A 115,343-nucleotide genomic window follows, 5' to 3' on the forward strand; every position below is an offset into this window, starting at 1 on the left:
TGACCAATCCCAACTGGGATGGTATCCCCCTGTAACCAGGCCTGCTTATAGCGTTGTTGCTTCCATTCTCGGTTAGGCATAATAGCCCGATTTTCTTCTGTGGAAGAGATATCAATTCCGGTTCGTTCACCAAAACCAAATTGAGTCATCCATTTAGATAGCCGATCAATGCCTAAATCGTAAGCAACGCGATAGTAAAAGGTATCGACAGAGGATTCCAGTGAGCGCGTCACATCGACACGACCGTGTCCCCATCGTAGCCAGTCACGATAGCGTTTATCGGTATTGGGTAATTGCCAGTAGCCATTATCGTTAAACACGGTGTCTGTAGTAATCACGCCTTCAGATAGCGCCGCAATTGCGATAAACGGTTTAACCGTAGAGGCTGGCGGGTAGGTACCTTGAATAGTTCGGTTAAACAGCGGCTTATCCGGATCACTCAGTAACGCGTTATACTCTTTAGCAGAGATACCATCGACAAACAGATTTGGATCATAACTTGGGCTTGAGACCATCGCCAGCACTTCACCATTATTGGGATTGATGGCAACAACTGCCGCGCGTTTACCGGCAAGTAATCGTTCAATATACTGCTGTAGTTTGAGGTCAATAGTTAGATAGATATCTTCCCCCACTTTCGGCGGGCTTTCGTCTAATTGACGAACAATTCGGCTACGACTATCTACCTCAACCTCTTGATAGCCAGGGATACCGTGTAATATATCTTCATAGTAACGTTCAATCCCTAACTTACCAATATTGCTGGTACCAATATAGTCTTTTATTTTACGTTCTTCGATTAAACGGGCTTTATCTCTATCATTAATTTTCGATACGTAACCCAAAACATGGGTTAAGGTTGTTGCATAAGGGTAGTAACGATGCTGTTTACCGGCAATACTGATAAACGGAAAGCGATACTGATTCACTACAAAACGGGCTATCTGTTTTTCGGTGAGCTTGTATTTAAGTGGTACCGAACTACTGGCTGGATAATTGCGACGCTCTTTTTGAAAGTTATCTATCTCTTCATCAGTCAGATCAACGATGGTTTTGAGTTCTGCTAACTGTTCGTTAAGATTTTTGATGCGATCGGGAATGATTTCCAGCTGATAAACAGTATTATTAATCGCTAAAGGAATACCATTGCGATCATAGATAATGCCGCGATTGGGGGGAATAGGAATGACCTTGATTCGATTCTCATTGGAACGTGTACTGTAATAGCTGTAACGCGTAATCTGTAAATGAGTCAGTGTGATTAATAAGATCACAATCAATACAATCACCCCTAAGAAAGCAATCAGGGCGCGACGCAAAAACAGATGCGTTTCAGCGGAGTGGTCTCGAATTTTATCTCGTTTTTTTTTGATAGTAGAGCCAGAGATGTTGAACTTAATGGTACGGCTCCTTAATCACGGTGAATACCGTTATTGTTTTCATTGTTCGCCTGCTGTTTTCGTTTTTCGATGAGAGCTTGTTTACGCAGCTGTTCAGTTTGTTCCCATTTTTCGTAAGCATTGACAATTTTAGCGACAACGGGATGTCTTACCACGTCTTCACTCTGGAAAAAGTTAAAACTAATATCGTCAACCTCATTGAGCACTTCAATCGCGTGCCGAAGACCCGATTTTTGATTTCTTGGTAGATCGATTTGTGTGATGTCTCCGGTAATCACCGCTTTTGAATTAAAACCGATGCGAGTTAAAAACATCTTCATTTGCTCTATTGTGGTATTTTGACTTTCATCGAGAATAATAAACGCATCATTGAGCGTACGCCCACGCATATAAGCGAGTGGGGCAACTTCAATCACATTTTTTTCAATTAGTTTTTCGACTTTTTCAAAACCGAGCATTTCAAATAAGGCATCATATAAAGGACGTAGATAGGGATCGACTTTTTGACTCAAATCTCCGGGTAAAAAACCGAGTTTTTCACCCGCTTCAACTGCCGGACGGGTCAATAGAATACGGCGAATTTGCTGTTTTTCTAAAGCATCTACTGCGGCAGCAACAGCCAAATAGGTTTTACCTGTCCCAGCAGGGCCTACGCCAAAGGTGATATCGTTATCCAGAATATGTGCAATATATTGCGCCTGATTTTGTGTTCTGGGTTTAATCACCCCACGTTTAGTCCGAATATTGATTGATTTACCATATTGTGGGATGTGGGCATCGAGCTTGTCTAAAAAACCGCTCTCTTTAATCGCTAAATGAACCTGCTCAGGGGTAATGTCTTGAATATGGCCTTTTAACTGCGTCAGACCATAGAGGGTGTGTAATATCTGCTCGGTAGCATTAACGGCTATTGGTGAGCCCATCAGTATAAATTGATTACCGCGATGATTGATCTCAATACCAAGACGCTGCTCAATTTGTTTGATATTTTCATTAAACGGCCCACAGAGACTATTTAATCTTTGATTATCAGCGGGCGTTAATATAATGGCTTGGTTAATGATGTTCAATGATCACCTCTTTGCTTACTGGGCTAGTCTTTGCTCACATCCAATTTGACAATAAATATCGTCATATTGTTCAATTTTTTTGTGGTTTTTATACGCTAAGCCAGTAAACTTGTTTATTGGCTTAGCGTTATCGTTAAAATAAGTTGATGAGAGTCGCTTTATTTAGGGGATATAAAGACCCACACCGAGCTCATTCTCTTTTCTAGTTCTGGCAATCACGGTTTGTGGTGATTGATCAATGCGCAATCCCATCTCTTTTTCCGTTCTAATTACAGTACCGCGTAATGAATTTGGATAGACATCAGTGATTTCAACATCGACAAATTGTCCAATCATATCCGGTGTACCGGCAAAGTTAACGACGCGATTGTTCTCAGTACGTCCCGTTAGCTCCATAATATCTTTCTTCGAGGTACCTTCAACCAGAATACGCTGCACAGTGCCCAGCATCTGGCGACTAAACGCCATGGCTTGCTGATTAATACGTTGCTGAAGCAGATATAGGCGCTGTTTTTTCTCCTCTTCTGGGATATCGTCTGGCATTTCAGACGCTGGCGTACCCGGACGTGCAGAGTAGACGAAGCTATAACTTAAATCGAAGTTAACCTCGGCAATCAGTTTCATAGTTTGCTCAAAATCTTCTTGGGTTTCACCCGGGAAACCGACAATAAAGTCTGAGCTAATTTGAATACCTGGACGTGCTTTGTGTAGCTTACGAATGATCGATTTATATTCCAGCGCAGTGTGTGAACGCTTCATTAAATTAAGAATACGATCGGCACCACTTTGTACCGGTAGATGCAAGTAGCTGACTAATTCTGGCGTATCGGCATACACCTCAACAATATCATCGGTAAACTCAATCGGGTGACTGGTTGTAAAGCGGATACGATCAATCCCATCAATGGTTGCCACAAGACGGAGTAACTCAGCAAAGCTACAAATATCATCATCATGGGTTTTGCCGCGGTAGGCATTGACGTTTTGTCCTAACAAGTTGACTTCACGCACACCTTGTTCGGCTAACTGGGCTATCTCAAACAGTACGTCATCACAAGGACGACTGACTTCCTCGCCCCGGGTATAAGGTACAACACAATAAGTACAGTACTTATTACAACCTTCCATAATTGAGACGAAAGCAGTCGGGCCTTCGCTACGAGGCTCTGGCATACGATCAAATTTTTCAATTTCAGGAAAGCTCACATCAACAATATATTCGTTGGCGTTTCTAACCCGATTGATCATTTCCGGTAAACGGTGAAATGTTTGTGGTCCAAAAATAATATCGACGAAAGGGGCGCGCTGTCTAATCAGCTCACCTTCTTGAGAGGCAACACAACCACCGACACCAATGACAACATCAGGATTGGTTTTCTTTAAGTTTTTCCAGCGACCTAATTGATGGAAAACTTTTTCTTGTGCTTTCTCGCGAATCGAACAGGTATTGAGTAATAAAATATCGGCTTCTTCAGAATCTTCTGTAAGTTGATATCCATGGGTTGCAGCAAGGAGATCGGCCATTTTAGATGAATCGTATTCGTTCATCTGGCAACCCCAGGTTTTGATATATAGTTTTTTGTTCATCAATGACTCGTTTAGTATATTGTTAAAATGAAAACGGTTTTAAATCCGTGATTTTAGCGGCTGATATTGTAATATGTTGTGCATATATAGGCTAGCAGTAATTCAAAAAACTAAAAATATAGATAAATCAAAGTATTAGTAATAGATATTATTTTACGCTAAATTGATACAATAAATGATGAAAAAACGTGACAATTATTTCACTATCACGCAAACTAGCCAGCAAATTTCCAAGGAATATTGATAGTAATAAGAATTATGCAGATCTTAAATAAAGTTATTTTATATTGTCGTAGTGGGTTTGAAAAAGAGTGTGCGGCAGAAATCACCGATAAGGCCGCACAGTTAGACGTGTATGGTTTTGCCAAAGTAAAAGAAAACAGCGCTTATGTAATCTTTGAATGTTATGAACCAGAACAAGCACAGATACTGATTACCAAGATTGCTTTTCGCTCTTTAATTTTTGCTCGCCAGATGTTTCTGGCCGGTGACCTCTTCGCTCATTTACCGGTCGAAGATCGTATTACGCCAATTCTTCAAGCGCTTGAGAGCGGTCTAAAAGGGGCGGGCGATTTAAGAGTTGAAGTGGCCGATACTAATGAGGGTAAAGCATTAGCTGGATTTTGTCGTAAATTTACGGTTCCACTACGTCAGGCTTTGCGTAATGAACGCTTACTCTCCAAAACTGAAAATCGTAAAAAGCCGGTTATTCATGTTTTCTTTATTACCAGTAATTGTTGTTATGTTGGTTACTCTTATACTAATAATAACTCACCTTTTTATATGGGCATTCCGAGACTTAAATATCCAACGGATGCGCCGAGTCGTTCAACCTTAAAATTAGAAGAAGCCTTTCATATCTTTATTGCCTATGAGGAGTGGGATGAACGGATTGCCTCGGGCATGAATGCGGTTGATTTGGGCGCGTGTCCGGGTGGTTGGACTTATCAGTTGGTTAAGCGTAGTATGATGGTTTACGCGATTGATAACGGCGCGATGGATCAAAAACTAATGGATACCGGACAGGTCAAACATTATCGTGAAGACGGCTTTAAGTTTGTACCGAAAAAATTTAATATTAGCTGGGTGGTCTGTGACATGGTTGAAAAACCGATGAGAGTCACTGAGTTAATGGCGCACTGGTTAATTAATGGTTGGTGCCGGGAAGCGATATTTAACTTAAAGCTGCCGATGAAAAAGCGTTATGAAGAGGTTAAGCAGAATTTGCAGTTTTTAACTGAGCAACTGACAACCAATGGCGTTCATGCGGTTGTCCAGGCTAAACAGTTATATCATGACAGGGAAGAGATAACCGTTCATGTGCAGCGGATTTGGGGAAGTGGCGTACCCGAGCAGTAATTGAAAATAAGTAAAATGGGATACTGTGAGTGTGTAATCTACGATATAATTGTTGGTTAGACGTCACTAGCAGGGATGTTTGTCGCTCATAGTGAGCGATTGATGATCGATTAGATGAATGAGAATGATATGGCTGATTTGCTCAATAATAAATGTCAAAAAAATAAGGTAATCATCGGTAGTCGTTGGATCAAAATTGTGATCACAATTTTACTGGTTGCATTCGCTGTCGGCTGTACGATGGTGAATAAATCCGCTGTTCCGGTTAAAAATCAGGTTTACTATGATGATAGCCGCGGTTCTGCTTATTATTTGACATTAATGCAGAATGAGATGGGCAGCACTAAAACTGATTTACAGTTAATGTATATCCGCGCCTTGTTGGCTGAGAATCGGCTTACTGATGCGCAGCAGCAGTTACTTGAGCTGGTCGATTTATCACTGAACGCAGAGCAAATCAAAGAGAAAAAATTAAATGCCGCGGAATTGGCCGTTAAATCTCAAACGCCGATTGATCTTAGTCAATCGATTGATACGAATACCTTATCCATCCAACAACAAAGTCGCTATTATCAGATCAAATTATTACAAGATCAGCAAGGTCATGATATCAATGCCGCCGTCCGTGATTATGTTATTCTGGAAACATTAGGTTTCCCAGCTACCCGTCATCAGGTGATTAATGATACATGGCGTTATTTAAATGCGCTGTCTGACGATGATCTGGCGAGTATTCTGGTCTACGCCAATGAGGCGGTATTACAAGGTTGGGTTCAGCTCGCCTATGCTTATCGTAATAGCCTTAAAGTAGACGCGGTGCAGCAATTAGTAAGTGATGGTTCGGTTGAAATGGTGACGCCAACCTTGAGTGATGAAGAGCGAGCACAGCGTATTCATGCTGCGATTGCAGCATGGCAGATGCAATATCCAACCCATCCAGCCGCGCTATATTTACCGCAATCTATTTATGGTGATGATGCTGCATCGACGAATAATCAACAAGGTAAACGGGTAGCCCTGTTCTTACCTTTGCAAGGTACGTCTAAAGTATTTGGCGAAGTACTGCGTGCTGGATATATGGAGGCGGCACGTTTTTATCCTAATGAACCCGGTCAAAATGTCATGGTATTTGATACCACTTCTGCGCCATTACCGGTGTTAGTTAAACAGGCGCAAGAACAAGGCGCTGAAATGATCGTCGGTCCGTTACTCAAAAATGATGTTGCTTTAATTTCTCAGCTCAATACCGCTATTCCGGTATTGGCATTAAATAAAATCAATGATGACAATCAGCAGACCTCCGCAGTGAATGCTAATATCTGTTATTTTGGTTTATCGCCAGAAGATGAAGCCGCCGATGCCGCTAAGCATATTTTTGCACAGGGTAAAAATAATCCACTGATTATTACCGTCCAAAGCGATCTGGGGCGTCGTGTAGCGAATGCTTTTGTTCAGCAGTGGCATCAGCTGACCTCGAGTGATGTGTATGTGCAGTATTTTAATTCTGCCGCAGAATTGAAACAAAAAATGAATAGCGGCGTTGGATTACAGTTACAAGGTGATTTACTTGCTAGTCAGGTATTAACGCCAAACCAGACAAACCAGGCGAATATTGTTGATTTAACTGCCGTTAACAACACGTCGAATACCAATCAATCGGTCACGGCTAGTCATGCGATTGATGCGATTTACGCTTTTGCAACACAAGAAGAGTTAGAGTTTATTAAGCCGATGCTGGATATGAAAGCGGCTGATGATGAAAATCCAACCGCTATTACCGTTGTTCCCCCTATTTATACCAGTTCTCGTAGTAATAGTGCAAATACCTCAACCGATTATCGATTTGAAATGGATCGCGTGCAATTTAGCGACATGCCTCTATTAGTCGATGATAATGATATTTTATCGCAGCTGCCAAAAAATATTCAGCAGGATTACTCGCTCGCTCGTCTCTATGCCATGGGGATTGATGCCTGGCGTTTAGCCAACCAGTTTCAAGCTGTGCAAACAAACAATCAAGCTGATATTGATGGTGTAACTGGCCAGATTATTGTTTCACCTGGATGCCAGATTAATCGGGCATTAACGTGGAAAATTTATCGACAAGGTAAAGTCTTATCGGCACCTCAAAACGTCAGAGGATAGGATTTAAATATGAGCAATTAGCCTGCGAGTTTTTGCAGGCGAAGGGCCTTTTGCTCGTTGCGCGTAATTATTCATGTCAAGTTGGTGAAATTGATCTGATCATGCGTGATGGCGAGTATTGGGTTTTTATTGAAGTTCGTTATCGGCATTTGGCTCACTATGGTGAGGCGGGTGCCACGATTGATCAGCGAAAACAACGTAAGATTGTCTTAACGGCAATAAGCTGGTTACAAGCCCAATATATCAATATTGAAGAAGTAGCTTGTCGATTTGATGTTTTTGCTATTACCGGTAATAAAATAGATTGGATTATCGATGCTTTTGGGCAAGATAGCCTTTTTGATGGGTCGTAAAGAGTGCAAGATTTAATAAAAAATTATTTTACAGAAAGTATTCAAACACAGATAGTCACCGCTGATGCATTAACTGAGACTATCGAAATGGCTGGGGCAAAGCTGGTCGATGCGTTATTAAATGGTAATAAGATTTTAGTCTGTGGTAATGGCTCCTCAGCCACCAATGGCCAAAGTTTTACCGCTAAATTAATTGATTGTGTTGATGTGGAAAGACCGAGTATTCCGGCAATATCGCTAGTCTGTGACAATGCGGTGCTTAGCGCCATTGCCGATCATGGCTATTATTCAGAAATTTATGCCAAGCAAGTGCAAGCACTTGGGCAAAGCGGTGATATTCTGATTGCGATTTCACCGCTCGGTAATAGTGCTGAGGTCATTCGTGCAGTTCAAGAAGCGGTGATTAAAGATATGGTTATTATCGCTTTGACGGGGGGAGAAGGGGGTGAGTTAATGGGATTGCTCGGACAGCAAGATCTGGAAATCAGGATCCCTTCTAATAAGAAAGTTCGCATAGAAGAGCTACATCAACTTGTTTTAAACTGTTTATGCGAGTTTATTGAACACGCATTGTTTGCCTTTAAAGAATAACAGAAAAATGAAAGGAGTTATCATGACAAAAAGTTTAATTCTTATTACGGTATTATCCGGATCCTTGTTATTACAAGGGTGCGTTGCATTTGCTTTAGGCACTGGTGCAGCAGTAACAGCAAAGACAGCCTCTGATCCGCGTTCATTAGGTTCGCAAGTTGATGATACGACCTTAGATTCTCGTATTGGTATTGCATTAGATAATAACCGTGACTATTTTAAAGATGCCAGAATTGTTGCGACTGCTTACAATGGTGTGGTGCTATTAACCGGTCAGGCGCAAAGTCAGGCGCAGATCGATAAAGCCTATAGTTTAGCCTCTGGTGTTGATGGCGTGATGAAAGTATACAACCAGATTCGTTTAGGTCCACGTATCGGTGGTGGCACGTTGACTGGTGATGCCTGGATAACGACGAAAGTGAAATCACAGTTAATTGGCAATAGTGCAACAAAAGCGCGCAATATCAAAGTCGTGACTGAAAATAGCGAAGTGTTTTTAATGGGCCTTGTGACCGCGCAAGAAGCGAAAGCGGCTACTCAGGTTGCGAGTAAAGTGGCAGGTGTTAAATTAGTGGTTGCAGCTTTTGAGATTGTTCAATAGCACAGCTAATGCGATTAGCGGTATTGCGCTATTTTAAGCGGGTCAACTGATCCGCTTTTTCGCGCCTGTTTGAATCAAATAAAATAGGATCATCAGTGAATCGATGAGCCGTGATGATTGAATTATAGGCTGTAGTTTACACTATCAATCAGATAAACGATCAGTTTGTCTAAACCAAGTAGCCTTGATTCACTCAGCCCTTCACTTATTTTTAACTGCTGGAATTGCTGCTTGAAAGGCATATTGACTATCTCTGCAGCGGTTTTTCCTTGAGCCAGTGTGATCAAAATGGCCAACAATCCTTTGACAATTCGACTATCGCTATCACCGGAAAATTGAAAAGTGTGATCGGCTACTCTTTCTGTTTTTAGCCAGACATTATTTTCACAGCCAGCGATATGGTAGCGAGCGATTTTATCTGCTTGAGGGAATGCCGGTAACAATTTGGCTAAATGGATTAATTGACGATAGCGTGCTTGCCAGTTTTGCTGCTGTGCAAATAAGTCAAATAACTCCGGTAAAGTCATGTTAAGATTAGGCATGAAATAAAAAAATCCTCTATCTTGAGCGCGTGTTATCGATTAGCTTAAAATGTCGATGGCATACGCCATTGCTTCAATAAATTGTTCTACATCTTGTTGGGTATTATAGGGCGCAAAAGCGGCGCGGATAACCCCCGTGCAGGCCAACTTTTTGATCAGCGGTTGTGCGCAAAGCTCACCGGTACGAATGGCAATATGTTGTTCCGCCAGTAATATCGCGATATCGCTATGGTGAATCTGATCAAGATTAAACGATAAAATAGGACTGTCCGGATCGCGATAGCTTTGAAAACCACGGAACTGTATTAATTTATCTTCAGCCAGTTGTGCTAATGCTAAAGCATGCTGCTCAGCCGCACTGCGATCCCACTCTTTTAACCAGTTTAAGGTGGCATGAAAACCCAAAATAGCGGCAATATTAGGTGTGCCGGCTTCAAGCTTAGCAGGTAACGGCTGTGGTTCAAATCCTTCAAAAGAGACGGTTTTAAGCATTTTACCGCCTCCTTGCCAGACCGGCATCTGGGTCAGGTGAGACGGCTTTACATATAAAATTCCTAAACCAGTTGGACCATACAATTTATGCGCAGAAAAAGCATAAAAATCGATACCCAGCGTCGTCACATCAATCGGTGCATGAACGATACCCTGCGCCCCATCAACGACAATAATCGCCTCGTGTTGATGGGTTAAGCGAACAATTTCAGCGAGATGTGGTTGATATCCGGTAACATTAGACATCTGTGTCATGGCGACGACACGGGTTTTTGCGGTCAGTAACTGCTGAAAAGTCTGCTTATCAAGCTGGCAGGCTTGATTGAGCGGCCATTTGATAATTTTTGCACCGGTTTGTTCGGCTAGAATCAGCCAAGGCACTAAATTACTATGGTGCTCTAATTCAGAAACGATAATCTCATCACCCGGCTTAAGATGCATTTTGGCATAAGTCTGCGCCACTAAATTAATCGATTCCGTCGTGCCTTTGGTCCAAATAATTTGGTCAGCATCACTGGCATTAATCAGCTGCGCGATCAGCTGTCTGGTTTGCTCAATTTTTTGAGTTGCTTGCTGTGCTGGTTGATGTAAGCTTCGATAAGCATTTGCCGTATTCTTACCATAATAGTCATCAGTTGCACTGATCATGGCTGCGGGTTTGAGCGCCGTTGCAGCCGTATCAAGATAGACGGTCGATGCCGTTAAGGCGGGAAAGTTTTCGCGAAACCGAATTACATCAAACGTCATTAGCTCAGCTCTAACCCCGCGATGCCATTCCAATAGCCATTACAATCGCGTTGTGATTCGACCACCAGCGGATGCGAGCCATCTTCATTGGCTTTAAATTGACGGACAATATCTAAGGTATCAAGGCTGGTTGGTGAAATACGGACAATATCGACCAATCCTTGCATATCAGTCAGATTATTACCCAGATTATAACAATAGCCACTTTGGGTTTGAATACCGTTGAGCACAAAGACTTTTTGCTGTTCTTGAGAGAACACTTCTCGCCCTTGGGGATAATTAATACAGCATAAACCACACTGATCTTTAGGCCGATTTTCGGAACGAGCCGTAAAACAGCGCGCTGAATAGGCTAGTGGCAAATAACCGTAGCTGAATACTTCAATTTCAAAACGATTTTCCAGGCCAATCGATTTAAGCTGACTGATCACATTTTGTAACCAGTCACGTGATAGCTCGACAGGCATACACCAGCGGGTCATTCCCTGCTTATGCAGCAGTTTTAAAGTATGGGCGTTATAACAGTTTAAGGCCGGTCCGGCAACAAAAGGTAACTTATGTTCATAAGCGAGATTCACCGCCGCAAGATCATTGGCTTCCACGAGAAAATCACCATTTTCAACATATTGACGCAGCTCATTGAGCTCAGACGGGGCTTCGAGCAGTGCCAGTGTTGAAATGACCACTTGTTTACCGGTTTTAGCGATCTCTTTGGCCAGATCAATCCAATCGGCCACTTTAAGTTCGCGACGTTTGGTACAAACGGTTTCGCCTAAATAGATAATATCGGACTGGCCCTCTTTTGCGGCGGAATAAAACGCTTCCGTTTTCTCTTTTGGCCAATAATAGAGTAATGGGCCTAATGCGTATTTCATAATCATTGCCTACGATGAATTCTTATTTAATGTCTATTTTTATAAATGAATTTATTGCCATTTACGATGATAAGCACCGAGCGTTGTTTGCGTACCTTCAGAGATCGCACCGAGTGTATCCATCCATTTTTTCTCAGCTATAAAGTTATTTGGTGAGGATTGATAACGGTCAATCGCCTCACGCCACACTTTGGTGACTTGCGCAACATAAGCGGGACTGCGTTGACGGCCTTCTATTTTAACTGAGGCAATATTCGCGGCAAACAGTTCTGGCAACAGCTCAATGGTATTGAGGCTAGTTGGCTCTTCAATCGGATGATAGAGGGTCTTATCGACAAAATAGCGTCCCTTGCAAAGGGTTGGATATCCAGCATTTTCACCCTTTTTGTGACAATCAATCAGGACATTATTTAATCTCGACTCCAGTCCTTTATCAGTCTCCTGCCAGCGTACATATTTTGCCGGTGAGCAAGCGCCTACGGTATTGGGGGATTCACCCGTTAAATAAGAGGAGAGATAACAACGACCTTCCGCCATAATACATAAACTGCCAAAAGCAAATACTTCTAGGGGGACAGGCGTGACACGAGAGAGCTGTTTAACTTGGTGCATTGATAAAACACGTGGTAAAACCACACGATGCACGTCGAAATTGCGCTGATAAAATTTGATCGCTTCCAGATTAGTGGCGGAAGCTTGCACAGAAACGTGACGCTCGATATGTGGATATTTTTCTGCCGCATAGGCTAACATTGAGATGTCCGCCAGAATAAGTGCATCAGCACCAATTTGCGCCGCACTATCAACCGCATATTGCCAGCGCTGAAAATTATCCGGATGAGCAAATGTGTTGATGGCAATATGAAGTTTTTTACCATATCGATGTACATAACTTGATGCTTCATCTAATTTTTTATCGGTAAAATTTAAACCGGCAAAATGACGCGCATTGGTATCATCTTTCAAACCAATGTAAACGGCATCAGCGCCATTATCGATGGCGGTTTTAAGTGCAGGCAACGATCCTGCGGGACAGAGAAGCTCCATAAAGTCTACCTAAATCAAAATCTGATGAGTCATTAGTATGCAATAAATAGAGACGAATTGCGATAGAAAAAAATATATCGGTCAGAGATTTTTATTGATGACTGAATGGCGAATAACCAGTTCAGTAGGCATGACCAGAGACTGATAACAGGCATGTTGCTGAATTTTTGCTGTTTTTGAAATCAGCATCATAAAGCCTTCACATCCCATTTTATACATGGGTTTATAAATATGAGTCATGAGCGGTTCTGTTGGCATTTGCGATTGCGAATGAGCATTGACCGTGATAATAGAAACTTGTTGTGGCAGCTGGCATTTTAGCTTTTTTGCCTGCGTCATAATACCATTGATGATAGTGTGTTCATCAATAAAACCGCTTTCTGGTTGGACCTGATGAGTTTGAATGTCGATCAGATCGTGGTAACTCAGGCTACGGTTATCATCACAAAAAATCGCCGTTGGGGGTATCGGCTGCTTGAGTAATAGGCTAAATAACGCCTGAGTGGCGTGAAAGTGAGTTGCATTATACTGTAGATAATGTGTATTCAACGGCAGTGCTTTGCGCTGAAGCGCTTGTTGATAGCCCTGTGTCATATAAACTGTACTCTGCTTATCTTTTAAGCCAAACAGACAAGCAATGTGACGATGGCCCTGTTCCAGCAGATAATTTGTGGCCTGATAAGCAATCGCCATATGATCAAAATAGACACAGGATAAGGTTCGTGAGTAGTGATTGAGTAGTACGATAGGCGGGAGAGCAGCCGAATACTGCTCTAATTGTGATAAGTAAGGGCTGTCATTGATAATCAATATTCCCTCGATTTGATGATGCACCGTATAGTTAATAATTTGTTGAATATCTTGTGGCGAGAAATAGAGAAAACGCAGATAGATAATTTTATAGCCCTGTTTTTGGGCGGTATCTTCAATGCCTCTATTGACCATGCTGTGGGGAAAATATTGATTATCGATCAGCAATATTTTCTTATTTTGATAGTGGGTTTGGTAAGGTTTTATCAGCTCGCTGGTATTGTAGTTAAGCTGTTCTATCGCTTGATGTACTTTGAACTGAAGTTGTGGTGAGGTTTTAGCGGGCGTATTAATGACGCGGGAAACCGTGGCCACCGAGACATTAGCGCGGTTAGCGATATCTTGCATTGTCACTGATTTATATTTTTTCATCATAGCCCTATGTGAGGATTGATAAGAATCTGGCTATTATGTCGTTGATAGTTTTGCCTGTCTGGATTCTTTTACATAAATGCGTGATAAGTCGAAAAAGAAGTACTGAGCTTACCTGTTAAGCTGGGTCGTTTAGTGTTAAAAATCGATCGGATCGACATCGACCGTCCAGCGCGTATTTTTGGTTTCGGGCCATTGGATCATCTGGGCGATGAGTTGGGTGGTGATGGTTTGTAAGAAGCGCCGATGAGGATGTTGCAATAGCAGCTGCCAACGAAAGAGTCCGGCTTTTTTAGATTGGGTCGCTGTCACCGGTCCCAATAACCAGAGCGCAGGATCATCACATTCGCTTCTTAACCATTGATAAACACGCTCAAGCAGCGCCGGGGCATGCTGGTTATTTTTATCGGCGGCCCGAATCAGGATTTGATAGCTATAAGGGGGTAATAAGGTCGCCGCTCTTTCGTGCAATGTCTGCTGCGCAAAAGCGGGATAACCTTGCTCAAGCAGAAGATTAAGTAGCGGATGCTGCGGGTGATAGGTTTGCAGCAGCACTTCACCTGCTTGTTCGCCACGACCCGCCCGGCCGGAGACTTGTGTATAAAGCTGAGCAAAGTGTTCTGTCGCACGAAAATCGCTGGAAAATAGGGCGCCATCAACATCGAGTATACCGACCAGTGTCACATTGGGAAAGTGATGACCTTTAGCCAGAATTTGTGTACCGACCAGAATATGCGCCTGCCCTTGATTAATCTGTTCGATATAGCCTTCTAAGGCGCCTTTTTTCGCGGTTGAGTCTCTATCTATACGGCTGACCGGAATATCAGGGAAGCGTAATCGAAGCTGTTTCTCTAGCTGCTCTGTGCCCACACCGACAGATTGTAAATGGGTTGAACCACATTTAGGACATTGCGAGGGGATATTGCGCGGCGTATCACAATGGTGGCAGATTAATTTATGTTGTTTTTCATGATAGGTAAAAGGTTTATCACAACGTGGACACTCAGCAATCCAACCACAATCATGGCAAACCAATAAAGGCGCAAAACCACGGCGATTTAAAAACAGTAAAACTTGCTTGTTTTGGGCAAGGTGCGCATTAATTTTTTGTATTAAAGGTTGAGATAAGCCCGAGTTTAAGGGTAACCCTTTAATATCGATGATCTCTTGTCTGGCAAAATGGGCACCACCGGCACGTTGGGTGAGTTTTACATATTGATATTTACCGATTTCTGCATTGTGCAGTGATTCTAAAGCCGGCGTGGCAGAGCCGAGAATCACCGGCACTTGTTCCCGCTGCGCCCTGACAATAGCCAAATCTCTGGCGTGATAACGCCAGCCTTCTTGCTGCTTATATGAACTATCATGTTCTTCATCGATAATAATTAAGCCGAGCGATTGGAAAGGGGTAAACAGCGCGGAACGCGTGCCAATCACAATCGCATTTTCACCCTGTTTAGCACGCAGATAAACCTGTAATCTTTCGGTATCATTCAAGCCAGAATGTAGAATATCAATCGGCGCATTGAAGCGTGATTGAAAGCGTGCAATAGTTTGGGGGGTAAGGCCAATTTCAGGTACCAGCATTAAGGCTTGTTGTCCCTTGCTTAATACTGACGCTAAAGCATTCAGATAAATCTCCGTTTTGCCGGAACCCGTGACACCGTCAAGTAGCCAAATATGAAATGTGTTCAGCGTAGGGAGGATGTTTGTCAGCGCTTGTTGCTGTTCAGTATTGAGTGTTAAAGGACTTGGATTGCAGGCCTGACTTGGCTGCCAGCGGTGGATAGTTTGCGGTAGTACAACCTGTACAATAAGCTGTTTTTGTTTCAGTTGCTGATAGATATTTGCACTAAAATCTTGTGATTGGATAATCTCAGCAGGTTGTTGCTGCTGAAATAATGCCAGGAGTTTTTGTTGTTGTGGTGCGCGACTGAGCTGTTTAAGCGCAAAGGTGGCGCCAATTTCGGTGAGTTGCCACTGTTTTTTTTCTGGTAGCTCAGCCGGTCGGCCTTGACGTAATAAAGCCGGTAAGGCGTGTGATAATACCTCACCAAGTGGATAGTGATAATAGTCAGTGGCCCAGATTAATAGTTGCCATAACGTGTCTGAAAACAGCGAGGTTTGATCGATTACCGATACGACCGTTTTCAATTTTGCTGGTTGAAACTCAGTCTGTTCATCAATAGCGACCACAATACCGATACTATGACGGTTGCCAAAGGGAACTGTAACCCGCCCACCTATCGTGACTTGACCGATCAGCGCCGTTGGGATCTGATAGTCAAATAACTGATATAGGGGAAGCGCTAAGGCTACATGAGCAATCGGCATCGTTTTATGTTGTCTGTTTCTGTTAATGAAAAATTGATTTATTTATCTTAGTGTACATTCTCTTTGATAACAAACCAACACAACAATTTGATGATAAAGCCGAATAAAATGCCCAGCACCATCGCCTGACATACCAGCATCCAGTGAGTGGGCATCATCAATAGCAAGGCAAAACAAATCAATGCAGCGGAAAAATAATTGAGCCGTGGTACTCGGGTGAGAAGATAGATAAGTAGGGAGCTTACACCGATGACTATCTCTTGTTTATATTTGAAGGCAGGCAGGTAATCGATCCCTTTGCTGAGTCCTACACCGATGAGTAGTCCAATGAGCCCACTTAATAGCGTTGCAAATAATCCAGCCACAGTTTTTTCCGGGGCAACAAAAAATATCGCCATGCCAATAAGGGCTATCCAGAGTGGTAATTGTAAATAATTTGTCAGCCAGACTAAGATCGCTGTTGCCAGACCAATCAAAAGCGCACTGAATATCGATTGATGCATGATGATACAATCCTAATAATGTGATTTATTCTAATAATTTTATGCTATTTTTGCCTTCAAGCATAGTGTTTAGCCGATAGGGTATGTTTGTCGGCATCATCAGCCGGACTTTATTGATAACGGAATGATGGGGTTATGTTTAAGTGAGTGATCAATATGGCAAGAAACAGTATGGCAAGATGCGCCATACTGTTACACTGGTAGTTTATCGCGTCGCTTGCTTCATTTTCTGAGTAAAATCGTGTAATTCAGATAACATGCATGCAGGGTTATCCAGATTGGCGGCAATAATCTTCACCGTGGCTGAACCGGCAATAGCGCCAGCAGCGCCCGCCTGAATCGTTGCTTTAACTTGCTGCGGCGTTGAGATACCAAAGCCCTGAATAGGGCGCGGCGCGCCATATTGATATAATTTATTGATGATCTGTGTTAATGGCTTGTGTGCACTATTTTCCGTTCCCGTCACACCGGCGCGCGAGACAAGATAGGTATAACCTTCTCCATACTGAGCAATGTGCTTAATTACGGCATCATCGGCATTGGGTGGACAGATAAAGATCGGCGCAATGTGATGTTTGATTGCCGCGGCTCTAAAGGGAGCCGACTCGACCAACGGCACATCCGCGATCAGCACCGAATCCACGCCAGCTTTAGCACAATCAGCATAAAATTGATCGATGCCGCGGCGGAAGACTAAATTAGCATAGACTAACAGGCCAATCGGAATATCGGTATGTTTCTCACGAATACGACCTAAAATCTCAAAGCAGATATCAACATTAATGCCACTGGCAAAAGCGCGCAGATTAGCCTCTTGAATAGTCGGACCATCAGCCAGTGGATCGGAGAAGGGGATACCTAACTCCAGTGCATCAGCGCCACTGCTAATCAGGGTCTCGATAATCTGATAAGATTGTTCAGGTGTTGGATCACCGATAGTGACAAACGGCACAAAGGCACCCTCTTTTTGGGCGATCAGTTTGGTGAATAGTTGCTCATAACGATTGACCTGATTTGATGATTGATTCATACCATCTCTCCTCGTGCTTTTAAAATATCATAAACCGTAAAGATATCTTTATCTCCGCGGCCTGAAAGATTCACGACCAAGAGCTGTTCTTTTGTCGGATTTTGTTTGATTAACTTTAAGGCATAAGCCAGTGCATGAGATGACTCTAATGCTGGAATGATTCCCTCATTGATAGATAAGGCTTTAAAGGCATCTAACGCTTCATCATCGGTGATGGAGACATACTCTGCCCGGCCGATACTATCGAGATAAGCATGCTGAGGACCAACAGAGGGGAAATCTAAGCCGGCTGAAATCGAGTATGACTCTTCAATTTGGCCTTCTGCGGTCTGCATCATCGGTGATTTCATACCGAAATAGATACCTAATGTGCCATGTTTGAGTGAGGCGCCATGTTCTCCGCTCTCAATACCATGACCACCTGGTTCAACACCAATCAGTGTAACGGTGTTATCCTCAATAAAGTTAGCAAACATACCAATCGCATTCGAACCGCCACCAACGCAAGCGATCACCGCGTCTGGTAAACGGCCTTCTCTGTCCAATATTTGTTGTTTCGTTTCTGCACTGATAATTTGTTGAAATTCTCGCACAATGGTTGGGAATGGATGTGGCCCTGCCGCGGTACCTAATAAATAGTGTGCTTTTTCATAGCTGCCGGACCAGTCGCGTAAGGCTTCATTACAGGCATCTTTGAGTGTGGCTGAGCCGGTGGTCACTGGAATCACGGTTGCGCCCATCAGGCGCATTCGAAAAACATTGGGTGCCTGGCGCAGCACATCTTTTTCACCCATATAAATACGGCATTTTAGGCCTAATAAGGCGCAGGCCAGCGCGGTTGCCACACCATGTTGTCCTGCCCCTGTTTCGGCGATAATTTCGGTTTTACCCATCCGTTTGGCTAGCAAGGCCTGACCAAGCACTTGATTGGTTTTATGGGCGCCACCATGGACTAAATCCTCTCTTTTTAAATAAAGTTTGGTGTTTGTGCCTGCGGTTAGATTGCGACACAGTGTTAAGGCGGTAGGCCGACCGGCATAGTTTTTAAGTAGATCCATCAGTTCGGTTTGAAAGCTGGGGTCGGCGATAGCGTCGAGAAAAGCGGTTTCCAGCTCATCGAGCACTGGCATGAGGATCTGCGGGACATATTGTCCGCCGAACTCACCGAAATAGGGATTAAGTTTTGACATCATCGTTTCCTTGCTAATAGATTATGAGTAATAGGGATAACTGCGTAAGGCAGTAAATAGTTGGTTAATCTTTTCTGCTTGTTTTATACCCGGTGAAGACTCAACGCCTGAGTTGATATCCAGTCCCAAACAGCCAGTCATGATAGCCTTAATCGCATTGTCCGGCGTAATGCCACCTGCCAGAATGACACGGTTTAATGGTTGGTTTTTGAGTAGATCCCAGTTAAAGGTTTTACCGGTTCCGCCGTTACCCTGATCAAAAATATAGCGAGCGATCAGCGGATTTTCATAGCTGGGTACTGACTTTTCAATACTGATTGCCTGCCAAATTTGGCAGTGATCCGGTAAAACTTGGTGTAGTCTGGCAATATAGTCTTTATCTTCATCACCGTGCAGCTGCACGGCAAACAGAGATAAGTCTTTGACGGTACTCACTATCGATTCAATGGGTTCATTGCGAAAAACACCGACCCAATTTAGGCGAGGGGCACCAGAGATCACTTGCTTAGCCTGCTCAACAGTGACGGCTCGCGGCGAAGTAGCAACAAAAATCAGTCCACCATATACCGCACCAGCCTGATAACTGACCAGTGCATCAGTCGGACGGGTCAATCCGCAAATTTTATGCTCACCGAAGATCACGCGCCTGATGGCTATTTCAATATTATCTTCCGACATCAGTGCACTACCAATCAAAAAGCCATCAGCAAATTGGCTCAGCTCAAGGACTTGCTGATGCGTATAAATACCGGATTCACTGATGACGATAGTCTCTTTGGGAATCAGGGGGGATAGCTGTTTGATGCGCGCTAAATCAACACTCAAATCACGGAGATTACGATTATTGATACCGATCACGCGTGCATTGAGCTGAATTGCCCGCTGCACTTCTGCTTCTGTACTGGCCTCAGTCAGCACGCCCATATTGAGTGAATGGGCAATTTGACTCAGGTGAATATACTGTTCATCATTTAATACAGACAGCATTAATAAAACAGCATCGGCCTGATAATAGCGCGCTAAGTAAATTTGATACTCATCGATAATAAAATCTTTGCATAAAACCGGTTGGGTCACGGTTTGACGAACCTCAGTAATAAATTCAAAGCGCCCCTGAAAATATTTCTCATCTGTCAGCACCGAAATGGCGGCCGCATAATGTTGATAGATGTTAGCGATATCAGTTGGATTAAAATCAGCGCGAATCAATCCCTTGGACGGAGAGGCTTTTTTACACTCCAGAATAAAAACGCTATGGGGCTGTTTTAGCGCGGTATAAAAGCTGCGATCACTGGGTATAATGTGCGCCTGAAATGTGGCTAAGGGCCGCTGCTGTTTTGTCTGAGTTAACCAGATCTGTTTATCTTGTACTATTTTAGTCAGTACGGTTGACTGCGTAACAGCTTGACTGAGTTCATTAATTGCCATGATTAACCCCTTGCAATGAGTGCTTGTAGTAGTTTATCGGCCTGACCGCTGTGCATCATCGCGATGGCCCGCTGAGTATTGTTAGGCAAATTATCTTCGCCAAATAGTCGCATTACCATGGCAACGTTGATGGCAATGGCGGCTTCATGAGCAGGTTTGCCGCTGCCTTGTAAGATATTTTTAAGCATCTCGCCGTTCTGCTGAGGGCTGCCGCCCTGGATCTCCGCAAGCGGATAGCTGGGTAAGCCAAAATCAGCTGGCGAAAGCGTATAGTAGGTTATGTTTCCCTGTTTGAGCTCGGCTACCTGCGTTGTACCATGAATTGCCACCTCATCCATGCCGCTGCCATGCACCACTAAGGCGTGAGTATAGTTGAGCATTTTTAAGGTTTCAGCAATTGGCGCAATCAATGAAGGATGATAGACACCGAGTAGAATTCGGCTGGGTTTAGCCGGATTAATTAATGGACCAAGAATATTAAAAATTGTGCGCGTTTTGAGCTGTTGGCGTATCTGAGCGGCATGACGAAAGCCCGTATGATATTGCTGAGCAAATAGAAAACAAACACCTAATTCGTCTAGGGTCTGACGTGAGCGCGCAGCTGGCATATTGAGTTTAATACCTAAGGTGGATAACACATCGGATGACCCTGATTTACTCGACACGCCTCGATTACCATGTTTAGCGATAGGGTAGCCTAACGCGGCGGCAACAAAAGCACTGGCCGTTGAGATATTGATACTCTGTGTGCCGTCCCCGCCGGTGCCGACAATATCGGCAAATGCATAATCCGGCGCGGCAAAGTGATCAGCATGTTTAAGTAAGGCTAAGGCAGCGCCTGCGATTTCCGCTGGTTTCTCGCCGCGGACTTTCATACTAATAATGGCACTGGCCAGTGAAGCAGGGACTAACTTACCCTGGATAATTAGTTCAAATAATGCATGACTTTCAGCTTGTGACAGTGCTTCACCAAGATAGAGCTTATCGAGTATTGGCTGAATATGATAGGCCTGTGTTTCTGTTATTTCTGCTGACTTAGCTTGGTGAATATTTTGTTCAGTCTCCGCTTGAGAAGGGGATTGTAATGCCCATTCGATGGTCTGTTCTAAAAGCTTGACACCCTGAATGGTTAAAATCGATTCGGGATGAAATTGAAAACTGCAAACACGATCTCGATCGTGTCTGACCGCCATGACAATATCATTAAAAATAGCATTGATCGTCAGGGTTTTGGGAATATTTTCACCTTTAAGAGAGTGATAACGTGCAACGGGTAGCGGATTGGGCAAATCATTAAACATCGCTTGACCATCGTGTTCGATAAGCGAAGCTTTACCATGCAGAATATCACCGGCTGAAACAATCGTGCCGCCATAAGATTCAACAATCGCTTGGTGACCAAGACAGATACCGATAATCGGCAATTGACCTTTTAGGCGTTTTAGTAAGGTTGGCATACAACCCGCTTGACTTGGCGTACCAGGACCGGGTGATAAAAATAGAATAGGCTGATGCATCTGAGTCAATTTATCAATGATGATATCGGCTGAGACAGTATTGCGATAGATAGTCACATGATGACCGCTGCAGCGCAGCTGATCAACGATGTTATAAGTAAATGAGTCGATATTATCGAGAAATAGGATATTTGCCATTAGAATGCTCCCGTTACGCCATGCGCCTGAGCAATTGCTTTAATCACTGCTCTGGCTTTATTATAAGTCTCATCTGATTCTGATTGCGGGTGTGAGTCGAGTACGACCCCTGCGCCGGCTTGTACTGTGGCAATCTCATTTTCCACATAGGCTGATCGGATTACAATGCAGGTATCAAGATCGCCATGTGCAGTAAAGTAACCAATAGCGCCGCCATAACTACCTCGTCTTACTTTTTCTGCTTCGGCGATTAATTGCATCGCTCTTACTTTCGGTGCTCCGGTTAAAGTACCCATATTCATGGTTGCCTGGTAAGCATATAGTGCATCCAAATCGCGGCGTAATTGACCAACAACTTTAGAGACTAAATGCATCACATGTGAGTAACGGTCGACTTTGAGTAGCTCTTTCGTATAACGTGAACCGGGTATACAGATTCGCGCTAAATCATTACGAGCTAAATCGACCAGCATCAAATGTTCGGCAAGCTCTTTTTTATCGGTACGCATATCCAGCTCTAAACGGCTATCAAGGTCGTAATCTATCTCACCATTCGCTTGTCTGGCGCGTGGCCGGGTCCCAGCAATCGGATATATTTCTACTTGATTGGTCTCTTTGGTATATTTAAGTGCACTTTCCGGCGAAGCACCGAATAAGATAAAATCACTATCTTGCATATAGAACATATAGGGACTTGGATTTTGAATCTTAAGCCTTTGATAAGCCGCTAAGCTGTTTGGGCAGTGTAACTGAAAGCGTCGGGAAGGGACGACTTGAAATATTTCACCTTGGGCAATATTGTCCTGCATTTTTTTTACGATGGTATTAAAATCCTCATCACTTTGATTGCAGGTCAATGCGATGTCGTCTAAGACGGTGGTTTTAATCGTGCACGGTGGTGTGGCTAACGCGATACTGAGTTCGCTTAAGCGTTGCGCCAATCTCTGCTGTTCCGACGAGTTGGGCGTAAATAAGCTACTTTTAAGTGTTGATACCTGCTGCTGATGATTAATCTCCAATAAGGTTTCGGCAAGGTAGAAACAGTAGTCAGGACAATGCTGGGTAGTCGGCAGCTGACATAAATCTTCAAAATTATAGACTAAATCATACGCGAATAATCCGCCTAAAAATAGTGCATCTTTATCGGTATTGGCTGGAATATCCACCAGACTTAGTATCATACGCAGCGCGTCAAAGATGGATTGATTTTTTAACCGGCTATCTTCGTCGAGTATCTCACTATTAACAGGATAAGTTAGTTTGAGTTGATTTGCTTGTCTTGCTGATATTATTGATTTATCGAGTGTTTTTTCAATCAAAGTTAAGAGTGACTTGCCATTCTCGGTGAGCGCCTCAATCGTGACTTGATTACTGAGGGCGGTAAGGCGAAGCGCACTATCAATAATCATCAAACTTTTGATATTTTGTTTGTTGTCTATCTCTGCTGATTCGAGTAATAAGGTTGCCGGTTTCTGATGACAGAGTTGATTAAAGATACCGGTCGGGTCACCGTGATAGGTGACGGGTTTGGTTATCTGTTTTAACGTTGGTTTATTCATATTTATCTCTCTTCACGCATGATTATATGGACAAAAAAACCCGCAGATGGCGGGTTTTTGTGAAATAGTGCTCATAGCAAAACACATTACCCGAAAAAGATAATATGCCACCAGTTCAATTGGTTAAATGTGAATAAAAGATGATTTGCCATGATAAATACCTTAATGAATTTTGTATCATTAAACTAGTTTAAGAAGACATTGTCAATAGTCAGCATAAAAAATAGTCAGCCGAATAAATACTGTATAGCGAAATTTATCGATGCTAAAGAGAGGTTATTAATAGGAGATGTGAATCACGCTGGCTTATCGCAGCAATGCCTGCTTTGTGATTTTTTTGTAGCAGATTTTATGATGAAATAGCGGATAAATTTATCCGCTATTTTGAATCGTTGAGTCAATACCTGTCATACAACAATATTGCGATGACTTAGCCTAGTACTCTTTTCACACAGGCTTTTGAGACATTCACACCAATCTCCAGTGCATCCGTATCAAAATGCATATCCGGATGGTGTAAACCAGGCAAAAGATCAACGCCCAGTCCCCAGAAACCGGCTTTTACCTGTGCTCTTTCACGTGGATAATTAAAAAAGTCCTCGCCACCTGGTGTGTGGATCGGTGCTTTTAGACCCGCTTCACCCAGCACATCTTTGATCGCTAAGGCGATAATATCGGTCACTTCTTGATTGATTTCTGCCGCCGGAATCTCTTTGGTCACTGCCGCATCGACGGTGGCGCCGACTGATTGTGCCGCAAAATCGATTGATTTTAAAACTTTCTCTTTTAATTCAGTCATTGCCTGATTCGTCGGTGCTCTCAGATCCCAACAGACATGGGCTTTGGCTGGAATCGCATTAGTCACACCGGCATCACAGATGCAGCGGGTGGCTTTAGCACTATAATTTAAGGCTGGATTAAGATGAATGGTGTTAACTGCTTGAATTGCGATAGATGCCGCATCAAGGGCATTCACACCTAAATGTGGGCGTGCACCATGCGCAGGAATACCGATAAAATCAGCCGTTATCGTAGTTGAGGCTGAATAGTACATGGCGGGGGATGCAAAACCCTTCGGACATTCATCTTTTGGTCTTAAGTGCAAACCAATAATCATATCAACGTCATCGATTACGCCACCATTAATTAAGGCCAGTGCACCGGTACCGAGCTCTTCAGCAGGCTGAAAGATAAATTTAATTCGCCCTTTTTTGACCAGATGTTGTTGCATGACCTCTTCGGCGGTAGTTAATGCCATGGCGGAGTGGGCATCATGACCACAAGTATGCATCGCACAGTGCTGGCCATTAATGATATGACCTAATGCATCCATATCGGCGCGCAAAGCCAGTGTCGGGCCCGGTTTTCCACTATCATAAACAGCCATAATACCGGTTGTCCCATTCACATTGTCGGTGACCTGATAGCCGGCATGTTTTAATTGTTGGCTGATATAAGCGGCCGTTTTATGTTCTGCAAATCCTAACTCAGGAATGGTGTGTAAGTATTTATAGTGATCAAGTACTTTCGACATATTATCTCCTTTGTGCTAATCGCTTTTGTGATGAGATATGCTGGCGCTGTATCTCATCATCTTTTTTATGTTTCATCTCTTATTGAGCGAAGACCTAAGATTTATTTTTGTGGTTTTATAAAAGAGAACAATCATTTTTAATTATGCATGCTACACAATGAGTCGCATGATAATCATGGCGATAAAGGCATTGAAAATACTGGTTAACATCAATAGTGGCCAATATTTTTTAGGTACATCGGCGACGCCAAGCAAACGACCCATATATTGTAGTTGTGAGCCCATTAAAAAGATGGCTGGCGCTAAAATAGTGATGTCGGTAATACCGAGCTGCTGATGAGCAAATAAGCTTACCGCAACACCAGTACCTGCAGAAGCGGATAACCAAGCGGTCAGCAATACCGTAATGGCAACACCAGGTAAACCAAATACCGACATTAAGGGTGAGAAGACCGAACCCAGCAGTTCCATTAATCCTAATACATTTAGAATATAAGCGATGACATAAGCCATTAATACATTAGGCATTAAATTATTGATGGCAATATTAAATCCTTTCCGTGCACCAATAACAAAAATATCAAACGGATTGTTGGTCTCTTTTTTATGGCTATTACTCATTCGTGAAATCCTTCTTATAAAGACTATTTAATATCATACGCACAAAGGCGGCACCGACGAATTTTAAAATGAACATCACCAATAAGGGGATCACCACCGGTACCGTTAGCCAGGCAAAAATGGCCGAGCCGATAGCAAAATAGTTATTAATCAGACCAGCACCTGAATATTGCCATGCGCCCATAATAATGACCTCTTTTTTACCGATCTGTTTTTGGTCATAGAGCTCTTTGGTTAAAGCTGCTCCTGCATCAGTACTTTGTAAATCAGTAATCAGTGCTAAACCAGTTAAACCTGGTAAACCTAAAATAGGCTTTAATAGTGGGGTTAATAATTTATGTGCGGCTCGAATCGCGCCATAATGGGTAAATATTTCTAATACACCCAATGCTAGCATCACGGTTGGAATCAGCGATAAGGCGAATAAGAAACCGGCTTTTGCGCTGAGACCACCTTCGCCTAAAAAGGTATTTTTTTCAGGATGTTGCATGGTACCAAATTGGCCACCGAGCGAGGTAAAATCAAACGCTTTGAATTTATCCGGATGGTCAATATGAAAAAAGGATTTTACCCATTCCATATCTTGCACATTCATAAAGATGCCCGAGAAAAAAAGAATCGCACAAATTAAAGCAATATAAGCTTTTATGCCGACTTTGATCTGTACCTTTTGGTCTTGATCCTTGTCGTTATTATTATGCATTGAGAAAACCTCCTTATACTGTTTTCAGTTTTGATGACTTGGAATGTGATAATAAAATTAACACTATCTGTGATTATCGATATTTGATGCATAAGCCCAATAGGCAGATTATTAAATACCCTTTTTCGCCTCATATTTAACCCAGCAGGGTCTACCGAGGATAAATGATTTAAACTTATTACGATTGTTCAGACACAATATTACTCATATCTTTGATAGAAGCAAAGATTATGCCAATCAAACTTATTGATTGTTTTTATTTATCTTTATTTTTTAGACAGAGAGATAAATAGCTAACAATAAAGGTGATTGCACCAAAATAGAGCTGTGACGCCCTATTTTGGTGATGGTGTTTGTATCGCCGCCAAATGGAGGCTATAGATGTTCAGATAAACCGTGCTGGCAGGTTGTCACCTGATTTTTTACTGCTTCTTCAAGTAAACGATCATTATTATTCAGATTATTTCGTGTTTGTTCGCGGTGATAGAGATGGTAAGCAACTCCTCCTAATCGTAAATCTTTTCTTTTGATCCCCGCATTAAGCATGCGCAAGGCAAATTCACTATCTTCTCGCCCCCAACCGACAAAAGCTTCATTAAAACCGTTTACTTTAATGACATCTTGTTTCCACATTGCCATGTTACAACTTCTTATTGAACGATAAGATTGCTTAGAAAACAGGCAAGAGACTAATGGCGATAATAAGCGGCAGCTGATGGTATTGAATTTATTTTTGACATCAGGCGAAAAAACTGAAAAATGGATATTTTTGCTATCAAAAGTCTGTTTAGTGAGCTTTTCTGTGAGTATTACGCGTCGGCCTTGAATAAACTGATTAGGCTTTGCGGCTTTTTTATGATCTCGTATAAAATGGTGATGTAAAATCATATCACCATCAATGATCACAATGTAGTTACCAGTTGCTTTAGCCATGGCTTTATTACGTGATCTTGCCGCCCTAAAACCATCATCATCTTGCCAGCTATGATGTAGCGGCACAGGGAAGTTTTCCTGAAATTTAGCAATCAAATCGCGGGTTAATACCGTTGAACCATCATCAGCAATAATGACCTCATTGGGTAACACTGATTGCTGCATCACTGACATCAGGACGAGTTCTAAGGCTTGGGGCCAGTTATAGGTAGTAATCACCAGCGAGACAGATATCGATTTCATGGTTTATCCTGCTGTAAAAGTTGTTTGAGTTTTGTATATTTTAAAAAGGTTGAAAACGCTGCAACCAAACAGATAACAAAACCATAATAGCCATCTAAGATGCCCAGACGTAAAAAATAATCACGAAAGAAACTAAAAAGAGGACTTAAATAGATTCTAATCCAGGTTGGTTTTTTGCCTCGCTCAGCATACTCTTCCGCCACTAATGAGGTATATTTATTGGCGATGGTAATATGTTCAGCAATCGTGTAGTAAGTATAATGCAGCAAATCGCCTTTTAACGGCTTAACTTTGACATTAGGTGACAGTTTTATCGTTTCGTGAATTCTCGGTGTCGTCCAGTGAGCTGACCCTTTGCGCCATAAACGAATTTTTTTATCCGGATACCAGCCACAGTGATGGATCCATTTTCCGCAGTAGTTGGTCAATCGATTGAGCTGATAAGCATCAGCCAGTGTGGCGTTTTTTTCTGCTAAAATAGTGGCCCTCAGCTCTTCTGATAAAGCTTCATCAGCGTCCAGTGACAGAATAAAGTCATACTGCGCTTGATCGGCCGCAAAGTTTTTCTGTTTTCCGTAACCAAGCCAATCTTGTTTGATAAAAGTCACGGCATATTGCTGGCATATTTCTGCTGTTCTGTCGGTTGAGCCACTATCAACAACAATGATTTCATCCGCAATTCCTTGTAGTGAAGCGAGGCAACGGCCAATATTCTTTTCTTCATTGAGTGTGATAATTACCGCTGAGATCCTATTTTTCATTCTTCTTACTCTTTGTAAAACTAACAATTTAGCCAGAAATTCGGTATGATATACGCTTACTATATTGCACATGATACACAGGTTTGATTATGAAAAAAATGCCTACGGCAATTTTTCCTGGTACTTTTGATCCGATGACCTATGGTCACATTGATCTGATTGCTCGAGCCGCGCTGATTTTTGAGCGTTTAATCATTGCGGTTGCTGCAAGCCCGAGCAAGAAAACGCTGTTTTCGCTGTCGGAGCGTGTTGCGATGGCGAGCGATAGTTTACTGCATTTGGATAATGTTGAAGTCCTGGGCTTTTCACAGTTAATGGCGACTTTTGCCAAGGCACACGAGGCGACCGTATTAGTTCGTGGTATCCGTACCACTTATGATTTTGAGTATGAGCGTCAACTAGCTGAAATGAATATCCACTTAAAACCCGATTTAGAGACAGTGTTTTTAATACCTTCGACTCAATATGGTTTTATTTCATCAACCATTGTTCGTGAAGTTGCGCTGCATGGTGGTGACGTTGTCGGATTAGTGCCGGCACATATTCATACGGCTTTATTAGCGAAAATAGCCGCGAACACTGCTCAGCTTTAATGATTTAATTTTGTGTTAAGTGATGATGTTAAATGGCTAATTTTTATACTCCCAGTAAAAAACGTATTGTTCCGCAGCTTCTTCAAGTTGAAATTGATTCAATCGATGCTTTTGGACAAGGTATTGCTTATGATAAAGGAAAAACGATTTTTATTCCTCAGGCGCTGCCAGGCGAGAGAGTCGATATTCGATTGTTTGAGGAGAAGAAGCAGTACGCGAAAGGGCAAGTGGTTAAGCGATATAATCAAAGTACATCTCGCGTAACCCCTTTATGCCCGCATTTCGGGGTGTGTGGCGGTTGTCAGTTGCAGCATGCTTCACCCGAGCAGGTACAGCAGAGTAAACTCGCTAGCTTATGTCATCTGATGACGCGTGAAAGTGGGGCGGATTTGACCGATACCAAAACAGAAATCGTCGCCGCATCACCCTATCATTATCGTCGGCGGGCAAGGCTCGCTTTACGTTTTATCAAACATCAACTATTGATGGGCTTTCGTCGAGAAACCAGTAATGACATTATTGATGTGAAGGTGTGTCCGGTACTGGTGCCTGAATTGGAGGCATTAATCGTGCCATTACGCGATTGTTTAAATCAACTCAGTATCAAACGTGAACTCGGTCATGTTGAGCTGATCGCTGTCGATAGTGGTTTATTGGTTGTTCTGCGTCATTTGCAGCCATTACCTGAGTCTGATAAAGCGCGCTTAATCCAGTTTGGTCTGACACATCAGTCCACCGTCTATCTACAAGGTCATAGTTTAGTCTGTTTACATACCGAGCGTATGCCCTATTATCGGCTTGATGATTTAACCTTGACCTTCAGTCCACTTGATTTTATTCAGGTGAATGGACTGGTGAATCAAAAAATGGTGGCAAAAGCCTTGTCTTGGTTAGCATTAACCAACGACGATCAGGTGCTTGATCTCTTTTGTGGGATGGGTAATTTTTCACTGCCTATCGCTAAAACGGCCAAGCAAGTGGTTGGTGTGGAAGGCGTGCATACCTTGGTTGAAAAGGCCAAAATGAATACAGAACTGAATAATAAAACGCAAACAACTCATCCATTAAATGCGCTGTTTTATCAGGAAAATTTGGATGATATTTCACCCAATACGTTATGGCTTAGTCAGGCTAACATCGATAAAGTCCTTTTAGATCCTGCGCGTCAAGGTGCGCTCAATGTGATGGCTAAACTCGTTGAAATAAATAGTTCTCATCTCGTGTATATTTCTTGTAATCCGGCAACTTTAGCACGTGATAGCAAAATTTTGATTGAAGCTGGTTATAAAATTGACAAATTGGCAGTCTTAGATATGTTTCCACAAACCAAGCATATTGAATCAATGGTGCGGTTTATCAAGTAACGCTGTTTTAATGGAATAAAAATATGGTATCAGTTAGAGGAGCACATCAGCATATTGATGAACATTATGCTTTTGAGCAGTTCGATTTTGAAAAGTGGGCTCGGCAAGAGTTACCGTTAGTCAATTCGGCCGCCTTTGATAAATTCAAAGCCGTCTGGGATTTTTGCTTTGAAAATAGTGCCGGTTCGGAAAAACAGCTAACCTGTTTTCACAATGCGATTGAAATGATAGAAATTTTATCGACATTAAATATGGATGTCGATAGTCTTTGTGCCGCATTACTGTTTCCCTTCCTGGAAGCTAAAGTTATTCGATATGATGATCTTAAAGAGGATATCGATAAGCAGATTGTTCAGCTGGCGTCAGGCGTGATTCGCATGAAAGGAATCGGCCAGTTAAGAGCGATTCGTAATGGGAGTGCAACGCCGGAACAGATCGATAGTATTCGTCGTATGTTGCTTGCTATGGTTAAAGATTTCCGCAGTGTGATTATCAAGCTGGCTGAGCGCATTATGTTTTTACGCGATATGCTGGGCGCGACAGAAGAAGAGCGTATTTTAGCCGCTAAAGAGTGTGAAAATATTTATGCGCCGCTCGCTAATCGTCTGGGTATTGGTCAACTAAAATGGGAGTTGGAAGATTTCTGTTTTCGTTATTTACATCCGGATGAATATCGCGTTATTGCCAAAAAATTACAAGAAAAACGCATTGACCGAGAACGCTATATTGATCACTTTGTTCGTCACTTACAGGCTTTAATGGATGCCGATCAAATAAAAGCTGAGGTTTATGGCCGGCCAAAGCATATTTATAGTATCTGGCGTAAAATGCAGAAAAAGTCGCTCAGTTTTGATCAGCTCTATGATATCCGTGCAGTACGCGTGATTGCCGACAGAATAGAAGACTGTTATGCCGCATTAGGGATTATCCATTCTCACTATAAACATATTGCCACCGAGTTTGATGACTATGTAGCGAATCCGAAACCGAATGGATATCAATCTATCCATACAGTGATATTGGGTCCAACCGATAAAACCATCGAGATTCAGATTCGTACTAAGCAGATGCATAATGATGCTGAATTAGGTGTCGCCGCACATTGGAAATATAAAGAGGGTAGTACCGATAAGATGACTGCTTATGATCAGCGTATCATCTGGCTGCGTAAGTTACTGGCATGGCAAGAGGAGATGTCTGATAGTACTGAAATGCGCGATGAAATTCGAAGTCAGGTCTTCGATGACAGAGTGTATGTCTTTACGCCTAAAGGCGATGTTGTTGATTTACCATCCGGATCTACGCCACTCGATTTTGCTTATCATATTCACAGTGATATCGGTCACCGCTGCATTGGCGCGAAAATTGGTGGGCGCATTGTGCCGTTTACCTATATCTTGCAAATGGGCGATCAAATTGAAGTGATTACGCAAAAACAGCCTAATCCAAGTCGCGATTGGTTAAATCCAAGTTTAGGGTTTGTCAATAGCAGCAGGGCTCGCGCGAAGATTCAAGCTTGGTTTAAGAAGCAGGATCGGGATAAAAATATTCAGGCAGGTCGGCAGATTTTAGATAATGAGCTCTCCCAAATCGGCATCAGTGTAAAAGATGTTGAGAAACTGCTGATTGATCGTTATAACGCACACTCATTCGATGAAGTGCTGGCCAGTGTCGGTGGTGGTGATATTCGTATCAATCAGTTGGTTAATTATGTGAATACTAAACTGAATAAACCCACCGCTGAGCAGGAAGATGAAGCGGCATTAAAACAGTTGAACCAAAAAGCAGAGAACTCACAGCAGCGTAATCAACGTGCTGGCGGACAAATTATTGTCGAAGGTTTAGGTAATCTGATGTATAGCATTGCCCGTTGTTGTAGCCCCATTCCTGGTGATGACATTGTTGGTTTTATTACGCAAGGCCGAGGCATTTCTATCCATCGCGCTAATTGCGAGCAGTTGATCGAGCTTAAAGGCCATGCTCCGGAGCGGATAGTTGATGCGGTATGGGGAAGCGAACAAGATACCAGTTATCAATTAATCGTGCGGATTGTGGCTCATGACCGAAGCGGCTTATTACGTGATATCACGACCATTTTAGCCAATGAGAAAGTCAATGTCCTTGGTGTTTCAAGTCGGACCGATACCAAGCAGCAAACGGCCACCATTGATATGGATATGCAAGTCTACAATCAAGAAGCCTTGAATCGTGTTTTAAGTAAATTAAATCAGCTACCTGACGTTATTGAAGCAAGACGCTTTTCTGGTTAAGTTTGATAATCGACATCTTAATAACGACTTGAATATTTCAGTTGAGCTGAAAAATCCCGCTGATGTAGCGGGATTTTTTTATTCATGAGGCTAACTTTTTGTTACTTAAGGTAAACAGACCGGCGATAATAGAGATAATCACAATACAGGCGATCACAAAGAAAATTTGATGATAACCAATACGATCAAATAGCATGCCAATTGGAATCGATAAGATAATAATACCGATCGAGGTCGCAATTTGGAAACCGACTAAAAATAGAGTTGCCGATAAACGTTTATCAAAATTCACGGCATTATATTTGAATATCGAAATCACAAATAACGGCACTTCAATTGCATGTAACATTTTGATGAATGAGATAATATAAATATCACTAAAAATAGCCGAACCCATAATGCGACAGGTCATAATAATTCCGCCAAGTAGTAAGGCGTGTTTTGGACCAATACGATTAATCAGCAGTGGTATGCAGGCCATACCAATTCCTTCAAGAATAACCTGCACTGAATTAAGTTGACCGTAAACCCGGACCCCAATATCAGGATCGCTAAATAGTCTGGAGAAAAACACCGGAAATAGCTGTTGGTCATAAATATTATAAAATGACCAGGTCCCTAATGTGAAAACGACGAGTGACCAGAATTTGGGATTCTTAAAAATAATGATAAAATCATTTAATGTAATGGCATTGTAGCGATCAGTTTTCTGCTGAACCGTTTTTCGGTTAACTGCTTTTGCTGGATGATAGAGACAATTGGTCATGAAGAAGAGGATACCAATCACCGAGACACTCCAAAAGTTAAGGTGTGGGTTGATACTGAAGAAAATACCACCAATCGCCGCTGCTAAAGCATAACCAATACATCCCCATAGACGCGCCTGACCATATTCAAAACCAAATTTGCGACTAATTTTCTCAACAAAACTATCAATTAAGCCACAGGCGGAGAGGTAGCCGAGTGAAAACAGTATCGAGCCTAAGATCACCCCAATCATGAAGTTGCTATTGAGTAGGGGTTCATAAACATAAATTAAGAATGGTCCGGTGGCTATCAGCACCAGACTAATAATCCACATGAGATGCTTGCGAATACCCAATTTATCCTGAATGACGCCATACAAAATCATAAAGGTGATACTGGTGAATTGATTGATTGAATAGATGGTGCCCAGGTCGGTACCGCTAATGCCGAGATTGTTTTTTAACCAGATAGCATAAAATGACCACCATATTGACCAAGCAGCAAAAAAGAAAAACAGATAAGCGGAAGAGAAAATATAATTTTGATTGCGAAAAGGCAGTGATATCTTCATATTTTAATCCATAAAATGAGTCGTTACATATAAGGAAACGGTTTTATCCAGGCACTTTGTAAAGGCCAGCCACAGAACTGATTAAAATAGGCTTGACCATTTTCCGCATAAAGCGCGATATGATTTGCTGTATAATCGGCATAGATTCGGGCTGATAACGTTGCTTGACCATGATTAACAAATATTTCACAAGTAGACTTGTCGATAATGAGATGTAGTAATAGTGTTGGTGTATCGGGCAGTGCAATACTGCGGTGACCATGGGGGCCAAAAGCGGTGCTACTTCTATCTAAATAGAGACGTTGAGACTGTTTATCGATATACAATTTAACGCCTTTATCTGTTTGTGGATCAAAGGTCAGCATTAAACCATAACGTTCAGCATCGCTTTTTGTTATATCAATTTCTATGGATAATTCACAACAATCGCTGGTTAAAGGAAGGCAAAATCGCTCATCATTTAACACGATACCACTGAGTTTTTGTGGCGTTTGTCGAAGTTGTTTGATTGCTGGTAGGGGAGTTTGGATGAGCTGATTTTGCTCATTTAACGTGATAATTCGGGGAAACGTTAAGCAAGTCGACCAGTGATCGGGCTGCTCTGGAATAGGGGTTTCTGGCATTGAAAACCAACTTAGCATAATACGTTGATCTCCGCTACCTGAATAGGTTTGAGGTGCATAAAGGTCTAAGCCATGGTCGAGTTCGGTGAAGTCCTGTTCGACGATAAATTGATTATTATTGAATGTGCCAACAAAATAACCGACCTGAAATTTATTGTTGTAAGCAAATTGCTTCGATTGCATGCCCATCGGGGAAACGACTAAAATCCATTTATCACCTAAAGGGAAGAAATCAGGACATTCCCACATCCAGCCCTGATCAGGTTTGGCTTTCAGTAATACTTGATCAAATTGCCAGTGACGTAAATCGGTTGAAGTGTACAGCCAGACTTGACCTGTTTGATGCTCACTCACCCCGATCACCATTTTCCAGCTATCAGCATCGCGCCACACCTTAGGATCGCGGAAATGTTCGATATGTGCTGGCGGTTCAATAATAACGCCGTGTTTCTCAAAAGTAGCACCATCACGGCTGGTGGCGAGCATCTGTACCTGTCGAATAACCACTTGCGAAGCATTGGAATCAACCACAGTATGGCCAGTATAAAATAGAGTTAACTCGCCATGATTATCAACTGCCGATCCAGAATAGACACCATGCACGTCATCTTGTTGCCCCGGTGCAAGCGCAATGGGTAAATGTTGCCAATGGATCAGATCATCACTCACGGCATGGCCCCAGTGCATCGGACCACGATAACTACTGTGTGGATAATGTTGATAAAATAGATGATATTGCTGATTAAAGTAAATAAGTCCATTGGGGTCATTAATCCAACCAGCCGGAGGTGCAAAATGGACCAATGGATAAAAACGGGGATTGACCGATAAACTGAGCGTTTGGACACTTTGAGTCGCTCGTTGACAAACTTCATCGTGTGTCATATTCAGACCTTAATTATGATTGTTAACGTTATCAGTAATTTAAACATGTGATACGGTAAAAAACAGTGATATCGCTAACAATATTAAGATCTTAGAGATTAAATTTTTCTATTTTATAGATGTAAATCACAGTATTTAATCGTTTTTTACTACGGTTTGTGAATAAGGTTGTCAGACTATGCTACAGGCAGAGACGAAAATGGCGCTACCGTTAACCGGTTACGGCTTGATTAAGACGGGCGGATTTGTTGATTCAGTTATCTCACCAGATAATGAGGTTGTTATCATAATAGGGGCGCCAAAGACGCCCGCTAATTTTTATGTGCTCAGCTGATTATGCGACATCGGCGGTTTGCTGTAAATATTGTTTAAGTTCAGCATAACGCTGTGCAATCTCTTCTTCTGCCCAAGTTTGATCATCAATTGCACTCACTTTTACCGCCGAATGTTTATATTCAGGTGTACGTGAGACGGGATCGAGGTGATCTAAGGTGAGCTCATTACAAGCACCAATCCACCATTGATAAGTCATATAGACAGCGCCTTTATTGGCTCTTGGCGTCACATCTGCACGAGTAATCACTTTACCTCGACGCGATTCGACAAAAACTAATGCCTGATCAACAATACCTAAACGCGTTGCATCAGCTGGGTTAATTTGTACGTAACCGGGTTCATCGGCTAAGGTTTGTAGTGGTCGACAATTACCGGTCATAGAGCGGCAAGAGTAGTGGCCTACTTCACGAACCGTACATAAGACCATCGGGAAATCTTCGTCGATCTGCTCTTTAGGCGGAACCCACTCGGCACAGGCTAAAAGGCCTTTACCATTTGGGCGGTCAAATTTATTACCTTTATAGAGGTAAGGCGTACCAGCATGATCCTCAGTTGGACAAGGCCATTGGACATAACCGAATTTCGCCATTTTTTGATAGGTTGCCCCTTTATAGAGATCACATAACATCCGCATTTCATCCCAAATCGCTTGGGTATTTTGATAAGCCATCGGATAGCCCATTTTGGATGAAATTAAGCTAATAATATCCCAGTCAACTTTCACATTACCGGTTGGTTCAATGGCTTTTTCAAAGTGTTGGAAGCCACGGTCAGCACTGGTGTAAATACCTTCATGTTCACCCCATGAGGTTGCGGGTAAAATAACATCAGCCTCCGCGGCGGTTTTGGTCATAAAAATATCTTGTACAACCAGAAAATCCACTTTTTCTAACGCTTCACGCATTGCCGATAAATCAGGATCGGTTTGTAAGGGATCTTCACCCATCACATAATAAGCTTTGATTTTACCCTCTAAAATGCGGTGTGGTACCTCAGTAATAGTGCAACCTGGTGTCTCTGGTAATAGTGGCACTCCCCATGCCTGAGCAAACTTATTTCTTACTGCCGGGTCGGCCACTTTTTGATAACCGGGATAATCTTTCGGTGTTGCCCCCATATCACAGGCACCTTGAACATTATTTTGACCACGCACTGGACCTACCCCAACCGCCGGGCGTCCTAAATTACCGGTTACCAGTGCCATACTAGAGAGCCCCTTGATAACATCGGTACTTTGTCCCCACTGTGTGACGCCCATTCCCCATAAGATGGTGGCAGATGGGGCTTTGGCATACATATGTGCGGCGTCACGAATCAACTTGGCTGATAATCCGGTAATCTCTTCAACATATTCAGGCGTATATTTCTCAATCACTGCTTTTAACTCGTCAAAACCTTCAGTAAATTGTTTTACGTAGTCTTTATTATACAGATGTTCATTGATCAGCACGTTTAGAAAGGCATTGACTAAAGCCATATTACTGCCATTTTTCAGTGGTAACCAGAGATCAGCAATGCGCGCGGTTTCAATAAAACGGGGATCACAAACAATAATTTTAGCGCCTTTTTCTTTTGCTTTTAAGATTCGGCGGGCGACAATCGGGTGAGAATCTGCGGCATTGTAACCAAAGATTAGGATGCATTTTGTCTCTTCAAGATCATTAATCGAGTTGCTCATGGCACCATTACCCAGGGTGACCTGTAGGGCGGCGACGGAAGGGCCGTGACAAACACGTGCACAGCAGTCGATATTATTGGTGCCAACCACTGCGCGAGCAAACTTTTGCATCACATAGTTGGTCTCATTGCCGGTGCCGCGTGATGAGCCGGTTAGCATAATTGCATCAGGGCCATGTTGCTGTTTTATCTGTGTCAAACGCTCACTGACATAATCAATCGCTTCATCCCAAGTCGCTGACTCAAATTGACCGCCTTTTTGACGGCGAATCAATGGCTGGGTTAAACGGGGCGTTAAAATTTTTGTATCATTAAGAAAGTCCCAGCCGTAATAGCCTTTTAAGCATAATTCACCTTGGTTTGTGATACCGTTTGCACCTTGAGCACTGATAATTTTATTATTTTCAACTAACAGGTCGATTTTGCAACCAGATGCACAGTATGGACAGACAGTTAATACTTTTTTCATAAATATATTCTCGCTCTTTTTGACCAGTGAGCCAATCGTTTAACATAGCGTCTTTTACTGTCGATATACGCGTATGATGGGCCTGTTAGTCACACTTTGACTGTCGTCATTATATTTGTGTAAATGCCGTTAATTCATCTAATGCAGTGCGTTTTTGCTTATGCTTAATCATCGCATCAAGTGACTGACTTTGTACCAGTGTCAATGCATGTGTTGGACAGACAGAAACACATGCCGGACCTTGTGGATTCTCTGCACACAGATCACACTTTAACGCCTGACTTTTATATTGTGGTTGCTGTGAATCATCATCGGCCAGATCAAGTTCTTGTGTGATAACAGTCATCGCACCGAATGGGCAAGCAATAACACAAGTCTTACAGCCAATGCAGCGTTCTTGAATAACCTGAATACTTTCGTTCTGACGCACAATCGCATTGGTTGGACAGCCGTTAGCACAAGGGGCATTTTCACAATGCTTGCACATTACTGGTACCGTGACTGACATACCTTTGATGACTTTTAATCGCGGCTGAAAGTTATCTGGTGACATATTGATGTCATGGGTATGTGACATTACGCAGGCAATTTCACAGGTTTTACATCCGATACACTTATTCGCATCAGCGGCAATAAAACGATTTGTCATGATGCTTTTTTCTCCGTTAATGGCTGGGTTTGTCGTGATAAGCCTAAATAATCAATGATGCTATTAGCGGCCATACGGCCATCGGCAATCGCCGTGACAACCAGGTCAGCACCACGCACGATGTCGCCACCGGCAAATATCTTAGGATTATCGGTTTGGCAAGCCAATTTTTCATGATTGACTGGTGGCGCAATAATGGTGCCCCAGCGATTGAGGCTAACCCCTTGCGATTGTAACCAGTCAATATTATGTGGATTGAAACCAAATGCGATAATGACGGCATCCGCCGCTAAGATAAACTCGGAACCGGCTATCGGCCGTGGTGAGCGTCGTCCGCTCGCATCAGGTTCACCGAGTTCAGTTTTGAGCATTCTTAGTCCCGTCACTTGACCATGTTGGTCAACTTCAATATTGATGGGTTGCATCATAAATAGAAATTCAACGCCTTCTTCACGCGCATTTTTAACCTCTTTTTTCGAGCCTGGCATATTGGCTTCATCACGGCGATAGGCGCAGGTGACTTCAGTAGCACCTTGTCTTATCGCGGTTCTCACGCAGTCCATAGCGGTATCACCCCCACCTAAAACTACCACTCGTTTACCTTCCATACTGACATACGGTTGATAAGCTAGTTCGGGTAGCCCCATGACTTGTTTGGTGTTGGCGGTTAAAAATGAGAGTGCTTCGTAAACCCCAGCGGCATCTTCATTATTCAAGTTTGCTTTCATCGAACGATAAGTGCCGACACCGACAAATACTGCATCATATGCATCAAGTAGCGCTTGCATTGAGATATCTTTACTCACATCCGTATTTAAACGAAATTCAACACCCATTTCACTGAAGATTTCGCGTCGACGAATCATCACCTCTTTTTCGAGTTTAAATGAGGGAATACCAAAAGTGAGCATGCCTCCAATTTCCGGATGGCGATCAAAAACGACCGGCTTAATACCATTACGCACTAGCATATCAGCACATGCCAGGCCAGCAGGGCCGGCGCCAATGATGGCCACTTTTTTATTGGTTTTTTCTACATAGGAGAGATCGGGCTTCCAGCCCATAGCGAAAGCGGTTTCTGTTACATAACGTTCAATATTGCCAATAGTGACGGCATCGGTTTCATTTTTTAAGGTACAAACACCTTCACATAACCTGTCTTGTGGGCAAACCCGTCCGGTAATTTCTGGCAAACTATTGGTACTGTGTGACAGCTCTACCGCTTCAAGTATCCGTCCTTCTTTGGCCAATGTTATCCAGTGTGGAATCCGGTTATGTAGTGGACAGCGCCATTCGCATACAGAATGAGGCCCACAGCTTAAACAGCGCGCACCTTGTAACTTTGTCTGCTCGTCACTAAAACCATTGTAGATTTCTAAAAAAGAGGTTTTGCGAACCGTCAGTGCTTTTTGGGTGGCATCTTGACGCGGCATAGATTGCAGACGGGTAAAAGGCGATATCACCGGTTTAGTTTTGGGCAAAATAGCGCGATCTTTAGTCGTATTAAAGGCGGTTTGTAGTTGTTTTTGACGTTGTAGTTCACTGATTTTTTCTGGATTAATCAGTGCTAGTGCATTGGTTGGACAGGCCGCAACGCAGGCCGGACTTTCTCGTCTACCTTCACAAAGGTCACATTTATGGGCGGTGGTTTGATTTAAAATTGTGTACGTTTGTTCAATCGAGATGACATTTTCAATCGACTCATCCACCATTTCAATGGCACCAAATGGACAGGCGATAACACACTCTTTACAACCGATGCAGCGTGATTTATCTAAGTGCACATTATCTTGTCCCTGAACCAAGGCCGCGGTTGGACAGACTTTCACGCAGGGCGCATTCTCACATTGACGACACGCTGTCGCGGTATAAACGTGATGACGTTTATGCACTTTAATTCTTGGTAAAAAATGCTCTCTGAGTTCTGGATGCGTGCCTTGATTATAAGTCATCACACAAGCGATTTCGCAGGCATGACATCCTATACAGGTTTTGGGATTAGCCATTACAAACTGAGTCATAAGATCTCCATATGATCAATGCAGGTTAAAACTCAGGGATGGAAGAGAGAAAATAACTATCGAAATGCTAAACTGTTAATTTAACAGGACAAAGCCGCTAGGATGATTATTCATGTTTTTATATTGCTCTTTACTATCCACTGACAAATAATTATTATTTTTATCGCGATACTTTTCGCCATTTCACCGCCACTTTCAGGCGCTCGAACGACGTATTTATTTTACTATTTTCTACCGAGCCATTTGGCTGGCGATAGCTTGATAATATACCTAGGTATCATATTATCGCGACTGAGTAGAACTTATTTTTTTAATATTGCTATGATTTGCCATTATATTAGTTTTTTAGTGATATGGAAGATAAAAGTTTTGATATGTGACTGTATAAAATAAGTTAAATGATTAATTTGTGATACATATCAAGATCTAACTGACCGCTTCTACTGACTGAATATGAATAGGTATGGATTTTTATATTGAAAAGATGTGCTGTTTGATTGTGATATCAAGGATTTTATATCGCGTATCAATTATCAAAAATAATCAGTAGGTTTAAAGCAGCACTATAGAGTTAAGATGATTGATAGCGATTTAAAGATAAAAAAAGATGGCGCAAAGGCCATCTTTATTTTTTATTCAAATCAAAGATTACAGAATAAATTTACTCAGATCTTCATCTGCCACCAACTTATCAAGATGATTACTTACATAGCTTGCATCGATGATAATGGTCTGTCCATTGAGGTCACTGGCATCAAATGAAACTTCTTCCATCAAACGTTCAAGCACCGTATGCAAACGCCGTGCACCGATATTTTCATTCTGCTCGTTCACTTGCCACGCCGATTCAGCAATTTTACGAATACCATCTTGAGTAAATTCGATATTCACGCCTTCGGTTGCCATTAACGCTTTATACTGAACGGTTAGAGAGGCGTTGGGTTCGATCAAGATTCGTTCAAAATCAGCACTGGAAAGGGCAGTGAGTTCAACCCGAATAGGTAAACGACCTTGCAGTTCTGGAATGAGATCAGATGGGCTGGAAACCTGAAAAGCGCCAGAGGCAATAAACAGGATATGATCGGTTTTGACCGAACCATGTTTAGTCGATACCGTGCAGCCTTCCACTAAAGGTAATAGGTCACGCTGTACACCTTCACGAGAAACATCCGGGCCCGATGATTGACCGCCGCGTTTGCACACTTTATCGATTTCATCGATAAAGACAATACCATTTTGCTCAACGGCATCAATGGCTTGCTGTTTAAGCTCTTCTGGATTAACCAGCTTGGCCGCTTCTTCTTCAATTAAGACTTTAACCGCATCTTTGATTTTCATCTTTTTCGGTTTAGATTTTTGACCACCCATATTTTGGAACATTGACTGTAGTTGATTGGTCATCTCTTCCATACCCGGTGGCGCCATAATTTCAACGCCGACATTGACACCCGATAGCTCAATCTCGATCTCTTTATCTTCTAAAGTGCCTTCGCGCAGCTTTTTACGAAACGCTTGTCGGGCAGTTGAGTCGGTATGTTCAACTTGTCCCCAACCATCTCGAGAGGGTGGCACTAAGGCATCTAAAATACGCTCTTCAGCCAGCTCTTCGGCGCGGTAACGATTCTTTTCAATCGCTTGTTGACGAATCATTTTCACCGCTGAATCAGTCAGGTCACGAATGATGGAATCGACCTCTTTACCGACATACCCCACTTCTGTAAATTTGGTCGCTTCAACCTTGATAAACGGCGCGTTGGCAAGTTTAGCTAAACGACGAGCAATTTCCGTTTTACCGACACCTGTCGGTCCAATCATCAGGATGTTCTTTGGGGTGACTTCATGACGCAGCTGCTCATCGAGCTGCATACGGCGCCAACGATTACGCAGTGCAATAGCAACCGCGCGTTTGGCTTTATCTTGACCGATAATATGTTGATTTAATTCGCTAACAATTTCGCGAGGCGTCATTTCCGACATAATTTTTTACTCTTAATAGGTTAATTCTTCAATTGTCTGGAATCCATTGGTATATACACAGATATCACCAGCAATGGTTAATGATTTTTGCACAATCTCTTTAGCGGATAATTCGCTATTTTCCAGTAATGCACGTGCAGCCGCTTGTGCATAAGGGCCGCCTGAGCCAATCGCAATCAGATCATCTTCTGGCTGAATAACGTCACCATTTCCGGTGATAATCAGCGAGGCCGTGTGATCGGCAACCGCAAGTAGTGCTTCTAGTTTGCGTAACATACGATCCGTTCGCCAATCTTTTGCCATTTCGACGGCAGCTTTGGTTAAATGGCCTTGATGAAGTTCAAGTTTTTTCTCAAACAGTTCAAACAACGTGAAAGCATCAGCTGTGCCACCGGCAAAGCCAGCAATCACTTTGCCATTAAAAAGACGGCGTACTTTTTTCGCATTACCTTTCATAATAATTCGTTCACCAAGTGTTACTTGGCCATCGCCGCCGATAACGACTTCACCATCACGGCGAACACTCACAATTGTAGTCACAAGCTAAACCTCATCTTTTGAAATATACTCTTTCTATATTGGGGTCGTCGTGGTGATTTCAACTCAGGTCAAATGAGTTTTTTTCAAGCGCAGTAAAAATAGTAAAATAACTCAAAGAAATGAGTATTTTACTGGTAGATGAGGGGGATGCGATTCAGGTGATTTTCTGGTTTTATCATTCGCATTGATGATAACAAGATGCGCTTCATATGATCGTTAAACATATTGAGATCGGTGGCGGGGAGAGTCCAAACACTTCACCGCTTTTCGGTTAAAAACGGTGAAACTGATGTGGATTGATATCTAACTAATTGATTAGCGAGATTCTTATACATCTGCCGATGCTGTGGTGAGTGCTACGCCTAAAAATCCCTGTTTTTGCTTTAACAGTCTTCGGGCTGAATCGATATCTAATTGGGTGAGCTGCATTAAAATGGCTAACTTCACATCAAATTGAGTCTCTACTAAACGCGCCTGAGCCTCTTGTGGTAAACAATTAGTGGCTTGAACCACAATTCGAATGGCTCTGGCTATCAGTTTTTTGTTGGTCGCTTTCACATCCACCATGAGATTCTGGTAGGTTTTGCCAATTAGCACCATGCTGGCGGTACTCACCATATTAAGCACGAGTTTTTGCGCGGTACCCGATTTTAAACGGGTCGAACCGGTCAGTACTTCCGGGCCCACAATTGGTGATATAGCGATATCAGCCTGCTGGGCAATAATTGAGGTTGGATTACAAGAGAGGGCAACGGTGACACAGCCCGTTCGTTTGGCGTAGTTGAGTGCGCCAATCACATAAGGTGTCCGGCCACTCACGGCGATTCCGATGACGATATCTTTATGATTAAGATCAATCTGTTTCAGATCATGCTCGCCCATTAATTCGCTATCTTCAGCGCCCTCAACGGCTGATTGCAGGGCTTTTGCACCGCCGGCAATAATACCGACCACCATTGTATCGGCAACCCCAAATGTTGGCGGACATTCTGAGGCATCTAATACACCTAAACGCCCACTGGTTCCCGCACCAATATAGATAAGCCGGCCCCCTTGCTGAAAAGCCTTAACCACTTGTGTAATGGTCTGGGCGATGTCGGGTAAGATTTTTTCGATAGCTTGTGCAACGGTGTTATCCTCCTGATTCATTAAGGTGACAATATCGAGAGCACTGAGCTGATCAAGGTGCATACTTTTGGCGTTACGTTCTTCAGAGATGAGCTTGGTGAGTGAATTAAGCAATGATTGATCATGCATGATCGGTTTCCTTATGGGTCAGTGCCGGGTAGATAACCCCCAAACTGATTGCGCTTTTGGCGCCAGTCACTGCCGGTATATTTCCGGCTAAATTAAATAAGCGTTGATGAGCAAGCCAGGCAAAAGCCATGGCTTCGACATAGTCAACATCAATACCATATTGATCGGTTGTGGTGACTGACCAATCAGGAAGATATTGGGTAAGCAGAGACATCATCAATACATTTCTTGCGCCACCACCGCAGACAATGAGTTCACAGGGTAAGTTAGGGGTTGGGGATAATTTTTGTAACTCATTAACGATACTTTGCACCGTGAGTTCAATGAGTGTCGCTTGTATGTCAACGGCAGCGATTGTTAAGCCAGTGATTTGTGGCGTTAGCCAGGCTAGATTAAACCGCTCTCGGCCAGTACTTTTCGGCGGTGAAAGGGCAAAATACGGATCCGTTAATAGTTGCTCGAGTAATCTATTTTGGCATTGTCCCTGTTTGGCCCAATTGCCGTTGCGATCATAGGGTTGCTGACAGTGCAGCTCAATCCAGCCATCAAGCAGGACATTCGCCGGTCCAGTATCATAACCTGTCACAGATTGGCCTGGAAATAGAATACTGATATTGGCAATCCCACCTAAATTGAGAATCACCCGGTTATGGGTTTTTTCGCTGAATATGGCCTGATGAAAGGCCGGCACTAATGGTGCTCCTTGTCCGCCTAAGGCCATATCTTTACGCCGGAAATCGGCTATTGTCGTGATGCCGGTTTTTACGGCAATAATATTGGCGTCACCAATTTGCATGGTGAAGGGATAATGACCGTGTGGATGATGATAAATAGTTTGTCCATGACAACCTATTGCGCTGATTTGATCGGCCTGATAAGTGGTTTGTGATAATAAGGAGAGTACACAATCGGCATAAAGCTGGCCGAGTCTATGATCGATTTCACCTAATTGTTGTAAGCTGACCTGTTTACTAGCGCAAATTTGTAACAGTGCTGTTTTCAGATCGGGATCAATTGCATAGGTTTGGCTCGCCAGAATATTAATGTTATTTTGCTGGTAGCTCATCAGCGTCACATCAACACCATCAAGGCTGGTTCCTGACATAATTCCGATATATAAATGGGATGATTGTGGCATGGTTGTCTTTTTCAGTATGGATATCATGATATTAATTATTATTCGAAAGCCATGAACAAACAAGCGCAAAATAGTGATTACACTATTTTATCTTGGGGTATGCAATTGCGGATTAAGTCTTTTTGATACATCGGTCGGTGACTAATGGCGTATCTTACAGTCGTAATTGTGGTTTTTTTATCCGCAAGGTTTACCGTTTAGTGTTCAACTAACTGGACCTCCTTGTCGCTGAGCGTAATTTAGTTATAAGGATGAGTGCTGTTTTGGCTTGATTATCGATATGTTATTGACATAGTATAGGGTTGATTTAAACATAGAGAATAGCGGCGAAATAGCGATCTTATTGATGGCGATTAAGTGGCTGACTAAATCTATCTTCAGTGGATAATCAATTCGGCTTAGGATGTGTGATGTCATTGAACTGGCGTCAATATTCACATTTTCCCCTTAGCGATCTTATCTTTATCTTTGAACCTATTAATAACTGTAAATAGTGATGAGTGAACAAAAACAAAATCTTTTAGAACAGTCACCTCAAACATCATCAAAACCGACTAAATTGTTACATAAGCTCTGGTTCCATCGTACCTATTGGCTCAAAGGTGTCAGCGCGATTTTTATGATTTGGTTTAGTATGTTGCTGATGTATGGTGTTGTTTGTATTATGGCTAACGAATTTTACCGCTTCATTTTTTTACTGAGAAATCCATTCATTATCGGGTTTAATCTACTGGCTTTGATAGCTGCACTACTGCATAGTCTGATGTGGTTTAACAAGGTGCCCAAAGTCATGAACAATATGATGGGGCAACGCAAGTTGCCTGTCTATATTTGTATTGCGATGCTTTGGATCATCGCAATTGTTGTGTCATTGACTATTTTTTATTGGTTTCATGGATTAGGGAGATAACGGGATGCAACCGAAACATAAAAAAGCGTCTCTATTTCGAGGATTATTTAATCTTGGCGGATTATGGGCGGCTATTCTTGCACCGGTAATGATTATTATCGTCGGATTACTGCTTCCTTTTGCTGATGCGAGAACCCTGACATATTTACTCCGAATCGCTCAGCACACAATATTTAAAGTCTTTATATTGCTGATGATTATCTTACCGATTTGGTGTGGTTTATATCGTATTTCAAATTTGTTACGTCAGGCTAACATTTATCTTAAACGCGCTGATTTAATCTTTTTCAGTGTCGCATTTTTTTGGAGTGCGTATTGTGGCTATGTCATATTTATTATGGATAACATGTAACACTGGGTTAAATTTAAAGAAAAAATAAAGGCGGTATAACCGCCTTTATTGAATTGATTTGCTGAGCAGAAAATGGTTTTAGTGGCAACCACATCCACCATGTGAACCATGTCCACCGCCACAGCAGTTGTCATCATTATGACCACCACAGCAACCTTCCTCTTCATCGCCATGCCCGCCACAACCACAGCCGCCATGTGCATCGGCGCCATGAAGATGACCGTGCGCAATCTCTTCTTCAGTCGCTTCTCTTAATGCAACCACTTCAACATGAAATTTCAAGTCTTGGCCAGCTAACATGTGATTACCATCAACGGTAACCGTATCGCCATCCACCGCAGTAATGACAACCGGTACAGGTCCTTGATCGGTATCGGCAAGAAAACGCATACCTACCGTTAAATCATCAACACCGACAAAAACATCTTTCGGTACATTTTGGACGAGATTATCGTTAAAATCACCGTAGGCATCGGCAGATGCAATTTCAACGTCAAATTTATCACCAATAACACGTCCTTCCAGTGCTTTTTCAAGACCTGGAATTAAGGCATTATGGCCATGTAAATATTCTAATGGTGCGGTAATTGTTGATTCATCAACTAAAACGCCATCTTCAGTACGAACCTGATAGGCAAGGCTGACAACCATATCTTGAGCTATTTTCATTCTATCTCCAAACGTTAGCGAGAAAATCTTGCCGATTGTAGCTGAAAAACAATCATCTGTATGCTTTTTTCGAGAATTATTTTTTATCATGATGATTTATGACTATTTTTATTTAGGTATCTTAAACCCTCTGCAACAAGCAACAAATGATTTGCGATTTAATCGTAGATTTTGTTATTTGAATGACATGGAAGAGCACCATCATGGCAAATCAGCGATAGGTCAGACGTGAGTACAAAGGAAAATTGATCATAAATCTTCATAGAACAGGCATAAAAACCCGCTTGCATGGTGGTGGTGATATATTTAAAATCATGCGCTGAATTTACTATCAATAGGTCATTAAATATGAAAGAGAAATTGTTTGTTTACGCACAACTCATGCGTTTAGATAAACCGATCGGGATATTACTCCTATTATGGCCAACTTGGTGGGCATTATGGCTCGCTGACACGCCGAGCCTAAAATTATTTATAGTCTTTACGTTAGGCGTGATTTTGATGCGTTCGGCGGGTTGTGTTATCAATGATTTTGCTGATCGTGATTTTGATGGTCATGTTACACGCACGAAAAATAGACCATTGGCCAGTCAACGAGTGAGCGAGAAAGAGGCAAAAATACTCTTTGTGGTGTTAGTGCTATGCGCTTTTTTGTTAGTGCTCACACTCAATTATCAGGCAATCTTATTATCTTGCTTGGCACTTGCCACCGCAGTGCTTTATCCCTTTATGAAACGTTTCACACATTTGCCTCAACTATTTTTAGGCTTAGCTTTTAGCTGGGGTATCCCGATGGTCTATGCCGCTTCAATAGCGTCATTTCCTTTAACGTGTTGGTTACTCTGTGTGGCGAATATCTGTTGGACTATCGCTTATGATACTCAATATGCGATGGCTGACCGAGAGGATGATTTAAAGATTGGCATTAAATCGACCGCAATCTTGTTTGGTTCATGCGATAAATTAATAATTGGTTTATTGCAACTCGTTACCGTCGCTATACTCTTTTGGGTTGGATTGATTAATCATTTAGGATATTTATATATCCTGTTTTTGCTTATTGGATGTGCAATTTTTGTTTATCAGCAAAGATTGATTCATGAACGCAAGCCCGCATCCTGTTTTCGTGCTTTTTTAAACAATAACTATTTTGGACTATTGATTTTCATCGGCATTGTTCTGGCAAGTTTGGTATAACTGTCGTTGTTTTTAAGAAAGATAAGAGACCGGCTATTGGCCGATCTCTTGAATAGTTTGCATGATATCTCGCGCAATTAGTGGATTTAATATGCCGCACATCGTCTGAATCATGTTTTGGGTATTTAGGTCATTTTCATTTAAGTAACCCTGTTCTCTTAGAGTATTCACCAGTGTTGCAAAGACACCTTTATCAAAAAATTCTGGCGCGTTAATACCATAAAGAATAGACAAGCGTTCAGCCAATAGTCGACTCTCTTTTTCCAGCTCAGATCGACTCATCGATTGATTTTTATGCAGCAGCGTAAAGGCAATCGTATAGCGCTGTAAAGCTTCATCAGAGCTGGCCGCTAACAGTTTCAAGTTAACAATCTTATCTTCGACGACTGAAAGATGATTGCCATCAATATTGATCAGTTGCAATTGCGCTAACGCATGAATTAACTGATCAATATAGGTGTCTAATTCTTCATCAGTTTGATAGAGGAACAGCTCTGCTTTAATAAGCGGATAAATATGCTTAATTTGCGTATTTAACTGATCGGCTGTCACTGTTTTATGTCTTACCATAATACGGGCTATCACTGCGGGAATAATCAGTAAATGCTGAATATTATTGCGATAATAAGTCATTAGCACCGCTTGGTCCTGCGATAAACTGATCATTTCACCCACATCATCAGCGGTAATAGTAAATTTATTCATTTGACGAGCATGTTCAAAGAGCGCTAAAGCCTCTTCGTCAGGTAAGGTGACTAATCCGTCATAAGGGACCTTTCGTAATAGCGTTAACCAATAGTCCATCTGTTTAATTAATACTGATTGCGTTAATGCACGATGATAAGAACATAACAATATTGATCCGCAAAGATTCATGGCATTCACTGCTGCCGCACGGTTAATTTTTTGCATCAACTCGGTGGCGAGCAGATTGGTTGTTGGTGTTAACCAATTGGGCCTTTGTGGCTCAGTCGGATTAATGGAGTCTCGCCACTTTGGAACATGTTGATTTAAAAATTGGTTAAGTTGGATTGGCTGACCAAAATTCACATAACCGTAGCCTAATTTTTTCAGTTTGCAAAAAGCTTTTACGGTTTGCCATAAACTCTCTTTCTGTTTAGCCGCACCGCGTAGTTCATTAGCATAAGTTGCAACTTCTAACACATGTTCGTAGCCAATATAGACTGGCACAATCGATATTGGTCTAAGATCACCGCGCAACATGGTTTGCAGGGTCATCGTTAACATCCCTGTCTTAGGATTGAGCAGGCGACCGGTTCTGGAACGTCCACCTTCAATAAAGTATTCGACTGAATAACCACGAATAAACAGCTCAGCTAAATATTCCCGAAAAACAGCGGTATAGAGTTTATTGCCTTTAAAAGAGCGCCTGATAAAAAATGCACCTAAGCGTCGGAAAATCGGACCCGCAGGCCAGAAATTCAGATTAATCCCTGCCGCAATATGTGGTGGCACTAAACCCTGCCGATAAAGCACGTAAGAGAGTAGTAGATAATCCATGTGGCTGCGATGACAGGGCGCATAGACAATCTCATGACCGTTTTGTGCCAGCTCTCTGATAGGGTCGACGTTACGAATTTTTAAGCCTTGATATAACCGGCTCCATGCCCAGGTGAGTACCATATTGGTTACACGCAGTGCAGAGTAAGTAAAGTTGGCGGCAATTTCATTAAGCATAGCCAAGGCATTTTTTTGTGCTTTTGCCATCGAAATATTTTTACTTTTTGCTTCTTCATTGATAACTTCGGTTAAAGCCGCGGAATTGAGTAGCTTTTTCAACATGGCTTGCCGATTTGGTAACCTTGGCCCTACTGCAGCAATTCGTTGTTTAGCAAAATGTATTCGAGCAACTCTGGCCAGTTTTAGTGCAAGTTGCTTTGCATCGGTTTCGGTGTTGGCGATACGTTGAAATAACACCGGATGTGAAAAACGGGTATAGCAATCGCGGCCAGAGAAGATCATCTTGAAGAATTTGCGAATATTGCCTAATACTTGTAGCGAAATTTTTTTCTTATCTTCTCGATCAGGTTTGCGGCTAAACATGACCGTTACCGGCAGCATTTGCACTTCAAGATCCGCATTTTGCTGATGCATAGCTAAATAGTCGGTCAGAATTGAGAGCGTGCGCTCTTTTTGTGTTGGCGAAGCAAAAATCCCCGGATTTTTATCAATGAAGATAAAGGCAGGATAAGATTTACCTTCAATAGCAATACCTACTAGTGGATCAGGGAGATTAAATTTTTTCGCTAGTTGGCGGACCACCATTAAATCAATACGCGAGTTATATGGTAATACATATAAAACTGGCTTATTAATATCAATATTGAGCTCTTTAATTGGTTCTGTCGGAATTGGCTGGCTCTTAACAAACAGCTTTACCGGTATATTGATAATAAAAAAATAGGTTTTTGCCCACCAAGACATGGCCCATTGCGACATAGTTGTAAAACCCCAATAAAAATATGACGTGACATAATAGCAAAAAGCAAAAAAGAAATCAGCTATCGATGAGAGAATTCACATTTTGTCACCGATAAATTCCAAAAAAGAGACAAAACCTCTTGAGAAACTTCCTATAAGGGCGTATACTGCGCTACCTTTATTATTTGGGTGTAGTATGAGAGGTTATTCTGGATTGGTTCTGTGAGATCTTCTCGACAAAAGCCTAGCAGATATAATTAAAAGCCTGACGAGGTTAATGATCCATTAACGTACGCACCCAGGGCTTAAGCATAAAAATATTTGGAGAATAATTGACATGTCACGAGTATGCCAGGTAACAGGCAAACGTCCATTAGTTGGAAACAATCGTTCACACGCGATGAATGCAACTAAACGTCGTTTCCTACCAAATCTTCAGACTCACCGTTTTTGGGTTGAGAGTGAAAAACGTTTTGTTAAATTACGTGTATCTGCTAAAGGTATGCGAACTATCGATAAAAAGGGTATTGATGCAGTTTTAGCTGAACTTCGTGCCCGTGGTGAAAAATTCTAAGGAACTGAATCATGGCTAAAGGTATACGTGAGAAAATTCGTTTAGTTTCTTCAGCTGGTACAGGTCATTTCTATACTACTAGCAAAAACAAAAGAACGATGCCAGAAAAAATGGAGATCAAAAAATTTGATCCTGTTGTTCGTCAGCACGTGCTTTATAAAGAAGCTAAAATCAAATAATCTTTTTTGATTGATAAAAAAACCCAGCTTAGGCTGGGTTTTTTGTTTTGGGCACGAAGATTAAATGATGCCTTTTGCATCCTGTAAAAATCTTATTATAATAAAGCCGGATTATGTTAATCGTATTAGGCTGTTTGCCAGGATAAGGTAAGAAGACTGTTAATACTGTCGAGATAATATTTCAAAGGATAATCAACAGGCTGATAATCTATTTTGAATGAACTGCTCATCAAATATTGCTAAGGTTATTATGTCAACATTACTTTATCTGCACGGATTTGATAGTTCACCAGGCTCGCGCAAAGCCGTTATATTACAGCAATGGGTTCAATTATATCGTCCGGATATCGAGTTACTTATTCCACAGCTGCCTTATTTTCCTGAACAGGTTTCCGAGTCCCTAGAACACATTATGTTTGATCGTGTTGTTGATAAATTTGGCATTATCGGTTCATCATTGGGCGGATTTTATGCAACATGGTTATCACAGTGTTTCACCGTTCCTGCCGTCTTGGTTAATCCTTTGGTGAAACCGGCTGAGTATTTAACGGCTTTTTTAGGTCAGCAATACCAAACGCATTTTGGTGAGCAGATAGTGATTGATCAGCAGCATCTGGAAGATTTTCAGACATTAGAATTGCCTTTTATCGAGTCACCTGATTTAATCTGGTTACTGGCGCAACAAGGTGATGAAGTATTACCTTATCAGCAAGCGGCTGAATATTACTCATCCTGTCGTCAGACCATTGAACCTTCAGGCAATCATAGTTTTGTTGGTTTTGAAAATTATTTACCGGATATTATCGATTTTCTAGGTCTATAGCCAGCGCCAGATATGCAATATTGGCGAGTCACTTCTATCTCTTAGTTTTAAAACTGTTTAGCTCGGCTTTAGCTGATCTAAATATTACTATTATTCATCTTGGCTCACTGATCAGCGGGCAGCGTATTGATTATTGTAACCTGCATCATTGAATGAAAAAAACTTGCACTCTTACTAAAATCAACGTAGATTTAACTGTTTTTTCATACAGTTAAGTATGTGCTTTAGCGTATGATATTGAATAGATGATCGCTCATTAAAACATGATTTATTCAGTGCGAAAATGATAGTTAGTTATCGATTACTATTTTGATCTGATGATTTCCAGTATAATGAGGCTCATTTTGTAATGCCTTTTGATTTATCCAGTATATGGATGCAAACAATTTAAGAAATAATTTATGACACAATCAAGTTATAACGCAACGGATATTGAAGTTCTGAGTGGTTTGGAGCCGGTTCGCCGACGTCCAGGTATGTACACCGATACAATCAGACCTAACCATTTAGGGCAAGAAGTAATAGATAATAGCGTCGATGAAGCGTTGGCCGGTTATGCTAAACATATTCAGGTCACGTTATATGAAGATCAGTCGCTTGAAGTTATTGATGATGGCCGAGGAATGCCGATTGATATTCATCCGGAAGAAGGCGTGCCGGCGATTGAATTATTGTTATGTCGTCTGCATGCCGGCGGAAAATTTTCGAATAAAAATTATCAATTTTCTGGTGGTTTACATGGCGTGGGTATCTCGGTTGTTAATGCACTGTCAAAACGTGTTGAAGTGACCGTCCATCGCGATGGGCAGATCTATGAAATCGCTTTTGAAAATGGTGATAAAGTTGAAGATTTGCACGTCACCGGTACCTGTGGCAAACGTAATACCGGTACTCGCGTCCGATTTTGGCCTGACGCGAAATTTTTTGATTCAGCAAAATTTTCAGTGTCTCGCTTAACCCATCTATTGAAAGCAAAAGCTGTTTTATGCCCGGGCGTGGATATTAAATTTAATGATTGTGTCAATAATACTCAGTCTCATTGGTGTTATGAAGATGGATTGACAGATTATCTAATGGAATCAGTTACTGGCTATACTTTATTACCTGAGCACCCTTTTGTTGGGCACTATGCTGGGGATATCGAAGCGGTTGATTGGGCACTATTATGGCTGCCAGAAGGTGGTGAATTATTGACCGAAAGTTATGTTAACTTGATTCCAACAGTGCAAGGTGGCACACATGTTAATGGATTGCGTCAAGGCTTGCTTGATGCGATGCGCGAATTTTGCGAGTTTCGTAACTTACTACCAAGAGGGTTGAAGCTGACTGCCGATGATATTTGGGAACGCTGTGCTTATGTTCTCTCGGTAAAAATGCAAGATCCACAGTTCGCGGGTCAAACTAAAGAGCGTTTATCTTCAAGACAATCTGCGGCATTTGTTTCTGGTGTTGTTAAAGATAGTTTTAGCTTATGGTTGAACCAAAATATACAAGTTGCCGAATTATTGTCTGAGCTGGCGATTGCCAGTGCACAAAAAAGAATGCGTGCGGCTAAAAAAGTGGTACGTAAAAAACTGACGACTGGACCAGCATTACCAGGCAAACTGGCTGATTGCTCTTCGCAAGATTTACAGCGTACCGAACTTTTTTTAGTGGAAGGGGACTCGGCAGGCGGATCAGCAAAGCAGGCCCGAGATCGCGAGTTTCAGGCTATTATGCCTTTGAAAGGGAAGATATTAAATACCTGGGAAGTCTCCTCTGATGAAGTGCTGGGTTCTCAAGAGATCCATGATATCTCAGTCGCCATCGGCATCGATCCTGACAGTGATGATCTCTCACAGCTACGCTACGGTAAGATTTGTGTGTTAGCGGATGCTGATTCTGACGGTTTACATATTGCCACACTGCTTTGTGCCTTATTTGTTAGACATTTTCGTCGCTTGGTGGAAGAGGGACATGTTTATGTCGCGATGCCACCACTCTATCGTATCGACTTAGGTAAAGAGGTCTTTTATGCGTTAGATGAAGAGGAAAAAGAAGGTATTTTAGAGCAGTTAAAACGTAAAAAAGGGAAACCGAATGTACAACGTTTTAAAGGGTTAGGTGAAATGAACCCCATTCAGCTGCGTGAAACAACCATGGATCCCAATACCCGACGTTTAGTTCAGCTAACGCTTGATGATGCTGAGATGACCATGCAGCTGATGGACATGCTACTGGCGAAAAAACGTTCTGACGATAGACGAGACTGGTTACAAGAGAAGGGCGATCAAGTCGCTCTCGAAGTTTAACTTGAGCTGATCAGGGACTTTTTTATGCGCTTTTTTTAAAGCGTAAATATTGATTTGTGTAAGTTATATGTATTGGATTTTATAGTACATAATTTGAAGGATTGTAGAATGAGTGAGATTGCTCACGACGGTGTTGAGAAATTAGCACTGCGTACGTTTACAGAGAATGCCTATTTGAACTACTCCATGTATGTCATCATGGATCGTGCTTTACCTTTTATCGGTGATGGTTTAAAACCGGTACAACGTCGTATTATTTATGCGATGTCTGAATTGGGCCTTAGCGCTCAGGCCAAATTTAAAAAGTCAGCCAGAACGGTGGGCGATGTATTAGGTAAATATCATCCCCATGGCGATAGCGCTTGCTATGAAGCGATGGTTTTAATGGCGCAACCTTTTTCTTATCGCTATCCGCTGGTCGATGGTCAAGGAAACTGGGGTGCGCCTGACGATCCGAAATCTTTTGCTGCCATGCGATATACCGAATCACGCTTATCCAAATATGCTGATTTATTACTCGCCGAACTCGGCCAGGGGACGGTTGACTATACGCCCAATTTTGATGGTACCTTACAAGAACCAAAAATGTTACCGGCTAGATTGCCCAATATTCTGTTAAACGGTACTACCGGTATTGCTGTTGGGATGGCGACCGATATTCCGCCGCATAACTTAAATGAAGTCGCTAATGCAGCAGTGCTGTTACTCGAAAATCCACAAGCCTCGCTTACCGAGGTGATGCAATTTATTAAAGGTCCCGACTATCCGACCGCCGCTGAAATTATTACCTTACCCTCAGATATTACCAAAATTTATGAAACAGGCCGTGGCTCTATCCGCATGCGTGCAGTATGGAAAAGAGAAGATAACGAAATTATTATTACCGATTTACCTCATCAAACTTCTGGCGCTAAGGTATTAGAACAAATAGCGATGCAAATGCGAGCTAAAAAATTACCGCTGATTGAAGATTTGCGTGATGAATCGGATCATGAAAATCCAACCCGCCTGGTCTTAGTACCTCGCTCGAATAGAGTGGATGCCGACTTAGTCATGAATCATCTATTTGCGACCACCGATCTGGAAAAAAGCTATCGTGTGAATATGAATATGATCGGTTTAGACAATCGACCTTCGGTAAAAAGTCTGCTGACAATTTTAAACGAGTGGCTCGACTTTCGACGACAGACCGTAACCAAACGATTGAGTTACCGGTTAGACAAGGTATTAAAACGGTTACATATTTTAGAAGGATTACTGGTTGCCTTCTTAAATATTGATGAAGTGATTGAGATTATTCGCTTTGAAGATGAACTCAAAGCTGAGTTAATGAAACGATTTAATTTGACCGAAACGCAAGCTGAAGCGATTTTAGAATTAAAACTTCGTCACCTGGCTAAATTGGAAGAGATGAAGATTAAAGGTGAGCAGGATGAACTCGCCAAAGAGCGCGATCAATTACAAGCGATACTGACTTCAGCCAAAAAAATGAATACCTTGATCAAAAAAGAGTTGATGGCCGATGCCGAAAAATATGGTGATGTGAGACGTTCGCCTATTGTGGTTCGCGGTGAAGCCAAAGCGATTAGTGAACAAGATTTAATGCCGTCAGAGCCAGTGACTATTGTGTTATCCGAAATGGGTTGGGTGAGAAGTGCAAAAGGCCACGATATTGATCCAGTTTCGTTGAGTTACAAAGCCGGTGATGGTTTTAAAACTAGTGCCAAAGGTAAGAATAATCAACCGGTGGCGTTTATTGACTCAACAGGGCGAAGCTATACTGTTGAGGCGTCATCATTGCCTTCAGCGCGTGGACAAGGGGAACCGTTAACCGGTAAGCTGACATTACCTGCTGGCAGCAGTGTTGAGCATGTTTTAATGGCGGCCGATGATAAGTCGCTACTAATGGCAACGGATGCAGGTTACGGTTTTATTTGCCAGTTTAGTGACTTAGTGACGAGAAATCGCAACGGTAAAGCGCTGATTAGTGTACCTGAAAATGCTAAAATTATCGCACCACTTGAGTTATCTGCTGATGAGCAGCTGTTATTATCAATAACGGCGGCTGGTCGCTTGCTGCTCTTCCCGGTCAAAGATTTACCGGTATTATCTAAAGGTAAGGGAAATAAAATTATTTCTATTCCAGCCGCACAAGCCGCTCAGCATGAAGATTATTTAGCCCATCTGGTGCTGATTTCTTCTTCTGCATCGGTAACATTACATGTTGGTAAGCGTAAATTGACTTTACATCCAGTCGATTTAGCGAAGTTTTCGGCTGAAAGAGGACGACGTGGTACTTTACTGCCTCGCGGTCTGCAGCGTATAGAACGCATTGAGATTAATGAGGCGTAATAAATCGAATCGTACGATAGGGCTGAGTTTGATTTTATGCTTTTTAAAATCAAGTTCAGCAAGGCGATTAATCTGTTACTGTACACATTTTAATAATAATAAAATTGATCAATAGAGTGAATTGAGGTTAATTGAATATGGGACGTATTTGGGCCTTTGTTGTTGGTGTGATTTTCATGTTTGGGTTCAAGATGGGATTTTGGGGGTTTCTGCTTGGTCTAATAATCGGGCAGCTGCTTTACAACTTCTTCAATCAAATCGCACCCGTCAGAAGTAATACTGATCCTGAATTATATTTACGTGTCACTTTTGAAGTATTGGGTCATTTAAGTAAAGCCAAAGGTGTTGTCACTGAAAATGATATTAAATTAGCCACGCATGTTATGGATAGCCTTCAATTACAAGGAGAGGCTCGTTCTTTAGCGCGTCACTCATTTAATGAAGGTAAAGCGAATGATTATCCGTTAAGAGAAAGACTGCGAGCGTTATATCAAAGTTATCGAAATCAAAAACATGTCCTGAATGTCTTTTGTGAGCAGCTGATTCAGGCTGCATTGAGTGATGGACGTTTACATGAGAGTGAAGAACAAATTTTATATATTGTTGCTGAAGAACTGCATATCTCGCGTACTCGTATGGCAATGCATATTCAAATGATCATGGCCAGTTATCAGTTTTATCAACAAGGTGGTGGTACTAGGCAAGAACGGCAGTATCGCCAGCAGCAGGGTAACTATCAATCTTATGATCGAACATATTCCCGGGGGCCAACGATTGAGGATGCTTATAAAGTATTGGGTATTGATGCGTCCGCTGATACGACAACCATTAAACGTGCTTATCGTAAATTAATGAATGAGCATCATCCGGATAAGTTAGTTTCTAAAGGATTGCCAAAAGAGATGCTTGAAGCGGCAAAAGAGCGTGCGCAGCAAATCCAGTCAGCTTACGATTTAATTAAATCTCATCGTGGTTTTAAATAGTTGATATTTTATATACTTTGAACAGGAAAATTATGCGTTTTCGTTCCATTATTCGTATTGTTGGTCTACTTATCATGCTACTATCTATTTTTATGTTAGTACCGGCAATGGTGGCACTGATTTATAAAGATGGCGGTGGAGCCATCTTTGTACGCTCATTTGCCGCGGCATTTACGATTGGAACGGTATTGTGGCTGCCTAATCGTCATTATCGAAGTGAACTGGGTACACGAGATGGTTTTTTAATTGTAGTTCTGTTCTGGGTTGTATTGGGAGGGATTGGTGCCCTACCTTTTATTTTCGATAGCCATATTAATCTTGATTTAACGACGGCTTTTTTTGAGTCTTTTTCCGTATTAACGACAACTGGTGCCACCACCATTACTCATCTAGATGAGTTACCAAAAGCACTATTATTCTATCGTCAGCTGGTGCTGTGGCTCGGCGGTATGGGTATTATCGTATTGGCTGTTGCAGTCTTACCACTGCTTGGTGTCGGTGGTATGCAGCTTTATCGTGCTGAGATTCCAGGTCCCCAGAAAGATAATAAAATGCGACCGAGGATTGCGCAAACCGCCAAAACACTCTGGCTGATTTATATTCTACTGACCATCGTATGCTGCCTCTGTTTTCTGTTAGCGGGAATGAATGTGTTTGATGCCATTTCACATAGTTTTTCAACTATTGCGATGGGGGGAATTTCAACACATGATAACAGTTTAGCTTATTTTAATAGTCCTGCCGTCAATTATATTACCACCTTTTTCATGATCTTATCCGGATGTAATTTTGGACTACATTTTTTAGCGTTGAGTCGCTTTTCGTTAAAATCTTATTGGCGAGATCAGGAATTTCGTACTTTTATTACGATTCTTGCGGTCTTAATTGTCGTTGCTATCTTAATTATTTATCTGAGTGGCAGTGCATATCGACATTTAAGTTTCGATAAAATTATTGTCCAAGTTGTTTCTATTGCCACGACAACCGGATTTATGGTCGAGGATATTAATTATTGGCCACCTATATTACCTGTTCTGTTACTTTGTGCCTCTTTTATAGGTGCTTGTGCGGGTTCGACGGGCGGTGGATTGAAAGTTGTTCGTGTGCTACTACTCTCGTTACAAAGTTCTCGTGAATTAAAGCGTCTTATTCATCCTAATGCCATTTATACGTTAAAGTTAAATAGTAAAGTGCTATCAGAACGAATTCTAGAATCGGTATGGGGATTTTTCTCTGCTTATATCTTTGTCTTTTTAGTCAGTTTTTTTATTATTATGGCAACAGGTGAAAATGCGATAGATTCATTTTATCTGGTCTCATCGTCATTAAATAATTCTGGTGTTATCTTGGGGAGTGCTAATGCGGGGCTGGCTGAGATAAGCCAGATCGCTAAATGGACGATGGTTATCGATATGTTATTTGGTCGTTTGGAGATTTTTACCTTACTAATTTTATTTACGCCGGCATTTTGGCGTAGCTAAATAGATAATAAAGCAATTATTCTCTGTCGTATTGGGAATAAAAACAAAAAACGAGATAGTATAAATTGAGATTTCTCTTTTTAATTAACCCAGCTGATGTATGGAGAGGGTAATGAAAGTACTAATGTTATATACCAGTAATGAAGGGCAAACGGCAAAGATAATGCTATTCATTAAGGCGATTATTGATAAACAATTTGAATGCGACTGTATTCAGCTCACCTCCACAACTGAGATTGATTTATCCCAGTATCAAGCTGTCATTATTGGAACGTCTATCCGATATGGTTACTATAGTAAACTAATCAAACAATTTATCGATGCCAATACGGCGCAGCTTAATCAAATATATGGTGCTTTCTTTGGGGTTAATTTAGTTGCGCGTAAACCAAATAAAGATAATCCAGAAACTAATCTTTATACCCGTAAGTTTCTAGCTAAACTCACTTGGCAACCTAAATTGAAGGCTGTGTTTGCTGGCGCACTGTTCTATCCTCGCTATAATTGGTTCGATCGTAATATGATTAGAATGATTATGTGGCTAGGTAAAGGGGAGACCGACATCTCAATTCCGATGATCGAATATACGAATTGGAATAAAGTTCAAGAATTTGCAGAAACATTCATTAAAAATAATTTAGATTTATCTTCATCATAAGATTAATTTCTTCTCTTAATCCTCTATTTTCTGACTTTTAAAGTATTAGAACAATATTGAATAATAGAGGGAAAAGCCTAAAATTAGCTGTTTTTTGTACCAAAACGACTTGATTTGTTTAAATAAAAAGCAAACCAACGGAATATTGAAAATAGTCCTTGCGAAAGAATTTAAAGGCCCTATAATGCGCATCCATTGAGAGACAACGAGACGCAAGTTAAGAAGTCTGGAAAAAAAGAAGTGAAGAAATTTGAAAAAAGTTCTTGACTTTAAAAAAGGAAAGCGTAGAATACGCAGCCCTTGAGACAGTAAAACGAAACGCTGTCAGCTCTTTAAAAATTAGAACAGACAATCTGTGTGGGCACTTACAGGACGAAAGAAATTAAGTCGACAGACTTTAAAAAATTAAGTCTTGATAAGTGACACTGAAGATTCATTTGAATATGTCAGAAATCATTATTGAGCATCAAACTTTAAATTGAAGAGTTTGATCATGGCTCAGATTGAACGCTGGCGGCAGGCTTAACACATGCAAGTCGAACGGTAACAGGAGAGCTTGCTCTTGCTGACGAGTGGCGGACGGGTGAGTAATGTATGGGGATCTGCCGAATGGAAGGGGACAACAGTTGGAAACGACTGCTAATACCGTATAATGTCGTAAGACCAAAGCATGGGACCTTCGGGCCATGCGCCATTTGATGAACCCATATGGGATTAGCTAGTAGGTGGGGTAATGGCTCACCTAGGCGACGATCTCTAGCTGGTCTGAGAGGATGACCAGCCACACTGGAACTGAGACACGGTCCAGACTCCTACGGGAGGCAGCAGTGGGGAATATTGCACAATGGGGGAAACCCTGATGCAGCCATGCCGCGTGTATGAAGAAGGCCTTAGGGTTGTAAAGTACTTTCGGTAATGAGGAAGGGGTAATATCTAATAGGTATTACCATTGACGTTAATTACAGAAGAAGCACCGGCTAACTCCGTGCCAGCAGCCGCGGTAATACGGAGGGTGCGAGCGTTAATCGGAATGACTGGGCGTAAAGGGCATGTAGGCGGATGATTAAGTTAGGTGTGAAAGCCCCGGGCTCAACCTGGGAATTGCACTTAAAACTGGTCATCTAGAGTATTGTAGAGGAAGGTAGAATTCCACGTGTAGCGGTGAAATGCGTAGAGATGTGGAGGAATACCGGTGGCGAAGGCGGCCTTCTGGACAAATACTGACGCTGAGATGCGAAAGCGTGGGGAGCAAACAGGATTAGATACCCTGGTAGTCCACGCTGTAAACGATGTCGATTTGGAGTTTGGGGGCATGACCCCTGGGCTCCGGAGCTAACGCGTTAAATCGACCGCCTGGGGAGTACGGCCGCAAGGTTAAAACTCAAATGAATTGACGGGGGCCCGCACAAGCGGTGGAGCATGTGGTTTAATTCGATGCAACGCGAAGAACCTTACCTGGTCTTGACATCCATAGAATCCTGCAGAGATGCGGGAGTGCCTTCGGGAGCTATGAGACAGGTGCTGCATGGCTGTCGTCAGCTCGTGTTGTGAAATGTTGGGTTAAGTCCCGCAACGAGCGCAACCCTTATCCTTTGTTGCCAGCGGTTAGGCCGGGAACTCAAAGGAGACTGCCATTGATAAAGTGGAGGAAGGCAGGGACGACGTCAAGTCATCATGGCCCTTACGACCAGGGCTACACACGTGCTACAATGGCGTATACAAAGAGAAGCGAACTTGCGAGAGTAAGCGGACCTCATAAAGTACGTCTAAGTCCGGATTGGAGTCTGCAACTCGACTCCATGAAGTCGGAATCGCTAGTAATCGTAGATCAGAATGCTACGGTGAATACGTTCCCGGGCCTTGTACACACCGCCCGTCACACCATGGGAGTGGGTTGCACCAGAAGTAGATAGCTTAACCTTAGGGAGGGCGTTTACCACGGTGTGATTCATGACTGGGGTGAAGTCGTAACAAGGTAACCGTAGGGGAACCTGCGGTTGGATCACCTCCTTACTACGAAGAGCCTGTAAGTGTTCACATAGATTGTTTGTTTGAAAATAGAAATAGTTTAGTCCCCTTCGTCTAGAGGCCTAGGACATCGCCCTTTCACGGCGGTAACAGGGGTTCGAATCCCCTAGGGGACGCCATGACTAAACTATGAAAAAATATTGATAAGTGCATTAAGGTGTACTGATGAATATAGCTCTTTAAAAATTAGGAACAAGCTGAAAGAAACGAGTTCTCGGATCTGCGGCATGCTGTATGGCATAGCTAAGGGTTTGAGGAAAGCGAAAAAAACTGAGACAACTAAGAGTTGTAAGGTTAAGAAATTAAGCGTACACGGTGGATGCCTAGGCAATCAGAGGCGATGAAGGACGTGTTAATCTGCGAAAAGCGACGGTGAGCCGATAAAAGGCGTAATAGCCGTTGATGTCCGAATGGGGAAACCCAGTGCACTTGTGCACTATCATTAACTGAATAAATAGGTTAATGAGGCAAACCGGGAGAACTGAAACATCTAAGTACCCCGAGGAAAAGAAATCAACCGAGATTCCCAAAGTAGCGGCGAGCGAAATGGGAGGAGCCCAAAGCGGGTAGCGTAATGAGTTAGTGGAACGGTCTGGAAGGTCCGATCATAGAGGGTGATAATCCCGTACACGAAAGCCATTGCGTGGAAGCTTGAAGAGTAGGGCGGGACACGTGGTATCCTGTCTGAATATGGGGGGACCATCCTCCAAGGCTAAATACTCCTGATTGACCGATAGTGAACTAGTACCGTGAGGGAAAGGCGAAAAGAACCCCGGCGAGGGGAGTGAAATAGAACCTGAAACCGTGTACGTACAAGCAGTGGGAGCATGTACTAGTATGTGTGACTGCGTACCTTTTGTATAATGGGTCAGCGACTTATATTCTGTAGCAAGGTTAACCGAATAGGGGAGCCGAAGGGAAACCGAGTCTTAACTGGGCGTTAAGTTGCAGGGTATAGACCCGAAACCCGGTGATCTAGCCATGGGCAGGTTGAAGGTTGGGTAACACTAACTGGAGGACCGAACCGACTAATGTTGAAAAATTAGCGGATGACTTGTGGCTGGGGGTGAAAGGCCAATCAAACCGGGAGATAGCTGGTTCTCCCCGAAAGCTATTTAGGTAGCGCCTCACGTATTACCATTGGGGGTAGAGCACTGTTTCGGCTAGGGGGTCATCCCGACTTACCAACCCGATGCAAACTCCGAATACCGATGAGTAGAGCGTGGGAGACACACGGCGGGTGCTAACGTCCGTCGTGAAGAGGGAAACAACCCAGACCGCCAGCTAAGGTCCCAAAGTCATAGTTAAGTGGGAAACGAAGTGGGAAGGCTTAGACAGCTAGGATGTTGGCTTAGAAGCAGCCATCATTTAAAGAAAGCGTAATAGCTCACTAGTCGAGTCGGCCTGCGCGGAAGATGTAACGGGGCTAAACTATGCACCGAAGCTGCGGCAATGTGTGAATAACATATTGGGTAGGGGAGCGTTCTGTAAGCCGTAGAAGGTGGATTGAGAAGTCTGCTGGAGGTATCAGAAGTGCGAATGCTGACATAAGTAACGATAATGCGGGTGAAAAACCCGCACGCCGGAAGACCAAGGGTTCCTGTCCAACGTTAATCGGGGCAGGGTGAGTCGACCCCTAAGGCGAGGCCGAAAGGCGTAGTCGATGGGAAACGGGTTAATATTCCCGTACTATGTGTGACTGCGATGGGGGGACGGAGAAGGCTAGGTTTACCATCTATTGGATGATGGGTTAAGCATGTAGGCGTGTGATTAGGCAAATCCGGTCACTAAGACGCTGAGGTGTGATGACGAGCAACTAAGGTTGTGAAGTAACTGATGCCCTGCTTCCAGGAAAAGCCTCTAAGCTTCAGGTCATATGTAATCGTACCCCAAACCGACACAGGTGGTCAGGTAGAGAATACTCAGGCGCTTGAGAGAACTCGGGTGAAGGAACTAGGCAAAATGGTGCCGTAACTTCGGGAGAAGGCACGCTGATGGTAATTGAAATCCCACGCGGACGTAGGTGAAGTCAGTCGAAGATACCAGCTGGCTGCAACTGTTTAATAAAAACACAGCACTCTGCAAACACGAAAGTGGACGTATAGGGTGTGACGCCTGCCCGGTGCTGGAAGGTTAATTGATGGGGTTAGCGTAAGCGAAGCTCTTGATCGAAGCCCCAGTAAACGGCGGCCGTAACTATAACGGTCCTAAGGTAGCGAAATTCCTTGTCGGGTAAGTTCCGACCTGCACGAATGGCGTAATGATGGCCAGGCTGTCTCCACCCGAGACTCAGTGAAATTGAAATCGCCGTGAAGATGCGGTGTACCCGTGGCAAGACGGAAAGACCCCGTGAACCTTTACTATAGCTTGACAGTGAACATTGAGCCTTAATGTGTAGGATAGGTGGGAGGCAATGAAGCGTGGACGCCAGTTCGCGTGGAGCCGACCTTGAAATACCACCCTTTAATGTTTGATGTTCTAACGTAGGTCCCTAATCGGGATTGCGGACACTGTCTGGTGGGTAGTTTGACTGGGGCGGTCTCCTCCCAAAGAGTAACGGAGGAGCACGAAGGTTAGCTAATCCTGGTCGGACATCAGGAGGTTAGTGCAATGGCATAAGCTAGCTTGACTGCGAGAGCGACGGTTCGAGCAGGTACGAAAGTAGGTCATAGTGATCCGGTGGTTCTGAATGGAAGGGCCATCGCTCAACGGATAAAAGGTACTCCGGGGATAACAGGCTGATACCGCCCAAGAGTTCATATCGACGGCGGTGTTTGGCACCTCGATGTCGGCTCATCACATCCTGGGGCTGAAGTAGGTCCCAAGGGTACGGCTGTTCGCCGTTTAAAGTGGTACGCGAGCTGGGTTTAGAACGTCGTGAGACAGTTCGGTCCCTATCTGCCATGGGCGCAGGAGAATTGACGGGGTTTGCTTCTAGTACGAGAGGACCGAAGTGAACGCACCGCTGGTGTTCGGGTTGTCATGCCAATGGCATTGCCCGGTAGCTACGTGCGGAATAGATAAGCGCTGAAAGCATCTAAGTGCGAAACTAGCCCGGAGATGAGTTCTCCCATGATGAGAATCAGTAAGGTCCGTTCGAGACTAGGACGTAGATAGGTTGGGTGTGTAAGTGCAGTGATGCATTGAGCTAACCAATACTAATGAACCGAGGTCTTAACCTTACAACTCTGAGTTGTTTTATGATTCGTGAAAGTTTTGAAGTAAGCTTGTTTTTAATGATTGAAGAGCAAACAGAATATGTCTGGCGGTAATAGCGCGGTGGTCCCACCTGACCCCATGCCGAACTCAGAAGTGAAACGCCGTAGCGCCGATGGTAGTGTGGGGTTCCCCCATGTGAGAGTAGGACACCGCCAGACTTTAATTAAAGTGATAAAGCCCAGTGAGATACTGGGCTTTGTTATATGCAGAGAAAAGATAAGATTAAACCCAGTCCAAAATGGGTTATGCGCAAGTGCTAATGATATAGCGAATAGTTGACGCAGTGATGACAGAATATGTCTGGCGACAATAGCGCGGTGGTCCCACCTGATCCCATGCCGAACTCAGCAGTGAAACGCCGTAGCGCCGATGGTAGTGTGGGGTCCCCCCATGTGAGAGTAGGACACCGCCAGACTGATAAATATCCAAACAGAGCCCAGTAAGATACTGGGCTTTGTTGTATGTGGATAAAATAAAGTGGCAGGGCTGTATGGGGAGAGGTTTACTGCATCGATATATATAACCTGTTGATTTATAGAGTTTTACTGCGGTTATAAAATCCTAATCCAGCTTATTTTTTATATCTTATTTTAAACCAACTAACAGGCTATTTTAATTTATTAAGTAATTTACACGCTGAGTTATTTTATAATTCACAATAGTTTTGAATTTAGTAAAAAAAGCCCCATATGACTGGAGCCTTTTTTTAATGAGGATATTCTTATTTTTCTCGTTGAATAGACAGTTCAGCTAAACTGATTAGGGCCTTTTTATAAATTGACTCAGGTAAAATACGGATAGTTTCTAATGCTTTTTCAACTTCTTGTTGTGCCATTTGATAGGTAAATTCTAATGAACCACATTCATGCATAATCGTTAAAACTTTATTGAGTAAATGGCGGCCATTTCCCTCTTCTATCGCTTTCCTAATCATCTGTGCATCATCTGGTTTAGCATGATGCATGGCATGTAAAAGTGGAATCGTCGGTTTACCTTCATTCAGATCATCACCTAAATTTTTACCTAAACTCTCGGCATCTTTGGCACTATAGTCTAATAAGTCATCAATAATTTGGAAAGCGGTACCCACATAACGACCATATAGCTGTAGTGCATGCTCTTGCTCTTTTGTCGTACCTGCAATAATCGCCGCGGTATGAGAGGCTGCTTCAAATAATCGCGCCGTTTTTCGGTAAATAACTTCTAGATATTGCTCTTTGCTGATAGTTGGATCGTTACAGTTCATTAATTGTTGAACTTCACCCTCTGCAATCACATTTGTAGCACTGGACATGATATCCAGAATTTCAAAAGAGCCAATACTGGTCATCATTTGAAAAGATCGTGTATAGATATAATCACCGACTAAAACACTGGCAGCATTGCCAAATAGCGCATTTGCCGTTGATTTTCCTCTGCGTAGTGATGATTCATCGACCACATCATCATGTAGTAGCGTTGCAGTATGAATGAATTCAATAAAAGCTGCTGCAGTAATATGTTTATCACCTTGATAACCTAGTGCCTGAGCAACGAGTATGGTAATCACTGGACGTAACCGTTTACCGCCACTTTGGATAATATAATTACCAAGCTGATTGATGAGCATGACATCTGAACTTAGCTGGGCATTTATAACATCATTGACTTTGAGCAGCTCGGGAGAAACTAATTCTACAATTTGATCAATTGATAATTCACTCATGGACTTTCCAATAAACGGTGGCAGCTTATATTTGCTGGTGTTAACCTCATTATAAACGTTGAATATCAGCAAGATCAATTGTTTCTTAATGAAGATATTTGACGATTTTTTATTTAAACGATATTCATTTTCATTTAGAATAGAGATAAATTTCTCCACTTAATAAAAAAATGAATAAGATAGTTAATAAAAGAAGAATTAAGATTGGTTTACTTACTGCGATTGGCGTCTCTATCTTTTGCCATTTAGTCGTTGTGGCGGTTTTATTTTATTCCAACCTGTTTAGAGACGATATTGTTGGCGAGCAAGGCGATTTAGGTATCAAGGCGGTCATGATTGACTTGTCTCAGGTTGCCGCACCTGAAATGTCCTCGGTTGAAAATACACAAAAAACAGTAACTGATGAAAAAGATCAGGAAGAAGAGACGACAACAGCTAATGACCCCGAACCGGAGTCTGTTGAAGAGGCGGAGCCTCCAAAACATACCGATATTGAGTCTAAACCAGAACAGATTATCCCTCAGAAGCCTAAACCAAAACAGACTAAATCTGCCACTAAGCCTCAGTCCCGTCAGGAGATCAACGCACCCAATCACGCCGAACAAGCGATATCACCTATTGTGTCGGAGAGTAAGCAGTACTCGCGGGTACCAGCCCCCATTAACCGTCCTGATCCTGACTATCCACGTCGTGCATTAGATCTCAGAATCGAGGGAAGTGTTACCGTTCAATTTGATATTGATAAAGTCGGAAAAGTAACCAATATTCGTATTATTGAAGCTAAGCCTAGTAATATATTTGATCAAGCGGTTAGAAAAGCTATGCGTTTATGGACCTATCAACCTATTGAAGCCAAGGATTTGACGGTGACTATCGTTTTTAATCGGGATAAATCAGTTAGTTTGGACAATAGCTAACGAGGATAAATATCGTTAGCTATTTATGATACGGATTATTTTTTTATCATCAGAGCTTCAATTTCATCGGGATCTTTAGGTACATCTTGAGTTAATATTTGATTACCTTGGCTTGTAATGAGAATATTATCTTCAATACGAATACCAATACCACGATATTGTGATGGCACATTTGCCTCTTTATCAATATATAATCCGGGCTCAACTGTCAATACCATGCCCGGTTCAAGTACGCGTTCTCGGCTTGGAATCGGGCCATTGCCAACATCATGAACATCTAGACCTAACCAGTGACCTAAACCATGCATATAGAATTGCAAATAAGCTTTCTCTTCGATTAATTGATCAACATCGCCTTGTAGAATTCCCAGCTTAATCAGTCCTTTGACCATGATTTTTATTACCTGCTCATTGACCGCTTTTATAGTATTACCAGCAACCAAATTTTCAATCGCATAATATTGGACGCTTAAAACCAGATCATAGATTTCACGCTGGGCTGGACTAAATTTACCATTCACTGGAAACGTTCTGGAAATATCACCAGCATAATTCTCATATTCACATCCGGCATCAATTAAGACGAGGTCGCCATCTTTTAATTGGGCACTATTATTCTCATAATGTAAAATACAGGCATTATTACCACTACCGACAATCGAATTATAAGCTGGCCAGCGAGCACCGTGCATCGCAAAGGTATGTAAAATGACTGCTTCAAGTTGATATTCAAACAGACCCGCACGACAGCTTTTCATTGCATCGATATGTCCAAGTGCACTTATCTTGCCAGCTTGTTTCATCATTACAATTTCTGTTGCAGATTTAAATAACCGCATTTCATGTAATGCAGGCCGCCAGTCAATCATCATATCTGGTGCTTGGTAGTTGTATTTAGAGGATTTTCTTACAACAGATATGACTTGTTGAATGATATTATCCGCATATTGATACTGCTGATCAGCGTGATAAATAGCTTGTTTGCCAGCGACTAACTCAGGTAGTTTTTGTGCGATCTCATCGAAAATAAAGGCCTGATCTATTGCTAATTGCGTTATCGCTTGCGCCTGACCAAGTCGATAACCTGTCCATACCTCAGCCATCACATCTTTTTGACGATTGAATAAAATCGTGGTGACTTGCTCTGATTTATTTTTGATTAGAACTAAAGCAGATTCAGGTTCATTAAATAGTGTTAAATACCAAAAATTACTGTTTTGGCGATATGGATAGTGCGTGTCATTACTACGGGTTTGTTCTGGAGCAGAAAAAAAAATCGCGATACTATTGGTTAACATTTTTTCTGCAAAATGGTGTCTACGTCTAATAATTTCTGCTTTCATTTTTAACCTATCATGATAATTCGACAATGCGTCGTTCGTTAAATAATCAACGACATCAATATTAATGTAATGTTGAAGAGACCTTTACGCCAGCAAATTCATCATGACACAGTATCGTTGCCATTCTGACGTATTCATGCACTTCTTCAAAAGCAAAACCAAGTTCCTGCGGATCCTCATCCTCTTCATACCCAAGTAGTGCAATTTGCCTGAGATCACTGATTGCTTCACCCACATCATTTTTTACTTTCGCTAACTGTGGTTGCACTAATCCTAGTCCAAGTAAAAAATGATTAACCCATCCGACTAAGCTATCAATTTGCATAAAGATGTTCTGTTCATCCAGCAATAGCTGAAATTCAAATTCAGACTCATTGAGTTGCTGATTAATATCATCATGCAGTTTATTGATCTGAGAGGCTAAATCCCCCGTGATGGGCTGGCCATCATTGATCATATCTGCCAATAAAACCCGCCAGGTTTCATCGCGATTTCCGCCCGCTAATAATCCCGAAATAAAGCCATGTAATTCGGCGGCAGTTAAACCAATCTGTTGTAATTTTAAGGTGTTATTAAGTAACTGATAATTCATTTCTGATATAGGCATAAGGAAGACTCTCAAATAATAAAGCTTAACTGTTAGTATATACTCAAACGCTTTGATGTGGCATTTTTGTTTTAATGCTGCTCTGGAAACTGGTTGAATTTTAAACTGCTTAGATAAAATCAATTGGCACTAATATTGCGGACTAAAATCGGTATTCTAAGCTGAGATGACCTAAAATCGATATGATGTTGATTAAAACCGTGAGTGATTACTCACCTATGAATAGGATGGTTTGAAAAGCGTGTAGTTGTAAGTACGCGCTTTTTAATTTCGATAGCTTAAGATTAAACTACGTGTTTATCTCATTTAATATATCTAATGCCTCAGCGAGTTTTTTTACACCGTAAACTTGCATATTGGCAATATTCTTTTTCGGCTGATTGGCAATCGGTACGATAGCGCGTTTAAAACCATGTTTTGCGGCCTCAGAAATTCTCTCTTGTCCGCTAGGTACTGGTCTTATTTCGCCGCCAAGGCCGATTTCACCAAAAATAACCAAATCGTGAGGAATAGGGCGATTGCGGAAACTGGAAACCAGTGCGAGTAATAGCGCCAAATCAACGCTTGTTTCGGTCACTTTTACACCACCAACAACATTCACAAATACATCCTGATCGGCCATTTGTACACCACCATGGCGATGGAGTACGGCCAGTAATAGGGCTAATCTATTTTGCTCTAATCCCACCGCGACGCGGCGTGGATTACCGAGCATAGAGTGATCGACTAAAGCTTGAATCTCGACTAATAATGGTCTTGTTCCTTCCCATAATACCATGACTGAACTACCGGCGGTTAGCTCATCGCCACGGCTTAAAAATATCGCTGATGGATTACTGACTTCACGTAATCCTTGCTCTGTCATGGCAAAAACGCCTAGCTCATTCACTGCGCCAAAACGATTCTTATGACTGCGCAGCGTTCGATAGCGCGAGTCGGCATCACCATCTAATAATACCGAACAGTCGATACAGTGTTCAAGCACTTTGGGACCAGCCAGCGAACCATCTTTGGTTACGTGACCGACCATAATGATGGCAATACCATGCGTTTTGGCAAAGCGAGTTAAGTAAGCTGCTGTCTCTCTCACTTGGGCCACACTACCGGGTGATGACTGAATATCAGCCATATGCATGACCTGGATAGAATCAATCACGATCAGTTTTGGCTGCTCTTGTTCGGCAATATGACAGATTTGCTCAATACTGGTTTCAGACAGCATATTTAAGTTATCGGTTGCTAAACTTAAACGATGCGCACGCATCGCAACTTGCTGTAACGACTCTTCACCCGTGACATAAAGGGTTTTCATTGATACTGAAATCTTGCTCAGTGTTTGTAGCAGCAGCGTACTTTTACCGGCACCAGGATTACCGCCGATAAGAATGGCACTGCCTGGTACAACGCCACCGCCAAGAACCCGATCAAACTCAGAAAAACCGGTTGAAAATCGCGGTAACTCTTTTAAACTGACTTCGGATAATTTTTGAATCTTCGACTGACCGATTACGCTACCCGCATAACCTGAAAGACGGTCACTTTTGCTGTTGGCTGCAGCAAGCCGGACTTCGGTGATTGAATTCCATGCATGACATTCGCTACATTGCCCTTGCCAGCGAGGAAAATCTGCCCCACATTCATTACAAACAAAAGCACGTTTTACTGATTTTGCCACATTGACTCCTTTATCCTCTTAACCTTCACTATCTAAACTCGCTGATAAAATGCAGTACAGACCGGTTAAATTAGCGAATTTTATCGCTGTTTTGGCTTTTTCAACCACTTTAGGTTTGGCGCGATAAGCGACCCCCAATCCGGCTACTTTTAACATTTTGAGATCGTTAGCTCCATCACCAATAGCCACCGTTTGGCTCATTGGAATTTCTAGATTGCTTGCGATAGTTTGTAGTGCTTTCGCTTTATATTTTGCATCTACAATCTGGCCTTTAACACGGCCGGATAATTTACCTTTATTAATGACGAGTTGATTTGCATGAACTTCACTTAAATTAAAGGTGTTTTTCAAGTGGTCAGCAAAATAGGTAAAACCACCGGAGACAATCGCGATTTGCCAGTTGTATTGTTGTAGTTGTTTGATTAAAAAACTCAGGCCGGGTGTTAGCGGTAAGTTTTGACGAATATCTTCTAAAATCGCAATATCCGCACCGGCTAAACTGGCGACGCGCTTGCGCAAACTGGTACTAAAATCGATTTCACCTCGCATCGCTTGCTCGGTCACTTTGGATACTTGATCGCCCACACCAAATTGTTTGGCTATTTCATCAATGCATTCGATGGTCAGCGCTGTAGAGTCCATGTCCATGACCAGCAAACCGGCTGAGCGAAGGGAAGGTAATTGGTCAATTGAGGCGATATCAATACCGACTTGCTCGGCAATATGACAGGCTTTTTTGGGCATCGATCCGGCAATACGTATTATCGGTAAGTTTTTTATTTTCCACGATGAGACAATCACCATCGGCATACCAAGTTGGGTCTGAAAAGCTGAAAGTACCGTTTTAGTCAGGTTTTTACCATATAAAATCCAACCAGTTTTCCCTGCATTATAATCTAATGGCATCACCTCACAGCCACTTAATGATAGTGGTAATCCTTGCCAATCTTGGACGTTTTCAGATAAATCATTATAAGTTAGTGTATAAGCCATTGGATTTGCCTAAGAATAAAAGGTAATTAATTGTAGTTGCGTTTACTATTTTAGTCGCAATCGTGATCATTACTATATCAGATTGTCGGGGATTTTTAGCAAAATTTTATGCTTAGTGTTGGTGAGAAATCGTCGGCGTATGTTTATTGAGCCAGGTCTCTGTCATTGAAGGATAATGGAATCATATTTTAGTCGCAAACAGCGTACTTAATCTGTTTGCGACCAATTGAATTAGATAGTCAAAACGAAAGACTATTTCGTCAATTTATTGAATTTAGCGCACTTTTGTTTCTGACGACGAATCAAATAACCTAGTCCTAGAATAATAAACCACACTGGCGTTGCAATTAGTGCGTGAAGTGTATCAGTTTCAAAAGTTAATAGTACTATCACAGCCGCAAAGAATCCTAAGCAGACCCAACACATGATTCGTCCACCTGGCATTTTAAAGCTAGATTGCGCATGTAAATGTGCCCGTTTTTTGCGATAAGCCAAATAAGACAAGAGAATGATTGACCAAACAAACATAAATAAGATAGCTGATATGGTGGTTACAATAGTAAATGCGGTCATTACGTTTGGAATACAGTAGATGAGTATCACACCACTTAATAAACATAAACAAGAGAAGATCAGCCCATTAGCGGGTACCGCGCGTTTAGATAATTTACTAAACAGACGCGGCGCATCGGATTCTTTGGCTAAACCAAATAACATGCGACTGGTTGAATAGATACCACTATTGGCTGATGAGGTTGCCGATGTCAGCACAACAAAATTAATGATGCTGGCCGCAGCGGGTAAACCGGCTAGCGCAAATAACTCAACAAACGGACTCTTTTCCGGAATAATATCTTTCCAAGGTGTCACACTCATGATGGTGATCAGCGCAAAAACATAGAAAAAGATGATTCGAACCGGAATTGAATTAATGGCGCGAGGTAAATTTTTCTCAGGATCCTTGGTTTCTGCTGCCGTTGTGCCGACCAGTTCAATACCCACAAAAGCAAAAATAGCGATTTGAAAACCGGCAAAGAAACCAATTAATCCCTTAGGAAACATACCGCCATACTCCCAAATATTGGTGATTGAGGCGACGGTTCCGCTGACAGGCGATTTAAAATGGATCAGTAACATCACAATTCCGGTAGCGATTAATGCGAGAATCGCGACGATTTTTATCATCGAGAACCAAAACTCAGTTTCGCCAAACATTTTTACCGTGAGTAGATTCAGTGCAACTAAGGTAAAAATACACAGTAGCATGGGGAGCCATTGCAGGCTTAATGCTTTTATTTCAGGAAACCAATATTCAGTATAACCGGCAATTGCAATGACATCTGCAATGCCGGTGATAACCCAACAAAACCAATAAGTCCAGCCAGTAAAAAAACCAGCCCATGGACCTAACAGATCAGCGGCAAAGTCACTAAAAGATTTGTAGTTAAGGTTGGATAATAGTATTTCGCCCATTGCACGCATAACAAAGAAAAGCATAAACCCGATAATCATATAGACAAAGATGATTGAAGGACCCGCTAAACTAATTGTTTTACCTGACCCCATAAATAAGCCTGTCCCTATTGCCCCACTAATAGCAATAAGTTGAATATGACGACTGGATAGATTGCGTTTAAGCTTTTTGTTTTCTGCCGATGATTGATTAACTGGCGAGTTCATAAGAGTCGATACCTTTTTACTGAATAATGCGCTTTTTCTATTTTTTAGTGTTAGGGGTGAGAATATAAATAGAATAGAACAGGAGTGCAACCGTTTTTCATCATGTTTATATGAAAGTTATTTATTGAAATGATTTTGTTAATGGTGCTTTCTTATATTTCGTTTATACTCTGCACATTAATTTCTGTAATTTATGAAAATATTTCATTTTTTATGATTATTTTTAGAAATCTTCAGGTTTTTTTTATTAATCAGATATTCTATCTAAGATGGGTGGAAAAGTAATAATGACATCAACATGGTTTTTGCGTTTTATATTGACGATTTTGATTTTACTTGCTGCCGGATGTAGTCATCACGCAACGGTGCAGGGGCAGCAGTATGGTGATGAGCAATTTTCGCAGCCGCTCAATCCAGTACAATTATTCCCTGTCACGCCGGTGAATATCAGTGATTATCAAAAACAGATTGCCTTAATCAAAGCCACCTCACCTTCGCTTTATTGTCAATATCATGAGATTTATTTAGCCATCGCACAATGGCTTAAACAGAATCCTGAACAGACGCATTTAAACCAAGTTGGTTTGACAACTTATGAACTTGCCGGGCAGGATAATTGGGGGAATACTCATCTGACCGGATATTACACGCCGGTCTTAAAAGCACGTCACAAGCCTGATGATACGTTTCGTTACCCATTATATGCTAAACCTGTGAATGGTGGTGCGCAATTACCGTCAAGAGCCGAGATATATCAAGGTGCGTTAGCCGGACAGGGCTTGGAATTAGCCTATACCAGTTCCTTAATAGATAACTTTATTATGGAAGTACAAGGGAGTGGTTATATCGATTTTGAAAATGGTGAGCCATTAGTCTTTTTTAGCTATGCCGGTAAAAATAATCGTGCTTATCAAAGTATTGGTCGTCTACTAGTTGAACAGGGCGAAATTCCCAAGAAAAAGATTTCCATGCAAGCGATTAAAGGGTGGGCCGAAAAACAGCGTCCAGACATCATTCTTAATTTGTTACAACAAAATGAATCTTTTGTCTTTTTTGTACCGAAATTTTCAGCTCCGGTGATTGGCGCATCTGGTATCCCATTGGTAGCAAAAGCGGCAGTCGCTTCGGATCGCAGTTTGATACCGTCAGGATCAGTTTTATTGGTTGAAGTGCCGTTATTGAATGAAAAGGGTGTGTTTAATGGACAAAGAGAGCTGCGATTAATGACGGCACTTGATGTTGGTGGGGCGATTAAGGGTCATCACCTGGATATATACCAAGGTATTGGTCATGAGGCTGGTGAGCTAGCCGGATTTTATAATCATTATGGTCGAGTGTGGCTTATTCAGCCCGCTAAAAATAGTCATCTTAATGTCGAGACATCTTGTCAGAGGTAAAGTTACTTTATGCATTCATTTTCAGAGGCTTATTACCGCCGATTTAGTGGTATTGCGCGATTATATGGCGAAAATTCGCTGCTTAAATTTTCAACATCTCATGTTTGTGTGATTGGTCTAGGCGGGGTTGGTTCTTGGGCAGCAGAGGCCTTAGCCCGTAGTGGCATTGGTCGTTTAACGCTTATCGATATGGATGATATCTGCCTGACTAATACCAATCGACAAATTCATGCTTTACACAATGAGATTGGATCACAAAAAACGGAAGCGATGGCGCAGCGGATTAAGCTGATTAATCCGGAATGTTACGTTGAAGTTATCGATGATTTTATCAATCCAGAGAATATGGTTGAATACCTAGGGACAAAAAATGAGCGCCATTTTGACTATGTACTTGATGCTATTGATAGCGTAAAAGATAAAGCCGCATTAATTGCCTATTGTAAAAGAAATAAAATTAAACTAATAACGATTGGTGGGGCAGGTGGTCAAAAAGACCCAACGCAAATTAAGATCGCTGATTTGGCCAAAACCGTTCAAGATCCTTTAGCAGCTAAAGTACGTGAACGTTTGAAAAATCAACATGGACTAAAAAAAGACAGCAAAGGTAAGTATGGTATTAGCTGTGTATTTTCGACAGAGCAACTCACTTATCCTCAGCAAGATGGTGGTGTTTGTTTTGATAAAAAACAGGCCGATGGAACTAAAAAAATGGATTGTGCTTCCGGTTTTGGCGCTATTACCACGGTAACGGCAACCTTTGGATTTGTCGCCGTTGCGCGTATTTTAGATAAATTAGCCAATGAGTAAGGATTATTTATTCAAACCACGCAGTGACGTTTTGCCACTGCGTGTTGAACGGTGATTATTGCGCTGCGCTTTTATGTAAGGTCGTCAAGATTTGACGTAATGCTTTAATATCTAGCTGACCTGGTGCTGAGGCTGTTTTAGCCGCGCCGAAAGTCATTGCTGATCCGAATGTTTCTCCTGCGATACGGCTAATTCCGCCTAATCCGGCCATCGACATGGTAATAATCGGTCTGTCCGCATACTTTTCTGCCATCTCAGCGGTTGCCGCAAGCAAAGTGAGCACATCGCTGGTTGATTGAGGCATGACGGCAATCTTGGGAATATCCGCCCCCAACGTCTGCATTTTACGCAGACGCCCAACAATATCGTCTTTTTCTGGTGTTTTATCAAAATCATGATTTGAGGCGATAACCGAAACGTGATGTGCATGGGCTGTCTCAATCATCTCTTTGACGAACGTATCACCGGTAAATATTTCTACATCGATAAGGTCGACAAAACCACTTGCCGCTAACGCTTTATTGAGTTTGACATAAAAATCAATACTTACACTCTTTTCGCCCCCCTCTTTGGCGGAACGAAAGGTGAATAAAATGGGTTTGTTCGGCAATACTTGTGTGAGTTTTTCGGCGATCTTTTTTACGCTATCAATATTGTCGACTTCGTGAAAATGATCAACTCGCCACTCCAGCACATCAAAATCAATTGTCGTTAATAATTGTGCTTCATCTAATATCGCTTTTTCGGTTTTTCCGACAATCGGCACAATGATTTTTGGTGCGCCCTTGCCGATCTCTAATCCTTTAATTGTGATAGTTTTCATCTGTTATCCCTGTTTTGCACTCAGCTGATCTCTCTGTCAGCCAATCATATTATTTTAATGAAGATACGAATTGCCATATTTATCTATTATACTTTATTGTGATACTTAGGGCATAAAGCTGGCGGTATCACGCCAACTAATCGTTAAATCCCATTTTTTCTTTGACATAATCAATTGGTGTTTCTTGGCCGGTCCAAATCTTAATTTGAGCAGCACCTTGCCATAACATCATGCCGATCCCATTTAAGATCCGACATCCCTGACTTTCGGCCAGTTCAAGAAACTTTGTCTTTCTTGGCATATAAATACAGTCGGTAACGACTAAGTTAGAATGAAACATCGATGTATCGGTTATGATGCTTTGACCTTCTAACGGTTTCATGCCAACACTGGTACCGTTATTGAGTAGATAACTTTCCGCAATCTCTCGACGAAGTGCCTGGCTGTCATCAAGATCAAATAGTTTCACCTTACAGTTGGTTTTTTGATTGATACGTTCAGCGATCTCCTGAGCTTTAGGATAAAAATCATCTTTTTTATTAAATATAGCGATCTCTTTAACGCCATCTAATGCAGCTTGCACCGCAATCGCTGTAGCCGCGCCACCGGCACCCAGTAAGGTCATTTTTTTACCAATCACGTCAATACCGGCTTCTTTTAGTGAACGCATATAGCCCATGCCATCGGTATTATAGCCGGTTAATACTCCGTCATCATTTGAAATGGTATTACAAGCACCAATTAATTCTACCGCAGGCGTGAGCTTATCTAAATACCGACAAACCAGCTGTTTATTAGGCATAGAAACAGCCGAGCCACGCATGCCTAGTGCACGCATACCTTTAATCGCATCAGGCAATTTTTCAGCAGTGACTTCAAAGGCAAGGTAAACATAAGGGATATTTAATTTACTATAAACAATATTTTGCATCTTAGGTGACAGACTATGACGAATAGGATAGGCCATCAGACCGATCAGGAGTGTATGGCCATCAATATTTTCTCTCATTTTTAATGATCCTCATGAAAATCTTAATAAACTCAAAAAGTTACAAATAGCTGCTGAATAATATAATGTAACTAGGCAATTAGCGCTAGTTGAAATTTGTGCTTATGATATACATACTTATTGAATACTTTGTAAAAGTCCTTTACGATAATGCCATTCGCTTTAAATAACTCAAAATAAAAATAAAATTAACATGTAAAACATGTCCAAGGCGTTCCGTTTTTAAACTTTAAATTTTAAAATTCAGGAGATGTTCTATGGCAGTAACCAATAGTCGTGAGTTAAATGATTTAGTCGCTCGAGTCAAAAAAGCACAGGAAATTTATGCAACTTATACACAAGAACAAGTTGATAAAATTTTCAGAGCTGCGTCAGTAGCCGCTGCTGCTGCTCGTATTCCATTGGCACAGCAAGCAGTAGCTGAATCAGGTATGGGTATTGTTGAAGATAAGGTGATAAAAAACCTCTATGCTTCAGAGTATATTTATAATAAATATAAAGATGAGAAGACGTGCGGCGTCCTTGATGAGAATGAACAGTTTGGTACGATGATTATCGCTGAACCGTTAGGTATCATTTGTGGGATTGTGCCAACGACGAACCCAACTTCAACCGCCATTTTCAAATCATTAATTAGTCTTAAAACGCGTAATGCAATTATCTTTTCTCCACATCCACGAGCAAAAAACTGTACTAATGCTGCAGCTAAATTAGTTTTAGATGCCGCTGTTGCTGCTGGTGCGCCCAAAGATATCATTGGCTGGATTGATGAGCCAACGATTGAATTATCCAATGAGCTGATGCACCATCCTGACGTGACGACGATTCTGGCAACGGGTGGTCCTGGTATGGTTAAAGCCGCTTATAGTTCGGGTAAACCGGCCATTGGTGTGGGGGCAGGGAATACCCCTGTCGTTATTGATGAAACTGCGGACTTACGTCGTGCTGTTGCTTCAGTGCTGATGTCAAAAACCTTCGATAATGGGATGATTTGTGCTTCAGAACAAGCAATTGTTGTGGTTGACAAAGTCTATAATCAAGTGCGTGATCTACTTATTGAATACGGCGCTTATGTGCTCGATCCAAAAGAGACAAAGGCTGTTGCATCAATTATCTTAAATGATAAAGGTGCAGTCAATGCCAATATCGTTGGACAGTCTGCCGCGAAAATTGCACAGCTCGCTGGCTTTACCGTTCCAGCTGCTGCGAAAGTATTAGTTGGTGAAGCGGCTAATGTCGATATTTCTGAGCCATTTGCTCATGAAAAATTATCGCCAACTTTAGGAATGTTCCGAGCAAAAGACTTTAACGACGCGGTCGCAAAAGCGGAAAAACTTGTCGCAATGGGCGGTATTGGCCATACTTCTGTACTCTACACTGATCAAGATAATCATAAAGATCGCGTTGGTTATTTTGGTAGTCGTATGAAAACTTGTCGAATTTTAATTAATCAGCCTTCTTCTCATGGTGGTATCGGTGATCTTTATAACTTTAATTTATCACCGTCGTTAACATTAGGTTGTGGTTCTTGGGGAAACAACTCCGTTTCTGAAAATGTTGGACCAAAACACTTAATTAACAAAAAAACTGTTGCGAAGAGAGCTGAAAATATGTTGTGGCACAAACTTCCTAAATCAATTTACTTCCGTCGTGGTTGTTTACCAATTGCATTAAATGAAATCATTGATAATGGTGCGAAAAAAGTCCTAATCGTGACTGATAAATTCTTATTTAGTAATGGTTATACCAAACCGATTGTCGATCAACTTGAAAAAGGTGGTGTGTTAACACAGGTTTTCTTTGATGTTGAAGCCGATCCGACATTAAGTGTTGTCAATAAAGGCGCTGCACTATTAGCTGATTTCCAACCTGATACGATCATTGCTGTTGGTGGTGGTTCGGCGATGGATGCGGCCAAATTGATGTGGGTTATCTATGAGCATCCAGAAGTCGAATTTTCTGAACTGGCATTGCGTTTTATGGATATCCGTAAACGTGTGTGTGGCTTCCCTAAATTAGGTGTCAAAGCGCAATTAGTCTGTGTGACAACCACCTCTGGTACTGGCTCTGAAGTCACACCATTTACGATTGTGACCGATGATGAGACGCATCAAAAATATGCGTTGGCAGATTATGAATTAACGCCTAATATGGCGATTGTCGATGCTAATTTAGTGATGGGAATGCCGAAGTCTTTATGTGCATTTGGTGGGATTGATGCGGTCACGCATGCAACTGAGGCTTATGTATCAGTGCTGGCCAACGAATACTCTGATGGACAAGCATTAAATTCGCTTAAATTGTTAAAAGAGTACTTACCAGCAAGTTATAATGAAGGGGCGAAAAATCCTGTTGCGCGTGAGAAAGTGCATAATGCGGCAACTATCGCAGGTATCGCATTTTCACAAGCATTTTTAGGCATTTGTCACTCAATGGCGCATAAGCTTGGGGCGGCTTTCCATGTACCACATGGTTTAGCCAATGCATTATTATTAACGAATGTTATTCGTTTTAATGCAACTGATAAACCAACTAAACAGGCTACGTTTAGCCAATATGGTTATCCTCAAGCTATTAAACGTTATGCCGAAATTGCTGATCATCTAGATTTAACTTCAAAATCTGACTCGAATGAGTTGAAAGTGGAGAAATTGATTCAATGGATCGAGACGCTTAAAGCGGAAATCAATATCCCAACTTCTATAAAAGAGGCGGGTGTTGATGAGCAAGCGTTCCTTGCGGCGGTTGATGAATTAGCGGTTAATGCCTTTGATGACCAATGTACTGGTGCGAATCCGCGTTATCCTCTGATTGCTGAGTTAAAACAGATCTATTTAGACTCATACTATGGTCGTCCATATAAAGATGGTGTCGTTGATCAAGTAAAACCTGTTAAAAGTACAGCTAAAAAGAAATAAGCCAGTACTTAGACGATATTAATGAAATCCTATCGTGAAGACGATAGGATTTTTTTATGCCTGAAAATAGTCAATCACACCTTAATCCCAACCTCGTCATAATAAAAAGAGTTCCAGATCATGGATGATTAGAGAGTTGCGCTTATTGATGAGTACTGAATACCACATTCCCTATTATTTTGTTGGCTATGTCTATCTTAAATAATGTCATAAGCATAGTTTTAACGAGTCTATTTCAACGTACTTAGGATGAGAGGAGGGGATAACTAATAATTTTATGGCAATTTAGCCCCCCAACTATGAATATTTATTCGATATTTTTGAGTGAAAAGTGAGCATTTGATTTTTAATAAACAATATCATGTTATTTTTTATTGAGATAATGACCTTTTATTTCTAAAAAATTGTGTGAAATTAATGCAGTTAATGAAAATTAAAACCAATATCCACTGATTTTTTATTTAATCAAACATGTATTGGTTAAGTTGTTGTAATTAAATGTGTTATTTTTATTTTAGCTATCTTTTTATACTATGCCTAATCATATGTACCGCTTGAAAAATAGATTTTATGGATTTTTTTTAATCAAACAAATTAAAATTTAAAATTAGGGCTTGCCAAGGTGTGGGAATCTGGTCTACAATGCGCAGCACTTAGGCCGGCTTAGCTCAGTAGGTAGAGCAACTGACTTGTAATCAGTAGGTCGCCAGTTCGATTCCGGCAGCCGGCACCATTTAATCCTAAGTACTAAAATTTGAATTATCGGGGTGGGGTTCCCGAGCGGCCAAAGGGAGCAGACTGTAAATCTGCCGTGTCACACTTCGAAGGTTCGAATCCTTCCCCCACCACCATTTGATATTTAAATATATGGTGTATAATATTAGATAGTTAGGAAAAGGATATCAAAGAGTTTTCTCAATTCACCTAATCCTACAGTGTCGTGCAAACAAATTTAAATTATTGTTCAGTATGTACGTTTATCTAATCTATAGAAGCATTTTTAGTAGCCGAGTTTGATCTAGCGGGCATCGTATAATGGCTATTACCTCAGCCTTCCAAGCTGATGATGCGGGTTCGATTCCCGCTGCCCGCTCCAATGCTGATATAGCTCAGTTGGTAGAGCGCACCCTTGGTAAGGGTGAGGCCGGCAGTTCGAATCTGCCTATCAGCACCAGTCGCTTAACTTTCTTCGCCTCCTAATCTTTAATGCTTGTCACATCATATCTTATTCTGATATTATTCAGAGCTAATTTTCAAATTAGTATTATGCTTACATTTTCGTTATGATTATTTTAGTGTATAATGCTGAGTTGACGTGGTGATTTTCCACCGATTTGTATTACTTAGAGGGACTGTCGATGTCTAAAGAAAAATTTGAACGTAAAAAACCCCATGTTAACGTCGGTACAATCGGCCACGTTGACCATGGTAAAACAACTTTAACAGCAGCAATTACTTCTGTATTAGCAAAAAAATACGGCGGTAGCGCACGAGCATTCGATCAAATCGATAATGCACCAGAAGAAAAAGCACGTGGTATTACCATCAATACCTCACACGTAGAATATGATACACCGACTCGTCACTACGCACACGTAGACTGCCCGGGCCATGCTGACTATGTTAAAAACATGATCACAGGTGCAGCGCAGATGGATGGAGCTATCCTAGTTGTAGCTGCAACAGATGGTCCAATGCCACAAACACGTGAGCACATCCTTTTAGGTCGTCAGGTAGGTGTACCTTACATCATCGTATTCTTAAACAAATGTGATATGGTTGATGATGAAGAGCTATTAGAATTAGTCGAGATGGAAGTACGTGATTTACTATCACAATATGATTTCCCAGGTGATGATACACCAATCATTCGTGGTTCAGCGTTACAAGCATTAAACGGCGTGCCAGAGTGGGAAGAGAAGATTATCGAATTAGCAAGCGTTCTAGATAGTTATATCCCAGAGCCAGAGCGTGATATCGATAAACCATTCCTATTACCAATTGAAGATGTATTCTCAATTTCAGGTCGTGGTACGGTCGTAACAGGCCGTGTTGAGCGTGGTATTATTAAAGTTGGTGAAGAAGTTGAAATTGTGGGTATTAAACCGACAGTAAAAACGACTTGTACAGGTGTTGAGATGTTCCGTAAACTGCTTGACGAAGGTCGTGCAGGTGAGAACGTAGGTGTGTTATTACGTGGTACAAAACGTGAAGAAATCGAACGTGGCCAAGTATTAGCGAAACCAGGTTCAATCAAACCACATACTGATTTCGAATCAGAAGTGTATATCCTGAGCAAAGATGAAGGTGGTCGTCATACGCCATTCTTCAAAGGATATCGTCCACAGTTCTATTTCCGTACAACTGACGTAACAGGTACAATCGAGTTACCGGAAGGCGTAGAGATGGTAATGCCAGGCGATAACATCAAGATGGTCGTATCATTAATTCACCCAATCGCGATGGCAGAAGGTTTACGTTTTGCAATCCGTGAAGGTGGTCGCACTGTTGGTGCGGGCGTTGTAGCTAAAATTATTAAGTAATAGCGAACTATTTGCTTAATTATTAGAAAGGGTGTCGTTGGATACCCTTTCTTATCTTAAATATTATGCTAGAATTCATTCCATAATATATTTGTACCAAGTATTTTTATGGAATAAATTTTAATACGATAACTAATATGAAATGGGTTTGATATGCGTGTAAATAGTGAACACCAAGAAACAGGAACAACGTTCGATAAATTTAAGTGGTTGGTTGTTTTTGCTCTATTTATTGTAATTGTTTGGGGGAATTTTTACTTTTCTGAACCAAACCCTGTTTATCAGGCGAATGGTATTGTAAGAATTATTGCTGTGGTTGTGCTTTCTGTCCTTGCGTTATTGCTTGCGGCAAATACTTATAAAGGAAAACAGTTCCTAGTATTTGCAAAAGAGTCTCGTTTAGAAGCACGTAAAGTTGTATGGCCTAGTCGTCGTGAAACTGTTCAAACAACATTAATTATTGCGGTAGTCACTATCATCTCATCATTATTCTTATGGGGATTAGATAGTATTATGATTCGTCTAGTTTCTTTCTTTACCATGCTAGGACACTAGAATATGAGCGATACACAAAATAAACGTTGGTATGTTATTCAAGCTTACTCTGGGTATGAAGGCCGAGTAGCCCAGTCATTACGTGAGTACATTAAACTTCACAGTATGGAAAATGACTTTGGTGAGATTCTGGTACCGACAGAAGAAGTTGTTGAAATGAAAGGTGGTCAACGCCGTAAAAGTGAACGTAAATTCTTTCCAGGTTATGTTTTAGTTGAAATGGCTATGAACGATGCGACATGGCATCTGGTTAAAAGTGTACCGAGAACCATGGGTTTTATCGGTGGAACATCAGATCGTCCTGCGCCAATTAGTCAACGTGAAGTTGATGCGATCATGAATCGTTTACAGCAAGTGGGTGATAAACCACGTCCTAAAACATTATTTGAACCAGGTGAATTGGTTCGTGTGGCTGAAGGTCCTTTTGCTGACTTTAACGGTGTTGTTGAAGAAGTTGATTATGAGAAGAGCCGTTTGAAGGTTTCGGTGTCTATTTTTGGACGTTCAACACCAGTAGAACTTGATTTTAGTCAGGTCGAAAAGAGCTAAGATAGCTTAAATTGATTAATGATATTCAAATGACAAAGCCGAGTAAATGCTCGGTTTTTTTATGTCTGGATTTTACCCATGCAATAAAATTTCACATAAAAAAAGAGGCTAGATAACTAGCCTCTTTTTCATCTTGAGAAAACGATTAATCTAATTTCAAGGTCGGTCTTACCGAACGAATCACTCTGCTTGCCATAATTAAACGAAATGTTTTGATCAAACCATATAGAGCTGATTGATGCATACGATACAGCATACGATAGATCATATGGGCTGGTGCACCTTTGACTATCATACTCGATTTACCAACTGTGCTAACCGTGCCTTGAGCAGTGTGGGCAAGTGAGATGATTGTGCCTTTATCTTTATATTTAAACTGGCCCATTGATGCGTCATTGAGATAGCTGATAATGTTTTTGGCTGCTAATTTGGCCATCTGATGAGCGGCTTGTGCGGTTGGTGGTGTAAAACCGCCTTCGGGTTTTGCGCATGAAGCACAATCACCGATAGCGAAAATGCTGTCATCTCTGGTGGTTTGTAATGTCGGTTTCACGACTAATTGATTTGACCGACTATTCTCTAAACCGCCAATATCTCTTAAGAAATCCGGTGCTTTGACGCCTGCAGCCCATATCATCATGTCGGCAGCAATTTTATCGCCTTCTTTCGGATAAAAACCACTTTCATCCGCTTTGGTCACCATGGTTTTAGTTAGCACTTTAACGCCCATCTCTTCTAATTTTTGATGAATACTGGCAGAGAGCTTTTCAGGTAGAACCGGCAGGATTCGATCGGTTGCCTCGACTAATGTTACATTCAGCATTTTGCCATTTATTTTGGCAAAACCGTAGTCGGATAACTTATCAGCCATGCTGAATAATTCTGAGGCGAGCTCAACGCCTGTCGCGCCACCACCGACAATGGCAATATTAATCGTATTAGTTTGCGGACAATCGATCCCTGATGAGAAACGGAATAGACGAGTTAGGATGTTATGTCTAAAATGTTTTGCCTGAATATGATCATCTAAAAAGATACAGTTTTCTTTCACACCAGGTGTACCAAAGTCATTACATTGGCTACCAATCGCCATTACCAGGACATCGTAAGTGAGTTTTTCTTCAGGGAAAATGACATCACCTTGAGCATTTTTTACTTCAGATACCGTTATTTGTTTGTTTTCTTTATCAATGCCTAATAATGAACCTTGATGAAAAGAGAAGTTATTTCGTTTGCCTTGAGCCAGATAATTGACTTCATCAATGTTATCATCAAGAACGCCTGTCGCTATCTCATGTAATAATGGTTTCCATAAATGACTTGGATTTCGATCAACAAGAGTAATTTTTGCTTTTTGCGATTTTCCTAATTTTTGGCCTAATTCTGTTGCTAATTCCAAGCCACCAGCACCACCACCGACAATAATAATATTTTTCATGTTTATTCCATTTTAATATTGAATTAGTTATATCATACGAAATTAGTCAACTTTTATCTAATTAATTTAATAGATTCCATCTATAAATGTAATCTATCGAACTTTATTATGATTTTATCTCGTTGAATTAATGTTATTATCACATTATGAATGTTTTTTATCAATTTCTTATCATTTATTGATTATATGATTAACTTATTTTCATTTTTTTTAAGCTTTATGTGTTTTTTTTAATATAATAGATATCAGATTTAATTTTCTGATATATAATAATCTCTATTATTTTTACAGAAATGACAGTCCTTGTTTATTTCAACTCTTATACTTCAATTATGATCTCTTATGAATAAAAAAATATTTTTTGTCCTCTTATTGATGATATTAGCCGTGGCCATGACCATCCTTATCCGCGCTTATAATAGTGACTTAGTTTTGCAGGGTGAGGTTGATGCCCCCCAAGTCAATGTAGCCTCTAAAGCGAAAGGACGCGTCATTAATATTCATGTGAACCGTGGTGATGATGTTCAAGAGAATGATCTGCTTATCACGCTTGATAGTCCAGAATTAACTGCACAAGTGAAAGCCACTGAAGCGGCGAGAGATCAGGCTAAATTGCAGCTAGAATTGTCGAAAAATGGCACACGCGAAGAGAGTATTCGTTATTACCAAGCCTTGCTCGATGAGGCTAAAGTCGATTATTCCAATGCTGTAAAAGAGTATGATCGAAACAACTCTATTGCCAGTAAAGGTTATGTCTCTCAGTCAACACTTGACAGTTTATTGAAAACGAAACAGACTGCTTATCAACAAGTAATGGTTGCGCAAGCAAATTTAGATCAAGCCGTTCATGGCGATCGTGCCGAGCAACAGGCGATTTATGCCGCTAAGCTAGAACAGTCTGAAGAAGAGCTTAAAGAGCTGATGATTCAATATAACGATTTGGCTGTTCGCGCTCCCGTTAGTGGGGAAGTCGGTTCAATTCCAGCCGAAGTCGGTGAGCTATTTAACGCGTCGAGTCCTTTACTCACGTTGATACGGTTACCACAAACCTATTTCATTTTTAATCTTAGAGAAGATCTACTCGCGAATATTAGAAAAGGTCAGCATGTGACATTGACGATCCCTGCGTTAGGTCATAAAGAGGTTGAAGCAGAAGTGCGGTATATTGCTGCGATGGGAGACTTTGCCGTCAAACGTGCAACCCGTGCGACAGGCGATTTTGATTTAAAAACATTTGAAGTGCGTATTTATCCCGTCACACCTATTGAAGGATTGCGCCCAGGCATGAGCGTATTGTGGCAATGGAAACACTAAATTGGTTTTTTACCCGTTTTAAAAACTCATTTGAGGGGGAAGTTAGGCAGTTATTCACACAATTCACTTATCATTTATTATTGTGGATTATGCCATTAGCTGTTTACTCACTGATTAGCAGTATTTTCGTTGCCGGCGTGATTTATGATTTACCTGTTGGTTTTGTTGATCAAGATCGCAGTGAGTTATCCAGAACGATTATTCGTGATTTTGATGCGGGCCCACATGCCAAACTGATAAATTACGACAATCGCTTAAATGATGCGACTGAAGGGTTAAAAAAGGCTAAAATTTATGCCTTATTGTACATTCCGCCTGAATTTGAAAGTGATACTTTAGCGGGTAAGCAGCCAACCCCAATACTGTATTACAATGCCTTATATTATAGTGCAGGTTTGTATTCGACTATGGATTACTCCGGGCTGATTACGCAGCTAAACTCGAGTTATACCTCAATCATGGCATCAAAAACAGGTTTAGCTGTACCTGGCCTTGCGAAATTAAATTTTATTTATGATGGACTATTTAATCCAACAGGCAACTCCCGATACTATCAACAGTTTTCTGCGGTCGTCCATTTGTTACAACTACTGGTCGTGACGATGACGATACATCTATTAGGCAAAATGTCGCGTAGAACACCGGTGAGTTATCCTTATATTCTTGGTAAATTAGCGCCTTATACATTGTGGTATACCTGTTTATTATTATTTGAAATTGCTATTCAAGTCCTGCTGTCTGGTGCAAGAGTCAGTAGTAATCCTATTTATATGATTTTCGTCGTATTTTTCTATGTTATTGCGGCGCAGAGCATGGGAATGCTGTTATATACTTTTACGCGTTCAGTCATGACAGCCTATAGTTTGATTGGTATTTTAGTCGGTCTAGCATTAACCTATTCTGGTGTGATGGTGCCAGAGATCTCCATGCCGAAAATAGCTCAAATTATTTCACATCTTGAGCCCCTGACTTATGCGCTAAGTACCTTATTCGGTATCTTTTTAAGACACGTAGATTTTATTACAGTATTAAAAACTTGTGCGATATTGTTGGTTTATCCTTTCCTGGTGACCTTTATTATAAGACGACGTTTAGTTAAGCGATTACAACAAAAAGAGGTGCTAGAATAAAATGTCGCTTTATTGGAAATCCTTCAAAGATATATTAATTCGTTTATTAACTAAGCCGATATGGATGATGTTATTTATCTCATTAGCCTTGATGGGATTGGTCTATATGAATCAAACGATTCGTGATCTGCCGGTAGCAGTTATTGATCTTGATCACTCAACAACTAGTCGAGATTTGATTCGTCAGCTTAATACCAGTTCAAAAATCGAAGTGATACCTTATAGTGATATTCCGCAAGCGATTGCGGATATAAATAATCAGAAAATTTTTGCCGCGATAGTTATTCCAAACCATTTTGAAGCTTTTTTAATGAAAAATAAAGATGTGACGGTTCTCGGTTATGGGGATGCATCAAATCGGTTAGCTAACGGTCTTATTCAACAAGATATTCTGGCTTCTTATAAGGCTTTTCTGGCTAGTTTCCATAATAATACGATGAGAAATAGTGGATTTCAGGATGAGCAGATTGATATCATTTTAAATCCAATTCGTAGTCAAACGGTTGCGCTGTTTAATCCTGGCGCAAATTTTGCCGCGATCACTTTCCCTGGTCTGCTCGTCATGTTACTCCAGCATTCCTTGATGATTGCATCAACCCGAACGAACATTGCGCTGCATAGTTTACCGCAAGGTAAGCCGCCGAAAGCGGTCTTTTTAGGTAGTTTATCGGCACTGGTACCGATTTGGTTATTTCTCTCAATCATACTGTTTGTGCTTTGGCCATGGGTGCTTGGTTACCGGCAATTAGCGTCAATTCCGGTTATTTTGATGATGACTTTTCCCTTTTTATTTGCGGTAATTGGTCTAAGTAAATTGCTCACGGAGTGTTTAAGACGGGTTGAGATGATCTATTTAACATTATCTTTCTTAACTACGCCGGTTTTCTATCTTTCAGGAACAATTTGGCCACTTGAAGCCATGCCAACATGGGTATGGTGTATTTCTCATTTGCTTCCATCAACGTGGGCAGTGAATATGATTGCTGGTGTCAATCAAATGGGTTTAAGCTTATCTAGTGTTGGTTTTAACATGTTAATGCTCTTTTTGCTTGGATGTTTTTATATCATTTTGGGTTTGTTTATTTCGGGATTACGCAATGGTACTCTTCGACAACGTTTCAATTTTTCATCACGCAGCAAAATAAACTAATCTAATCTTACTTTATTTATCATGTGTTAACGATTATTCTTAATAGTATGAATAATAAGGTTTAATTACATTGATGAAATATCGCATTTATTTATCTGCCTGGGTGAGTAGTTTAAGATTAAAAACTTTACCGCTAGCTATTTCAGCTATTTTAGTGGGTAACGTTTTGGCTTACTGGCAAAAACAATTTGATTGGCTGATTATGCTTTTGTGTATAACCACCGCAGCGTTGCTACAAATTTTAGCCAATCTTGCCAATGATTATGGTGATACGATTAAAGGGGTGGATAAACCAGACCGAATTGGGCCTAAGCGCGGCATTCAGCATCATTTGATAACCATCAAACAGCTCTCTATCGCTTTAATGATTAATGTGATTTTGGTTGTGATATTAGGTTTAATCCTGTTAGTGATTGCTAACTTAAATAGATCTGTTTTCTGGTTATTTATCATGTTAGGCCTATTGAGTATCATCGCGGCTATTACCTATACAATGGGCAATAAGCCTTATGGATATAATGGGCTGGGTGATATTTCAGTATTGCTGTTTTTTGGTATTATCAGTGTGATTGGAAGCTATTATCTTCAGACCAAAATATTATCATTATCTATTATTTTTCCTGCAATAGCCTGTGGTTTTCTATCGGTTGCTGTACTTAACATTAATAATTTAAGAGACAGGCAGAGTGATAGAATGAATAATAAAAAAACGCTCATTGTTTTTATTGGTGATAAATGGGGTCGTTACTATCATATTATATTATTAATAGTTGCAATGCTTCTGTTCAACTATTTTAATTATAATTACTTATCCAACCCGTGGAATAGCTTATGCTTGTTTATTATTCCGTTTTTTTATTTGATATGTTGTCGTGTATTGAAAGCAAAGAGGGCATATGAGTTTGCGGCACTATTTTTGCCGATGATCAAACTGTCATTAATAACGAATTTGTTGTTTTGTGTCGGCGTTCTACTGAGCTGATAAATTAACTGGCCAATTGGTTTTGCGTTAAATGGCTAATTAGCGTTATACTAAATGAAATTTTTTTATAGGAGCATGAAATGGAATGTGATACTTCAGTTCTTTGTGATTATTATCCTGAAGACGTTAATGTAGTAGAACCTTTATTTACAAATTTTGGTGGTATTACTTCCTTCTCAGGGCAGATAGTCACAGTTAAATGTTTTGAGGATAATGGTCTTTTATATGAACTTCTACAAGAAAGTGGTGTGGGTAAAGTCTTAGTCATTGATGGTGGCGGATCGGTGCGAAGAGCATTAGTCGATGCTGAACTCGTTGATATCGCTATTCAGAATCAATGGGAAGGCATCATTGTTTATGGTGCTGTGCGCCAGGTTGATTATTTAGCTGAAGCTGAAATCGGTATTCAGGCATTAGCTGCTATCCCAGTTGGTGCTGATGATCAAGGTATTGGCGAGAGTGATATTCGTGTCAATTTCGGTAGTGTGACATTTTTTTCTGGCGATTATTTATATGCAGATAATACGGGTATTATTTTATCTGAAATACCTTTAGAAATTGAAGATTAAAATGATTTGCTAAGATAGTATTACATTAGGCTATTAAGATGAACACCGCACAATAATCTGTTTTATTGTGCGGTGTTTTTTCATTTATACGTCTTGACTAAAGTTGGGCGATAGTTTTTTTTGCTTGTTCAAGTGAATGTTGACGCGTTTCCTCGTTCACATTCGTCCCTTCTGCACGAATCACTTGAATATTTTCAACACCAATTAAGCCTAGTACTGCTTTTAAATATGACTCTTGATGTTCAATATGACTCGCAGGTGGTTGACTATAGATACCACCTTGGGAAGATGCAATGATGACTTGCTTATTATTGACTAAGCCTTTAGGTCCTTGTGCAGTATAACTAAATGTTAGACCCGCCTGACAGATTTGGTCAACCCATGTTTTTAGATTGCTGCTAATGGTTAAATTATACATCGGTGCACCGATAACAATAATATCAGCTTCTTTTAATTCGGCAATGGCATCTAAAATAGCTTGATATTCTTGTTTTTGCTCTTGCGTTAGTGCCGAAGTATCATTCGTACGGACAGCATTAGCTACTGCTAGATTGAGGTGTTTTGGTGGATTTTGGCCTAAATCTTTTTCGATAATAGTCACATCGACATATTTATTTTTAAGGTGTACATTGATTTGATCGACAAGACTGTTTGAAACAGAGAATTCCCTTAGAATACTGCTTTTTAAGCTTAATATTTTCATTTTTTCCTCACTTAAATAATATTTTTAATTATGACTATAATTTTATACAATGCTAACTTGAATGATCGATTTATCGCATGCGTGCTTTTTTACCTGTAATGGATTCATCTATTTGTCAGGCTAACATAAGTCCAAAAATTGGCAAACGCAGATATCATACCATATTAATACTTGATTAAAAAAGTAGGGTAATATATTAGTTATTTTTCAGACATAAAAAAGGCTGCCTTATAGGCAGCCTTTTTATCAAGCAAAGTAAGTAAAATTACTTAATAATTTTAGCTACAACGCCCGCACCAACAGTGCGACCACCTTCACGGATTGCAAAACGTAAACCTTCTGCCATCGCGATTGGGTGAATTAATGATACGACCATCTTGATGTTATCGCCTGGCATTACCATCTCTACGCCTTCCGGTAACTCGATTGTACCTGTTACGTCAGTTGTACGGAAATAGAACTGTGGACGATATCCTTTGAAGAATGGCGTATGACGACCACCTTCATCTTTGCTCAGGATATACACTTCTGATTCGAAATCAGTATGTGGTTTGATTGAACCTGGTTTCGCTAATACTTGGCCACGTTCGATTTCTTCACGTTTTGTACCACGTAATAACACACCTACGTTCTCACCTGCACGACCTTCGTCAAGCAGTTTACGGAACATCTCAACACCTGTACAAGTCGTTTTTACTGTCGGTTTAATACCCACAATTTCAACTTCTTCACCAACTTTAATAATACCACGCTCAACACGGCCTGTTACGACCGTACCACGACCTGAAATTGAGAATACATCTTCAATTGGTAATAGGAATGGTTTATCGATATCACGCTCTGGCTCTGGGATATAACTATCTAGAACGCTTGCTAATTCGATAATCTTCTCTTCCCACTCTGGCACGCCGTTTAATGCTTGTAACGCTGAACCACGAATGATTGGTGTATCATCACCTGGGAAATCATATTGTGATAGTAAATCACGTACTTCCATCTCGACTAATTCTAATAGCTCTTCATCATCAACCATATCACATTTGTTTAAGAATACGATGATGTAAGGTACACCTACCTGACGACCTAAAAGGATGTGCTCACGTGTTTGTGGCATTGGACCATCTGTTGCAGCTACAACTAGGATAGCTCCATCCATCTGCGCTGCACCTGTGATCATGTTTTTAACATAGTCAGCATGGCCCGGGCAGTCTACGTGTGCGTAGTGACGAGTCGGTGTATCATATTCTACGTGTGAGGTATTGATGGTAATACCACGTGCTTTTTCTTCTGGTGCATTATCGATTTGATCGAATGCTCGTGCGCTACCGCCGTATTTTTTTGCTAATACAGAAGTAATTGCTGCTGTTAAAGTTGTTTTACCATGGTCAACGTGGCCGATTGTACCGACGTTAACATGGGGTTTTTTACGTTCAAATTTTTCTTTAGACATTTTCCATATTCCTTAACGAAAACTCTTCCCCACGATGGTAGGGAAGAGCAAAATTGGTTAACAATGAATTATTTAGCGTTACGCGCTTCAATAATTGCAGTTGCAATATTATTTGGTGTTTCATTGTACTTCAAGAACTCCATAGAGTATGAAGCACGGCCTTGCGTTTGTGAACGAAGGTCAGTTGCATAACCAAACATTTCAGACAATGGTACTTGTGCACGAACGATTTTACCAGTAGGGATATCATCCATACCTTCAATCATACCGCGACGACGGTTCAAGTCACCAATAACGTCTCCCATGTAGTCTTCAGGTGTTTCCACCTCAACTTTCATGATTGGCTCAAGCAATACTGGTTTCGCTCTTCTAAATCCTTCTTTAAACGCAAGTGAAGCAGCTAATTTAAACGCTAACTCAGAGGAGTCGACATCATGGTAAGAACCAAAATGTAAACGCACACCAAGATCAACTACTGGATAACCAGCAAGTGGACCTGCTTTAAGCTGTTCTTGGATACCTTTATCAACGGCTGGGATATATTCACCAGGAATTACACCACCTTTGATTTCGTTAACAAATTCGTAGCCTTTTTCGTTTGTGCCAGCTTCAAGCGGATATAGGTCGATAACAACATGACCATACTGACCGCGACCACCAGACTGTTTAGCATGTTTACCTTCAACATCTTTAACCAAGTCACGGATTGTTTCACGGTAAGCAACCTGAGGTTTACCTACGTTAGCTTCGACTTTAAACTCACGTTTCATACGGTCAACGATGATTTCAAGATGAAGTTCACCCATACCTGAAATGATTGTTTGACCAGACTCTTCATCAGTGTGAACACGGAAAGAAGGATCTTCTTGTGCAAGACGACCTAATGCTAAGCCCATTTTTTCTTGGTCAGCTTTAGTTTTAGGTTCAACAGCAACAGAGATAACTGGTTCAGGGAATTCCATTCTTTCTAGAATGATGGGTGCATTTTCAGCACACAGTGTATCACCTGTGGTTACATCTTTAAGACCGATTGCTGCTGCGATATCACCTGCGCGAACTTCTTTAATTTCTTCACGCTTGTTTGCATGCATTTGAACGATACGACCAAAACGTTCTTTTTTGTCTTTAACTGAGTTAAGCAGTGTATCACCAGAGTTAACCACACCAGAATAAACACGGAAGAACGTTAAGTTACCCACAAATGGGTCAGTTGCAATTTTAAATGCTAATGCAGAGAACGGCTCATCATCACTAGAGTGACGTTCTGCTGGCTGACCATTTTGTAGTTCGCCTTTAATTGCTGGAACGTCTGTTGGTGATGGTAGATACTCGATAACTGCATCAAGCATAAACTGAACGCCTTTATTTTTAAATGCACTACCACAAGTAACTAGGATAATTTCGTTCGCAAGAACACGTTGACGTAATGCTAATTTAACTTCTTCTTCAGTTAAATCTTCTCCGCCAAGGTATTTTTCCATTAGCTCTTCATTCGCTTCAGCTGCTGCTTCGATCAGATTACCACGGTGCTCTTCAACAAGATCAACCATATCTGCAGGGATATCTTCGTAAACAAAGCTTGTACCCTGATCGGCATCATTCCAGTTAATGGCTTTACGTTTTAATAGATCGATAACACCTGTAAATCCTTCTTCAGCACCAATTGGTAATACAAGTGGAACCGGAACCGCAGCTAAACGTGTTTTGATTTGTTCAACAACACGTAAAAAGTTAGCACCCATACGGTCCATTTTGTTTACAAATGCGATACGTGGAACATGATATTTGTTCGCTTGACGCCATACTGTCTCTGATTGAGGTTGAACACCACCAACCGCACAGTAAACCATAACAGCACCATCAAGAACACGCATTGAACGTTCAACTTCGATAGTAAAGTCAACGTGGCCTGGGGTATCAATGATGTTTACACGGTGTGGTTCAAACTGTTTGGCCATTCCTGACCAGAAAGCCGTGGTTGCCGCAGAGGTAATAGTAATACCACGCTCTTGTTCCTGTTCCATCCAGTCCATTGTTGCGGCACCATCATGTACCTCACCCAATTTATGGTTTACACCGGTATAGAACAAAATACGTTCTGTTGTCGTAGTTTTACCTGCGTCAATATGTGCACTGATACCGATATTACGGTAGCGTGCAATAGGAGTTGTACGAGCCATTTTAATCCTCTAATTTAGTCGTTCGTTAATTTGTTTTAACTTTAATCAGTCTTTTACAGGCTATGCGAAGCAATAAACATTCGCATAGCTTGAGAAAAGTCTGAAAACTACCAACGGTAGTGTGCGAACGCTCTATTAGCTTCGGCCATACGATGAACATCTTCACGTTTTTTCACTGCAGAACCTTTGTTATCAGCAGCATCAGATAATTCATTTGCAAGGCGTAAAGCCATTGATTTATCACCGCGTTTACGGGCAGCGTCTACAATCCAACGCATACCTAGTGCATTACGACGTACTGGACGTACTTCCACTGGTACTTGATAGGTAGAACCGCCAACACGGCGAGATTTAACTTCTACTGTAGGTCTTACGTTATCTAAAGCAATTTCAAAAGCTTCTAAATGACTTTTACCTGAACGCTCAGCAAGCGTATCAAGTGCTGAGTAGACGATTGATTCAGCAACAGATTTTTTACCATCTACCATTAAAATATTAACAAATTTTGCCAGTAATTCTGATCCGAACTTAGGATCTGGAAGAATTTTACGTTGACCGGCAGCATGACGACGAGCCATGATATACTCCGTTTTATCTAAAATTTTCAGGTTACCCAAAACTCAATGAGTTAATTGGAATGTAAATGTTTGGCCTTACTTAACGGAGAACCATTAAGACTTAGGTCTTTTAACACCGTATTTAGAACGTGATTGTTTACGATCTTTAACACCAGCACAGTCAAGTGCGCCACGGACGGTGTGATAACGAACACCTGGTAAGTCTTTAACACGACCACCACGAATTAAAATAACTGAGTGCTCTTGTAGGTTATGACCTTCACCACCGATATACGAGGTAACTTCATAGCCATTAGTTAAACGAACACGGCATACTTTACGTAATGCTGAGTTTGGTTTTTTAGGTGTAGTTGTGTAAACACGTGTACATACACCACGCTTTTGCGGGCATGCTTCAAGCGCTGGAACGTTGCTTTTCGCAGGTTTCATTGCTCTTGGTTTGCGTACCAGCTGATTAATTGTTGCCATTAACAAGCTCCTGAATTTACTTAAAATTTTATAAAATAAAATGCTTTTTCGATACGTAATAACACCCCTGCACCGAGTAGATACAGTTCTGGGGTCGCAAAATTCTAGTCCTCAAAGCGGTAAATGTCAAGTTTTTGCTGCTTATCTGACGAGATGGAACCGGGATAAGATTTCTGTTTATTGAACAGATATTGATTAACCAGTCACACTTTATCGGATTGTCAGTCAAAAATCACTATATGGTAGATTGTTATCGATGAATAATCGTTGCTTAGCAAAAAGCGATTTATCGAGTAAAATGATAGATTAATTAGGTTTTTTATATCGATGATTAAGATAATCTAAAAATGAATAGCAATAAGTACATCGATCAGTTTTCACGCAAGGATAGTTAATATGCAATATTTAATCGATCTCCATATGCACACGGTAGCAAGTACGCATGCCTATAGTACACTGCAGGAGTATGTTCAGGTAGCTAAATCGAAAGGACTCAAAATCATCGCGATTACCAATCATGGTATGGCATTAGGTGATAGCCCACATCGTTGGCATTTCGTTAATCAACGTATCATTCCGCGGATTATTGATGGCGTTGGTATTTTACGTGGAATAGAAGCAAATATATTGAATCTTGAGGGCGATATTGATTGTGACGACAATATGTATAGCGAACTTGATTTAGTGATTGCGGGTTTCCACGATCCCGCATTGGCGCCGATGGATATTGATAGCAATACACAAGCCATGATTGCGACGATTAAAAATCCGAAAGTGAATATTATTAGTCATCCTGGCAACCCTAAATATCCGATTCATATCGATGAAGTGGCAAAAGCGGCTAAGCAGTATAATGTAGCTTTAGAGATTAATAACTCCTCTTTTATTTCGCGTCAGGGAAGTGATGATAATTGTCGTCAAATTGCTCAAGCTGTTAAAGATCACGGTGGCATGATCTCATTTGGATCTGATTCCCATGTGGCTTATACGGTAGGTAATTTTAGTCATTGCATGGCGTTGATTGCACCACTTGATTTTCCCAAAGAGCGTATTATTAATTGTAGTGCAGCGTCACTGCTTGAGTTTTTATCGTTAAAAACGGATAGACAAATCCCTGAACTACTTAATGTTTAAAAGTATCAGGATGACGGATAATGCGCTGAAACAGCCAGTACCCGTCATCGCAAGACTTAATGATCAATAAAGATAAATTTCAGGAGAAATAACGCAGCAACGGCAACAACACAAATATTAATTTGATTGAAACGCTTAGTCAGCACTTTCAAAATAACATAAGAGATAAAGCCAAGTGCAACGCCTTCACTAATTGCAAAACCAAACGGCATCATGACAGCAGTAATAAATGCGGGTGTTGCTTCAGTAAGATCACTCCATTTCACTTTAGTCAAACTTGACGTCATTAAAATACCTACATAAATCAGTGCCCCTGATGTTGCATAGATAGGCACAAGTTGGGCTAGTGGGGATAAGAAAATGACGAGTAAGAAGAGTATACCCGTAACAATTGATGTTAAACCGGTACGTCCGCCAACCGAGATGCCTGCCGAACTTTCAATATAGGCCAGCACTGATGAGGTACCAAATAGTCCACCTAAGGTTGAGCTGAAGCTGTCTACTAACAGAGCTTGACGCATTTTCGGAAAACGACCTTTTTCATCAGCCAGACCCGCTTTATCGGTTAATGCGATAATCGTGCCTGATGAGTCGAATAAACTGATAATCATAAAGGAGAAAATCACCCCGGATAAAGCCAGATTAAACGAGCCGGCAATATCAACATGGCCGACAACACTAGAGATTGACGGCGGCATTGAGATGATGCCCATATACTTGACGTCAGGATCAAAATAGAGTGAGAGCATTGTCACGACTAAGATGGCAATGAGTACGGCCGCATGAAAGTTTCTATAGGCTAAAACAATAATAATAAAGAAACCTAACGCCCCTAAAAGAACTGAAATGGACATTAAATTACCCATGGTGAGCATGGTTGCCGGCGAACTTACGACGAGTCCCATATTTTGAAAGCCCATAAATGCAATAAACAGGCCGATACCACTGCTAATGCCTATGCGTAAACATTGTGGTATATGCGATATTAACCAATGTCGGACTTTAAACAGTGAGAGTAAGAAAAAGAATAGAGAGCCCCAGAATATCGCACCCATCCCAATTTCCCATGAATATCCCATCGATAAAACGACGCCATAGGCGAAAAAGGCATTCAGTCCCATGGCGGGGGCTAAGGCTATCGGTAAATTGGCAACAAGACCCATTAGGATACAGGCGAACGCAGAAACTAAACAGGTGAGTGCAAAGACAGCACTATGATCCATCCCCGCTTTCGCTAAAATATTGGGATTGAGAAAAATAATATAGACCATCGTTAAGAATGTCGTACAGCCGGCGATAAACTCAGTGGAGAGTGATGAGCCTTTTTCTTTAATCTTAAAAAAAGATTTCGTTTGATTGGAACGGGAGTTATTCATAAGGGGACCTAGTTGAATATGCAGATTAAGATAAATAAAAAACGCGCTTATAATATAACGAGAAAACGATGATGAACATCATAAATTCAGGTTTTTATTGATATTTTGTTTGAGGTCGATGATTCTGCTTATTTTATAGCTTCGCTAAAATCGAGCGAATAAAAGCGTTTTGAGCCAGCAATAACGTGCCTTGATATCGCTATCAAAGCCCATTACCATCAGCAAGACTAACTCAGCTCTTCTAAACCACGAAAATATAATTCTGTGGCAATTGATTGATTTAATCGCCAGTGAATGACATCTTGTGTCGGATTCACCTTCTGAAAGTCTTGATAGTCGATAAAATATTTGATCGTATTAGCACCAACGCGATTATTAATATTATCAATAATTAATGCGACGTTTTCGTGACGCTCTTTTTTGAGCTGTAACATCTTATTAATCACGTTATCAGGAATTTGATCCTGTCCCTGTTCCCAGCGATGCCACTGTTCAGGCGGGACTGGGCCTCCAATATATTGTGCTGCTTCAACCACTTTTAACATAAATAAACGACGTAATGCTTGTAATTCAATATTAGTCATATTAACTCCTCAATGAGCTAAGCCGATGTTTAAAAATAGGTTCTGTTAACTATAATATATTAAGCGCTATTTGTATTGATTATTCAATTGGACTACCTTGGCCTTCCGGTAAATTCGACTCTTTCGCAATCTGGAACACTTCACGTTCTTTTTCCATTTTTGTAACGGGAATAATCGTTGGGTCAAGATTGAGCAACGCCAGTATGTGCCCAGCAATCTCATTCTCTCCGGTGATGACTTTTGTCGCGCCATGTTCGGCAATATATTCTGCTTCATCATCATAAAAGGCTCGTACGTAGATTTCTATATCAGGTCGCATTTCTCTGGCTTGAGATGAGATCTCTCCCGCTTCATAGCCGTTTGGTGAAGAGATAATTAACCATTTGGCTTTATCCAGATGGGCTAACTGTAATGTTTCTAATTTAGCCGCATTACCAAATACTGTAATAATATCATCGTTACGTAGTTTTTCGATCAGCGACAATGATGAATCAATAACAATAAAAGGAATCTGTCTCTCTTGTAGCTGAGCGGCAATAGTGCTCCCTAAGCGGCCGTGGCCGACCAGAATAGCATGATCATGGATATCTTCCGGTACTTGCTGATTAATGACTGCCACTGGATCGATAATTTTATCCACGATATTTTCAGTTTTTGCGAGATAAGCTTCAACTAAGTTGAATACAAATGGATTTAATACAATGGAGATGATTGCACCGGCTAAAATTAAGCTGTAAGCATCATCAGGTAATACGTTGAGCTGTTTCGAGGCTAATGCCGCTAAGATGAAGGCAAACTCACCAATTTGAGCAAGGCTTGCAGAAATGGTTAATGCAGTACGTTTGGTATGACCAAACAGGCGGACAATAATATAAGCGGCAATCGATTTACCAAATAGAATAATTGCCACCGTGGCGATGGTTGCGAGTGGATGGGTGATAATAATTTGCGGTTCAAACAGCATGCCAACCGAGACAAAAAAGAGTACCGCAAAAGCATCTCTAAGAGGCAAAATATTATTAGCAGCACGATGACTGAGCTCTGATTCAGTTAAAGCCATGCCGGCAAAAAAGGCACCTAACGCAAATGATGCACCAAATAACTCAACCGCCGCCAGTGCGATACCCATCGCAATACCCAGTACGGTTAACGTAAATAACTCGTCGGAACCGGTTGCCGCACTTTTGGCTAGCACCCAAGGAATGACGCGACGACCAACAATAATCATAAAGATAATAAAGACGATAACTAAACCGACGGTTTTCGCGATTTCAAATAAAATGTCGGTCATATTGATGCTAGTGCCGGTCGTTTTGACGATGGCAGGTAACAGAACAAGGGTGAGCACCATCACCAGATCTTCAACAATGAGCCAACCGATGGCAATGCGTCCTCGTCGACTCTCGATTAAATCGCGCTCTTCCAGCGCACGCAATAACACAACGGTACTGGCGGTGGATAAACATAAACCGAATACCAATCCGATGATGATTGACCAGCCCACCATCGCTGAGAGTCCCATACCAAGTAATGTCGCAACGGCAATTTGTACTATCGCACCCGGAATTGCGATAGATTTTACCGACATTAAATCACTTAAAGAAAAGTGTAAACCAACCGCGAACATTAGTAAAATAACACCAATTTCAGCAAGTTGACCGACAATAGCGGTATCAGCAACATAACCAGGTGTTGCCGGACCAAACACGATACCGGCGATAAGATAACCGACTAAAGGCGATATTTTTAACCGATTTGCTAATAATCCCAAAATAGCAGCTAAAACGATGCCCCCAATAATGGCTGCAATTAAAGGTTCATGCATAATCACCCCTTTTTATTATTTCGTCATTTAGATTGTCACGTTAAGAATAGTTTACCGTATTTTTTGTCTCGATGCTTGTGTAATTTCGGTTTTTGGGCTAGTCAAGAGGCGGATTTATTGAGATATTATTGACGATTAGAAAATAGATAAGCTTTACATTGATATTTTAATCTCTTTTTGTAAAGCTTATCTGCTCAGTTTTTATAAAAGGCGATTTAGGCTATCGTTTGTGGATATATTTTTACTTTTACAATACGATGACTCTCGACTTCCACCACTTCAAAAGTATAGGATTCAATCATGATTTTTTCACCAACCACTGGAATATGTTGAGTTTTTTCCATCAAAAGTCCGGCAAGGGTATGGTAATCGCGTTTATCATCAAGTTTTATATGAATATAGCGCACCAGCTCTTCTAATGGTATATAACCATTGGCCAGGCAACTATTATCTTCAAAACATTGAATGTCATGACGCGCATCCACCTCTTCTTCACCAGTTGGCAGTTCTCCAGCGATCGTTTCCATGATATCCGTAACCGATACGATGCCTTGTGTGGAACCAAACTCATCAACAATGAAGGCAAAATGGGTTTTTGCTTCTCTAAATTTCTCTAGTGCAACAAGCAGTGAAACCGTTTCAGGGAAGATTAGCGGTTGTTTAACTAATGTCCGGATATTAATGCCTTCGTCAGACAACATCTGTTTAAGTAAATCATTCACGTTGATGATACCAATCGGCTCGTCATTAGCATTATCATCGGTGACAACCAGACGAGTATGCTGATTTAGACTAATTTCCTCGATAATTTTTTCACGATCGTCATCAATATTGATTTGGTCGATATCCAATCGTGACGTCATAATACTACTGACAGAACGTTGTGCGAGTCCTAGCACGCGCTCGATCATACTTAATTCTTGCTGATTAAATACGGCACTTTGTTTACCCGCATCAGAGATTAAATCAGCGGTATGACTATCGAGCTCTTCCTCATTATCACCTCTTAACATATGCAAGATAGCTTCAGCTGTTCGTTGGCGAAGTGGTTTATTGCGTGTCAGGAATCGTCGCCGATTAAACATCGATAGTTGATTGAAAAATTCAATCAGAATGGAAAAACCGATGGCGGCGTATAAGTAACCTTTTGGTATTACAAAGCCAAAACCTTCAGCCACCAAACTAAAACCGATCATCAGTAAGAAGCTCAAGCAGAGAATGACAATGGTGGGATGCGCGTTAACGAATATGGTTAGCGGTTTGCTAGCTAAAATCATCAATGCCATCGCAATACAAACGGCAGCAATCATCACGGTAATATGTTCAACCATGGCGACAGCGGTAATGACTGCATCGAGCGAGAATACGGCATCAAGCACCACAATTTGTGCAACAACTGTCCAAAAATGAGAGGTTTTTTTCTGTTTACCATTTTCATGCGAGCCACCTTCAAGTCGTTCATTTAATTCAGTGGTCGCTTTGTAGAGCAAGAACAGTCCGCCTGCAAGCATGATTAATTGGCGGCCATTAAAAGAAAGGCCTAATGCGCTAAATAGAGGTGTTTTTAAGGTAACCAGCCAACTGGCAAGCAGCAGCAAACAGATACGCATGCATAGTGCGAATGTTAAACCTATAACACGCGCTTTATCGCTTTGATGGCGAGGGAGTTTTTCTGCAAGAATGGCAATAAAAACTAAATTATCAATTCCTAATACGATTTCAAGTACAATCAGGGTCGCTAAACCTGCCCAGATTGTTGGATCCATGATCCATTCCATAAGTCGGATGGTTACCTTTCAGTTATACAGCACATGCTGCGGTGTTAATTTTGGACATAATTTGCTGAATGATCAATAAAAAAATAACAAATTTGTCATAAAAATGAAAATTGACCTCCATAAGTGGCTTTAATTCAGTTCAAGCTCATTCATCACGGCAATATTGAAGCCGCCATCAACATGTAGAATCTCTCCGGTAATGCCTGATGCCAGCGGTGAACATAAAAAAGCGGCGGCATTACCGATATCTTCAGTGGTTACGGTTCGTCTCAATGGTGTCACCGTTTCGCAATAACTGAGCATTTTTTTAAAATCTTTGATACCCGAAGCCGCTAAGGTGCGAATTGCGCCGGCAGAGATACCGTTAACGCGAATACCTTCAGGCCCCAGTGCATTGGCCATATAGCGCACATTGGCTTCTAAAGAGGCTTTAGCCAGACCCATTACATTATAGTTTGGAATGACGCGTTCAGCGCCGAGATAAGTCAGGGTAAGTAAGGCGGCGGCAGGATTTAACATATGACGACACGCTTTGGCCATCGCCACAAAACTAAAGGAGCTAATATTATGGGCGATGCTGAAACCTTCTCGGGTTACTGCATTGACATAATCACCATCTAATTGATCGGCCGGCGCATAAGCGATAGCATGCACAAAACCATCAAAAGTAAGCCAGTGTTTCGATAAGTTGTTGAAGAGATTGCTGATACTCTCATCATTAGATACATCACAAGCGAAAGCTAAATGAGAATCGAAAGTTTGTGCAAACTCTTCTACTCTGGATTTCAATTTATCATTTTGATAGGTAAATGCCAGCTGCGCACCTTCTCGATGTATTGCCTGAGCAATCCCATAAGCCAGTGAACGATGGCTTGCTAAACCGGTCACTAAAATTTTTTTGCCTACTAAAAAACCCATAATTAGATTCCTAACGTTTTGTATTGGCTGTATTTAATTGTGCAAAAAGAGCGCTTAATTATAGCATGAGGCGCTCTATTTTGAATCGTCAGTGAATATAAATAAGATTGATTTAAAAGGCCCGTGTATCTTTGCGCCAGGTATCTGCGGTCAATGCTTCACCGAAATAACTCTGCACGAGCTTTTGCGTCACTTCACTCAGTGGTGAGGTTAATACTTCAGCAGTATTACCGTATTCAACCACTTCACCTTCTTGCATCACCATAATCTGATCGCTGATATGTTTCATCATACCAATGTCTTGTGTGACATATACATAAGATATCTGGTACTGTTCTTGAAGGGATAGCATCAAATTAATAATCTGTGAACGCATAGAGATATCTAGCGCCGCCAGCGCTTCATCGGCGATAATAACTTTGGGTTTTAAAATCAGTGCTCTGGCCAGCGCTACGCGTTGTTTTTGTCCCGCCGCCATCGTTGCCGGATAATAACTGGCATGATCGGGTAATAATCCGACTTGTTTGAGCACATCATAAATAAGCTGTTCCCGCTGAAAAATATCTAATTGGGTATTTTGTTTCAGTGGTAATTCTAACAACTGGCCTATTTTTAAATGCGGATCAAAAGAGTTGTCTGGATTTTGAAATATCATGCGAATAAGTTGGCTACGATAGCGATAATCGCCATATTCAAGTTTACGATCCTCAACCCAGATATTACCTGATGTCGGTTTTATCATACCCACTAACATTTTGGCTAGCGTCGATTTACCAGAACCATTCTTACCAATAACGGCAAGTGTTTTACCTTCATTTAACGAGAATGAAACCGATTTGACCGCCGCAATATTATCATGCCCGAATAAGCCTCTGGCGATTGAAAAGGTTTTTGAAAGATGGCGAACTTTTAAGACCGGATTCATGCTTAATTCTCTTGATTTAAGGGAAAGTGACAGGCAACAGCATGATTTTTAATCTCGAGCAGTTGAGGGGTCACAATACATTTTTTTTGCGCGTAAGGACAACGAGGACCTAATCGACAACCAATCGGTAAGTTTTCTAGCGCCGGGATAACACCCGGTAAAGTGTTAAGTGGGCTTTTATGGGCTAAGGCTTGACCAAAATCGGGTATAGCATTAATCAACGCTTGGGTATAAGGATGATAGGGCGTTTGGGCTAAATTTTCACTGGGCGCCGTTTCTACCATTTGCCCACAGTAAAGCACATTGATCTGATCTGTCCAGCGCGTCACCATCTGTAGATCATGGCTAATCAGTAGAATCGTCGTACCAATATTTTGGTTCATACTGGCGAGTAATCGAAATATTTGTGCTTCTGTCGTTGCTTCCATGGCATTAGTGGGTTCATCCGCAATCAGCAGTTTGGGCTGATTGGCTAAAGCGATAGCTATCATCACTTTCTGACACTCCCCTTCAGTGAGTTCGTAGGGATAGCTTGTCATAATATCCTGATGTTGTTTAATCCCAACCCGATGTAGCAATTCAATGGCGCGATTTTTACGCCAAAATAGTCGTTGCCACCAGCGTCCCTTAAAGGTTCGGCCAGGTATTGCCTGGATTAACAATTTACCAATTGTCATGGACGGGTCCAGACTGGATTGCGGCTCTTGAAATATCATCGAGACATTTTCACTGATAATTTTTCGGCGCTGTTTGGCGGTTAATTTCAAGAGATCAATATTATCAAATTTAAAACGGTCAGCTTTGATAATCCAGTTTTTATTGGCGATACCTAAAATCGCTTTCGCGATGACACTTTTTCCTGAACCAGACTCGCCGACCAAACCACAAATCTCTCCTTCAGAGAGTTTGATATTAACCCGGTCGACCGCTTTTAGCAGACCCGAAGTGGTTGATAACTCAATCGTCAGATTTCGAATATCTAATAACGCCATAACTATTCTCGATGTGATAGTGACTGTCTGAGACCATAATCAAAAAAATTTAACAACAGTATCATGACTAATATGACTAATCCCGGGGCGATAAATCCCCAATAATTTATCGCAATAATAGCGATCATATCATGCATCATCATGCCGAGCTCATTATGATTCGATTCAACGCCAAAGTTAAGGAATGTTAAGGTTGTGAGCGCGATAAGACTCGTGGTAAATATCGCAATAGTCTCTCTTATATAGTTATTCCAAGTATTAGGCAATATCGAGTAGCGCATGATACTCAGGGTCGATAATCCATCAAGTCTGGCGGCGGTGATATAGGTTTTTTTAAGCTCACTGCTCATCATATTATAAATATTGTAGATGAATCTGGGCAGCATGCTTAAAATAATAACAAACATCAAATTTTGCACGCTATTACCACTGAAGAAAGCAAAGATAATCATCGTCAGTAGCGGTGGAATAGTCGTAATCGTTTTACAGGTGATTAAAATAATTCTGCTGCTTGATTTGATGAAAACCGCGCATAAGCTGATGATTGAACCAATAATCATGACACTAAAGGTGATGAGTAAGGTAATAAATAGTGAGTTTTTTGAGGCCCATAAAAGACGTTTAAAAATATCGTATCCATGATTATCAATACCTAGTATATGATTCAACTGACCTTGTTCATACCATGCAGGTAATAATAAACGTAGTGAGGGATAAGTCTGCTGGCTATCGGGGGCTAACCAAGGTGTAAACAAGCAAAGTAGAAGAGCCAGAAGTAAACCATAAAAACCGATCATCAAAAAAAGATTTTTATGTAACACATGAATAAAGAGTAGATAGTGCTTAGCTATTTTGATGCGCCATAAATTAAATTTATTCATCATACAACTCCTTGTGACGAAGGGGATGTATCACTATCATAATTAATTCACTAATCAGATTGAGTGTAGAAAGTAATAAACCACATAGCAGTAGCGCAACCGCAATGGTTCTGTCATGGTGCTGCTCAAATGCTTGCATGACCCAGGAACCTAAACCTGGCCGATGGAAAATAATCTCGATTAACATGGCTGAAAAGAGTAAGACATTAAAATTATAGGTTAACCTTGGAATAATTGGTGGAAAGACATTGGGTAACATATGCCTAAATAGAATTTTCCATTGTGACTGCACGCGAATCGAGAGCGCTTTGATATAATTTTGTTTAGCAATTTTCTCGATACTTTGACTGACCAGCTGGATAGTAATAATACATGGATGTATAGCTAAAATAACTGAAGGCAGCGCCAAATACTGCAGCTCTTTTAGCACTTCATATCCTTTGTTGTGATCGGCGACTAACAGAATATCAATGATTGGAAAACCGGTGATCGCATGTTGGTAATCTAGCGTTGAACCTTTGGTCGGTAATAAATAGATATTATCGGAGAAACTAAACATAATCAGTACAGCAAGCCATACAAGCGGGCAAGCACTGATAACCAGACAGGCAGCTTGGATTAATCTGTTTTTCCAATTATCGGGATTGAGCCCGGCAATGATACCAAAAGTAATCCCTGTCACCATCGTAATAACTAAAGCAAATAAGCAGAGTTCAATGGTCGCTGGCAGCACCTGTTTTATGATCATCACTAAGGATTGGTTAGTGTCATTGAGCTGTAATTCACCTGAAAATAAGTGCTTAAAATAGTTATTATAGGCTTCAAAGAGAGGCAGATGGCTATAGTAAACATCCGCTGAGAAATAAACGATACAAAAGCTAAGCTGAGATAGCACGAGTAAGATGAACAAAAAGGTCAATATTTTTTTCAAAATATAAATGATCATCGATATTCTCTTGTTTAAAAATAGCAGTTTTATTGATGAGTAACATCACAAACGCTGATATAGCGATGTTAAAAACATCGCTATATCAATCTATTACTGTTTCAATGATTTTTATTCTTAATGCTCAGATGATTTTGGTGTACTCATCACTGCAAATGCATGATGATCAGCACTATTACCGCCAGCATGTCCTTTACCCGTAAAATGGTAGTTTGGACGAATCAGCACGGACGGAATCATTGATGGCTCAATATTGGCAAAAACGATCTCTGGCGATGGTGCTTTTGTCATCGCGGCAGAAGCCTGTTTTTTCGCCTGATGTTGAGTCACTTGCTGCTCAATCACCAACGGTTTTTCTGACGTTATACTTAAAGGCGCTGATAAATCCGCTGAAGATTGTGCCGTTTGCTCGACCACTTCAGAAATGACATCTTTTGCTGTTTCCGTCGCTATATTATCCGCCTGTGTATCAACCGTTGTTGGTTCTGACACTGGCATAATTTCGACAGAGACTGCTTTTGGTGATTCAGATGGCTGTTCTGTTGCTATTGTCTGCGCTACCATCGTTTCTGTGGTATTGATCACTGGCTGCACTGCCATCGTGTTATCCTGAGTATTTAATTCAGGTTGCTCGACAATTTTTGTCGGCAAGCTATCTGGTTGTTCAACCACGGTAGCTCTGTTTGGCTGCTGAGCGGTATAATCAATCCAAGCTCTGCCCAAGGCAAATTCTGGTGAAAATACAGCTAGTTTTAGCGGCATTGGCGATTCAGCGATGTTTTCATCTTTCATTCTTTTTCTACGCTGGCCATTCATACGTAGGTGTCTTGGTGTACGACGTGAACGACGAACTTCTCCTGAATGTTCACTGTTTTGAGACTCTGGAGCGATAGCTTTTTCCTCAATAACCTCACTCTTAACCGGCGTGTTAGTATTTGGCGATACTTTTACTTTTGTTTCCGGTATCGTCTCTGGTAATGGCGGAACCACAATCGTATTCACTTCAGTCGCACTTGCCTGTGCATCAACTACGCGTGTCGATTTGGTTAATGTACGCTGAGCTCGACGAGGTTTGGGTTCTCGTCTCTCAACAGATGCAGTAACTTGTTTGTTATCGATATTTTTTGCTTTTTCGTTGTTGCCTTGTATCTCATTTTTGACAACATCGTTTTGTGCGACCGTATTATTTTGCTGTTTGTTATTTGGCGTACGACGGTTATTACTCTTCGTTTCTTTAGGCGCCTCATTACTATTATTGTTATTACGCGGATTACGACGATTATTGTTTCGTCTTCTGTCACCTTTATACTGTTTTTCGACAGGCTTTGCTTGTTCTTTTACTGTCTCTTCAGGTGCACTGTCTGCTTTAAATAAGTTACGAATACCAGAAACAATTGCAGCAAAAAGGCCCTTGTCATTATTCTCTGGTTGTACTTTTGGTTTAACCGTTTTAGTGATCGAGATTGCCGGCGCAACGGTCACACCAGAAAGAATAGCCTCTTCAACGACCACATCCGTTTGTGTATCGTCTTCCTCTTCTTCTTGTTCTCTCACTAATTTAGGTAAGTTATAACTTAATGTATCGATCTCTTCACCACAACGTTTGCGAATAATACGATATTGTGGTGTTTCCATCTCTTCGTCAGCGGCAATGACGATTTTAATATCTGGTTTTTCTTGCTCAATTTTAGCAATTGCTCGGCGTTTCTCATTAAGTAAATAGCTCGCGATCGGCACTGGAACAATCACATCAATTTGACCTGTATTCTCTTTTAAGGCCTCTTCATGAATGAGACGCAAGATAGATAAAGATAATGAATTATTATCTCGCACTGTACCGGTACCGCTACAACGTGGACAGATATGATGGGTGGCTTCTCTTAATGACGGACTTAACCGCTGACGTGACATTTCGAGCAAACCAAAACGAGAAATACGGGTAGTTTGAATTCTGGCCCGATCATTTTTCATCGACTCTTTAAGACGGTTCTCAACTTCACGTTGATTACGAATTGGTGTCATATCAATAAAATCGATCACAATAAGACCACCAAGATCTCTTAGACGCAGCTGTCTTGCAATCTCTTCGGCTGCTTCTAAATTGGTGGTAAATGCTGTTTCTTCAATATCACTACCACGAATAGATTTAGCCGAGTTAATATCAATAGCCGTTAATGCTTCGGTGGTATCAATTACGATTGAACCGCCCGATGGTAAACGAACTTCACGTTGAAAGGCTGATTCAATTTGTGTTTCAATTTGGAAGCGGCTAAATAAAGGCACATCACCTGTATACGGTTTTAAACGATTAAGATATTCGCCACGACCTAAGCCTTCTAAACGTTTTTTGGCGATTTCAAAAATATTCTTATTGTCGATGATAATTTCACCCACGTCATCACGTAAATAATCACGAAATGCACGTGTAATGACATCACTCTCTTTATGGATAAGAATCGGTGCTGGACGATTTTTAGATTCGGTTAAGATTGCATCCCAATAAGAGAGTAGAGCATTTAAATCTTGTTGTAACTCTTCTTGTGATTTACCAACACCAGCAGTTCTGGCAATAACACCCATGCCTCTTGGCTTTTCTAGCGAATCAATAATACGTTTTAAATCGGCACGCTCTTCACCTTCGATGCGTCGGGATACGCCGCCGGCTTTTGGATCATTTGGCATTAAGACCAAATAGCTACCAGCTAGACTGATGTAAGTCGTGAGTGCCGCACCTTTTTTACCGCGAATTTCTTTTTCAATTTGAACAAGAATTTCCTGGCCTTCTTGCAAATGCTTGATACTTTTGCGACCAGTAATATTGGTTGGAAAATAACTGTCAGCGATCTCTTTTAAGGAGAGAAAACCATCACGTTCACCACCGTAGGAAACAAAAGCGGCTTCAAGGCTGGGATTGATTTTAGTGATGGTTCCTTTGTAAATATTGGCTTTTTTCTGTTCATGGCCTGGACTTTCGATATCGAGGTCATAAAGATACTGCTTATCAACAAGTGCAACACGAAGTTCTTCTTGCTGAGTCGCGTTAATTAACATTCTTTTCATTGATTATCACTCATTTTTAGAATGTAAGTAAAACTAACGCAATTGGAGATAGCTATTTTAGTTAATATTTATACAGGTAATAGTGCTAAATTATTTTACTACTTACAGAGATCGTACGGCCAAGTTCATTATTTTATTTATATTACTTGTTATTATTATATTATGTGAACGATAGCGCAGGAGAATAATTGTCACTACTTTAATTATCTGTCAATGTTTGTTATATATTGTCTTCTAAATATTGGGTATGCTTCCGGTGTCACTCTCAGACTCTATACACCAAACTAAAATAAACGATTTTCCAATCAAGTCACTTTACTTAACTTTGCTTTTTAATATATTTATCTGTTCCATGTCTGATGCCATTGCTGCATTGAATAGATAAACTCTAATTTAGTATTATGTATTTTATGCGACTAAAATGCATAAAAATATACTACATAGACTGGTACAACCTTATTATTCACTTTTCACTCTGCAATAGCAAGACCTAATAATCGTATTTTAAATTTTTTTAACTTCTGACTAATATTATGGTAAGCTGAGGCCTATTATAAATACAATATAGTTAACTATAAAACTCTGAAGCTTGCATGGTCTAAGTAAGATCGAATCTTATATGAGATGTGAGCCGCGGTAGCTTAATTTAATCGAGTTACTGCCGGGTATTATGTAGAAATACTGATGCCTCCCGGTTGGAAAGGTGGTTTTATTTTTTATGCAGCTTATCGATAATTATCAGCGCAGATTTAAATATCTGCGGCTTTCTATCACTGAAAATTGTAATTTTCAGTGTCAGTACTGTTTACCTGAGGGGGCGTCAAACTCGGTAACCAACAAACCTCATTTCTTGTCACTTAGCGAGATAGATAGAGTCGTGTCGACTTTTGCGCAGCTAGGGGTTGAAAAGATTCGTATCACCGGTGGTGAACCAACCTTAAGAAAAGATTTTACGGATATTCTTTCTCTCATTGGCTGTCATCAGCAGATTAAAACCGTGGCTTTAACCACCAATGGTTTTCGCTTATTGCGTGATGTGGAAGCCTGGAAGCTGGCTGGATTAAATAATCTCAATGTGAGTGTGGATAGCTTATCGCCGGCCACATTTAAATTTATTACGGGTCAAGATCGATTATCTGTCATTTTGGCGGGGCTTGATAAAGCGATAGCCGTTGGTATTGAAAAAGTTAAAGTCAATACGGTGTTGATGAAGGGGTTAAATGATAATTTAGCTGATTACCTGTCATGGCTAAAGACGCATCCCATTGAACTCAGATTTATTGAATTAATGGAAACCGGCCAGGGCAGTCAGATTTTTAACCAATATCATCTTTCAGGCCAGATATTACAGCAGCAGTTAGTACAACAAGGTTGGCAGTTAGCGACAAAGGAAGAGACCTCCGGACCTGCGCAAGTCTACTCACATCCTGATTATTATGGAAAAATTGGTTTAATCATGCCCTACAGCCGAGATTTTTGTCGAAGCTGTAATCGATTACGTATCAGTGCTAAAGGTAAATTTCATTTTTGCTTGTTTGGTGAGCAAGGTATCGAATTGAGAGATTTATTGCAGTCTGATAGTCAGCAAGATGAGCTTAAAACACGTATCTTTAATGGACTGAAGATTAAACCTGAACGCCATTTTCTAGATGAACACCGTATCGGTATAACACAAACGTTATCCGCTATTGGCGGATAATATCTTGGGTTGGCACTAAGTTAACGTCCCAGTGAGTAATCGCCCAATCTAATAATTGCGCTTGCGAGCTATCCTGCCAATCTTTTGGGATGGGCTGGTTCAAAAATTTTAATCCTGCAATGGTTGTTTGTCTTGTATGTGTGTTCGCGATTGGTGTGGCTCTATTTTGTTTTGATAGTTTCGACCCATCAGGATTGAGCGCTAAAGGTAAATGTAAATAACTGGGGATATGCCAGCCTAATTGGTGATAGAGTGCTTGTTGCCAGCTGGTGGCAGTTAAAAGATCGGCGCCGCGAACAATTTCTGTGACTCCTTGATAGTTGTCATCCAATACCACCGCTAAATTATAAGCAAATAATCCATCACGTCGACGTAAGATAAAGTCTTCTCTAGCAACCACATCATCAATATGTTGAAGGCCGCGAATGTTGTCGACAAACTGAGTGATGGGAGAGGATAGCCTTAAACGTATTGCCAATTTTTGTTCAGTTTGCTGAGGTGACAGTGCGCGATTAGCACAATGATTATCGTAAATATGGTTTAATGTGTGAATTCGTTGTCGGTTACAGTCACAATAATAGGCTTGTTTTTCTTGCAATAGCTGTGACAATATCTGTGCATATCGATGATAACACTGCGATTGATAAAGCACCGTTTTATCCCAATATAGTCCAAATTGCTCCAGTGTGCGTAAAATTCGGCTGGCAGCACCGGCCACTTCTCGCGGGGGATCAATATCTTCAATCCGAACCAGCCATAAACCTGCTTTAGATTTTGCTTGTAGATAACTGGCTAATGCAGTAATTAATGAACCGAAATGTAAGTCACCTGATGGTGACGGCGCAAAACGACCAATATAAGACATAGTGAGAGGATGATGAGATAAAAGCAGTATTATATAGGTTATATGATGAATAACAATGCGGATCATGATGATCCGCCAAAATATCTTATTGTAAAGAGGGCAACAATATCGATATCTATTTTTTATATTTATTCGATATTATCAAGCTGAATGCTTAATATCCCATCTGTTTCTCACGCAGCTCGGCAACCGTTTTGCAATCAATACATAAGTCTGCAGTCGGTCTCGCTTCAAGGCGACGGATACCAATCTCAACACCACAAGAGTCACAAAAACCGAAATCATCTTCTTCAATTTTCTTTAAAGTTTTTTCAATCTTCTTGATTAATTTGCGCTCTCTATCCCGTGTTCTTAATTCAAGGCTAAACTCTTCTTCTTGTGTTGCCCGATCAGCTGGATCTGGAAAATTAGCGGCTTCGTCTTGCATATGAGTTACCGTTTTATCCATTTCTCCACGTAATTGCTGTAACCATGCCTGCAATATCAATTTAAAATGTTCGAGTTGCGCTGGGTTCATATACTCTTCACCTTTTTTCTCTTGATAAGGCTTAAGCCCAGCCATCGCAAGAATGCTTAAAGATGAGGATGCTTTTTGTTCCTTTTTCACAGCTATCTCCTTTAATACCATTATTATGTACAAATTTTAAAAACGCTAAACTATAACAACTATTTTGTAGTTAACAAGTTTTTTTTGCATTATTTTATAGACAGTTGGCGTTAAATCTGCTTGTTGTTCTTTTTGTATTCAACGTTAGTTTTTAAAATTAAATATAAAACATGTGGTTAGGTTATTTTTGGCGGGTTAGTTGTAGGGGTTAACTTGAGTTCTGATTGCCTATTTTTTATATTAAGTGGTCTTTTTGATTCGGTTTTTGGTTATTTAGGCGGATAATCTGTATGACATTTTATCAAGTTATACTATCCATCGTATCATGCCATTTAAGGGTAATAATTTTAATCGTTCGGCAAGTGCTTCACCATCAGGGAAAATCAAGTTTGGCGCAAGATCAAATAGGGGATACAGTACGAATTCTCTATTTTTCATATCATAATGTGGAATGATTAAACGTGCTGTTTGAATCGTTTGATTGTCGTAAAGGAGAATATCGAGATC

91 protein-coding genes, 5 tRNA genes, 4 rRNA genes, 1 pseudogene and 1 riboswitch (2 of these 102 cut by a window edge) are annotated in these 115,343 nt (G+C 41.3%); of the genes and pseudogenes, 43 read left to right on the top strand and 58 right to left on the bottom strand.

The window, feature by feature from the left end:
- The 3 genes from mrdA to miaB form a co-directional block, all read right to left on the bottom strand.
- Nucleotides 1-1,319 carry the 5' portion of a penicillin-binding protein 2 gene (mrdA, locus tag RHO15_02380; GenBank protein WVD64386.1) on the bottom strand. 550 nt of this gene lie to the left of the window's left edge, so 1,319 of the gene's 1,869 nt are visible here — the first part of the coding sequence; it begins with the start codon at nucleotides 1,317-1,319; the stop codon falls past the left edge of the window.
- A 92-nt stretch (nucleotides 1,320-1,411) separates the two neighbouring features.
- Entirely contained in the window at nucleotides 1,412-2,470 is a 1,059-nt protein-coding gene (locus RHO15_02385; protein ID WVD64387.1) for a PhoH family protein, read from the bottom strand.
- Nucleotides 2,471-2,632: 162 nt separating this feature from the next.
- Complete coding sequence (gene miaB, locus RHO15_02390; GenBank protein ID WVD64388.1) at nucleotides 2,633-4,057, bottom strand: tRNA (N6-isopentenyl adenosine(37)-C2)-methylthiotransferase MiaB; 1,425 nt, start codon at nucleotides 4,055-4,057, stop codon at nucleotides 2,633-2,635.
- Nucleotides 4,058-4,315: 258 nt separating this feature from the next.
- On the opposite strand from miaB, the gene rlmM reads away from it, so the two are divergent.
- The 5 genes from rlmM (at nucleotide 4,316) to dolP (ending at nucleotide 9,106) form a co-directional block, all read left to right on the top strand.
- Entirely contained in the window at nucleotides 4,316-5,416 is a 1,101-nt protein-coding gene (rlmM, locus tag RHO15_02395; protein ID WVD64389.1) for a 23S rRNA (cytidine(2498)-2'-O)-methyltransferase RlmM, read from the top strand.
- Nucleotides 5,417-5,530: 114 nt separating this feature from the next.
- Nucleotides 5,531-7,561 carry a penicillin-binding protein activator gene (locus RHO15_02400; protein ID WVD64390.1) on the top strand — a complete coding sequence of 677 codons (2,031 nt, stop codon included), beginning with the start codon at nucleotides 5,531-5,533 and terminating at the stop codon, nucleotides 7,559-7,561.
- A complete protein-coding gene (locus RHO15_02405; protein ID WVD64958.1) occupies nucleotides 7,558-7,914 on the top strand; it encodes a YraN family protein in 357 nt (118 codons plus the stop codon). The genes RHO15_02400 and RHO15_02405 overlap by 4 nt, the downstream gene beginning before the upstream one ends.
- Before the next feature lie 3 nt (nucleotides 7,915-7,917).
- The gene (locus tag RHO15_02410; GenBank protein WVD64391.1) at nucleotides 7,918-8,505 is read left to right on the top strand and encodes an SIS domain-containing protein; all 588 of its coding nucleotides are present in this window, start codon (nucleotides 7,918-7,920) and stop codon (nucleotides 8,503-8,505) included.
- Nucleotides 8,506-8,527: 22 nt separating this feature from the next.
- Nucleotides 8,528-9,106 carry a division/outer membrane stress-associated lipid-binding lipoprotein gene (gene dolP, locus RHO15_02415; GenBank protein ID WVD64392.1) on the top strand — a complete coding sequence of 193 codons (579 nt, stop codon included), beginning with the start codon at nucleotides 8,528-8,530 and terminating at the stop codon, nucleotides 9,104-9,106.
- Nucleotides 9,107-9,228: 122 nt separating this feature from the next.
- Here dolP and RHO15_02420 read toward each other — a convergent pair whose 3' ends face one another.
- The 17 genes from RHO15_02420 to RHO15_02500 form a co-directional block, all read right to left on the bottom strand.
- Nucleotides 9,229-9,648: a SufE family protein gene (locus RHO15_02420; protein WVD64393.1), complete on the bottom strand. Its 420-nt coding sequence runs from the start codon at nucleotides 9,646-9,648 to the stop codon at nucleotides 9,229-9,231.
- 39 nt (nucleotides 9,649-9,687) lie between these two features.
- The gene (csdA, locus tag RHO15_02425; GenBank protein ID WVD64394.1) at nucleotides 9,688-10,887 is read right to left on the bottom strand and encodes a cysteine desulfurase CsdA; all 1,200 of its coding nucleotides are present in this window, start codon (nucleotides 10,885-10,887) and stop codon (nucleotides 9,688-9,690) included.
- A complete protein-coding gene (locus RHO15_02430; protein WVD64395.1) occupies nucleotides 10,887-11,762 on the bottom strand; it encodes a U32 family peptidase in 876 nt (291 codons plus the stop codon). Before RHO15_02430 ends, csdA begins: the two co-directional genes overlap by 1 nt.
- A 51-nt stretch (nucleotides 11,763-11,813) precedes the next feature.
- Nucleotides 11,814-12,809: a peptidase U32 family protein gene (locus RHO15_02435; protein ID WVD64396.1), complete on the bottom strand. Its 996-nt coding sequence runs from the start codon at nucleotides 12,807-12,809 to the stop codon at nucleotides 11,814-11,816.
- 81 nt (nucleotides 12,810-12,890) lie between these two features.
- The gene (locus RHO15_02440; GenBank protein ID WVD64397.1) at nucleotides 12,891-13,991 is read right to left on the bottom strand and encodes a LacI family DNA-binding transcriptional regulator; all 1,101 of its coding nucleotides are present in this window, start codon (nucleotides 13,989-13,991) and stop codon (nucleotides 12,891-12,893) included.
- A 138-nt stretch (nucleotides 13,992-14,129) separates the two neighbouring features.
- A complete protein-coding gene (priA, locus tag RHO15_02445) occupies nucleotides 14,130-16,325 on the bottom strand; it encodes a primosomal protein N' (GenBank protein WVD64398.1) in 2,196 nt (731 codons plus the stop codon).
- A 47-nt stretch (nucleotides 16,326-16,372) separates the two neighbouring features.
- On the bottom strand, nucleotides 16,373-16,828 hold the full coding sequence (locus RHO15_02450; GenBank protein ID WVD64399.1) for a DUF1097 family protein: 456 nt from the start codon (nucleotides 16,826-16,828) through the stop codon (nucleotides 16,373-16,375).
- Between the two features lie 205 nt (nucleotides 16,829-17,033).
- Nucleotides 17,034-17,858, bottom strand: a complete 825-nt coding sequence (gene trpA, locus RHO15_02455; protein ID WVD64400.1) for a tryptophan synthase subunit alpha — start codon at nucleotides 17,856-17,858, stop codon at nucleotides 17,034-17,036.
- Entirely contained in the window at nucleotides 17,855-19,051 is a 1,197-nt protein-coding gene (gene trpB / locus RHO15_02460) for a tryptophan synthase subunit beta (protein ID WVD64401.1), read from the bottom strand. The genes trpA and trpB overlap by 4 nt, the downstream gene beginning before the upstream one ends.
- An 18-nt stretch (nucleotides 19,052-19,069) precedes the next feature.
- Nucleotides 19,070-20,476 carry a bifunctional indole-3-glycerol-phosphate synthase TrpC/phosphoribosylanthranilate isomerase TrpF gene (trpCF, locus tag RHO15_02465; protein WVD64402.1) on the bottom strand — a complete coding sequence of 469 codons (1,407 nt, stop codon included), beginning with the start codon at nucleotides 20,474-20,476 and terminating at the stop codon, nucleotides 19,070-19,072.
- Between the two features lie 2 nt (nucleotides 20,477-20,478).
- On the bottom strand, nucleotides 20,479-22,131 hold the full coding sequence (trpD, locus tag RHO15_02470; protein WVD64403.1) for a bifunctional anthranilate synthase glutamate amidotransferase component TrpG/anthranilate phosphoribosyltransferase TrpD: 1,653 nt from the start codon (nucleotides 22,129-22,131) through the stop codon (nucleotides 20,479-20,481).
- Nucleotides 22,131-23,690, bottom strand: coding sequence for an anthranilate synthase component 1 (locus RHO15_02475; protein ID WVD64404.1), 1,560 nt, complete (start codon nucleotides 23,688-23,690; stop codon nucleotides 22,131-22,133). The genes trpD and RHO15_02475 overlap by 1 nt, the downstream gene beginning before the upstream one ends.
- A 430-nt stretch (nucleotides 23,691-24,120) precedes the next feature.
- The gene (locus RHO15_02480; protein WVD64405.1) at nucleotides 24,121-25,224 is read right to left on the bottom strand and encodes an amidohydrolase; all 1,104 of its coding nucleotides are present in this window, start codon (nucleotides 25,222-25,224) and stop codon (nucleotides 24,121-24,123) included.
- A 150-nt stretch (nucleotides 25,225-25,374) separates the two neighbouring features.
- The gene (locus tag RHO15_02485; GenBank protein WVD64406.1) at nucleotides 25,375-25,845 is read right to left on the bottom strand and encodes a YjiG family protein; all 471 of its coding nucleotides are present in this window, start codon (nucleotides 25,843-25,845) and stop codon (nucleotides 25,375-25,377) included.
- Nucleotides 25,838-26,548, bottom strand: coding sequence for a nucleoside recognition domain-containing protein (locus RHO15_02490; GenBank protein ID WVD64407.1), 711 nt, complete (start codon nucleotides 26,546-26,548; stop codon nucleotides 25,838-25,840). Before RHO15_02490 ends, RHO15_02485 begins: the two co-directional genes overlap by 8 nt.
- Before the next feature lie 375 nt (nucleotides 26,549-26,923).
- Nucleotides 26,924-27,724: a glycosyltransferase family 2 protein gene (locus RHO15_02495; protein WVD64408.1), complete on the bottom strand. Its 801-nt coding sequence runs from the start codon at nucleotides 27,722-27,724 to the stop codon at nucleotides 26,924-26,926.
- Nucleotides 27,721-28,485 (bottom strand): glycosyltransferase family 2 protein, encoded by a 765-nt coding sequence (locus tag RHO15_02500; GenBank protein WVD64409.1) that lies wholly within the window; start codon nucleotides 28,483-28,485, stop codon nucleotides 27,721-27,723. The genes RHO15_02495 and RHO15_02500 overlap by 4 nt, the downstream gene beginning before the upstream one ends.
- 98 nt (nucleotides 28,486-28,583) lie before the next feature.
- On the opposite strand from RHO15_02500, the gene coaD reads away from it, so the two are divergent.
- From coaD to relA, 3 genes are read left to right on the top strand one after another with little or no spacing between them, the layout of a single operon-like run.
- Entirely contained in the window at nucleotides 28,584-29,078 is a 495-nt protein-coding gene (gene coaD / locus RHO15_02505) for a pantetheine-phosphate adenylyltransferase (protein ID WVD64959.1), read from the top strand.
- 32 nt (nucleotides 29,079-29,110) lie between these two features.
- A complete protein-coding gene (gene rlmD, locus RHO15_02510; GenBank protein ID WVD64410.1) occupies nucleotides 29,111-30,442 on the top strand; it encodes a 23S rRNA (uracil(1939)-C(5))-methyltransferase RlmD in 1,332 nt (443 codons plus the stop codon).
- Between the two features lie 23 nt (nucleotides 30,443-30,465).
- Nucleotides 30,466-32,712, top strand: coding sequence for a GTP diphosphokinase (gene relA, locus RHO15_02515; protein WVD64411.1), 2,247 nt, complete (start codon nucleotides 30,466-30,468; stop codon nucleotides 32,710-32,712).
- Nucleotides 32,713-32,794: 82 nt separating this feature from the next.
- Here the strand turns inward: relA and RHO15_02520 are convergent, their stop codons facing one another.
- Nucleotides 32,795-34,030, bottom strand: coding sequence for an oligosaccharide MFS transporter (locus RHO15_02520; GenBank protein ID WVD64412.1), 1,236 nt, complete (start codon nucleotides 34,028-34,030; stop codon nucleotides 32,795-32,797).
- A 23-nt stretch (nucleotides 34,031-34,053) separates the two neighbouring features.
- On the bottom strand, nucleotides 34,054-35,538 hold the full coding sequence (locus tag RHO15_02525; GenBank protein ID WVD64413.1) for a glycoside hydrolase family 32 protein: 1,485 nt from the start codon (nucleotides 35,536-35,538) through the stop codon (nucleotides 34,054-34,056).
- 178 nt (nucleotides 35,539-35,716) lie between these two features.
- Between RHO15_02525 and RHO15_02530 the strand changes: the two genes are divergently transcribed.
- Nucleotides 35,717-35,872 carry a hypothetical protein gene (locus RHO15_02530; GenBank protein ID WVD64414.1) on the top strand — a complete coding sequence of 52 codons (156 nt, stop codon included), beginning with the start codon at nucleotides 35,717-35,719 and terminating at the stop codon, nucleotides 35,870-35,872.
- Here the strand turns inward: RHO15_02530 and fdhF are convergent, their stop codons facing one another.
- The 7 genes from fdhF to RHO15_02565 all read right to left on the bottom strand — a co-directional run bounded on the left by fdhF (nucleotide 35,873) and on the right by RHO15_02565 (nucleotide 45,602).
- The gene (fdhF, locus tag RHO15_02535) at nucleotides 35,873-38,020 is read right to left on the bottom strand and encodes a formate dehydrogenase subunit alpha (protein WVD64415.1); all 2,148 of its coding nucleotides are present in this window, start codon (nucleotides 38,018-38,020) and stop codon (nucleotides 35,873-35,875) included. It lies immediately after the preceding gene.
- A gap of 109 nt (nucleotides 38,021-38,129) precedes the next feature.
- Complete coding sequence (locus RHO15_02540) at nucleotides 38,130-38,669, bottom strand: 4Fe-4S dicluster domain-containing protein (protein ID WVD64416.1); 540 nt, start codon at nucleotides 38,667-38,669, stop codon at nucleotides 38,130-38,132.
- Nucleotides 38,666-40,690 carry a formate-dependent uric acid utilization protein AegA gene (aegA, locus tag RHO15_02545; protein ID WVD64417.1) on the bottom strand — a complete coding sequence of 675 codons (2,025 nt, stop codon included), beginning with the start codon at nucleotides 40,688-40,690 and terminating at the stop codon, nucleotides 38,666-38,668. Before aegA ends, RHO15_02540 begins: the two co-directional genes overlap by 4 nt.
- A gap of 648 nt (nucleotides 40,691-41,338) precedes the next feature.
- Complete coding sequence (hslU, locus tag RHO15_02550; GenBank protein ID WVD64418.1) at nucleotides 41,339-42,667, bottom strand: HslU--HslV peptidase ATPase subunit; 1,329 nt, start codon at nucleotides 42,665-42,667, stop codon at nucleotides 41,339-41,341.
- 12 nt (nucleotides 42,668-42,679) lie between these two features.
- Entirely contained in the window at nucleotides 42,680-43,207 is a 528-nt protein-coding gene (gene hslV, locus RHO15_02555) for an ATP-dependent protease subunit HslV (GenBank protein ID WVD64419.1), read from the bottom strand.
- Between the two features lie 327 nt (nucleotides 43,208-43,534).
- On the bottom strand, nucleotides 43,535-44,464 hold the full coding sequence (murQ, locus tag RHO15_02560) for an N-acetylmuramic acid 6-phosphate etherase (GenBank protein WVD64420.1): 930 nt from the start codon (nucleotides 44,462-44,464) through the stop codon (nucleotides 43,535-43,537).
- Nucleotides 44,457-45,602, bottom strand: a complete 1,146-nt coding sequence (locus RHO15_02565; GenBank protein WVD64421.1) for an anhydro-N-acetylmuramic acid kinase — start codon at nucleotides 45,600-45,602, stop codon at nucleotides 44,457-44,459. Before RHO15_02565 ends, murQ begins: the two co-directional genes overlap by 8 nt.
- 496 nt (nucleotides 45,603-46,098) lie before the next feature.
- Between RHO15_02565 and RHO15_02570 the strand changes: the two genes are divergently transcribed.
- Together RHO15_02570 and frdD are read left to right on the top strand one after the other, a co-directional pair.
- Nucleotides 46,099-46,512: a hypothetical protein gene (locus tag RHO15_02570; protein ID WVD64422.1), complete on the top strand. Its 414-nt coding sequence runs from the start codon at nucleotides 46,099-46,101 to the stop codon at nucleotides 46,510-46,512.
- Nucleotides 46,513-46,516: 4 nt separating this feature from the next.
- Nucleotides 46,517-46,864: a fumarate reductase subunit FrdD gene (frdD, locus tag RHO15_02575; protein ID WVD64423.1), complete on the top strand. Its 348-nt coding sequence runs from the start codon at nucleotides 46,517-46,519 to the stop codon at nucleotides 46,862-46,864.
- Nucleotides 46,865-46,942: 78 nt separating this feature from the next.
- Here frdD and slyD read toward each other — a convergent pair whose 3' ends face one another.
- Nucleotides 46,943-47,533: a peptidylprolyl isomerase gene (gene slyD, locus RHO15_02580; protein ID WVD64424.1), complete on the bottom strand. Its 591-nt coding sequence runs from the start codon at nucleotides 47,531-47,533 to the stop codon at nucleotides 46,943-46,945.
- Between the two features lie 348 nt (nucleotides 47,534-47,881).
- Between slyD and ubiA the strand changes: the two genes are divergently transcribed.
- The gene (ubiA, locus tag RHO15_02585; GenBank protein ID WVD64425.1) at nucleotides 47,882-48,730 is read left to right on the top strand and encodes a 4-hydroxybenzoate octaprenyltransferase; all 849 of its coding nucleotides are present in this window, start codon (nucleotides 47,882-47,884) and stop codon (nucleotides 48,728-48,730) included.
- 33 nt (nucleotides 48,731-48,763) lie between these two features.
- Here the strand turns inward: ubiA and plsB are convergent, their stop codons facing one another.
- Nucleotides 48,764-51,190: a glycerol-3-phosphate 1-O-acyltransferase PlsB gene (gene plsB / locus RHO15_02590; GenBank protein ID WVD64426.1), complete on the bottom strand. Its 2,427-nt coding sequence runs from the start codon at nucleotides 51,188-51,190 to the stop codon at nucleotides 48,764-48,766.
- Between the two features lie 319 nt (nucleotides 51,191-51,509).
- Between plsB and rpmB the strand changes: the two genes are divergently transcribed.
- The 13 genes from rpmB to rrf (RHO15_02655) all read left to right on the top strand — a co-directional run bounded on the left by rpmB (nucleotide 51,510) and on the right by rrf (RHO15_02655) (nucleotide 66,175).
- Complete coding sequence (rpmB, locus tag RHO15_02595; GenBank protein WVD64427.1) at nucleotides 51,510-51,746, top strand: 50S ribosomal protein L28; 237 nt, start codon at nucleotides 51,510-51,512, stop codon at nucleotides 51,744-51,746.
- Between the two features lie 11 nt (nucleotides 51,747-51,757).
- Nucleotides 51,758-51,925, top strand: coding sequence for a 50S ribosomal protein L33 (rpmG, locus tag RHO15_02600; GenBank protein WVD64428.1), 168 nt, complete (start codon nucleotides 51,758-51,760; stop codon nucleotides 51,923-51,925).
- A gap of 250 nt (nucleotides 51,926-52,175) precedes the next feature.
- Nucleotides 52,176-52,748: an esterase YqiA gene (yqiA, locus tag RHO15_02605; protein WVD64429.1), complete on the top strand. Its 573-nt coding sequence runs from the start codon at nucleotides 52,176-52,178 to the stop codon at nucleotides 52,746-52,748.
- A 401-nt stretch (nucleotides 52,749-53,149) separates the two neighbouring features.
- Complete coding sequence (parE, locus tag RHO15_02610) at nucleotides 53,150-55,039, top strand: DNA topoisomerase IV subunit B (GenBank protein ID WVD64430.1); 1,890 nt, start codon at nucleotides 53,150-53,152, stop codon at nucleotides 55,037-55,039.
- Nucleotides 55,040-55,147: 108 nt separating this feature from the next.
- Complete coding sequence (gene parC, locus RHO15_02615; protein WVD64431.1) at nucleotides 55,148-57,391, top strand: DNA topoisomerase IV subunit A; 2,244 nt, start codon at nucleotides 55,148-55,150, stop codon at nucleotides 57,389-57,391.
- A 137-nt stretch (nucleotides 57,392-57,528) separates the two neighbouring features.
- Nucleotides 57,529-58,374: a co-chaperone DjlA gene (gene djlA / locus RHO15_02620; protein WVD64432.1), complete on the top strand. Its 846-nt coding sequence runs from the start codon at nucleotides 57,529-57,531 to the stop codon at nucleotides 58,372-58,374.
- Nucleotides 58,375-58,406: 32 nt separating this feature from the next.
- On the top strand, nucleotides 58,407-59,855 hold the full coding sequence (locus RHO15_02625) for a TrkH family potassium uptake protein (protein ID WVD64433.1): 1,449 nt from the start codon (nucleotides 58,407-58,409) through the stop codon (nucleotides 59,853-59,855).
- A 112-nt stretch (nucleotides 59,856-59,967) separates the two neighbouring features.
- Complete coding sequence (gene hemG / locus RHO15_02630; protein WVD64434.1) at nucleotides 59,968-60,513, top strand: menaquinone-dependent protoporphyrinogen IX dehydrogenase; 546 nt, start codon at nucleotides 59,968-59,970, stop codon at nucleotides 60,511-60,513.
- Nucleotides 60,514-60,988: 475 nt separating this feature from the next.
- Nucleotides 60,989-62,526 (top strand): 16S ribosomal RNA (locus RHO15_02635).
- 58 nt (nucleotides 62,527-62,584) lie between these two features.
- A tRNA-Glu gene (locus tag RHO15_02640) sits at nucleotides 62,585-62,660 on the top strand.
- Between the two features lie 173 nt (nucleotides 62,661-62,833).
- A 23S ribosomal RNA gene (locus RHO15_02645) occupies nucleotides 62,834-65,723 on the top strand.
- Between the two features lie 79 nt (nucleotides 65,724-65,802).
- Nucleotides 65,803-65,918 (top strand): 5S ribosomal RNA (gene rrf / locus RHO15_02650).
- 141 nt (nucleotides 65,919-66,059) lie between these two features.
- Nucleotides 66,060-66,175, top strand: a 5S ribosomal RNA gene (rrf, locus tag RHO15_02655).
- Together the 16S, 23S and 5S rRNA genes with 1 tRNA gene alongside form the textbook arrangement of a ribosomal RNA operon.
- 306 nt (nucleotides 66,176-66,481) lie before the next feature.
- On the opposite strand, the gene ispB is transcribed toward rrf (RHO15_02655), so the two are convergent.
- Nucleotides 66,482-67,465 carry an octaprenyl diphosphate synthase gene (ispB, locus tag RHO15_02660; GenBank protein WVD64435.1) on the bottom strand — a complete coding sequence of 328 codons (984 nt, stop codon included), beginning with the start codon at nucleotides 67,463-67,465 and terminating at the stop codon, nucleotides 66,482-66,484.
- Between the two features lie 170 nt (nucleotides 67,466-67,635).
- On the opposite strand from ispB, the gene RHO15_02665 reads away from it, so the two are divergent.
- The gene (locus RHO15_02665; GenBank protein WVD64436.1) at nucleotides 67,636-68,382 is read left to right on the top strand and encodes a TonB family protein; all 747 of its coding nucleotides are present in this window, start codon (nucleotides 67,636-67,638) and stop codon (nucleotides 68,380-68,382) included.
- A 35-nt stretch (nucleotides 68,383-68,417) separates the two neighbouring features.
- On the opposite strand, the gene pepP is transcribed toward RHO15_02665, so the two are convergent.
- From pepP to cycA, 5 genes are all read right to left on the bottom strand, one after another.
- Nucleotides 68,418-69,725 (bottom strand): Xaa-Pro aminopeptidase, encoded by a 1,308-nt coding sequence (gene pepP, locus RHO15_02670; protein WVD64437.1) that lies wholly within the window; start codon nucleotides 69,723-69,725, stop codon nucleotides 68,418-68,420.
- Nucleotides 69,726-69,786: 61 nt separating this feature from the next.
- Nucleotides 69,787-70,332: a UPF0149 family protein gene (locus tag RHO15_02675; GenBank protein WVD64438.1), complete on the bottom strand. Its 546-nt coding sequence runs from the start codon at nucleotides 70,330-70,332 to the stop codon at nucleotides 69,787-69,789.
- A 289-nt stretch (nucleotides 70,333-70,621) separates the two neighbouring features.
- Nucleotides 70,622-72,007 carry a DNA repair protein RadA gene (radA, locus tag RHO15_02680; GenBank protein ID WVD64439.1) on the bottom strand — a complete coding sequence of 462 codons (1,386 nt, stop codon included), beginning with the start codon at nucleotides 72,005-72,007 and terminating at the stop codon, nucleotides 70,622-70,624.
- Nucleotides 72,008-72,025: 18 nt separating this feature from the next.
- Entirely contained in the window at nucleotides 72,026-73,000 is a 975-nt protein-coding gene (serB, locus tag RHO15_02685; protein ID WVD64440.1) for a phosphoserine phosphatase, read from the bottom strand.
- 252 nt (nucleotides 73,001-73,252) lie between these two features.
- Nucleotides 73,253-74,680: a D-serine/D-alanine/glycine transporter gene (cycA, locus tag RHO15_02690; protein ID WVD64441.1), complete on the bottom strand. Its 1,428-nt coding sequence runs from the start codon at nucleotides 74,678-74,680 to the stop codon at nucleotides 73,253-73,255.
- Between the two features lie 287 nt (nucleotides 74,681-74,967).
- Between cycA and mltA the strand changes: the two genes are divergently transcribed.
- Complete coding sequence (gene mltA, locus RHO15_02695; protein ID WVD64442.1) at nucleotides 74,968-76,077, top strand: murein transglycosylase A; 1,110 nt, start codon at nucleotides 74,968-74,970, stop codon at nucleotides 76,075-76,077.
- A gap of 9 nt (nucleotides 76,078-76,086) precedes the next feature.
- A complete protein-coding gene (gene tcdA, locus RHO15_02700) occupies nucleotides 76,087-76,887 on the top strand; it encodes a tRNA cyclic N6-threonylcarbamoyladenosine(37) synthase TcdA (protein ID WVD64443.1) in 801 nt (266 codons plus the stop codon).
- A 55-nt stretch (nucleotides 76,888-76,942) separates the two neighbouring features.
- Here tcdA and aroD read toward each other — a convergent pair whose 3' ends face one another.
- A complete protein-coding gene (aroD, locus tag RHO15_02705) occupies nucleotides 76,943-77,710 on the bottom strand; it encodes a type I 3-dehydroquinate dehydratase (GenBank protein ID WVD64444.1) in 768 nt (255 codons plus the stop codon).
- Between the two features lie 136 nt (nucleotides 77,711-77,846).
- Nucleotides 77,847-78,719, bottom strand: a complete 873-nt coding sequence (locus tag RHO15_02710; protein WVD64445.1) for a shikimate dehydrogenase — start codon at nucleotides 78,717-78,719, stop codon at nucleotides 77,847-77,849.
- A 257-nt stretch (nucleotides 78,720-78,976) separates the two neighbouring features.
- On the opposite strand from RHO15_02710, the gene adhE reads away from it, so the two are divergent.
- From adhE to nusG, 8 genes are all read left to right on the top strand, one after another.
- The gene (gene adhE / locus RHO15_02715) at nucleotides 78,977-81,637 is read left to right on the top strand and encodes a bifunctional acetaldehyde-CoA/alcohol dehydrogenase (protein ID WVD64446.1); all 2,661 of its coding nucleotides are present in this window, start codon (nucleotides 78,977-78,979) and stop codon (nucleotides 81,635-81,637) included.
- 657 nt (nucleotides 81,638-82,294) lie between these two features.
- Nucleotides 82,295-82,370 (top strand) — tRNA-Thr (locus RHO15_02720).
- 33 nt (nucleotides 82,371-82,403) lie between these two features.
- Nucleotides 82,404-82,488, top strand: a tRNA-Tyr gene (locus RHO15_02725).
- Nucleotides 82,489-82,658: 170 nt separating this feature from the next.
- Nucleotides 82,659-82,733 (top strand) — tRNA-Gly (locus RHO15_02730).
- 2 nt (nucleotides 82,734-82,735) lie between these two features.
- A tRNA-Thr gene (locus RHO15_02735) sits at nucleotides 82,736-82,811 on the top strand.
- Between the two features lie 184 nt (nucleotides 82,812-82,995).
- The gene (gene tuf, locus RHO15_02740) at nucleotides 82,996-84,180 is read left to right on the top strand and encodes an elongation factor Tu (GenBank protein ID WVD64447.1); all 1,185 of its coding nucleotides are present in this window, start codon (nucleotides 82,996-82,998) and stop codon (nucleotides 84,178-84,180) included.
- Nucleotides 84,181-84,333: 153 nt separating this feature from the next.
- Nucleotides 84,334-84,735 carry a preprotein translocase subunit SecE gene (secE, locus tag RHO15_02745; protein ID WVD64448.1) on the top strand — a complete coding sequence of 134 codons (402 nt, stop codon included), beginning with the start codon at nucleotides 84,334-84,336 and terminating at the stop codon, nucleotides 84,733-84,735.
- A gap of 3 nt (nucleotides 84,736-84,738) precedes the next feature.
- Nucleotides 84,739-85,284 (top strand): transcription termination/antitermination protein NusG, encoded by a 546-nt coding sequence (gene nusG / locus RHO15_02750; GenBank protein ID WVD64449.1) that lies wholly within the window; start codon nucleotides 84,739-84,741, stop codon nucleotides 85,282-85,284.
- Nucleotides 85,285-85,429: 145 nt separating this feature from the next.
- On the opposite strand, the gene RHO15_02755 is transcribed toward nusG, so the two are convergent.
- Nucleotides 85,430-86,722 (bottom strand): NAD(P)/FAD-dependent oxidoreductase, encoded by a 1,293-nt coding sequence (locus tag RHO15_02755; GenBank protein WVD64450.1) that lies wholly within the window; start codon nucleotides 86,720-86,722, stop codon nucleotides 85,430-85,432.
- A 342-nt stretch (nucleotides 86,723-87,064) separates the two neighbouring features.
- Here RHO15_02755 and RHO15_02760 point away from each other — a divergent pair, with 342 nt between their 5' ends.
- The 5 genes from RHO15_02760 (at nucleotide 87,065) to rraA (ending at nucleotide 91,867) form a co-directional block, all read left to right on the top strand.
- On the top strand, nucleotides 87,065-88,036 hold the full coding sequence (locus tag RHO15_02760) for an efflux RND transporter periplasmic adaptor subunit (protein WVD64451.1): 972 nt from the start codon (nucleotides 87,065-87,067) through the stop codon (nucleotides 88,034-88,036).
- Nucleotides 88,024-89,166 (top strand): ABC transporter permease, encoded by a 1,143-nt coding sequence (locus tag RHO15_02765; GenBank protein ID WVD64452.1) that lies wholly within the window; start codon nucleotides 88,024-88,026, stop codon nucleotides 89,164-89,166. Before RHO15_02760 ends, RHO15_02765 begins: the two co-directional genes overlap by 13 nt.
- Before the next feature lies 1 nt (nucleotide 89,167).
- A complete protein-coding gene (locus tag RHO15_02770; protein WVD64453.1) occupies nucleotides 89,168-90,316 on the top strand; it encodes an ABC transporter permease in 1,149 nt (382 codons plus the stop codon).
- 73 nt (nucleotides 90,317-90,389) lie between these two features.
- Complete coding sequence (locus RHO15_02775; protein WVD64454.1) at nucleotides 90,390-91,298, top strand: 1,4-dihydroxy-2-naphthoate polyprenyltransferase; 909 nt, start codon at nucleotides 90,390-90,392, stop codon at nucleotides 91,296-91,298.
- 80 nt (nucleotides 91,299-91,378) lie between these two features.
- Nucleotides 91,379-91,867, top strand: coding sequence for a ribonuclease E activity regulator RraA (rraA, locus tag RHO15_02780; GenBank protein ID WVD64455.1), 489 nt, complete (start codon nucleotides 91,379-91,381; stop codon nucleotides 91,865-91,867).
- 97 nt (nucleotides 91,868-91,964) lie between these two features.
- On the opposite strand, the gene RHO15_02785 is transcribed toward rraA, so the two are convergent.
- The 5 genes from RHO15_02785 to rpsL form a co-directional block, all read right to left on the bottom strand.
- Nucleotides 91,965-92,570 (bottom strand): NAD(P)H-dependent oxidoreductase, encoded by a 606-nt coding sequence (locus RHO15_02785; GenBank protein ID WVD64456.1) that lies wholly within the window; start codon nucleotides 92,568-92,570, stop codon nucleotides 91,965-91,967.
- Between the two features lie 265 nt (nucleotides 92,571-92,835).
- Complete coding sequence (gene tuf / locus RHO15_02790; protein WVD64457.1) at nucleotides 92,836-94,020, bottom strand: elongation factor Tu; 1,185 nt, start codon at nucleotides 94,018-94,020, stop codon at nucleotides 92,836-92,838.
- 68 nt (nucleotides 94,021-94,088) lie between these two features.
- Entirely contained in the window at nucleotides 94,089-96,200 is a 2,112-nt protein-coding gene (gene fusA / locus RHO15_02795) for an elongation factor G (protein WVD64458.1), read from the bottom strand.
- A 107-nt stretch (nucleotides 96,201-96,307) separates the two neighbouring features.
- A complete protein-coding gene (rpsG, locus tag RHO15_02800; protein ID WVD64459.1) occupies nucleotides 96,308-96,778 on the bottom strand; it encodes a 30S ribosomal protein S7 in 471 nt (156 codons plus the stop codon).
- Nucleotides 96,779-96,871: 93 nt separating this feature from the next.
- Entirely contained in the window at nucleotides 96,872-97,246 is a 375-nt protein-coding gene (gene rpsL / locus RHO15_02805; GenBank protein WVD64460.1) for a 30S ribosomal protein S12, read from the bottom strand.
- Between the two features lie 396 nt (nucleotides 97,247-97,642).
- Between rpsL and RHO15_02810 the strand changes: the two genes are divergently transcribed.
- Nucleotides 97,643-98,380, top strand: coding sequence for a phosphatase (locus RHO15_02810; protein ID WVD64461.1), 738 nt, complete (start codon nucleotides 97,643-97,645; stop codon nucleotides 98,378-98,380).
- 56 nt (nucleotides 98,381-98,436) lie between these two features.
- On the opposite strand, the gene RHO15_02815 is transcribed toward RHO15_02810, so the two are convergent.
- From RHO15_02815 to rne, 10 genes and pseudogenes are all read right to left on the bottom strand, one after another.
- A complete protein-coding gene (locus RHO15_02815) occupies nucleotides 98,437-99,756 on the bottom strand; it encodes an NCS2 family permease (GenBank protein ID WVD64462.1) in 1,320 nt (439 codons plus the stop codon).
- Nucleotides 99,757-99,983: 227 nt separating this feature from the next.
- Nucleotides 99,984-100,340: a DUF1870 family protein gene (locus RHO15_02820; GenBank protein ID WVD64463.1), complete on the bottom strand. Its 357-nt coding sequence runs from the start codon at nucleotides 100,338-100,340 to the stop codon at nucleotides 99,984-99,986.
- A gap of 190 nt (nucleotides 100,341-100,530) precedes the next feature.
- Nucleotides 100,531-102,165 (bottom strand): annotated as a pseudogene (gene ybaL / locus RHO15_02825) (YbaL family putative K(+) efflux transporter).
- 215 nt (nucleotides 102,166-102,380) lie between these two features.
- Entirely contained in the window at nucleotides 102,381-103,931 is a 1,551-nt protein-coding gene (locus RHO15_02830; protein WVD64464.1) for a TerC family protein, read from the bottom strand.
- Nucleotides 103,932-104,072: 141 nt separating this feature from the next.
- Nucleotides 104,073-104,861, bottom strand: a complete 789-nt coding sequence (gene fabI, locus RHO15_02835) for an enoyl-ACP reductase FabI (GenBank protein ID WVD64465.1) — start codon at nucleotides 104,859-104,861, stop codon at nucleotides 104,073-104,075.
- Between the two features lie 112 nt (nucleotides 104,862-104,973).
- Nucleotides 104,974-105,786, bottom strand: a complete 813-nt coding sequence (locus tag RHO15_02840) for an ATP-binding cassette domain-containing protein (protein WVD64466.1) — start codon at nucleotides 105,784-105,786, stop codon at nucleotides 104,974-104,976.
- Nucleotides 105,787-105,788: 2 nt separating this feature from the next.
- A complete protein-coding gene (locus RHO15_02845) occupies nucleotides 105,789-106,778 on the bottom strand; it encodes an ATP-binding cassette domain-containing protein (GenBank protein WVD64467.1) in 990 nt (329 codons plus the stop codon).
- Between the two features lie 2 nt (nucleotides 106,779-106,780).
- Nucleotides 106,781-107,662, bottom strand: a complete 882-nt coding sequence (locus RHO15_02850; protein ID WVD64468.1) for an ABC transporter permease subunit — start codon at nucleotides 107,660-107,662, stop codon at nucleotides 106,781-106,783.
- Nucleotides 107,652-108,605: an ABC transporter permease subunit gene (locus tag RHO15_02855; GenBank protein ID WVD64469.1), complete on the bottom strand. Its 954-nt coding sequence runs from the start codon at nucleotides 108,603-108,605 to the stop codon at nucleotides 107,652-107,654. The genes RHO15_02850 and RHO15_02855 overlap by 11 nt, the downstream gene beginning before the upstream one ends.
- A gap of 117 nt (nucleotides 108,606-108,722) precedes the next feature.
- The gene (rne, locus tag RHO15_02860; protein ID WVD64470.1) at nucleotides 108,723-111,665 is read right to left on the bottom strand and encodes a ribonuclease E; all 2,943 of its coding nucleotides are present in this window, start codon (nucleotides 111,663-111,665) and stop codon (nucleotides 108,723-108,725) included.
- Nucleotides 111,666-112,233: 568 nt separating this feature from the next.
- Nucleotides 112,234-112,387, top strand: a riboswitch (molybdenum cofactor riboswitch).
- Here rne and moaA point away from each other — a divergent pair.
- Nucleotides 112,384-113,364 carry a GTP 3',8-cyclase MoaA gene (gene moaA, locus RHO15_02865; protein ID WVD64471.1) on the top strand — a complete coding sequence of 327 codons (981 nt, stop codon included), beginning with the start codon at nucleotides 112,384-112,386 and terminating at the stop codon, nucleotides 113,362-113,364. (Overlaps the previous riboswitch by 4 nt.)
- Here the strand turns inward: moaA and gluQRS are convergent.
- The 3 genes from gluQRS to folK form a co-directional block, all read right to left on the bottom strand.
- Nucleotides 113,351-114,295 (bottom strand): tRNA glutamyl-Q(34) synthetase GluQRS, encoded by a 945-nt coding sequence (gluQRS, locus tag RHO15_02870; protein WVD64472.1) that lies wholly within the window; start codon nucleotides 114,293-114,295, stop codon nucleotides 113,351-113,353. The genes moaA and gluQRS overlap by 14 nt on opposite strands.
- An 88-nt stretch (nucleotides 114,296-114,383) precedes the next feature.
- A complete protein-coding gene (gene dksA / locus RHO15_02875; protein WVD64960.1) occupies nucleotides 114,384-114,791 on the bottom strand; it encodes an RNA polymerase-binding protein DksA in 408 nt (135 codons plus the stop codon).
- Nucleotides 114,792-115,142: 351 nt separating this feature from the next.
- Nucleotides 115,143-115,343: the final stretch of a 2-amino-4-hydroxy-6-hydroxymethyldihydropteridine diphosphokinase gene (folK, locus tag RHO15_02880; protein ID WVD64473.1), read on the bottom strand. Its footprint extends 285 nt past the window's final position; the window shows 201 of its 486 coding nt (coding positions 286-486); the start codon falls outside the window, past its right edge — the gene reads right to left on this strand; it ends in the stop codon at nucleotides 115,143-115,145.

This window comes from Orbaceae bacterium lpD01 (assembly GCA_036251705.1).
GTDB lineage: Bacteria > Pseudomonadota > Gammaproteobacteria > Enterobacterales > Orbaceae > Utexia > Utexia brackfieldae.

Coding starts and splice junctions, on each gene's coding strand:
- miaB (WVD64388.1), bottom strand. CDS start 4,057: ATGAACAAAAAACTATATATCAAAACCTGGGGTTGCCAGATGAACGAA.
- rlmM (WVD64389.1), top strand. CDS start 4,316: ATGCAGATCTTAAATAAAGTTATTTTATATTGTCGTAGTGGGTTTGAA.
- RHO15_02400 (WVD64390.1), top strand. CDS start 5,531: ATGAATGAGAATGATATGGCTGATTTGCTCAATAATAAATGTCAAAAA.
- dolP (WVD64392.1), top strand. CDS start 8,528: ATGACAAAAAGTTTAATTCTTATTACGGTATTATCCGGATCCTTGTTA.
- RHO15_02420 (WVD64393.1), bottom strand. CDS start 9,648: ATGCCTAATCTTAACATGACTTTACCGGAGTTATTTGACTTATTTGCA.
- csdA (WVD64394.1), bottom strand. CDS start 10,887: ATGACGTTTGATGTAATTCGGTTTCGCGAAAACTTTCCCGCCTTAACG.
- RHO15_02430 (WVD64395.1), bottom strand. CDS start 11,762: ATGAAATACGCATTAGGCCCATTACTCTATTATTGGCCAAAAGAGAAA.
- RHO15_02435 (WVD64396.1), bottom strand. CDS start 12,809: ATGGAGCTTCTCTGTCCCGCAGGATCGTTGCCTGCACTTAAAACCGCC.
- RHO15_02440 (WVD64397.1), bottom strand. CDS start 13,991: ATGAAAAAATATAAATCAGTGACAATGCAAGATATCGCTAACCGCGCT.
- priA (WVD64398.1), bottom strand. CDS start 16,325: ATGCCGATTGCTCATGTAGCCTTAGCGCTTCCCCTATATCAGTTATTT.
- RHO15_02450 (WVD64399.1), bottom strand. CDS start 16,828: ATGCATCAATCGATATTCAGTGCGCTTTTGATTGGTCTGGCAACAGCG.
- trpA (WVD64400.1), bottom strand. CDS start 17,858: ATGAATCAATCATCAAATCAGGTCAATCGTTATGAGCAACTATTCACC.
- trpB (WVD64401.1), bottom strand. CDS start 19,051: ATGATGTCAAAACTTAATCCCTATTTCGGTGAGTTCGGCGGACAATAT.
- trpCF (WVD64402.1), bottom strand. CDS start 20,476: ATGGCAATTAATGAACTCAGTCAAGCTGTTACGCAGTCAACCGTACTG.
- trpD (WVD64403.1), bottom strand. CDS start 22,131: ATGGCAAATATCCTATTTCTCGATAATATCGACTCATTTACTTATAAC.
- RHO15_02475 (WVD64404.1), bottom strand. CDS start 23,690: ATGAATAAACCAACGTTAAAACAGATAACCAAACCCGTCACCTATCAC.
- RHO15_02480 (WVD64405.1), bottom strand. CDS start 25,224: ATGTCGAAAGTACTTGATCACTATAAATACTTACACACCATTCCTGAG.
- RHO15_02485 (WVD64406.1), bottom strand. CDS start 25,845: ATGAGTAATAGCCATAAAAAAGAGACCAACAATCCGTTTGATATTTTT.
- RHO15_02490 (WVD64407.1), bottom strand. CDS start 26,548: ATGCATAATAATAACGACAAGGATCAAGACCAAAAGGTACAGATCAAA.
- RHO15_02495 (WVD64408.1), bottom strand. CDS start 27,724: ATGAAATCGATATCTGTCTCGCTGGTGATTACTACCTATAACTGGCCC.
- RHO15_02500 (WVD64409.1), bottom strand. CDS start 28,485: ATGAAAAATAGGATCTCAGCGGTAATTATCACACTCAATGAAGAAAAG.
- coaD (WVD64959.1), top strand. CDS start 28,584: ATGCCTACGGCAATTTTTCCTGGTACTTTTGATCCGATGACCTATGGT.
- rlmD (WVD64410.1), top strand. CDS start 29,111: ATGGCTAATTTTTATACTCCCAGTAAAAAACGTATTGTTCCGCAGCTT.
- relA (WVD64411.1), top strand. CDS start 30,466: ATGGTATCAGTTAGAGGAGCACATCAGCATATTGATGAACATTATGCT.
- RHO15_02520 (WVD64412.1), bottom strand. CDS start 34,030: ATGAAGATATCACTGCCTTTTCGCAATCAAAATTATATTTTCTCTTCC.
- RHO15_02525 (WVD64413.1), bottom strand. CDS start 35,538: ATGACACACGATGAAGTTTGTCAACGAGCGACTCAAAGTGTCCAAACG.
- RHO15_02530 (WVD64414.1), top strand. CDS start 35,717: ATGCTACAGGCAGAGACGAAAATGGCGCTACCGTTAACCGGTTACGGC.
- fdhF (WVD64415.1), bottom strand. CDS start 38,020: ATGAAAAAAGTATTAACTGTCTGTCCATACTGTGCATCTGGTTGCAAA.
- RHO15_02540 (WVD64416.1), bottom strand. CDS start 38,669: ATGACAAATCGTTTTATTGCCGCTGATGCGAATAAGTGTATCGGATGT.
- aegA (WVD64417.1), bottom strand. CDS start 40,690: ATGACTCAGTTTGTAATGGCTAATCCCAAAACCTGTATAGGATGTCAT.
- hslU (WVD64418.1), bottom strand. CDS start 42,667: ATGTCGGAAATGACGCCTCGCGAAATTGTTAGCGAATTAAATCAACAT.
- murQ (WVD64420.1), bottom strand. CDS start 44,464: ATGCATGATCAATCATTGCTTAATTCACTCACCAAGCTCATCTCTGAA.
- RHO15_02565 (WVD64421.1), bottom strand. CDS start 45,602: ATGCCACAATCATCCCATTTATATATCGGAATTATGTCAGGAACCAGC.
- RHO15_02570 (WVD64422.1), top strand. CDS start 46,099: ATGAGTGAACAAAAACAAAATCTTTTAGAACAGTCACCTCAAACATCA.
- frdD (WVD64423.1), top strand. CDS start 46,517: ATGCAACCGAAACATAAAAAAGCGTCTCTATTTCGAGGATTATTTAAT.
- slyD (WVD64424.1), bottom strand. CDS start 47,533: ATGAAAATAGCTCAAGATATGGTTGTCAGCCTTGCCTATCAGGTTCGT.
- ubiA (WVD64425.1), top strand. CDS start 47,882: ATGAAAGAGAAATTGTTTGTTTACGCACAACTCATGCGTTTAGATAAA.
- plsB (WVD64426.1), bottom strand. CDS start 51,190: ATGTCGCAATGGGCCATGTCTTGGTGGGCAAAAACCTATTTTTTTATT.
- rpmB (WVD64427.1), top strand. CDS start 51,510: ATGTCACGAGTATGCCAGGTAACAGGCAAACGTCCATTAGTTGGAAAC.
- rpmG (WVD64428.1), top strand. CDS start 51,758: ATGGCTAAAGGTATACGTGAGAAAATTCGTTTAGTTTCTTCAGCTGGT.
- yqiA (WVD64429.1), top strand. CDS start 52,176: ATGTCAACATTACTTTATCTGCACGGATTTGATAGTTCACCAGGCTCG.
- parE (WVD64430.1), top strand. CDS start 53,150: ATGACACAATCAAGTTATAACGCAACGGATATTGAAGTTCTGAGTGGT.
- parC (WVD64431.1), top strand. CDS start 55,148: ATGAGTGAGATTGCTCACGACGGTGTTGAGAAATTAGCACTGCGTACG.
- djlA (WVD64432.1), top strand. CDS start 57,529: ATGGGACGTATTTGGGCCTTTGTTGTTGGTGTGATTTTCATGTTTGGG.
- RHO15_02625 (WVD64433.1), top strand. CDS start 58,407: ATGCGTTTTCGTTCCATTATTCGTATTGTTGGTCTACTTATCATGCTA.
- hemG (WVD64434.1), top strand. CDS start 59,968: ATGAAAGTACTAATGTTATATACCAGTAATGAAGGGCAAACGGCAAAG.
- ispB (WVD64435.1), bottom strand. CDS start 67,465: ATGAGTGAATTATCAATTGATCAAATTGTAGAATTAGTTTCTCCCGAG.
- RHO15_02665 (WVD64436.1), top strand. CDS start 67,636: ATGAATAAGATAGTTAATAAAAGAAGAATTAAGATTGGTTTACTTACT.
- pepP (WVD64437.1), bottom strand. CDS start 69,725: ATGAAAGCAGAAATTATTAGACGTAGACACCATTTTGCAGAAAAAATG.
- RHO15_02675 (WVD64438.1), bottom strand. CDS start 70,332: ATGCCTATATCAGAAATGAATTATCAGTTACTTAATAACACCTTAAAA.
- serB (WVD64440.1), bottom strand. CDS start 73,000: ATGGCTTATACACTAACTTATAATGATTTATCTGAAAACGTCCAAGAT.
- cycA (WVD64441.1), bottom strand. CDS start 74,680: ATGAACTCGCCAGTTAATCAATCATCGGCAGAAAACAAAAAGCTTAAA.
- mltA (WVD64442.1), top strand. CDS start 74,968: ATGACATCAACATGGTTTTTGCGTTTTATATTGACGATTTTGATTTTA.
- tcdA (WVD64443.1), top strand. CDS start 76,087: ATGCATTCATTTTCAGAGGCTTATTACCGCCGATTTAGTGGTATTGCG.
- aroD (WVD64444.1), bottom strand. CDS start 77,710: ATGAAAACTATCACAATTAAAGGATTAGAGATCGGCAAGGGCGCACCA.
- RHO15_02710 (WVD64445.1), bottom strand. CDS start 78,719: ATGAGAGAAAATATTGATGGCCATACACTCCTGATCGGTCTGATGGCC.
- adhE (WVD64446.1), top strand. CDS start 78,977: ATGGCAGTAACCAATAGTCGTGAGTTAAATGATTTAGTCGCTCGAGTC.
- tuf (WVD64447.1), top strand. CDS start 82,996: ATGTCTAAAGAAAAATTTGAACGTAAAAAACCCCATGTTAACGTCGGT.
- secE (WVD64448.1), top strand. CDS start 84,334: ATGCGTGTAAATAGTGAACACCAAGAAACAGGAACAACGTTCGATAAA.
- nusG (WVD64449.1), top strand. CDS start 84,739: ATGAGCGATACACAAAATAAACGTTGGTATGTTATTCAAGCTTACTCT.
- RHO15_02755 (WVD64450.1), bottom strand. CDS start 86,722: ATGAAAAATATTATTATTGTCGGTGGTGGTGCTGGTGGCTTGGAATTA.
- RHO15_02760 (WVD64451.1), top strand. CDS start 87,065: ATGAATAAAAAAATATTTTTTGTCCTCTTATTGATGATATTAGCCGTG.
- RHO15_02765 (WVD64452.1), top strand. CDS start 88,024: ATGGAAACACTAAATTGGTTTTTTACCCGTTTTAAAAACTCATTTGAG.
- RHO15_02770 (WVD64453.1), top strand. CDS start 89,168: ATGTCGCTTTATTGGAAATCCTTCAAAGATATATTAATTCGTTTATTA.
- RHO15_02775 (WVD64454.1), top strand. CDS start 90,390: ATGAAATATCGCATTTATTTATCTGCCTGGGTGAGTAGTTTAAGATTA.
- rraA (WVD64455.1), top strand. CDS start 91,379: ATGGAATGTGATACTTCAGTTCTTTGTGATTATTATCCTGAAGACGTT.
- RHO15_02785 (WVD64456.1), bottom strand. CDS start 92,570: ATGAAAATATTAAGCTTAAAAAGCAGTATTCTAAGGGAATTCTCTGTT.
- tuf (WVD64457.1), bottom strand. CDS start 94,020: ATGTCTAAAGAAAAATTTGAACGTAAAAAACCCCATGTTAACGTCGGT.
- fusA (WVD64458.1), bottom strand. CDS start 96,200: ATGGCTCGTACAACTCCTATTGCACGCTACCGTAATATCGGTATCAGT.
- rpsG (WVD64459.1), bottom strand. CDS start 96,778: ATGGCTCGTCGTCATGCTGCCGGTCAACGTAAAATTCTTCCAGATCCT.
- rpsL (WVD64460.1), bottom strand. CDS start 97,246: ATGGCAACAATTAATCAGCTGGTACGCAAACCAAGAGCAATGAAACCT.
- RHO15_02810 (WVD64461.1), top strand. CDS start 97,643: ATGCAATATTTAATCGATCTCCATATGCACACGGTAGCAAGTACGCAT.
- RHO15_02815 (WVD64462.1), bottom strand. CDS start 99,756: ATGAATAACTCCCGTTCCAATCAAACGAAATCTTTTTTTAAGATTAAA.
- RHO15_02820 (WVD64463.1), bottom strand. CDS start 100,340: ATGACTAATATTGAATTACAAGCATTACGTCGTTTATTTATGTTAAAA.
- RHO15_02830 (WVD64464.1), bottom strand. CDS start 103,931: ATGGATCCAACAATCTGGGCAGGTTTAGCGACCCTGATTGTACTTGAA.
- fabI (WVD64465.1), bottom strand. CDS start 104,861: ATGGGTTTTTTAGTAGGCAAAAAAATTTTAGTGACCGGTTTAGCAAGC.
- RHO15_02840 (WVD64466.1), bottom strand. CDS start 105,786: ATGAATCCGGTCTTAAAAGTTCGCCATCTTTCAAAAACCTTTTCAATC.
- RHO15_02845 (WVD64467.1), bottom strand. CDS start 106,778: ATGGCGTTATTAGATATTCGAAATCTGACGATTGAGTTATCAACCACT.
- RHO15_02850 (WVD64468.1), bottom strand. CDS start 107,662: ATGATGAATAAATTTAATTTATGGCGCATCAAAATAGCTAAGCACTAT.
- RHO15_02855 (WVD64469.1), bottom strand. CDS start 108,605: ATGATCATTTATATTTTGAAAAAAATATTGACCTTTTTGTTCATCTTA.
- rne (WVD64470.1), bottom strand. CDS start 111,665: ATGAAAAGAATGTTAATTAACGCGACTCAGCAAGAAGAACTTCGTGTT.
- moaA (WVD64471.1), top strand. CDS start 112,384: ATGCAGCTTATCGATAATTATCAGCGCAGATTTAAATATCTGCGGCTT.
- gluQRS (WVD64472.1), bottom strand. CDS start 114,295: ATGATCCGCATTGTTATTCATCATATAACCTATATAATACTGCTTTTA.
- dksA (WVD64960.1), bottom strand. CDS start 114,791: ATGGCTGGGCTTAAGCCTTATCAAGAGAAAAAAGGTGAAGAGTATATG.